Genomic DNA, 115,343 nt, shown 5'->3' on the forward strand with positions numbered 1-115,343 from the left:
CGCACGAGACTGAAGCATTTCGCCCGGATTCCGGGAGAAATAGTTCCGTCCCTCCCTCACTTCACTTTTCGACCGGCCTGGTCCAGCGCCAACCGCAGGGCGTATTCGATTTGCGAGTTGACGCTGCGCAGGTCGTCGGCCGCCCACTTCGCGAGAGCGTCGTGGACGGCCGGATCGAGCCGCAGCAGAATCTTCTTACGCTCAGGCATGACTTTCCGGCTCAGCCATAGATCGTGCCGGTGTTGACGACGGGCTGTATCGCGCGGTCGCCGCAGAGCACGACCAGCAGGTTCGACACCATGGTCGCCTTGCGGTCTTCGTCGAGTTCGACGACGCCTTGCTCGGCCAGTCTGTCGAGTGCGAGCCCGACCATGCCGACCGCACCTTCGACGATGCGGGTTCGCGCGGCAACCACCTGAGCGGCCTGCTGCCGGACGAGCATTGCTTGCGCGATTTCCGGCGCGTATGCGAGGTGCGTGATCCGCGCCTCGAGAACTTCGACACCGGCGAGGTCGGTCCGGTCCCGGAGTTCGGTCGTCAACTCGCTCGCGACTTCGGCGCCGTCGCGCAAGCTGGTTCTGCCTTCTTCGTGCGAGTCGTACGGGTGCGTCGTCGCCAAATGCCGGACGGCGGCCTCGGACTGAATCGCGATGTACTCCTCGTAGTCGTCGACCGCGAAGGCGGCCTTCCCGCTGTCGACCACTTTGTAGACGACGACCGCAGCGATCTCGACGGGGTTGCCGTCGGCATCGTTGACTTTCAGCTTTGCAGTCTCGAAGTTGCGCACTCGCAATGTGATTCGCCGCTTCATTGTCAGCGGAACCACCCACTGGAACCCTGCGTCACTGACCGACCCGATGTAGCGGCCGAAGAACTGAATCACCCGAGATTCGTTCGGGTTGATGATCGTGAAGCCGGTCGTGAGCAACAGCAGGATCACGTCGAGGACGATCGCCGCAACCAGCAGAAGAGGGCTGCGCAACGCGATTGCCGGCACGAACGCCGCGATGCCGACAACGAGCAAAACCAACAAGACCACGAACCCGTTGGCACGAAATGCCTGTCGTTCCATCATGCTCTCCTTGCTATCGAAGTGATATCACAATAGTAGCAGCACCAGACAGCCGTTCGGTTCAGAGCGAGTCAAACCCGTGAATCCGGGGACAGTCGCTGACAGTGTCGCGGTATCCCTCGAACCTGTTCGGGCACCTGGTGTTCCGAATCCATCACCGCCGCACTAGGAGCCTGGCCCGCGTGATCGAAGTAAGCAATGTGACCAAGGCCTTCGGTCGTGGCAAGCACCGCGCAGTCGTGCTGGACGGAATCGACTTCACGGTCCGGGCCGGCGAGATCTTTGCCGTCGTGGGCCCGAGCGGCGCAGGCAAGAGCACCCTCGCCCAATGCATCAATCTGCTCGAGCGCCCGACCAGTGGGTCGGTGATCGTCAACGGCGAAGAGTTGACGCACCTCAGCGATCGGAAGCTGCGAGTCGCGCGGCGCCGAATCGGCACGGTCTTTCAGGCGTCCAGCGTCCTGCAACGCCGCACTGCGGCGGAGAACATCGCGCTGCCACTGGAGTATCTCGGCGTCACCAGCGCCGAAGTGAAACGCCGCGTCGGCGAGTTGCTCGACCGTGTCGGCCTCTCGGATCGGGCCGGGCACTACCCCTTTCAACTCTCCGGGGGCCAGCGGCAACGAGTCGGGATCGCTCGCGCACTGGCTTTGCGACCTTCTGTGCTCCTGTCCGACGAAGCGACGTCCGGGCTCGATCCACAGACGACGTCGTCGATGGTGGCGCTGCTGCGGGAACTTCGTGACGACCTCGACCTCGCCATCGTCTTCATCACCCACGAGATGGACACCGTCCTACAGGTTGCGGACTCGGCCGCCAGGCTGGAGCACGGCCGGATCACCGAAAGCGGTCGGCTCGCAGACCTTTTGATCGACCAGAGTTCTGCCCTCGGCGCAGAATTGCGACCGCGGCACCGCGACGCTGCTGCGCAGGCGGGCGACGACGTATGGAACCTCACCTACGACTCGCCCAACGTTCCGGCCGACTGGATCACTCGTATATCGGCAGACCTCGGCGTTCCGGTGGCGTTGCTCGGGGCGGCCGTGCAACTGGTCGACGGAGTCAGCGTCGGTAGTGCGACGATCGGAGTACCAGCGCATGCGAGCGCCACCCTGCCCGACCTTCTGACCCGGTACGGGCTCAGCGCCGGCACCTCTCCCAGCACGAGGGAATTGGCGGCAGTCGGATGAGCGCGACACAGGTTCTGGCGGCGAAGGTACCCGTCGAAGAGCTTCCCGCACTGCTGATTCCCGCGTTTCTCGACACCTTGACGATGGTCGGAATTGTCATGGCGGTTGTGGTTTTGGTAGGCATTCCGCTAGGTGCGATCGTGCACAACCTCGGGCCGGGCGGATTGTTCGAGAACCGCGCGATACACACACCGGTGAGCTGGCTGATCAGCGTCGGGCGGTCGCTGCCGTTCCTCATCTTGATGGCATCGATCGTGCCGTTCACCCGCTTCGTCACCGGCACGAACATCGGCATCGCAGCTGCGGTGGTCCCGATGTCGATCGCGGGGATCGCGTTCTTCACCCGGATTGTCGAGAACTCGCTGCGCTCGGTACCGCCGTCGGTCGTGCAGCTCGCCCGCGCATCCGGCGGATCGAACATCCAGATCATCCGCACTGCCCAACTGGGCGAGGCCGTCCCGGCAATTCTCGGCGGCCTGACGATCAACACCATCGCGATGATCGAATACTCGGCCATTGCGGGAACGATCGGTGCGGGTGGGATCGGTTACGTCGCAGTGACTTACGGCTACCAGCGCTTCGATCAGACCGTCATGGTCGCGACCATCGTCATCCTCGTGGCCACCGCGGTGGTCGTTCAACTGATCGGCGATCTCGCCGTCAAGCTCACCACCCCACACCTGCGTTTCCGGCTCGCCCGGTAATGCGAATACACCGAATCAGGAGCAGCACATGAGCACGACCAACGACGCCGACCACGGCTTCGAGCTGAAGAAACGAAAGAAGTGGCCGATCTTCGCGGCGGTCGGCGTTCTGGCCGTCGCCGCATTCGGCGCCAAGTTCGCGTTCTTCGGCGACAAACAATCCGCGAACGAAATCGACGGCGCCACACTCGTCATTGCCACTGCCGAAGGGAACGCCTCCGAGCAGGCACTGATCAATTTCGTCGCGGCGGAAGTCGCCCCGAAGTACGGCATTACGGTCGAGTTCCGGGGCCTCGCCGACAGCAACACGATCAACCGCGCTGTCAGTGAAGGCGAAGTCGCGGGCACGATCTACCAGCACAAGCTGTGGCTCTCACAGGTGCTCGAGTCCAACCCGGACTTCAAGGAACAAGCCGCCACGCCCGTTTTCCGCTGGGGCTTCGGGCTCTGGTCCGACAAGTACAGCGACGTCTCCCAGATTCCGGACGGCGGGACGATCTCCCTCTACTCGGATCCGGCGAACGAGGCGCAGGGCCTGTGGCTGCTCGAGCGAGCGGGTCTGATCACGCTCGATCCGTCAGTCGACAAATGGAGCGCAACCCAGGCCGACATCGTCGCGAATCCGAAGAACCTGAAGTTCACGCTCCTGGACTTCGGTGCCCAGTCGCGCGCCCTGCCGGACCTCGATGCGGCAGTCGGCTACACCGAGTACTACCTCGCCGCGCAAATCCCGATCGAGAAGCAGATCTTCGCCCCGGCCGCACCGGACGAGTTCGCAGGCCAACTCACCATCGGTTCGGATTGGGCGGAAACCGACAACATCAAAGCCCTCGTCGAGGCGTTCAAGGATCCCGCTGTGCAGCAGTTCCTTGCGACGGATCCCACAGTGAAGGGAATTCTGCTCCCACTCGGCTGACCCTCTGCGAAGCCACTATCGTCGACGGACTCGCGCCAGCACGTGCTCGGTGAACTCACTGGTCGACGCCAAGCCACCAAGGTCGGCGGTGGCTGTGCCCGCCTCGAATGTCGCAGCCACCGCACCTTCGATTCGCCCTGCCGCGCGTCCCAGCACAGGCTCTTTCCGTTGCTCGCCCAGCCAGCGCAGCAACATGGCCGCGGAGAGAATCAGCGCTGTCGGGTTGGCCCGGTTTCGGCCGGCGATGGTCGGCGCGGCACCGTGCGCGGCTTGCGCCATGGCCTGTGTCTCGGAGCAGTTCAGCGACGCCGCGGTACCCAGCGAGCCGCTCAACTCCCCCGCCAGGTCCGACAGGATGTCGCCGAAGAGGTTCTCGGTCACGACCACGTCGAAATCGGAACCACACCGAACGAGGTGGGCCGCCATCGCGTCGACGTGCTCGTCGGTGACCTTCACGTCCGGATACGAGCGCCCCACATCGCGGCACGCGTCGCGGAACAATCCTGTCGTCAGCGGTAGCACGTTGGCCTTGTGCACGATCGTGACGTGCTTGCGCCGACTCTGCGCAAGCCGAAAGGCTGTGTGCGCGATCCGTTCCGACGCCAGGCGCGTGACGACGCCGACCGACATCGCGACATCGGGTGTCGGCTGAAACTCTCCCGATCCGGCGAACATGTTGCGGTCGGCGTACAGCCCCTCGCTGTTCTCGCGGACGATCACGAGGTCCATATCGTGTGCCACCGATCGCACACCGGCGAAGGCACGCGCTGGGCGGATGTTGGCGAACAACCCGAACCGCTTCCGGATCAGTCCACCCGGCGGCGGACCGATCCGGTGCTCGGCGGAGTACGAAGCACTGTCGTGCGGTCCGAGTATCCATCCGTCGACCTGGTCGAGAGCGTTCAAGGTCTCGTCAGACAGCGGCGCGCCATGCGCATCGATCGCCTTGTGCCCCATGAGAAGCGGCACCCACTCGACCGCAAGAGCGCCGACGGCAGCGACTGCCTCGTCGACCACACGCTGCGTGGCGGGAACGATTTCATGACCGATGCCGTCGCCTTCGATCAGGCCGAGCCGCGAGGGATTCACAGCCACATCAGTACCATGCCAGCATGGTTCAGTCGGTAGAGCTGTTGCTCGACGACACCGCCGAAGCCGCGATTCGACGGCAATGGCGCATGCTCGCGGACGCCGGATTGCCGAGTCAGCAGCCACACCACCGGCCGCACGTCACGCTGTCTGTCGCGAGCGAGATCTGGCCCAGGATCGAGAAGCAACTTCGTGAGGTCGACTTCGTACCCTTTCCGATCGACATAGGAGCTGTCACCGTCTTCGGTGGCAAGCGGCCGGTGCTCGTTCGATCGGTCATCGCATCCGACAACCTGCTCGGGTTGCACCGCCGCGTTCACGACGCGCTCGCCGAATGCCCCGGAACCGCAGCCAACCTGTCGCCCGGACATTGGACGCCGCACGTCACCCTCGCGCGCCGGCTGCAACCGGACCAACTCGGCGAGGCGATCCGAGCGGTTCTTCGCGAACGCGACATCGCGGCGACGGCGGTCGGCCTCCGCCGCTGGGACGGCGACCGACGCGCCGAATGGTCCATTACGTGAGCCCTGGAAGATTTGGAATACCCGCAGCGTTAGATGAAAAGACAAACACGAGCGAAAGGATCGCAGTGGCTACACAGACTCTGACCCAGGAGAACTTCGACGAGACCATCACCGGAAGCGACGTGGTTCTCGTCGACTTCTGGGCGAGCTGGTGCGGACCGTGTCGCCAATTTGCGCCGACGTTCGAGAAGTCGTCGGAGAGTCACCCCGACGTCGTGCACGGCAAGGTCGATACCGAGGCCGAGCAAGGGTTGGCGTCGGCGGCGAACATCCGCTCGATTCCGACCATCATGGCGTTCCGTGAGGGCGTACTCGTCTTTGCCCAGCCCGGCGCCCTTCCCGCCCCAGCGCTCGAGGACCTCATCACGCAGGTGAAGGCCCTCGATATGGACGACGTCCGCCGTCAGCTCGCCGACCAAGAGGCCGCCTCAAAATAAGCGCAAAGAATCTCCGGATCGTTGTCGAAACAGCTGGGTATCGTTCGACGCGTCAGTGAGGCCGACACCACGGCTCATTCACGAAGGGGAGATTGCGATGCGATACATCAGCTGGGTTCGAAGCACCGAGGACTTCGGCAACCCGCCGCAGGCCTTGATGGACGAAATGGGCAAGGCTATGGCGGAGTCGGTCAAGAACGGCGTGATCGTCGAGGCCGGCGGTATGGGGACGCTGCGTGAGCACGGAACCAAGCTGACTCTCACTGGCGGCAAGATCCTGGACGGCCCCTACAGCGAGGCGAAGGAACTGGTCGGCGGTTACGTCATTCAGAACCTCGACTCCTACGAGGAGGCAGTCGAGGGCGCCCGTTGGCTCCTCGAACTGCACAAAGAGCACTGGCCCGAGTGGGAGGGCTACGTCGAGGTCCGCCAGATGTTCGTCGAAGGCGGCTTCGACGCGGAGTAAACAGTCACTACAAAGGTCCGCGCACCTCATCCAGGTGCGCGGACCTTTGTGTCAATGCGCTGCCGAGTCCCACGTCCGGCCGGTGCCGACCGATACCTCGAGGGGAACCGACAATTCGATCGCCGACGCCATGTTCTCGCGAACCAGCCGCTCGACCTCGTCCTTCTCGTCCGCGACGACCTCGAACAGCAGCTCGTCGTGAATTTGCAGCAGCATGCGTGACTTCAGGTCGGCGGCTCGCAGCGCGTTCTGGACGTTGATCATCGCCACCTTGATGATGTCGGCGGCGGTCCCTTGGATCGGGGCGTTCAGCGCGGCACGCTCGGCAACTTCGCGACGCTGCCTGTTGCTGCTGTCCAGATCCGGCAAGTACCGGCGCCGACCGAACAGAGTCTCGGTATAACCGACCTTCCGCGCGACGTCGACGGCTTCGCGCAAGTAGTCGCGGACCCCGCCGAACCGCGCGAAATAGACCTCCATCTGCTCTTTCGCCTCGTCGGTGCTGATCTTCAGCTGAACGGACAGCCCGTACGCGCTGAGTCCGTAGGCCAAGCCGTACGACATCGCCTTGACGCGGCGCCGCAGTTCCGGCGTCACCTCATCGATCGGGAGGCTGAATGCTTTCGATGCGACGAACGAATGCAGATCTTCGCCGGTGTTGAACGCCTCGATCAGGCCCTCGTCCTTGCTGAGGTGGGCCATGATCCGCATCTCGATCTGGCTGTAGTCGGCGGTCATCAGCATGTCGTAACCGGGTCCGACGACGAACCCGTTGCGAATCTGCCGACCGGTGTCGGTCCGGATCGGTATGTTCTGCAAGTTCGGTTCGGTCGACGACAACCGACCCGTCGCCGCGATGGTCTGGTTGAACGTCGTGTGGATGCGACCGTCGTCCGATACGGCCTTCAGCAGACCGTCGACCGTGACCTTGAGTCGGGTCGCGTCCCGGTGCGCGAGCAGATACCCCAGGAACGGGTGCTCGGTCTTTTCGAACAGCCCCTCGAGCGCATCGGCATCGGTGGTGTAGCCGGTCTTGGTCCGCTTCGTCTTCGGCATGTCGAGTTCCTCGAAGAGGACGACTTGCAGCTGCTTCGGCGAACCGAGGTTGATCTGCTTCCCGATCACCTCGTATGCGGCATTCGCCGCGGTGGCGACGTCCTGAGCGAACCGGCTCTGGAGATCGTTCAGGTGGTCGAGATCCATGGCGATGCCGGCGGTTTCGAGATCGGCCAGCACGGTCAGGAGGGGCAGTTCCATATCCCGGAGCAGCGGCATCGACTCGATCTGCTCGAGTTCGGTATCGAACGCGGCCGCAAGGTCGACGACGGCGCGCGCACGCAATATCTCGGCCTCGGCCGTCGCCGCGCCGACCTGCTCCTCGTCGTCCAGCAACGAAAGCTGGGTCTGCTCGGACTTCTCGACCCGCAGTTCACGCCGAAGGTAGCGTAGTGACAAATCGTCGAGGTTGAACGTGCGCTGTCCTGGGCGAACCAGATAGGCAGCGAGCGCGGTGTCGGTCGTCATCCCGCCCAGCGCCCAGCCACGCGCGCGGAGCGCGTGCATCGCGGACTTCGCCTCATGCAGCGCCTTCGGCTGATTCACATCGGCAAGCCATGCGCCGAAGGCTTTTTCGTCCTCCGGCGTCAGCCACTCGACATCGACGTAGCCGCCTTCGCCGTCTGACGCCGCAATCGCGATCGCCGTGACGTCGCCGCCGTAGGGCGTTGTCTTGCCCACGATCGTCAAGCCGTGCCGCTCGCCTGTGCTCGCATGCTTCGCAAGCCACCCGGTGAGTTCGCCGGATCCGATCGCCCCGCCACTGATCTCGAAACCCTCGTCCGCCTCTGGTTCCGCGGAGGCCAGGGTCTCGAACAGACGGTCGCGCAGTACGCGGAACTCGAGGTCGTCGAACAGCTGATGGATCTTGGTGCGATCCCACGGACCGAGTTCGAGCTGAGTTGGCGTATAAGGCAATTCGACGGTCTTGAGTAGTTCGGTCAGCTGCCGGTTCATGACGACGCTCGACAGATTCGCCCGAAGCGCATCGCCGACCTTTCCGCGGACCTCGTCGACCCGGTCTACCAACGTCTCCAGGCTGCCGAATTCCTTGATCCACTTCGCCGCGGTCTTCTCCCCCACCCCCGGTATCCCCGGAAGGTTGTCGCTCGGGTCGCCACGCAACGCCGCGAAGTCGGGATACTGCGTGGGCGTCAGCCCGTACTTGGTCTGGACCTCTTCGGGTGTGAACCGGGTCAGCTCCGATACGCCACGCTTCGGGTAGAGCACCGTGACGTTCTCGTTGACCAGCTGGATCGCGTCGCGGTCACCGGTCACGATCAGCACCCGGAACCCGAGCGGGACAGCCTGCGTAGTCAGGGTTGCGATGATGTCGTCGGCCTCGACACCGGCTTGCGCCATAACCGGAATCCCCAAGGCCCCCAGCACATCTTTGGTGAGCTCGACCTGCCCCTTGAACTCGTCCGGTGGCCGGCTCCGGTTGGCTTTGTACTCGGGGTAGGCCTCGGCCCGGAAAGTCTGGCGGGAAACGTCGAACGCGGCCGCGACATGCGTCGGAGCCTCGTCGCGCAAGATGTTGATAAGCATCGCGGTGAACCCGTAGACGGCGTTCGTCGTCTGGCCGCTCTGTGTCTTGAAGTTCTCGGCGGGCAGCGCGAAGAACGCACGGAACGCCAGCGAATGCCCGTCGAGCAGCATCAGCGTCGGCTGGGCGGGCGTGCCGGATTCTTTCGCAGCGGCGGTGGTCGCGGTGGTTGCGGGGCTCACTCGAGTGAGTCTAGGGATACCTACCGACACGGTTGCGACGCGTCCGCCGCTACCCGACGCCGAGGTACGCCGATTTGATCGCAGGATCGGCGAGCAGGCCTTTCCCGGTGCCTTCCTTCTTCACCTCACCCGTCTCGAGGATATAGGCGCGGTCGGTCCGAGTGAGGGCCTGTTGTGCATTTTGCTCGACGAGCAGGATCGTCGTTCCAGATGCATTGATCTCGGCGATGATCCGGAAGATCTGCTGGATGATCATGGGCGCGAGTCCCATCGACGGTTCGTCGAGCAGCAGCAGTTTCGGACGCGCCATCAGGGAGCGGCCGATCGCGACCATCTGCTGCTCACCGCCGGACAGGGTGCCACCGACCTGCGTGCGCCGCTCGAGCAGACGCGGAAAGAGCTCGAAGATCCACTCGAGCCGTTCGTTGTACTCGGCCTTCGTGTCGAACTTGCGCGCGTAGCAACCCATGTCCAGGTTCTCTTGCACGGTCATGCCAGGAAAGACGCCACGTCCCTCGGGCGCCTGGATGATGCCGAGCTTGACCCGGTCGTGCGCCTTCACGTGCGTTATGTCTTTGCCGTCGAACATGATTCGACCGCGTGTGAGCGGCAGGAGACCGGACAGCGCACGCATCGTCGTCGTCTTGCCTGCACCGTTCGCACCCAGCAGCGTGACCAGTTCACCCTGGTCGACGCGAATCGAAATGCCGTGCAGCGCTTGGATCCGGCCGTAGTTGACCACGATGTCGGTCGCTTCGAAAAGCGGGTCACCCGGCGCGCCGGTGGTCGTGGCGAGGTCGCTATCGGGTTTTCTATGCCGTGACATCGTCAGGGACCCCCAGGTAGGCAGCGATGACTTTCGGATCCTCGCGGATCTCGGCGGGCAGGCCGTCGGCAATCTTCTTGCCGAACTCGAGCACGACGATCCGGTCCGTCACACCCATGACCAGTCGCATGTCGTGCTCGATCAGCAGCACGGTGAATCCGTCGTCGCGAATCTTGCGGATCAGGTCCATGAGCGCGGCCTTCTCGCTCGGGTTGAAGCCGGCGGCAGGTTCGTCGAGGCACAGCAACTTCGGCTCCGTCGCGAGCGCGCGCGCAATTTCGAGCCGACGCTGGTCGCCGTAAGAGAGATTCTTCGCCTTCTCGACGGCGCGCGGCGCTATGCCGACGAACTCGAGCAGCGCCATTCCGCGCTCCACCGCATCGTGTTCTTCTCGACGATGACGCGCGGTCCGGAAGATCGCCCCCGGCACCGACGTCCGGTGCCGCGCGTCCGTGCCGACCGCGACGTTCTCGAGAGCTGTCATCTCGTTGAACAGGCGAATGTTCTGGAAGGTCCGGCCAATGCCGAGCCGGGTGATCGCGTTGCGCTTGGTTTTGGTCAGCGGCTTACCGTCGAAGTAGACCGTTCCCGACGACGGGCGGTAAACGCCGGTGATGGCGTTGAAGCACGTCGTCTTGCCTGCACCGTTGGGGCCGATAAGACCGAGGATCTCACCGCGCCGAATCTCGAAACTGACGCTGTCGAGTGCGACAAGGCCACCGAACTTGACCGTCAGCTCGTCGGTCCGCATCAGCGCTTCACCGACCGCTGTCTGAATCTCACGAGTGGGGGCAACTGCTTCCGCGACAGCTTCGGGATCCGCGAGGACGGGATCGATCGCCGCGACGTCGACGATTCCCGCCTCCGGCTTGCCGACCTCCGGCGCAAACCCGGCCGCCATGTCCTCGTTGTCGAAGAGCGCGTCGCCCGCGCCCGGGGTCGTCATTTCTCGGCTCCCGTCGCGAGGACCGGTCTTCGCACGGCCTGGTAGACCTGTCTGCCGTACGCCAGCAACTTCTGCCGGGCCGGGAACAAACCCTGTGGCCGGAAGATCATCAGGACCACCAGGGCCAGCCCGAAGAACAGGTATTTGTAGGAGCCGAGCGCCTGACCGCCGACCTCGACCGAGAGGAACCGGTTCGGGAGGTAGACGATGATGAAGGCGCCGACGATGACTCCCAGCTTGTTGCCCTGACCGCCGAGCACCACGGCGCAAAGGAACAGCATCGAGTTGATGATGTTGAAGTTCGTCGGGTTGACGAACTGGACCTGGCCCGCGTACATCGCGCCCGAGAGCCCGCCGATTGCGGCACCGATAGTGAACGCCCAGAGTTTGAACTTGAACGTAGGCACACCCATGATTTCGGCGACGTCTTCGTCCTCACGGATCGCGACCCACGACCTGCCGACGCGGCTGCGCTCCAGATTTCCAACCAGCAGCAGCACGATGATGATCATTGCCATGCCGAACCAGAACCACCAGACGCCGACGTTCAGCCGTTCGGAGATGTTGCCGCTGAAGAAGACACCGTTCGGATAGCGATCCGACTCACCGACGTGCGGATACTGGATGTTGCTCAAGCCGAGGCTGCCGTTGGTCAGTTCGGGCAGGTTTTCCGCGCTCAGTTTGACGATCTCACCGAAGCCGAGCGTCACGATCGCCAGGTAGTCGCCGCGCAACCGCAGCGTCGGCGTACCGAGGATGAGTCCCGAGAGCGCGGTGATTCCGATTGCGATCGGGACGCAGGCGAACCACGCCCACTTCGAGTTCAGGAAGCCGCCGTCGGTCTGATTCCAGGGGCTGTTCGGGCTCGTCAGGATCGCGACCGTGTACGCGCCGACCGCATAGAAACCGACATATCCGAGGTCGAGGAGGCCGGTCTGCCCGACGACGACGTTCAGGCCGATGGCGAGCAGCGCAACCATCGCGAACTGTGCCATCACGCTCGAGAACGAGGTACCCGGTGTGTCCAGGATCGGCGGCGGATAGACCGGGATTATTGCGATCGCAAGCAGCAGCGGTACGGCGACGGCCCATTGAACAGGGCGCGCCAAACCATCCCACCACGTCCGGACCCTGTCGCCGACACCGCGCCGCTCGACGACGTTCTCGTCCTTTCGCATGTCCACTGGCTGGCTCATACCCGTGCCTTTCCGAGACTCTCGCCAAGAATGCCGGTAGGTCGGATCATCAGAACAAGGACCAGGAGAACGAAGGCGATGACATCGCGCCACTGGGCTCCGAACAGAACCTGACCGTAGTTCTCGATGAGGCCTAGCAACAGTCCACCCAGGAGCGCGCCACGCAAGTTGCCGATGCCGCCGAGGACGGCCGCGCTGAATGCCTTGATGCCGAGGATGAACCCACCCGAATAGATGATTCCTGACGGGATCTTGAGTGTGTAGAGCAGCGCGGCCGCTCCGGCGAGCACGCCGCCGATCAAGAACGTCAGCATGATGACCCGTTCCCGCGAGACCCCCATGAGGGTCGCGGTGTTCGGGTCCTGCGCGACGGCGCGAATACCGCGCCCGAACTTGGTTCTGTTGATCAGCAGGTCGGTCACCAGCGCGAGGAGCAGAGCGGACACGACGATGATCACCGCGATATTCGTCACGACGCCGGTCGAGATGTGGAACAGCTCGGTCGGTTCGACGAGCCTGATGGGCTCTTCTGCAGTCGATCCGCCGAGCACCAGATCTTTGGGCAGCGCCGCGTAGAGAACTTGCTCGATGGCGAGCGCAGCTCCGATACCCAGGACGAGAACGATCAACGATTTCACTACCGGAAGCTGTAGCCGCCCCGACGCCCACCGCCCCAGCGCAACCCAGATGCCTACGCCGACAAGCACAGCCAACGCGATCGTCAGGCACAGAAGCGTGTTCTTCGGCAGCACGAAGTGCACGAATTCCTGCAGAACGAACGACATTCCGATAGCGGTGATCAGGAAGATAAGCGGCTTGGCCCCGCGTTTCCGCAGTGGTCTGTATGCCACGCGTTCGAGGCCGACCGCGGCGCCACCGGCGAAGAGCATGCCGACCGCCATAGCGACCGCGAGGTACACGATCGTGAGGACCGTGCCCTGCGAGTAGACGTCGGCCGACGGCCCGAACCCGAGCAGCTGCAGACCGATGTACTGCCCGAACATGCCGAGCATGAAGATCTCGGAGTGGGCGAAGTTGATCAGCCGGAGCACGCCGTATACGAGCGTGTAGCCGACAGCGACGAGCGCGTAGATCGAGCCGTAGCTCAAGCCTTCGATGGTCAGTTGCCAGAACTGATCGATCACGCCTGAGACGTTGAACCCGATCGAACTGGAGAGGATGGCTGTCTCAGCCATCACGCTCATCGTCATACCTATCCCCTAATGCGATACGCGGGTGCGGGGACGACCGAAGCCGACCCCGCACCCGCGGTCAGTTGTCGAGCCGGAACTACTCCTGAACCTTGTAGATCCAGATCAGCGCCGACGCGAGCTCGCCGTTCTCGCTCCACTTGTACTGACGGGCCAAGCCGGCACCGTCGTAGCTGCGGACGAACTCGAGCAGATCTGCGCGCGTGACCTTACCCGAATCGATTCCCTTGAGCAGGATGGTCGTCAGGTCGTACGCCTCGACGGAGTAGACGCCGGGAGCCTGACCGTTCAACGCCTCGTACGCGTTCTTGAATGCCTCCGGCGCCGGACCGCATGGGCACGACAGCAGGGCACCCTCGGACTTGCTTCCTGCCTGCTTCACGAACTCGGGATCGTTCGAGCCGTCGGCAGAGACGAAGACTGCGTTGACTCCGGCGTCCTTCAGCTGCGTCGCCAGCAACGCCGCCTCCGCGTAGTAACCCGAGAAGAACACCGCCTCCGGATTGGCTGCCTTCACCTTCGAGACGGTCGCGCTGAAGTCCTTGTCGCCCTTCTTCACGCTTCCTGCGCAGCTGGCGTCCGCGACATCGCCGAGGGTCGCGGTGACTGCTGCACCGAGACCGACGCCGTAGTCGCTGTTGTCTTCGACAACACAGACCTTCTTGTAGCCCAGCTTGTTCTTCAGGTAGTTCGCGACGGCGGGACCCTGGATGTCGTCGTTCGCCAAACCGCGGAAGAAGGTCCGCCAGCCGTTCTGCGTCAGCGTCGCATTCGTGGCCGACGACGTCACCGACACCAGACCGGCGTCGTTGAACAGGCTGCCGGTGGCCTTCGTCTCACCGGAGAATGCCGGACCGACAACACCGATGATCGACTGGTCGCCGATGATGTTCGGCACGACCTGGGTGGCCTTCTGCGGGTCACCCTCGGTGTCGAACTCCTTCAGGCCGACCTGGCAATCGGGGTTGGCCTTGTTGTGCTGATCGAGCGCGAGCTTGACTCCGTCGATGATGTTGATGCCGAGCGCGGCGTCGTTACCCGTCAGCGCGCCCGCCATGGCAATGTTCGTCGGCGCGCACGTGGCCTTACCGTCACCGGCCGGATCGGCGGCATTCGCGACCGCTGCGGCAGGAACCTCAGCGCCGTTGATGTCGATCTGAACCTGCTCCTTGATGGAGTAGCTCACATCGCTCGACTTGTCGCTACAGCCCGCCAATGCCAGCGCGGCCGCGACTCCTATAACCAACGCGCCCCTCGCTGTACGACGATGCACGTTCCACCTCCGAGTTCTGTCTCCCCGGCGGACCGGAGGGGCCAACTGCGCCAGCCCGCAGAGAACATAACCTCGCGTCGTTACATCTGCATCACATTGCGCCCATTTTCGGCGCAAGTGTCACGATCTGTGGTGGTGTCCGATTCGTCGGAGTCGAGGCAGAAGCGACTCAGTCGACCTTCAGGTTGTCGATAACGACCTGCGCAACGGCCTTCATCGTCGTCCGCCGATCCATCGCCGTACGCTGAATCCACTTGAACGCCTGCGGTTCCGAGAGTCCCTGCGTCTTCATCAGGACGCCCTTCGCACGTTCGACGAGCTTGCGGGTCTCGAGCCGATCGGACAATCCGGCAACTTCGCGCTCCAGCGCGGCAATCTCGGAGAACCGGCTCGCCGCGAGTTCTATGGCCGGCACGAGATCGGACTTCGAGAACGGCTTCACGAGATACGCCATCGCGCCGGCATCGCGCGCACGCTCCACGAGGTCGCGCTGGCTGAACGCCGTCAGGATCACGACAGGCGCGATCCGCTTGCGGGCGATCTCAGCGGCAGCGTCGATCCCGTCGCGGCGCGGCATCTTCACATCCATGATCACGAGGTCGGGCTTGTGCTCCTCCGAGAGTTCGACAGCCTGCTGACCGTCCCCCGCTTCGCCGACGACGTCGTAACCCTCTTCGCGCAACATTTCGACCAGATCCATCCTGATCAACGTCTCGTCCTCAGCGACCACTACTCGGCGCGGTCCACTCCCTGACGCGGCTGCGCTCATCGGCCTTGTCCCCTCTTGTCGGTGATGCGGGACCAACACCCTGCTTGCCAGCCCCGGTTGCTACGCAAGGGTACCGGTGCGAGGCCGTCTCGGCCCATTCTCTACAGTGGTGTCTCGCACTGCTCGGACCGACCGGTGCCGCATTACAACCGAATAAGACGAATGCCCTCGTATCCCAATTGGCAGAGGAAACGGATTCAAAACCCGTCCAGTGTGAGTTCGAGTCTCACCGAGGGCACCACGATTTACGTACGAAGTGCACATTCCGTACGGATCGATTTCGGATAAGAAACCCGCCAGCATCCGGCGGTCAGGTTGCGTCCGGCGTGGTTTCTTTGTCGGAGCGCAGCAGAACCAGCGCGAGCACGATCGCGGCAAGCGGCACGACCACCATGATCAGACTCAGTGTGTGTATCGCGTCGACCATGCTGTCCGAGGCTGCGGAAACTACCTCGCGAGCACGATCTGGATCGAGCACGTTCGTCCCACCGCTGCCTGCTTCCGTGCCGCCGTGCGCAACTCGGAGTGCTTCCCGTGCCTGTTCCTCGGTGATATTGGAATCCGCCAACTCGAGCTCGCCGTCATGCACGAAGAGCGACGTGCCGATGAGGGCAAACAAGGTGGGGCCCAACGAGTATCCGGCCTGACCGGTCGCAGACTTCAGTGCCGCCACGGCACCGCTGAGATCGGGCGGTGCGCTGCTCATCATGATCGTGGACTGTGGCGTCTGAACAACGGCACCACCGAGCCAGATCAGGACGATCGCAGCGAACAACACCGCCATCGGACTGTTCTCCTCGAGCAGAGTCAGGACGAGCAAACCGCCGAGCAGTAGGACGAGGCCGGCCACGAGTACCGATTTGTTCCCGATTCGCTCAGCCAACCGGCCGGACCCGATGGCGGCAAACGCCTGCAAGATCGTCGCCGGCACGAGCAGGAGACCGAGGAGCGCAGGCGACTCGCCGCGAATGGCGACGAGGTAGTACGCAAACAGGATCGTGCAGCCACCGGTGAGAAAGTTCTTGGTGACACCTGCCGATACTGCAACCGAGACGCTGCGCGACCGGAAAATTCGCAGATCCAATGCCGGTGTGGGGGTTCGCAACTCATGCGTCACAAACCCGACGGCCGCGACCAGTCCGATCACGATCGGTACGACCGCGCCGGGCTTCAGCCCCTCCGCGAGACGCGAGATTCCGTAGACGATCGCGAGCAACGCGACTGCCACCAACCCGACACCCGCCAGATCCAGCTTGCGCGGGGCACGGGCGGTCTCGGGCACATACCGCAGTGTGATCACCAACGTGATCACGGCAACGACCGGCGCGACGAGAAACCCGATGCGCCAGCCGAAGTGTTCTGCCAAGAGACTGCCGATTGCCGGCTGCAGAGCAGACAGGCCGAACGAGGCGCCGAGATACAGCGAGATCGCCGCCGCCCGCCGTTCCGGCGGGAAGACATCGTTGACGATAGCCAGCGAGAGTCCGAGAAGGAGCGCGAATCCGATGCCCGCACCCGCACGGGCAACCATGAGGGTCGCGCTGTTCGGCGCGGCTGCCGCCATCACGTTGAACACGACCGCACCGAACAAGCCGATAACGAACAACCGACGCTTGCCGTAGAGGTCTCCCAACGCGCCCGCGCCGAGTACCGCCGCGGCGAGCGCGAGTGTGGCGAGGCTGGTGACGAAACTGGCTGTGCTGGCGGTCATGCCGAGACCGGCGCGGACTTCCGAGATGTTCGCGGAAAGAATCGTCGGGTCCGTCAACGAAATGCTGTACCCGAGGCCCATCGCGACGACGGTCATCGTCGCGGCCAACCCGGACACCTGCGGCGGCGCCTCGGTCCCCTCAACCGGCTTGGTCATCACGGCACCGTTCCGGAGTCGGCCGACCGTACGACCAATTCGCCATACTTGCTCACCTCGCGGGATCCGATGACATCGTCTGCGAACAGTTTCCACACTGTGCCCGCTGTCTGCGCGCGAATAGCTTGGTCATTGCCACGCCGTGATCGAAATGTTCGCGGCGGGAAAGTCCTCGAAGCGGTCCGTCGTCACGCTCCAGGCAGTCAGCGTGTCGCCGACGAGGCGCGCGCTGTGCACAAGGTGGGTTCGTTCGGCATACGTGATTCGCACGGGATCACCAGCATGCAGAGCCCAGAGGGCTTCGTGATGGCCGTGTTCACCTAAGGCTGCGATGAACTCGTACGCTTGAGCGGGCTTGTCCCGCTTGTGATTCGCGGTCGCGGCGAGGTGCCGGGCCTGGCGAACGGGATCGGCGTCAGGAAGCGACAACTCCGCGACATCGTCCTGCGCTACTTCCATTTTCGCCGATGCGGACCCGTCGACGACGACAACGCCGTCTGTGTCCCGGAGGACGGGTGAATATCCAGCGCCTCGAAGTGCAGCCAACGTAGTGGCAGCGTCGCCGCGCGACACGACAACCGTCGGCGCCAGGACGAACAAGCCGAGCTTCGCGAGCTTACGGTTGCCGACGAGCTCGTGCAGCAACACCGTGTCATCGGCTACAACCGCACTGCCGACATCGATCACGCCCAACCGACCGTGAGTGCGAGCGACGTCGTTTATCAAGTACTCGAGCGGCTGGGGCACACCGGCCTGCGCGATGGCGGTCAACTTATCGAGCAGCTCGCCGGCCGTGGCACCGCGATCGAACGCGGCCCTGACACTGTCCGGGGTGAATCGCCACATCGTCGCGGTACCGCGCGATTCGCGGCGACCCACACTGTCCAGGAACCCCGAAAGCTCGGTGGTCGGCGGACCGAACACGACCGCGGTGAGATCGGCACCGATCAGCGCGGAAGTGTGAGCGCCTGATACCAATTCACCGATCGCGGCTTCGAGTGAGCCGTCGACCAAGCCACGACCTATGGCCGTCGCCCCACCCAGTGCGATCGCGCCGAGCAGCGTTGCCTCTTTCGCGACGCCGTACAGAACGTCGTCGAGCGACTCGTCGTTGCGCAGCGGAGCGCGCCACGCGAGAATCGGCGCAAGCTCGGTCATCGCCGAAACACCCTGGCCAAGTGGGAATCCGGCGTATACGCCCAGCAGATTGTGCCGAAGACTCGCGTGCACGGGGCTATCGCGCAATTCGACAGCTCGTTTCGGGTCCAGCAACGCCGTCTCTCCGGACTGCCACCACACCTTCAGCACGTCCGTCGCACGTGTCTGCGCGTCAGCAGCTCCCCACGTCGGCGCAGCAGGCCCCGGTATCAGACCGGGACTCAACGGCACCTGGCGCTTCCGGCTCCGCCCCTTCGGAGCAGGCGGATCCGCCGGCGCGAGAACGCCGATCGCTAGGGCCAGTGCGACAGCCAGCGCAATCTGGTCCACGTCGGCACCGTGGTCTTTTGCGAGCGCACGCTGGACCTGGACGCCGACCGCTCCAGACTTGATCGTCGGAATGAGCTGTCCTGCAGCAGAATCCACCAGTATCGAGATCAGCTCGAGCAGTCTGAGCAGGTGCACAGCAGCGTCGGCGTCGGCGTGCTCGGTGGGGATCGGTTGAAGCGCCACCTCGGGCTGCTCGGCGTGTAGGGGCAGACGCCAGCGCTCGCCCCGCAGTCCGAGCCCGACCTCCAACGGCATCGATGCAACGCCATCCGGGGTTGGCCACAGCAACCCGCGCGCCACCGCCCAGTCCCCCGCGTGCGGCGCTTGCCGGATACGCGATGACCCGAAGTTCAGCTGGAAGTATTCGAGTTCGGCTCCGGTCGTTGCCATTTCGAGCAGTACGTCGCGCTCGGGTGCCGGCGCAGAGTCGACCAGCGCGCGGACCGTGTCGGCATCGCCGAGGTACGAAGCGAGCCGATCGACGACTTCCGCCTTCGAACCGTCTCCTCGGATCGCGAGCTTGGCAGCTATCGGACGCAGAACGCTGAGGGCTGCCTGCTCGAGCAAAGCCCGAACCGGCGAACCGAGCCGGGCGCCGGGAATGGGGAATGTGTACGGCGTAGCGATCACACCGTCGTCGGTGACCCACGCCAGGGAAAGGTCGACAAGGTCGGCGAGGAAAGCCCGGACAGTGGCGATATCGCTGTCCATCCAGGACGCCACGTTGTCGATCGTGACCGGCTGCCCGAGCTTTTCGACGAGCGCTAGTGCGCCGAGCACCTCGGCGTGCGGCAGAGACAGCCGATAGTAGGCCGCAATGATCGACTCCTGGCTGAACAGCCGCTGCGCAAGATCCTCGATATGCGCAGGCCAAGGTAAGTCCAAAGAATCCGGCCGCCCACGCATGACCGTTGCCAGGCGGTCGGCCTCGAGCGTCCGCAGATGGGCGAGCAGTGTGCCCACGTTGTGGCCTGGCATGAACCGACCCTACGAGACGCACCCGCCGCGCTGCGGGCCCCTACGCCGCGATGGCCGGGTCGTCGACGAAGTCCGACCGGTCCCACCAGATCGGCGTGGCGTGATACTGCGCCGACGGATATGGCGCAGTCGGGATATGCGACGCAATGACCCCACCCGCCGAGACCCACAGCTTGATGACGGGATCTGTTCCGGCGGTGGCGATGACGTACCGAGCATCGAGTCGCGACATGACTGCAATCCGCGGAATTCGGGCGAGCGAATGCGTGATCGCTTTGCGGTCCGGGCAGCGGTCGGACACCCACGCGGCCTTCATCTCGACAACCCCTTCGGGAATGCGGTCCGCGATCATGTCGTACAGATCGGCCTGGCCCGGGCAGCCGTCCCACTCGAGGAGCGCGTGCGAGTCGTCGGCGACCGCGTACGGGCCTTGCGCGCGCACTCCCCCGACGACCTCGCCGTCCGGCGAAATGGCAACCAGGAACATCGACGTCGAACTCCCGTCGCGAATCTCTTCGAACTCCAAAGCGCTTTCGACGCCGAACTTCCGGTAGGTGTCCAATGCGCCGGCCAGATAGGCCGCCCACAACTCCGGATCCTCCGACGGCACACCGACAACCATTCGGCAGTCGGAATTGGGGATCGAATAGGTGGTCATGTCAGGCGGCCTTTCCGTTGACGATTCGCTGAGCCAGATCGCCACGCACGCGAGCTGGGATGTCGGGAGCAAACTTCGAGAGGTATGCCGCGGCCCACTTTTCGTCCCCGGTCAGGAACGGGTAGTCGCTCGGGGTCATGTGGCGAATGGCGATCATCGCGTACGGCGCATCGAGCGGCCGGAATTCCGCATTCCACAATCCGGATTCGGTGCAACCCGGATAGAACTGACCGATCATCAAGTCGTACTTGATGAACAGGTTCTTGAATTCGAGCTGGATGTCGTCGATCAGCGCATGGTCCGCGAAGTCGGGAAAGACGAGAATTGCAGACTTGAGACTCTCGTCCTTCGCGTCGAGAGGTGCCGAAGACTGGAACTGCCGAATGACTTCCGTCAGCGCGCCGGCGATCTCCTCACGACTCAAATCCGCACCGTCGAGAAACGCAACGGAGAACAGGTCCTTCTTGATCGACGGGAGGGTGAACGGGCAGATCGCGCCTTTTCGGCCGAGCTCGGGGTGCGACCGACTCAAGTAGTCGACGGCCCAACGCCGAAGCTCCCCGGCAGCCGCATCGTGGCGGCTGGACGGCACACCCGTGAAAAGGCTCGACAGGCTGATCGTGGCGTGGCTCGGGGCGTCGAGGCTCGTTGCGTGCATCGTCGATCCTTTCTTTGTGCAGTAGTGGTCTTCGCTGGTGAGACCAATTCTTCGGCCAGAACGCCCGCACGTCTGTCGGCCGTGAGACACCCGTTGTGTGTCCGCCCCGACACAGCAGGCCGTGTCACTCCTGCGACTCGAGATGCAGGCGAGTTTGAAGAACATCACCGATTCCTGTGATGCATGAGATAGAGAAGTGCAATAGTGGGACGGCGTGTCGCCTTGACTTCCGGATTGTGGACAGTCTTGGCGGTTGGGGTGGGGCGCATGATTCGAGGAGGTCACGTTGCCAACCCTGGAAACGCACACCGCGTGCACACGACGACCCAAAGTCTGGGCCGCTCGCGCGATGCTCGGTGTCGGCGCTATCGGCGCGTGCGTCGCCTTTGCTCCAGCCGTATCCGCTGCCCCGTCCGAACCACCGGTCGATCCGCGGGTGGCGCGGGAACTGGCGTCGATACTCATCGAATCGCTCCAGACCACCGACGCGAACGTGGCTCTGCAGGACCTTGCCGCGCCGGGCGGTCAACTCACCCGCTGTCTGATCGACACGGCGGTCTCGTCCCCCGCACCCGTAGCCGACGCGGACGCCCTCACAACCCTCACACCGTGCCTGAACGTCGTCGGCGAAGTCGATCCCACCGCGCTCCCGCGACTGGTTTCCTCGCTGAACATTCGCAAGATGGTGGCGACGCTCGCCGACGCCAGGCAATCGAACGACCCAGCCGTTTCGCGCGTCCCGCAGGCACGGCCGTCACGACCGACTCCATCCGTGGCAGATCCAGATACCGGGGCGGACGACCCGCTGGAATACGCCGTACCGGATTCCGATGAGGGACCGTACGTCTCGCCGTCAGCACGGACGACGTCCGGATCGGGGCGCTACTTCGCGCCCACGTCGGGGACCCTCACCTCGCCGTTCGGCGACGGCCGCAATCACCAGGGCATCGACATCGCGAACTCGATCGGCACGCCGATCGTCTCCGTCACCGATGGCAAAGTGATCAGCGCCGGGCCTGCCGAAGGGTTCGGGCTGTGGGTCCGAATCCAGCACGCCGACGGCACGATCACGACCTATGGGCACAACAATGTCAACGTCGTCACCGTCGGGCAACGCGTCAGCGCCGGCCAGAAGATCGCGACCGTCGGGAATCGCGGCGATTCATCGGGCCCGCACCTGCACTTCGAGGTGAAGACTCCCGGCGGGCAGAATGTCGACCCGCTCGAGTGGCTCGCGGATCGCGGGATCGAGATCGCGGACGACGAATCCACTCCCGACGTCGACAGGTCTGGTCGGACCCTCGTCGCACATGATCCCGGCTAACGCGCAACGGTGGAGCATTTCGCCCCTGTGCACGTTGGGGTTCGCCGCCGTACACTGCGATTCACTCGGTCCTGACCTGCGTCGACGTGGCTGGTCTTGCTGAGGTAAGCAGTGTCGAAACCCCAGGAGGACGGCAATGTTCGGTCGATCGAAGACAATCCGGGGGCGTCGCAGCCGAGTGCTGATCGCGGTTCTCGGCGCAAGCGCACTCGTCATGGCCGGCTGCGCGGACAACAGCGAGGGCAGTTCGAGCAACACCGGGTCGTGTCCGACGACAACAGCTGCACCGGACCCCGCCAAACCCGACGACCCCGCCTCTGCGCTACCGGAGAAGATCAAGAGCTCGGGCAAACTGGTTGTCGGCGTGAACATTCCGTACGCACCGAACGAATTCAAGGACGAAAGCGGCAAGATCGTCGGGTTCGACGTCGACCTGCTGAACGCTGTCGCCGAGGAGCTCGGCCTCACCACGGATTACCGAGAAGCCGACTTCGACAAGATTATTCCAGCGCTGCAAGCGTGCACCTTCGACGTCGGGATGTCGTCGTTCACGGATACGAAGGAACGCGAGCAGCAGGTCGACTTCGTGACGTACTTCAGTGCCGGCATTCAGTGGGCGCAGCAGACGGGTAAGCCGATCGACCCGAACGATGCGTGCGGCAAAAAGGTTGCCGTGCAAGCAACTACCGTCGAAGACACCGAAGAGATTCCTGCCAAGAGCGAAAAGTGCGTCGCCGAGGGTAAACCGCCGATCGAGAAAGTTCTCTACGACCGCCAGGACGACGTCGCCACCAACCTCGTTCTCGGCAACGTAGATGCGATGTCGGCCGACTCCCCCGTGACCGCGTACGCGATCAAACAGAGCAACGGGCAGATCGAAGCGGCGGGTGGCGTCTTCGACGCGGCACCGTACGGCTGGCCGGTTTCCAAGGGTTCTCCGCTCGCCACCGCGCTGCAGCAAGCGTTGCAGAGGCTGATCGACAACGGCCGATACAAAGAGATCGCGACGACGTGGGGCGTCGAAGCGGGGATGATCGAGAAGCCGGTGATCAACGGAGCGACAAGCTGATCCAATCGGAACGAAGCCTGACGAGGAGTCCGCATGTCCGATCTACCTCCCGTCGGGACCGAAACAGACCCCGAAGCGATCAAGGCGGTTCCGCTACGACGGACAGGTAGGTGGATCGCCGCTGTCCTGATCGCCGTAGCGGTAGGGCTCTTCCTGTGGGGTGCCGCCACGAACGAGGCGTTCCACTGGAGCACCTACCGCCGCTACCTGTTCGATCGCCGGATCTCCGAAGCGGCGTGGAACACGATGCAGTTGACGTTGCTCGCCATGGCGATAGCGGTCGTGCTCGGCGTCGTCCTCGCAATCCTGCGGCTGTCGTCGAACCCGGTCTTGAAATCGACAGCATGGGTCTACCTCTGGATTTTCCGCGGCACCCCGGTCTACGTGCAGCTCGTGTTCTGGGGCCTGTTTCCTTCGCTGTACAAACAGCTCGATATCGGTATCCCGTTCGTCCACCAGTTCGCGCACATCCAACTGCAGGGCATCAGCGCGAACTTCGTCTTCGCCGTGATCGGTCTCGGGTTGAACGAAGCGGCATACATGGCCGAGATCGTCCGCGCGGGCATCAGCGCAGTTCCGCACGGGCAGTCGGAAGCATCGCTCGCACTTGGGATGTCGTGGGCGCTCACGATGCGGCGCACCATCCTGCCGCAGGCGATGCGTGTGATCATTCCACCGAGCGGCAACGAACTGATCAGCTTGCTCAAAACCACGTCACTCGTGACCGCCGTGCCGTACAGCCTCGAGCTGTACACCCGAAGCCGGGAGATCTCCGCGCTCACCTTCGAGCCGGTGCCGTTGTTGCTCGTCGCCGCCACCTGGTACCTCGCCATTACGAGCGTGCTCATGGTCGGTCAGCACTACCTCGAGCGCCATTACTCCAAGGGCGTGCACGGACGAACGACCCGCGCACCGCGGAACTTCACGATCGCGCGGGAGGGCAAATGACTACCGGCGTTCCGATGCTGCGGGCCGACCGGGTGTGCAAGAACTTCGGCGCGCTCCGAGTTCTCAAAGGAATCTCGCTGGAAGTCGAGCGGGGCCAGGTGCTGTGCCTGGTCGGACCGTCGGGGTCGGGAAAGTCGACGTTCCTGCGCTGCATCAACCATCTGGAGCAGGTGAATGCGGGGCGCCTCTATGTCGACGGTGAACTGGTCGGCTACCGCGAGCGCGGCGACAAACTGCACGAGATGCGACCGAAAGATGCTGCACGCCAACGCCGCCAGATCGGCATGGTGTTCCAGAGCTTCAACCTGTTCCCACATCGGACAGCGCTGGAAAACATCATCGAGGCACCGATGCAGGTCAACAAATCGAGCAAGTCAGCTGCGGTGGAGCGGGCCCGGATCCTCCTCGACCGGGTGGGGCTCCGGGACAAGGCGAACGTGTATCCGGCGCAGCTCTCCGGTGGCCAGCAACAACGCGTCGCAATAGCCAGGGCACTTGCGATGGAACCGAAGCTCATGCTGTTCGACGAACCGACATCGGCGCTCGATCCAGAGCTGGTCGGTGAGGTTCTCGCTGTCATGCGGGAGCTGGCGGAAGACGGCATGACCATGGTCGTCGTGACGCACGAGATGGGCTTCGCGCGCGAGGTCGCCGATCAGCTGGTATTCATGGACGAGGGCGTGGTGGTCGAATCGGGCGAGCCGCGGGCGCTGTTGGCGGCACCGCAGCACGATCGCACGAAGGCATTTCTCTCGAAGCTGCTATAGCTCTCGAGGCTGCGATAGCCTCGCACCTGCCATAGCACTGTGCGCGGTTGGCGAGTCTATGGACTCGCCAACCGCGCACAGTGCCTAGCCCTATCGCCTTGCGGAAATCGCCACTCCAATCGCCGTGACGCCCACTGCGATTGCACCGAGGACCAGCGAGTTGCCGAGGCCGTCGGCGAACGCCTGCCGGGCAAGGTCGCCGGCAGCTCCCGTTGCGTGGGCCAGCTGGCCGATGCCGCCGTTCTCGCCGAGCTGATCGGTGAGGGTCGATGCCAGCACGCTGCCGAAGACCGCGATGCCGACGGCACCGCCGAGCTCACGAGCCAGGTCGTTCATTGCCGAGGCAACGCCCTGCTGATCGGCTGGCAGCGACTCGGTCAGAGCGCTGGTGGCCGGCGTCATCGCGAGTCCCATACCTGCGCCGAGGATCGGCAGTCCGACGAAAAGGACCAGGTAGTCGATGTCGCCGCCGAGCGTGCTGAGGGTAAGCATCGCGACGACGATCAGCGTGAGGCCGAGGACGCAGGTCTTGACGTGCCCGAGCTTGCTCGTCACATGATGGGCATTTCGCGACGATCCCATGAGTCCTGCCGCCATCGGGAGCATGCAAACTGCGGCAACGATCGGACGCAGGCCTGCGACCAACTGCAGGTACTGCATCATCAGGAAGACGAACCCGAAGAATGCTGCGAACTGCACGGTGATCGATGCCGCGCTCGTCGAGAATCCCCGGTTGCGGAACAGTCGCGGATCCAACAGCGGATGGGCGACGCGCAGCTCCCAGGCGACCGTGACTGCCAGCATGATCCCACCGAACAGCAGGCCGAACACCGTCCGCAAGGAGTCCCAGCCGGCGGTCGGAGCTTCGATGATCGAGTAGATCAGGGAACCGATGCTGAGGACGAACAGTGCCGCACCGCCGAGGTCGAGCCGATGAGACTGCTTTTCCGCACTTTCCGGAACGGCACGGGCAACCAATACAGCGGCGACGACGGCGAGCACGATGTTGAGGCCGAAAACCGAACGCCACGAGAACCATTCGAGCAGAGTTCCGGATACGACGAGGCCGAGGACGGCGCTCGCACCTGCGACGCCGGACCAGATTCCGATGGCCCGTAGCCGTTCCTTGTCCGAGTACACCGTGGTGATCGTGGACAGCGTCGCGGGCATGACCAACGCGGCACCGATTCCCAGCAACCCGCGGAGCCCGATGAGCGTCCCGATGCTATCGGTGAACATCGCCAGCAGTGAAGTGACGCCGAAGATCGCAAGTCCGGCATGCAGGGCGAGCCGGCGCCCGTACCGATCCCCGACCGCTCCGCCGACGAGGAGCAACGACGCAAAGACCAACGCGTACGCATCGATGACCCAGGAGATCTGCGTCTGCGATGCGGCGGTGTCCCGCGCCAGGTCCGGCAGCGCGACGTTCAGGGATGTGACGGCGGAAACGACGGTCGCGAGCGACAGGCAGACCGCCGGGAGCAGCAACTTCCGACGCGCGGACGTCGATTCCGGCTCCACCTTGGTGAGTACTTCGACGGTCATCAGTTCTCCTCGGGTTGGTTTATTCAACGATGTTGAAATAACTCTGACACATCGTGCGCTAGAATTCAACAGTGATGAATAAATCGGTTCAGAAGGCAGGTCCCGGCCGGCGCGGCGGGCAACCAGAGACTCGGCAGGCGATCCTCGAGGCAGCTGCGGCGCGCTTCGCCACCGAGGGATTCACGGGCGCGACGGTACGGTCGATCGCGGCGGACGCAGGCGTCGACGCCGCGATGATCAACTACTTCTTCGGGTCGAAGCAGAAGCTCTTCGAAGAGGCTCTTGCGTTGCGCGCCAATCCCATCGCACTCGTCACCGAGCTGGTGAAAGGGCCGATCGACGGATTCCCCCGGCGGCTACTCACAACGTTGGTGACGACCTGGGACAACGCCGAGAATCGGCCCCCGCTGCTGACGATCATCTCCGCCGTCAAAGACGATCCCGCTGCGAACGGACTGCTGCGCAATTTCCTCGAGGAGGTTCTCGCCGGACCCGTGGCGGAGCGACTGATCGAAGCCGGAGTGCCGGGCGAGAACGCGCGGCTTCGCGCCGGACTCCTCGCGTCGATGTGCATCGGGCTCGTGATGGCCCGCTATCTGGTACGGGCGCGGCCGATCGCCGACCTGCCCGCGCAGGCCGTCATCGACGGCTTGGTTCCTGCCCTCGAAGCCGTCCTGGACTCGTAGAGCACGCCACGGTAGCGGCAGAGCGCGACCGCGGATGTGGATTCGGCGGTCAGCCGGCGGCGCTCTCCCCCGGCTCGATTCGGAAGCCGATCTTCACCGTCACCTGGGTGTGCGCTACCGCGCCGTCCACGATGTGGCCACGGGTCTCGATCACCTCGAACCACTCCAGATTTCGGACCGTTTCTGCCGCGCGGGCAACCGCGTTCGCTATTGCCCCGTCGGAACCCTCCGTGGACGAGCCGACGACCTCGATGACGCGATACACATGATCACTCATGCTGAAATCCTCCCACCATGTGCGGCATCGGCCCGCGTTTTCGGCGGAGTTGGTGTGGCTGGCTACACCATGAACCGGCGGGGTTCCCCGCTCGTCCGGGCGCCCGCGGCACACCAGACTCGATCCCATGACCGCGACCCAGGCGACCTACACGCACCCGACTCTGGCCATGCGCAAGACTGACACTGTGCCGATGATTCTGTTGCGTGCACCCATCGCTGCCCAGACCTGGCGTGACGCCGCATACGTACTGCTCGCGACCGTCCTGGGTTCAGCCGGTATTGCCTATCTCTATCTCGGGTTCGGCGCCGGGCTATTCTTCGCGATCACGTTGGTCGGCATCCCGCTACTGGCCGCAGTTGTCGTGGGAGGCCGGGTGTGGGGCAACGTCTACCGCTGGCTGGCGACAGTTTTGCTCCGCTCCGAACCGCTGGAACCGCCGCGATTTCAGGCCGAACCTGGCATCTTCGGGTTCATCAAGTCCGGTCTGAGGGACCGCACCGGTTGGCGTGCAATCCTTTTCGTCGCCATCAAGGCCGTCGTCGGACCGGTCGGCGGCTACCTCGCCCTGACCTTCGCGGTCATGGCCGCGTTCACCGCGATCTCTCCGATTCCGTGGACATTGTTCAATCCGACGAATGTCGATTCGAACGGCGTTCACCATCATTCGCTCGTTCAGTTCGGTGATGTCTATTTCGAGACCTGGCCACAGATGCTGGCGTTTTCTGCTCTCGGAGTTCTGGCCTGCTTCATCGCCCCCTGGCCGATTCGCGGCCTCGCGAGCCTGGACCGTTTGCTGATCAGGACGTTGCTCGGCCCGACCCAGCGCGACGCCCGCGTACAGCACCTCGAACTCGCCCGGACGTCGGCGGTAGAAGACTCGGCGGCAACCCTGCGACGCGTCGAACGCGATCTGCACGACGGCACGCAGGCTCGCCTGGTCACCATGGCGATGGCACTCGGTCGCGCAGAGGAACGCATGGCCGCAGGGGGTGACGCTCGCGAACTCGTCTCCGACGCCCACGCAAATGCCAAGGAGGCGTTGAAGGAACTACGCGAAGTGGTGCGCGGCATCCATCCTCCGGCGCTGGATCTCGGACTGGCGCCGGCGCTCGAAACACTCACGTCGCGGTGCACGGTCCCCGTCGACCTGAGCGTGCAGCTGACCCGGCGCCCCTCTCCCGGCATCGAGGCGATCGCGTACTTCTCCGTCGCAGAACTGCTGACCAACGTCACCAAGCACGCGCACGCGACGCAGGTCTGGGTCGACGCGCGAGACACCGACGGCGATGTCGTGCTCACAGTCCGTGACAACGGCATCGGCTGTGCCGACCCTGCGCGCGGGACCGGTCTCGCCGGCCTCGCCGCGCGTACGCAGACGGTCGACGGATCACTCGACGTGGTCAGCCCGCCCGGCGGACCGACAGTTGTCACTATCGCGCTTCGAGGTGGCTCGTGAAGATCGTCATCGCCGAGGACAGCGCAATCCTGCGCGACGGATTGGCGCAATTACTCATCGACCGCGGCCACGAAATCGCGGCGATGGTCGGCGACGCCGAGTCACTCGGTCCCGCGGTCGACGAGCACCGTCCCGACGTCGCAGTCGTCGACATCCGCATGCCGCCGTCGTTCACCGACGAGGGCCTGGTCGCAGCGATCGCGTTGCGGCGCCGGCACCCGGAGGTCGGCGTCCTGGTCTTCTCGCAGTGGATCGAAACACGTTATGCCGCAGAACTTCTCGCAGGAAACGCAGCGGGCGTGGGTTACCTCCTCAAAGACCGTGTCGCCGACGTCAGCGAGTTCGTCGACGCACTCACCCGCGTCGCGAACGGCGGGACCGCGCTGGATCCCGAGGTGGTGAGCCAGCTCATGGGAACATCCCGGCGCCGGGACGAGCTCGAGCGCCTCACGCCACGCGAGCGCGAGGTCCTGAATCTGATGGCGCAGGGGCTGTCGAACTCGGCAATCGCGGCGGCACTGGTCGTCACCGATCGGGCCGTCGAAAAACACGTCGGCAATATCTTCGCCAAACTGGACCTGCCGCCATCCGACGACCATCACCGACGGGTGCTCGCCGTCATCAAACAACTCGGGCGAACCTGATCGTCACGCCGGTGCAACAAATGGCACCTACCCTGGCGACATGTCGCAGCGACGCAGGTCGGTGCTTGCGTCCAAACTTGTGATCGAGCGACCCGGCAGCCCTCAGCACGCAATCTTGGACGAACTGCGCCGGGTGATCCTCGACGGCGCAGCACCACCAGGCACTCCGATCCCGCTCGGTGAGGTCGCCGACCTGTTCGGCGTCAGTCAAATTCCGGTCCGCGAATCGCTCAAGACGCTCATCGGCGAGGGCCTGGTCGACCATCGACCGAATGCGGGATACGCGGTCGCCCAGTTGACTCCGGACGAACTGCACGAGATCTACATCGTGCGCGAGACATTGGAGACAGCAGCTCTCTCGGCCGGCCTCGCGAAGGCAACCGATGCCGATCGCCTGGCCGCCATCGAGGCGAATGCCGCTCTGGAACAAGCCATTCGAGACGACGATCCCGTTGCCTACCATCGGCACAGTCGCAGCTTCCATCTGGCGCTGACGCGTCCGTCGAAGATGCTGCGATTGCTCCACATGCTCGAATCGGCCTGGAACATGACCGAACCGGTACAGCCGATGGTCCACTCGACCGGCCACGACCGCTCGGCACTGCACGACGACCACAAGCACATGCTCGAGGCGTTTCTCGCCGTCGACCTCCAGCGCTTGCTCGCGACGTCCGAGACGCATCATCGACGGCTCAACACGGTGATCGCCAAGCTGCCGACCGACACCGGGTTGCTTGCGCCGGAAGATATATCTCTGCGGAAATAGGCACGCAACGTGGCCTGGATAGTTTCGATTGGTCCGCTTGTCGACCGTCCAGATGGGTCCGCATCATGACCGAAACACTCCCCACACACGCCGCTGCCATGCCGGTCGGCGCGGCCGATCTCGTCGAGGCCGCCGGCCACCCGGTCGGAGGCGGCCTCATCAAGCCGGGTTACGACCCCCAGTTGACGAACGAAGATCTCGCTCCCCTACGCAAACAGACCTGGGGGTCGTACAACATCTTCGCGTTCTGGATGTCCGACGTGCACAGCGTCGGCGGGTACGTCACCGCCGGCAGCCTGTTCGCACTCGGTCTCGCCAGTTGGCAGGTGCTGCTGTCGTTGCTGATCGGCATCACGATCGTGTACTTCTTCTGCAACCTCGTCGCAAAGCCGAGCCAGGTCACAGGCGTGCCCTATCCGGTGATCTGTCGCAGCGTCTTCGGCGTGCTGGGCGCGAACATCCCCGCGATCATTCGCGGACTGATTGCCGTGGCCTGGTACGGAATTCAGACGTTCCTCGCATCGGCGGCGCTCGACATCGTACTGATCAAGCTCTTTCCGTCGCTCGCACCGTACGCAGTCGTGGACGACTACGGTTTCCTCGGTCTATCGGCGCTCGGCTGGGGCAGTTTCATGCTGCTGTGGGTCGTCCAGGCGTGCGTGTTCTGGCGCGGAATGGAGGCTATCCGCCGGTTCATCGACTTCTGCGGGCCCGCCGTCTACGTGGTCATGTTCCTGCTCTGCGGATACCTGATCGCCAAGGCAGGCTGGGGTGCAATCGATCTCAACCTCGGCGACGTGAAGTACTCCGGCTTCGACGCGGTTCCCGTGATGCTCGGTGCGATCGCCCTGGTCGTCTCGTACTTCTCCGGACCCATGCTGAACTTCGGCGACTTCTCGCGATACGGAAAGTCGTTCGAGGCAGTCAAGAAGGGCAACTTCCTCGGCCTCCCCGTGAACTTCCTGATGTTCTCCATCCTGGTGGTCGTCACGGCGTCTCTGACGGTTCCCGTCTACGGCGAATTGATCACAGATCCGGTCACGACCGTCGCAAAGATCGACAGCACCTTCGCAATCGTGCTGGGCGCGTTGACGTTCACCATCGCGACGATCGGCATCAACATCGTCGCCAACTTCATCTCACCCGCCTTCGACTTCTCCAATGTGAGCCCACAGAGAATCAGCTGGCGTGCGGGCGGGATGATCGCAGCGGTCGGCTCGGTGCTGATCACACCGTGGAATCTGTACAACAACCCCGACGTCATCCACTACACACTCGAGACGCTCGGAGCCTTCATCGGTCCGCTGTTCGGTGTGCTCATCGCCGACTATTACCTGATCCGCAAACAGCACGTGATCGTCGACGACCTCTTCACCATGTCCACGAACGGAACCTACTGGTACTCCAAGGGATACAACCCGGCTGCCGTCATTGCGACGATCGCCGGAGCGGTTGTGGCAATGATTCCGGTGCTGACCGGCGACAGCCTCTACGGCATGCACACCGCCGCGCAGTACAGCTGGTTCATCGGCTGCGGGCTGGGGTTCGTCGTCTACCACCTGCTCGCAACGAAGTCCCGGTTCGCCGTGACCAACGTCTAGGCTCGCTGCATGCGGATCAAGATCGTCAATCCGAACACCACGCTGACGATGACCTCGAAGATCGGCGCATGTGCCAGGGCGGTAGCAGGTCCAGGCACGCTGATCGAGGCCGTCAGCCCAGACATGGGACCCGCGTCGATCGAAAGCCACTACGACGAGGCTTTGAGCGTGCCCGGACTGCTCGCCGAGATCGTCAAAGGCGAGCAGTCCGGGTTCGACGGGTACGTGATCGCCTGCTTCGGTGACCCCGGACTCGAAGCCGCACGCGAGATTGCCCGCGGACCGGTCATCGGGATCGCCGAGGCCGCAATGCATCTCGGCAGCTTCCTGGGGCGCAGCTTCAGCGTCGTCACCACGCTGGAACGATCGGCCGGCCGGACCTGGGAACTGGCCGAAAAGTACGGAATGGCGCGCTTCTGCAAAGGCGTGCATGCGTGCGAGATCGCGGTACTCGCCCTCGATACCGATCCCGACGCACGCAAGGTCGTCACCGAAACCGCCCTGCGCGCAGTAGAAATCGACAAGTCTGACGCTGTCCTGCTGGGCTGCGCAGGAATGGCCGACCTTTGTCAGGAGATTTCCGACAAGATCGGCGTGCCGGTCATCGACGGCGTCGCGGCCGCCACCCTGCTGGTCGAGTCGATGCTCCGGCTCGGCCTGCGCAAGTCCGGGCGAGGCGAGTTCGCGACGCCCATCCCGAAGGTCTACTCGGGAATCCTCAGCGCGTTCGGCGGGTGAACGGTTCGCCAGTGCTCGGCAATCTCGATACGTCTGGCGATCCACACCTTGTCGTGTGACTGCACGTGGTCCAGGAACCGCTCCAATGCCGCTGTGCGAGCGGGCCGACCGACGATGCGGCAGTGCAATCCGACCGACAACATCTTCGGGCTGCCCTCCACACCTTCCGCATACAGCACGTCGAAGGCATCCCGTAGGTGCGCGAAAAACTGCTCACCACTGGGGAATCCGGCGGAGGACGAGAAACGCATGTCGTTCGTGTCCAACGTGTACGGCACGACGAGGTGATCGGTCGCTCCGACCTTGACCCAGTACGGCAGATCGTCGGCGTAGGAATCGGAGTCGTAGACGAAACCGCCGTGCTCCACGACCAATTCGCGCGTGTTCGGCGAATCACGACCCGTGTACCAGCCCAGTGGCGCGGACCCCGTCAACTCGCGCAGGATCTGCACAGCTTCTGCAAGGTGCGCACGTTCTGTCTCCCGGTCGACGAATTGGTATGACAGCCAGCGCAATCCGTGGGATGCGATCTCGTGGCCGAGCTCGCCGAACGCCGCAACAGCTTCGGGGTTGCGTTGCATTGCGCGCGCGACCGCAAAGATCGTCAGCGGTAAACCTCGCTTCTCGAACACCCGGAGCACGCGCCACAACCCTGCGCGGGAGCCGTATTCGTAGATCGATTCCATGCTCATGTGACGCGCGGCAAACGGTTCGGCCGGCGTCATCTCGGACAGGAACGTCTCCGAACCCGCATCACCGTCGAGGACCGAATTCTCGCTGCCCTCTTCGTAGTTCAACACGAACTGGACGGCAATTCGCGCGCCGCCGGGCCAGCTCGGGTCCGGCGGGTGCGGTCCGTAGCCGACCATGTCGCGTGGGTAACCGTTCACAATGCACTCCTTTCGATCGCCGCCAGCGCCGCGTCGGTGAGCCCGCCGTACAACCGCAGGCGCGCCACACCGCCATCGGGAAACACATCGAGTCGCACATCGGTGACGGGTTCGTGCGCGCCGAGCAGAAATCTGTGCCGGGTGTCGGCGACCAACTCGGTCCGCGGCAGCAACTCGATCCACTCACCCGACGTCGTCCGACCACCCAATGTTGCTGCACCCGGGCTGTTTCCGAGAAAGTACGACGTGTCGATCTCCGCAACCGACACCGTGCCCTCGCCCGCCAGCCGCACCTGGACCCAATCGTTGCCGTCGTCCCTGCGACGTGCCGTTTCCCAGCCGTCGCCCATCACTCGTGCGACGCCCGGAAAGAGGAGGTTGTGCGGCGAGCTGTAGAAACGATTCGAGCAGTCCGTGACCAGTGCGCCGTTCTCGAGCGCTGCGAGATCCACGTTGCCGAAACGCAGGAATTGCGGGTCCGGTCTGCCTTCTCCGTGCACCCGGAACCGGGCGACTCCCCCGTCGGGATACATCGTCAATTTCACGTGGGTCCAACGCTTTTCCGACGACACCTCGAACGGGTTGCGTGTGTCGCCGTACACTCGGATGCGCTCGACCAGTGGCTCCCAATCGGTCCGCTCAGCGACATCAACTGGTCGCGGGTAGCCGGTCAGTGCCAGCGCTGCAACCGAGATCTCCGACGGGAAATTGCCCTTGAACCACGCCGTGTCGACGACGACGCCGCGGATCACACCAGGCACACCGAGCCGCACGATTGCCTCGTCGACGCCGGCTTCCCGGCGGCGGCGCGTCTCCCAGCCGTCGTAGATCTGCCCCTTGTGCCCGAACGTCGCCGGCTGATACGACGCCGGCCCAGGCCGGATCAGGTTCTCCTTCTCCGCGAAGGATTCGTCGTTCGCCCAAATCACTGCCCCGCCGAGCGGCCGCAGGGCCAAATCCGGCAGCATCGTGAAATCGGGAACTCGATCGGTTTCGCTCATTGCTATCCCTCCAGACCGGTACCCCTCATGCTTCCAGAACGGCGCGGGTTGCGATGCGCTACACACCTGTCACTGTTAATGCGATCGAATCCCGAGCGATATCGTGGGTACACGAAAAAGACCAGGAGGTGGGCGATGAAAGTCGAACGACTGACGGCGGACCTCTCGGATTACCCCGATCTGGTCGTCGTATTTCTCGGGATGCGTGTGCGAAAGCCGCGCGGCATGCTGCGACTGCTCGGCATCGGTCCGAAGTTGTACAAATCCCACGCAGACAGACCGGACGGGCTGCTGTTGCACGAGGACGTCGTATGGGGCCACTTCCCGCCGCACTGGGGCGCCCGGCAGTACTGGCGAGATCTCGAGAGCCTCGAACGCTGGACCAGGTCCGACCCGCATAAGCAGTGGTGGCGCACGTTCCTCAAGGATTCGGGTGGCACCGGTTTCTGGCACGAGGCGTACTCCATGAAAGGCGGCATCGACACCTTCTACGACGACATGACGACGCCGACCGGTATCGCCAAGTTCGCGCCGATGGTTCCTGCCCGCGGCCGAGTGTTTTCGACGCGCAAGCGCCTACAGCGCGACGGTCCGGACCTGCCGCCGGTCGTTTCGGAGGACGAACTCTACGGCTGAACTCGTCAGTTCTCTGTCCGCCGCCGGATCTCGTCTTCGAAAGCGGCTATGACGGTGTCGATTTCGCCGAAGTCGCTGTCACCGGCACCTTCGTCCATCGCCGCGTCACGCGCTTTGCGCAGGTTTGCGAGCGCGGGTTCGAGTTCCGCCGTATCGAGCACTCGTGGATTCTGCATACCCCACATTCTGCCCCCGAGAGGGCGGCCGCGGGGCAGGTTCAGCTCCCTCGGGAGAGCAGGCAGCGGGTCGGCAACGGGCCGGGGCCGACAGCGCGGACGATGACACCGCGCACATCCGACGGTGAAATCTCCGGGAAGTCGATGGCTGCCTTGTAGTCCCCCGCGCTGACGGTGATCGTTTTCGACTGGTTGCCCGATGACGCGCTCACGTCGACAGTGACGGTCGCCGGACCGTACTCGTATACGGTCGCCGTGATCCCGGTGTCCGCCGGGCTCCATTGGTTTGCGAGCGGACACAGCGTGAGTCGGCCTTCGTCGACCGGCGGGGGCGGCGGCGTATCCGTGGTGGTGTGCGGGCGCGGTGTTGTTGTCGTCGTTGTTGTTGTCGTCGGCACCGGCGGCACGGTGGTTGTGGAGTCCGGCGGCGGTGGCGTGGGTGTCGTCGTGGACCCCGGCGTGTCCGACGGCTCGGCCGAAGCAAACGTCGCCGTGCCGAACATGCCCAGGGCACAGGTCGCAGCAACGACGGGCAGCAACCACAGCCGCACCGGGAACCGGTGCGGCGAACGCGGATTCGCTGGTGCCATAGCAACGAGAGTGCGCGCAATTGCGATCTTCGTCAACTCTGGTCGCATTCGCGGGTTCGCGGGTCCGGCACCCAATTGTCGGAGCCGGACGCTACGGTTGGCGGATGCGATTCAGGACAGTGCGGCGCTTCTCGGTGTGCGTGGTTGCGGCGGTGGTGGCCCTCGCCTCAGCGAGTTGCTCGAACAGCAGCGACGACGATTCGAAGGGCATACCGGAGAACTACGTTGCGTTCGATGTCGGCGATCTCGACACAGCGATCGACCCGTGCACCGACTTCAACGAGTTCGTGAACTCGAAATGGCTGAACGCCACGGAGATCCCGGCCGACGATGCCGGCGTCGGGATCGGCAACGTGCTGCAGGACGAGAGTGATGCGCTGCAGAAGGAAATCGCCGAAAGCGCTGTCGCCGATCTCGATTCGGAGGACAAGTCCTCGGACCGGTACCTGATCGGCGCGATGTACAAATCAGCGCTCGACGAAGACGTCATCAATGCCCGCGGTTTCGATCCCATCAAAGCGGAACTGGCGAAGGTCGACGCGATCGACAGCCGAGAGGACATCGTCTCGTTCCTCAACCAGGACGCGGCCGACGCGAGCTTCCTGATGTTCACGTTCGGGTCCGGGCCGGACTTCCGAGACGCGGCACGCCAGATCGGTTACGTCTACTCCGGTGGCGTGCGACTCCCGACGAAGGACTACTACACCAACCCCGACTACGCGAACATCCTCGGCGCCTACCGTAGCTACCTGGAAAAGGAGCTGCAGCTTGTCGACGTGCCGGAAGCCGAAGCGAAAGCGCAGGCTGACCGCGCGCTGGCATTCGAGTCCGAACTGGCCGCGACCACACTGTCCCCCGAAGAGGGCCGCAAGCCAGAAAATCAGTACAAGCTGCTGACGGTCGCCGAGGCGAATGCGGTGACACCGGCGTTCGACTGGCGCAAGTACCTCGACGCACAGCAGATGCAGTCGGTCACCAGCTTCTCCCTGTCCGAGACTGCGTTCTTCACGAAGTTCAACGAACTGCTCGAGCGCGGTGACCTCGACCAGTGGAAGGCGTACCTGCGCACACAGGTCATCAGCAAAGCAGCCCCGCGCCTGACGCAGCAATTCCGCGACAACGAATTCGAGCTCGGGAAGTTGCTCACCGGTCAGACGGAGCAGCGTCCGCGGTGGGAGATCGCCCTTGCCGCAACTAATACGTCCATCGGTGAGGCACTGGGCCGACTGTGGGTCGAGCAGAAATTCGACGAGGACGCGAAGGCACGCGCCGAGGAGCTTGTCCGCAACATCCTCGACGCCATGAAGGTTCGCATCGAGCAGATCGACTGGATGAGCCCGGAGACCAAAGCCAAGGCGCTGGAGAAGTGGGACGCAATCCTGCCGAAGATCGGCTACCCGGACAACTGGCGCGACTGGTCGGGACTGGAGCTCGACCCCGGCACCTACTTCGAAAACCGCCAGGCCGCAGATGTTTACAACAACGCGTACGACCTCGCCAAGATCGGGAAGCCTACCGACCGCAAAGAGTGGTTCACGACGCCGCAGACGGTCAACGCGTTCTATAGCCCGACGAACAACACCATCAATTTCCCCGCTGGGATTCTGCAACCGCCGTACTTCGACGCGAACGCCGACGACGCGCTGAATTACGGCGGGATCGGCGCGATCATCGGCCACGAGATCACGCACGGCTTCGACGATCAGGGCAGCCAGTTCGACGGCGCCGGTAACAACGTCGAGTGGTGGACCGAGAACGACCGCGCGTTGTTTACGGAGAAGACCGACAAACTCGTCACCCAATTCGACGAGTACACACCGATCCCGAGCAAGCCCGACCTGCATGTCAACGGGCGGCTCACGCTGGGTGAAAACATCGCCGACCTCGGCGGCCTCAATGCGGCCTACGACGCCTTTCAGAAGGTGCTTGCCGCAGATCCCGAAGAGGCCGACGAGAAGATCGACGGATACACGCCCGATCAGCGGTTCTTCCTGAGCTATGCGCGAAGCTGGCGCGGGAAGGTGCGCCCCGAGGTCGCCGAGACCCTGATCAACAGCGACTCGCACTCCCCCGATGCGCTGCGGATCAACGGCGTCGTACCCAACGTGACGGGATTCGCCGAGGCGTTCACCTGCGCACCGGGCACTCCGATGGCGTTCACCGACGACAAACGGGTCGTCGTCTGGTGAGCGGGGTGTTGTATTTCCTCACTCCGCACCACCTCGCAACCCCGCAGCGCGCTGCACCTCACTCGCGCGGCGTGACATAACACGACACGCCGTGGCAGCCTGCGATCAGGTGGTTAGCTGAGCATCGCCCAAGTGGCGGGCCCGGCAACCGCCTGTTCGGGTGCCCCGGCGCCTCTCCACACGAACCGGCAGCTACTTGCGCCTCGGAAAGTGCCGGATCAGACCTTCCTGAACGACGGTGGCAAGCAACTCACCCTCGAGCGAGAAGTAGCGACCGGTGCCGAGACCACGCGACCCGGCGGCCACCGGGGATTCGGTGGCGTACAGGGCCCAGTCGTCGAAGCGGAACGGGCGGTGGAACCACATAGAGTGGTTGACGGTCGCGGCGACGATGCGATCGTGTCCCCAGGACAGCCCGTGCGTCGTGATGATCGAGTCGAGGACCGTCGTGTCCGACGAATAGCCCATCACCGCAACGTGGGTGAGCGGATCGTCGGGCAGCGCACCGTCGGCTTTCATCCAGACGCGGTTGTGGTTGAGCCGTTCGCCCGTGCCCTTCATGATCCACGCGGGGTCGTTCGCGTAGCGCATGTCGATCGGCTTCAGCGCGTTGACGAACATCTGCAGCCGATCTTCGTACCCGACGAAGTGATCGCCGAGCGGCGGGAGAACGTCTGGGTACGGCACATCGGGAACCTCGACAGCGTGTTCCAGGCCCTTGGTGAAGTCCTGGAACGCGGCAAGCATCACGAAGATGTCGTTGCCGGCCTGCCGTGCAGTGACCAAGCGGTTTGCGAACGCTCGACCGTCGCGCTGCCGTTGGATGTGGTACTCGATCGGCTGCTTGACGTCACCGCCGCGAATAAAATGCGCATTGATCGCATGCACCGGACGGCCCGGCCCGACGGTCCGGCCGGCCGCCATGATCGCCTGCGAAATGAGCTGACCACCGAACGTGCGGCTACCTACGGGACCGATGTGCCGACCGCGAAACACATCCTCGCCGACGTCTTCGAGCTCGAGCAGTTCGAGCAACGTCTCCAGGTCTTTGTGTCCTGCCTTGGTCACTGTCGTCCTGTCGTCTAGTTTCGCCGCCGATGTCGGCGGCCTCTGCTGATCCGGGGCTAGTAGTCGCCCTCGCCGATCCGATGCACGTGGATCAGGTTTGTCGAGCCTACGGTGCCCGGCGGAGAGCCTGCGACGATGATGACGAGGTCGCCGCGCTTGTACCGCTCCAACGTCAGCAGCGACGCGTCGACCTGGCCGATCATCTCGTCCGTGCTGTCCACCCGCGGAACCAGGAACGTCTCCGTGCCCCACGTGAGCGCGAGCTGGCTACGGACCTCCGGAGTCGGCGTGAACGCCAGGAGTGGCAGGTTCGTGTGCAGGCGTGCCAGCCGGCGCACCGTGTCACCCGACTGTGTGAATGCGACAAGCGCCTTCGCATTGAGTCGCTCACCGATGTCACGGGCCGCATAGGAGATCACACCGCGCTTGGTGCGCGGGACGTGTGTCAGCGGCGGGACCCGCGTCGAATCGGTTTCGACGGCTTCGACGATTCGCGCCATCGTGCGAACGGTCTCCATCACGAACTTGCCGACCGACGTTTCGCCCGACAGCATCACCGCGTCCGCACCGTCGAGCACGGCGTTGGCGACGTCTGACGCCTCCGCGCGCGTCGGGCGCGAGTTCTCGATCATCGACTCGAGCATCTGTGTCGCGACGATCACGGGCTTCGCGTTTTCGCGTGCCATCTGGATCGCACGCTTCTGCACGAGCGGGACCTGCTCGAGCGGCAATTCGACGCCGAGGTCGCCCCGGGCAACCATGATCGCGTCGAACGCGAGCACGATCGCCTCGAGGTTGTCGATCGCTTCCGGCTTTTCGAGCTTGGCGATGACGGGAATCCGGCGGCCGACTCGGTCCATCACCTCGTGCACCAACTCGACGTCGGCGGGCGACCGAACGAACGACAGCGCGATGAAATCGACACCGAGGCGCAGCGCGAACTCGAGGTCCTCCAGGTCTTTTTCCGACAGCGCCGGGACCGACACGTTCATGCCGGGCAGCGATACACCCTTGTTGTTGCTGACCGGTCCGCCCTCGGTGACGCGGCAGACCACGTCGTCCCCGTCGACGGCCTCGACCACGAGGCCGACCTTGCCGTCGTCGACAAGCAACCGGTCGCCGGCCTTGGCGTCCTGTGCGAGCTGCTTGTACGTGGTCGAGACGCGGTCGTGCGTACCGTCGCACTCTTCGACGGTGATGCGGACCTGTTCACCGTTCGCCCAGGTCGTCTTGCCCTCGGTGAAGCGACCGAGGCGGATTTTCGGGCCCTGCAGGTCGGCAAGGATGCCGACCGCGTGCCCTGTGGAATCGGAGGCGGCGCGCACGCGCCGGTAGTTCGCCTCGTGATCTTCGTAGTTACCGTGGCTGAAGTTGAGTCGCGCGACATCCATGCCGCTTTCGACAAGCTCACGGATGCGATCATCAGTGGCGGTTGCGGGTCCAAGCGTACAAACGATCTTCGTCCGTCGAGTCACGCGTTGAGCGTAGTAGTTCCAGTGAGCTCGGTCGATTCACTTCGAGTGACATCCACCGCAGCAATAAGCGAACAGCGACCTGTCGACCGACCCTTGGGTGCAAATCTTGCACACGCGAAGCGACCTGGACGGGTGTTAAATTTCTCCCCGGGGATCGCAGCGGGTTCGTCGAACCGGGGGGTGCGGTCCCATTCGCGTGCATTTCACACTGACCCAGAGGGGAACAACCTTGCGTATCTCACTGCGAAGAACCGCTGCCGGCGCCTTTGCGTGTCTGGCTACACTTGCAGTCTTGACGGCCTGTGGCAGCTCGGACGACACAGCCGCATCGGATGCAGACTCGACGTCGGCCGATGCGGGCTCGGACGGTCCGTACGAAGTCGACGACTGCGCCGGCCTGGACCCCGACCGCGCACCGGACGGCTACAAGCAGTTCGACTGCGACGACGCGGGAGCTTCGCTGAAAGTGATCGCCTTGCAGCCCGCAAACTTTGCCGGCCTCAGCGAGCCGAACTGCCCGATCGGCACCGACACGATCATCACTGTGGAGACCACATACGGGTCGACGGCGACGTCCGGCATCCCCTCGCAGACTCTCTGCGCACGCAACTTGACCGGCGATCACCCCGGCGATCCAGGCATGGGTGGCGGCCAGCTGAAAGAGCAGGACTGCGTCTCCGCGGACCTGGCGGAAATCCCTTGCGCCGGTGCACCTGCCGGGGCACTGGCTGTTGTGTCGTTCGCGACCTCCGTCTCCGAATGCCCTGCCGAAGCCACCGACCCGATCGAACTGCAGTTCCAGGTCGGCCGCGATTACAACGTCATCTGTGCAGCTGCCCTCTAGCAGCGGCTACCGCCCGACCGCCAACGGCAAGGCGGTCGGGTGGACAGGTGCGGGCAGATCCGAATGGCCCATGAGATAGGCATCGACGCCCGCCGCCGCAGAACGACCCTCCGCGATAGCCCAGACCACCAGTGACGCACCGCGATGCGCGTCGCCACACACGAAAACACCGGGCACAGTCGTTTCGAATTGCGGACCACACGGAAGCACGCCACGACGGTTCAGCTCGAGCCCGTAATCGTCGAGCAGCGGCATGTGCTCGACGCCTTCGAACCCGATCGCGAAGAGCGCCATGTCGCACGGCAATTCGATCTCTTCACCGATCGGCGTGATGTGACGCTTGCCGTCGCTACCGCGTGTGACCCGAACCTCGGCGAGCGCGATCGCGCGGACATTTCCAGCCTTGTCGCCGATGAAGCGGCGAACTGCGACCTGGTACCGCACGTCTCCGCCTTCGGCGTGGGCCGGCGACGTGCGCAGCACCAATGGCCATGCGGGCCATGGCGACAACTCGGCGTCACGCTCCGACGGCGGTTCGGGGTTGTAGTCCAACTGCGTTACCGAGGCGGCCAGGTGCCTGTGCGCGGTGCCGAGGCAGTCGGCTCCGGTGTCGCCGCCGCCGATGATCACGACATGTTTTCCGCGTGCGTGCAGCGGCGTGGGTCCGTCACCCTCGGTTTCCCGATTCGCCGGAACGAGGTAATCCATGGCGAGATGCACCCCGGCCAGCGTGCGGCCCTCGATCATGTTGTCGCGTGCGCGCAACGCTCCGACAGCGAGAATCACGCCGTCGAATTGAGCGCGTAGTTCTTCGACGGAAACGTCCACACCGACCTCTCGGCCGGTGACGAAATGCGTACCCTCCGCACGCATCTGGGTCAGTCGCTGGTCGAGCACCGACTTGTCCATCTTGAATGCGGGAATGCCGTAGCGGAGCAGTCCGCCGAGTCGGTCGTCGCGTTCGTAGACGGTGACGTCGTGCCCGGCTCGGGTAAGTTGTTGCGCCGCAGCCAATCCCGCGGGACCTGATCCGACCACGGCAACTCGTTTGCCCGTGTTGACGGTCGGCAACTGTGGCAGAACAGTGCCGCGCTCCCATGCCGTGTCGGCGATCGTCTGCTCGATTCGCTTGATCGTGACGCTGCCACCGGTGTCGTTAGGAGCGATGGCGAGCACGCATGCCGCCTCACACGGCGCCGGGCACACACGTCCCGTGAATTCGGGAAAGTTGTTGGTGGCGTGCAGTCGATCGATTGCCGCACCCCAGCGGTCGCGGCGCGCGAGGTCGTTCCACTCCGGGATGAGATTGCCGAGCGGGCACCCCGACGACCCGCTGTGGCAGAACGGAATACCGCAATCCATACAGCGGCGCGCTTGCTGGGCGACTTCGCGATTGCGCTCGGCGGCAGGCTGATCGGCGTAGATCTCGCGCCAGTCGTGGATACGGTCGGCAGCGGATCGCTTGGGCGCATCCTGCTTCCGAATGTGCAGAAATCCCTGTGGATCAGGCACGAGCAGCCTCCATGATCGCCGATTCGACGTCGCGGCCCTGCGCCTTCGCCAATCGCGTCGCTTGCAGAACGCGTTTGTAGTCGACAGGCATGACCTTCGTGAACAACCGGGATCGGCGCGGCCAATCCGCGAGAATCGAGGCGCCGAGCGCGGACGCCGTGTATCGCGTGTGCTTGCCGACCACGTCGCGCAGCCAGAGCAGGTCGTCGGCGTCGAGCGGTTCGAGTTCGACCATCGCCTTGTTGACGTCGGCGGGGTCGAGATCGAGCACGTAGGCAATCCCGCCCGACATTCCTGCGGCGATGTTGCGGCCGGTCGGACCGAGAACTACGACCCTGCCGCCGGTCATGTACTCACAGGCGTGGTCACCGAGTCCCTCGACGACCGCGGTCGCACCGGAGTTGCGTGCACAGAATCGCTCACCCGCCCGACCCCGCAGGAAGACTTCGCCCGAGGTGGCGCCGTAGAGGACCGTGTTGCCGGCGATCACGTTCTCTTCCGCCACGATCGGACTGTCGACGGCCGGCCGCACGATCACACGTCCGCCCGAAAGACCTTTTCCGACATAGTCGTTCGCATCACCGTGCACGTCCAATGTGATACCCGGCGGCAGAAAGGCACCGAGGGACTGACCGGCCGACCCCGTCAGCGTGATGTGAATGGTGTTGTCGGGCAACCCTGCCGCGCCGTATCGCCGCGTGACGGCCGCACCGAGCAAGGTGCCCACAGTGCGGTTCACGTTGCGAACAGGCAGTTCCAGGCGCAGCGGACGGGAATCCTGCAGCGCCCCCTCGGCCAGTTGGATCAACGTCTGGTCGAGCGCGAACACAAGTCCGTGGTCCTGCGCGCGGACCCGCCTGCGTGGCTGTGCGGTATCGGGGACATGGAACACCGGCGTCAGGTCCAGTCCGACACTCTTCCAGTGCGCGATCCCGGGTGCGGTGTCGAGCGCGTCAGCGTGCCCGACCGCCTCGTCGATACTGCGAAATCCGAGTTGCGCAAGATATTTGCGCACGTCCTCCGCGATGAACCGGAAGAAGTCCGCGACGAACTCCGGTTTGCCGGTGAATCGTTTACGGAGCTCGGGGTTCTGTGTTGCGACGCCGACCGGGCACGTGTCGAGGTGGCAGACGCGCATCATGATGCAACCTGCGACGATCAAAGGTGCTGTGGAGAAACCGAACTCCTCGGCACCGAGCAAGGTCGCGACGACGACATCCCGTGCGGTTCGCAATCCACCGTCGCACTGCACGGTTATTCGGTCGCGAAGCCTGTTGAGCACCAACGTCTGCTGGGTGTCGGCAAGCCCGATTTCCCAGGGTGCGCCGGCGTGCTTGAGCGACGTCAACGGCGAAGCACCCGTGCCGCCGTCGTTGCCAGAGATGAGCACGACGTCCGCGTGGGCCTTGCTGACACCGGCCGCGACCGTGCCGACGCCGACCGAGCTGACCAATTTCACATGGACGCGGGCGTTTTCGTTCGCATTCTTGAGATCATGGATGAGCTGGGCCAGATCTTCGATCGAATAGATGTCGTGGTGCGGCGGCGGACTGATCAAACCGACCCCAGGCGTCGAGTGCCTCGTCTTCGCAATCGTCGGGTACACCTTGAACGCCGGGAGTTGGCCGCCCTCACCCGGTTTCGCGCCCTGCGCCATCTTGATCTGGATATCGGTCGCGTTGACCAGGTAGTCGCTCGTCACGCCGAACCGCCCGCTCGCGACTTGCTTCACGGCAGACCGCCGCGCGGGGTCGTACAGGCGGTCGGTGTCTTCGCCACCCTCCCCCGAATTCGAGCGCGCACCAAGGCTGTTCATCGCGATCGCCATGGTCTCGTGGGCTTCGGCCGAGATCGAGCCGTAGCTCATCGCGCCGGTGTTGAAGCGTGTGACGATCGCCTCGACCGGCTCGACCTCCTCCAACGGCACCGGTTCGCGAAGATCGTCCCGGAACTGGAAGAGCCCGCGCAGAGTGCCGCCCTCGGCTGAGAGCCGGTCGACCTCCTCGCTGTACTTCGCGAACACGTCACGCCGACCGGTCCGGGTTGCGTGCTGCAGCAGGAACACCGTCTCGGGCGTGAACAGGTGTAGTTCGCCGTCACGGCGGAATTGGTACTCGCCACCTACGTCCAGGCCACGGTGGACGGTGGCCGTCGGGTTGTCCGGATACGCGCGTCGGTGCCTGATCTTGACTTCTTCGGCAAGCACTTCCAGGCCGACGCCGCCGATCTGGCTCACCGTCCCCGCGAAGTATTCGTCGACCATCGCGCGGTCCAGGCCGATCGCCTCGAAGACCTGCGCACCGGTGTAGGACGCGATCGTCGAGATGCCCATCTTCGACATCACCTTCAGAACACCCTTGCCCAGCGCATACAGATAGTTGCGCGTCGCGACCGAGCGTTCGATCCCGGTCAGCTCACCCTGGGTGACGAGGTCCTCGATCGATTCCATCGCTAGGTATGGATTCACCGCGGAGGCCCCGAAACCGATCAGCATGGCCACGTGATGGACTTCGCGCGCGTCGCCCGATTCGACGACCAACGCAACCTGCGTGCGCTGCTTGGTCCGTACGAGATGGTGGTGAACGGCCGAGACCGCGAGCAGCGACGGGATCGGCGCGTGCGAGTGATCCGAATCCCGGTCGGAGATGATCAACGTGCGGAAGCCGGCGGCGAACGCGTCGGTCGCCGTGATCTGCAGCTCTTCGAGCGCCTCGGCCAGCCCTTCGCCGCCGCGCTCGACGTCGTAGAGCGCCCGCAATACAGTCGCCGCCAGGCCGGGGTGGTCGCCGTCCTCGTTGATGTTGACGATCTTGCCGAGCTCGTCGTTGTCGAGCACCGGCCAGGGCAGCACGATCTGGCGGCACGACGCGGGCCCGGGTTCGAGCAAGTTGTGTTCGGGACCGGTCACTCGACGCAGCGATGTGACGATCTCTTCCCGGATCGCGTCCAGCGGTGGATTCGTCACTTGAGCGAAAAGTTCGACGAAATAGTCGTAGAGCAGACGCGGTCGCGCGGACAGCACTGCGACAGGCGTATCGGTGCCCATCGAACCCAGCGGTTCACCGCCGGTCGACGCCATCGGCGTGAGCAGTACCCGGAGATCCTCGAGGGTATAACCGAATATTTGCTGACGTCGGACAACGGAATCGTGGTTGTGCACGAAACGCTGCCGATCCGGCAACGAGTCGAGGTTCAGCAGGCCTGCATACAGCCATTCTTCGTAGGGCTGCTCGGCCGCGAGCGCCGTTTTGAGCTCGTCGTCGGCGATGATGCGACCCTGCGCTGTATCGACGAGGAACATGCGACCGGGCTGCAGCCGCCCCTTCGCGACGACATCCTTCTGTGGGACAGGCAAGACACCCGCCTCGCTCGCGAGGATGACGCGGTCGTCGACCGTGCGCCACCAGCGCCCGGGCCGCAATCCGTTGCGGTCGAGCACCGCGCCGACGCACGTGCCGTCGGTGAACGTGACACACGCCGGCCCGTCCCACGGTTCCATCAGCGATGCGTGGAACCGGTAGAACGCCTCGCGGTCCGGAGCGAGCGATGCGTGGTTCTCCCACGCTTCGGGAATCATCATCATCACGGCATGCGGCAACGATCTGCCGCCGAGATGAAGGAGTTCGAGCACTTCGTCGAACGACGCCGAATCGGAGGCGTCCGGACTGCAGATCGGGAACAGCCGCTCGATATCGCCAGGAATGTGCGCGCTCGCGAGCAGCGCTTCGCGTGCCCGCATCCGGTTGCGATTGCCGCGGACGGTGTTGATCTCACCGTTGTGCGCGACGTACCGGAAGGGATGCGCAAGCGGCCAGGACGGGAAGGTGTTCGTCGAAAAGCGACTGTGGACGATCGCGATTGCGCTGCGACATCGCTTGTCCCGAAGATCCGGAAAGTACAGCGGGAGTTGACCTGTCGTCAGCATTCCCTTGTAAACGATGGTGCGGCTGGACAGGCTGGAAAAGTAGACGGGCGCCAGCCGGTCGGCACGCTTGCGCAGCGGATAGACGGCGCGGTCGAGCGCGAGACCACCGATCCGCGCTCCGTTCACCACCGGAGCCGCGACGAACAACTGACTCATCACGGGCATACAGGAAAGGGCGGTCTTGCCGACGTCGGCGCCACCCGGATCGATCGGAACGTCGCGCCAACCGAGGACCTCGAGCCCTTCCTCGGCAGCGAGCGACTCGATCAGGTCGACCGCCGCAGTTCGCTCGACTGCGTCCTGCGGGAGAAAGCAGATGCCGGCCGCGTAACTGTTCGTGCCGTCGGGAGCCGGTGGCGGCAGTACGAATTCGACTGTCTCCGCAAACAACTCCGTCGGAAGTTGGAGGAGGATGCCGGCGCCGTCACCGCTGTTCGGTTCTGCACCTGCCGCACCGCGATGATCGAGGTTCTCGAGCGCGAGCAACCCATCGGAGACAATGGCGTGCGACCGCCGACCGCGAATATCCGCGATCATTGCGACGCCGCACGAATCACTTTCCTGCGCCGGGTCGTACAAGCCTTGCGCTGGGGGAACATTGGAGAACAGCACCGCGCACCTCCGCGTATGCCAGCAATTGTGGCTTGCCGGCGCGCAGCACGCTATCCGCTGGCCGAACTCTCTCGGCAGAAACCGCGGGCGTCGTCTGCTATCGGTTTGCCGGGACACCGTCGGCCCGTTAAGGTCTCGAACTTTCCGAGTTGATCAATCTTACCAGTCTGGCGACATTTGAGCCGGACGAGCGACGGTGTCTGGACCTCAGCGGCGGCCGCGACGCTGCCAGATCGCACGCATGCGGCGGCTGTTGCGTTCCACGAGCGAGCCCTTCGGCAGCGCCACCGACGGTGTCGCGGTCTCTTCACTGGGCACGGACTCGGTTTCGGCGGGTTCGGCCTCGGTTTTGGCGGGCTCGGTTTTGGCGGGCTCGGTTTTGGTCGGCTCTGTTTTGGCAGGCTCGGTCTTGGCCGGCTCTGACTTCGTTGCTTGGGCGTTGGCGGGCTCGGCCTTCGCTTCAGCTTTGGCGACCGCAGTTTTCGCAGGCTCGGGTTTAGTCGGCTCGGGTTTGGACGGCTCGGGTTTGGACGACTCGGGTTTGGACGACTCGGGTTTGGACGACTCGGGTTTGGACGACTCAGTCTTCGCAGCCGCAGGCTTGTTTTCCGTCTTCACGGTCGCAACCTTGGCCGGCTTCTTCTCGGCTTTGTCGGGCTTCTTCTCGGCTTTGTCGGGCTTCTTCTCGGCGCTGTCGAGCTTCTTCTCGGCGCTGTCGGGCTTCTCGGCGCTGTCGGGCTCGGCTGCTTTGCTGAGCTTCGCGGCGCTGTCGTCGGCCTTGTCCCCTACCGCGGTGTCCGCCGTGCCGACCTCGACAAGTCCGGACTCGTTCGCGTCGTCTTTCTTTCCGCCGACGAGTGCCAGCCGCGCGCGTTCTTTAGCGGACAGTAGTTCCTCGGGTGCTTCGCGGCCCTTCGTCGCGAAGACCACGTAAGCCACAGCGAGAACGAACACGATGGCCGATGTGAACGAGTTGACCCGGATTCCGCCGATGTGCGACGCCTGGTCGGCACGCAGTAGCTCGATCCAGAAACGCCCGGCACAGTATCCGGCGACGTAGAGCGCAAACAGGCGGCCGTGACCGATCTTGAATCGCTTGTCGATCTGAATGAGCAGAATCACGACGAGGACGTTCCACAGCAGCTCGTACAGGAACGTCGGGTGCACTACCGCAGTGAGCACTCCGTGGGATGCGCCGTTGAGACTGTCGAGATCCCCCTCGGCATTCCGGCGTTCGTAGATCTCGAGACCCCAGGGAACGGTCGTATCGCGGCCGTAGAGCTCCTGGTTGAAGTAGTTGCCGAGACGGCCGATGGCTTGTGCGAGCAGGATGCCCGGAGCGATGGCGTCGCCGAAAGCAGGTAACGGAATGCCACGCTGGCGGCACCCGATCCACGCACCGAGCGCACCGAAGAACACCGCGCCCCAGATGCCGAGGCCACCTTGCCAGATCTTCAAGGCTTCGAGCGGCTGTTTGCCTTCGCCGAAGTACGTCGGCCAGTCAGTGGCGACGTGGTAGATCCGGCCACCGATCAGGCCGAACGGAACCGCCCAGATTGCAATGTCGAGAACCGTGCCGGATTCGCCACCCCGCGCAACCCAACGACGTTCGCCCCAGTAGATCGCGACGATGATGCCGATGATGATGAAGAACGCGTACGCACGGAGCGGAAAGGGCCCGATCTCCCACACACCACGCGGTGGGCTGGGGATGTAGGCCAGAAGTCCAGCAGAGCTACTCAACACACTCGAGGTCACGAGGCAACGGTAGCCGAGCGCACGCCGTGAGCAAGCTCCGCCGTGAGTGTTCGGACCGCGTCGAGTCCCTGACCGGCAGCAGATACCAAGGCCGATCCGACGATGACACCGTCCGCGAACTGGGCAATCTCGGCCGCTTGCGCACCGGACCGCACACCGAGTCCGACGCCGACCGGAATGTCGGAGTGCGCACGAACCCGCGCGGTGAGCTCGGGCGCGGCGGACGAGACGTTGTCACGCGCACCGGTGACGCCCATTGTGGATGCGGCATAGACGAATCCACGACTGGCGTCGATCGTCTTCGCCAAACGCTCTTCGGTGGAAGAGGGCGCGACGAGGAAGATCCGGTCGAGATCGTGGGTCTCCGAGGCGGCGAACCACTCGTCTGCCTCTTCGGGAATCAGGTTGGGCGTGATGAGCCCCAGCCCGCCCGCGGCAGCGAGATCACGTGCGAATGCATCGACGCCGTAGCGCAGCACAGGATTCCAGTACGTCATGACGACTGCTTTGCCGCCGACCGACGCGATCTGCTCGACGACCGTGAACACGTCGCGAACCCGAACACCTTGGCGCAGCGCCTCTTCGGCGGCAGCTTGGATCGTCGGACCGTCCATCACAGGATCGGAGTACGCGATACCGACTTCGATGATGTCGCAACCCGATTCGACCATCGCCTTGAAAACGTCGATTGAGCCGGCGAGGTCCGGATACCCGGCGGGCAGATAGCCGACCAGGGCTGCGCGATTCTCCGCACGGCATGCGGCAAATGTCGGCGCTAGCCGGGACTTGTGTTCGCTCACTTCGATTGCCCGCCCTCGGTCGCAGCGTTGTCGTCCAGCAGCCCGAACCACTTCGCCGCGGTGTCCATGTCCTTGTCACCGCGTCCGGAGAGGTTCACGAGAATGATCGCTCCCGGGCCGAGCTCTCTGCCCAGCACAATCGCGCCCGCGACGGCGTGCGCGGATTCGATCGCCGGAATGATGCCCTCGCTGCGGCTGAGCAGCAACAGCGCGTCCATCGCTTCGCTGTCGGTCACGGGACGATACTCGGCGCGACCGATGTCCTTGAGGAACGCATGTTCGGGACCGACGCCGGGATAGTCCAGACCTGCCGAGATCGAATGCGATTCGATCGTCTGCCCGTCTTCGTCCTGCAACAGGTAGGAATACGCGCCCTGGAACGCTCCAGGTGTGCCGCCTGCGAACGTCGCAGCGTGCCTACCGGTTTCGACGCCGTCGCCTGCTGCCTCGAATCCCACGAGGCGCACGGACGGATCGTCGATGAACGGGTGGAAAATGCCGATCGCGTTCGACCCACCGCCGACACATGCCGTCACGGCGTCAGGGAGCCTGCCCGTCAGCGCCTGAACCTGGGCGCGCGCCTCCAGACCGATCACGCGTTGGAAGTCGCGCACGAGGGTGGGGAACGGGTGCGGACCCGCCGCTGTGCCGAAGCAGTAGTACGTGTTGTGCGCATTGGTCACCCAGTCGCGCAACGCCTCGTTGATCGCGTCCTTCAGCGTCTGCGAACCCGAGTCGACGGAAACGACCTGCGAGCCCAGCAGGCGCATCCGCGCAACGTTCAGCGCCTGTCGCGCGGTGTCCACCGCACCCATGTAGATGATGCATTCGAGGCCGAGCAACGCGCACGCCGTGGCCGTGGCAACGCCGTGCTGACCGGCCCCGGTTTCGGCGATGATGCGCGTCTTGCCCATCCGCTTCGCCAGCAACACCTGACCCAGCACATTGTTGATCTTGTGCGAACCGGTGTGGTTGAGGTCTTCGCGCTTCAAGATGATGCGCGCACCACCGGCGTGCTCGCTCAGCCGCGTTGCCTCGAAGATCGGTGACGGCCGACCGGTGTAGTCCCGCTGCAAGCGGTCGAGTTCGCTGAGGAAGCTGTCGTCGATCCGCGCCTTCTCGTACTCGGCGGTGACTTCCTCGATGACCGCCATGAGTGCCTCGGGAACGTGCCGCCCGCCGTAGACACCGAAGTGCCCGCCGAGGTCCGGCTCGTGCCGGGACCGCTCGGCGATGCCCGCGCTCGCGCGCGGGAGCCCGCCGCTCTTCATATCGAGAATCGAACTTTCGCTATTTCCTGATGCCATGAATCCAGCCTGCCTTTCCGAATGGTGCAACGGCAGAACGCGTGGACTGGTTCAGCGCGACGGCTTCGGGCACGAGGGATGCGCGCCCGCCGTCACCAGATCCGCCACGGCGGTCCGCGGGTCGCCCGATGTCACGAGACCTTCGCCGACGAGGACGGCGTCGGCACCGGCACCCGCGTATGCGAGCAGGTCCGCGGTGCCGCGCACGCCCGATTCTGCGATCTTGATGATCTCTGTAGGTAGCCCCGGAGCGATGCGCGCGAAGCAGTCGCGGTCGACTTCGAGGGTCTTGAGGTTGCGCGCGTTGACGCCGATCACCGTGGCACCCGCTTCGAGCGCGCGATCGGCTTCTTCCTCGGTGTGGACCTCGACGAGCGCGGTCATGCCGAGCGACTCCGTGCGGTCCAGCAGCGAGGCCAGCGCACGCTGTTCGAGCGCAGCCACGATCAGCAGGATCACGTCCGCACCGTGCGCACGAGCTTCGTGAATCTGGTACGGCCCGACGATGAAGTCCTTGCGCAGGACAGGAATGCTGACGGCTCTGCGGACCGCGTCCAGATCGTCCAGCGACCCGCCGAACCTGCGGCCCTCGGTCAGGACGCTGATGATGCGTGCGCCGCCGGACTCGTAGGCAAGAGCCAACTCGGCGGGGTTCGCGATCTCCGCGAGCGCACCCTTCGAGGGACTCGAGCGTTTCACCTCGGCGATCACGCCGATGCCAGGTCCGCGCAGTGCGGCTGCCGCATCGAGCGCCTTGGGTGCGGCTGCGGCTTGCGCCTTGATCGTCGCAAAATCCGTGATCGCTTCGCGGGCGGCGACATCAGCCCGAACCCCGTCGAGAATCGATTCGAGAACGGTCATCTCGGGCCCGAATCCTTTCTGGGTGTCCGCCGATGCAGCTGGCGTCATCGGATTGTGATTAGCGTAGAGGTCTGGCTCACAGCAATTACCGCGGGGTACCACGGCCGCCCTCGCTCTCGACAGTAGGATCGACGCCCGCGTCGAGGGCGTCCCACATCAACCGCTGCGAAACATCGCTGTCCTGCTCGGCTGCTTCCTGAGTTGCCCTGACGGCCTCGCTGCGGCGAGCTGCGGGACTGTCGTACTTCGCGGACAGCCCACCTGCGGACCTCGTCCGTGCCAGCAGCAGCACAGCTGCAGCAATAGCCGCCACTCCCCCGACGATCGCGACCGCCGGTCCGACAAGTGCGGTGTCGACGGACGTCACGGTTGCCCGGCCGGGCAACTCCGCGATCCGGCCGGCGTGCTCGTTCGTCGTCCCGCTGGTCAACAGGACGACCGCGGGCAGTGCGACACCTACACCCACGCCTGCGATCAGTACGGCGACGACACCCGCCAGGACGCCGCGGACTGCGAAGACCGCTGCGATCGCCGCGCAGAGCACCAGCGCGAGCGGTAGCGACGCGGCCGACCAAGCACTTCCGGCGACATCGTCGACCCGGTCCACACCGAGGCCGTCGGCCGATGCAACGGTGACCCATACGAGCTTCGAGGATCCCCAGGCACAACCTGCGGCTGCGGCAAGCACGAGCGCTGCTACGACGGGATATCGGCCCTTCATCAGGAAGTTCCCCCGCCGAACACACGGACCGTCTGCGCGGCTGCCACGGCACTCAGTACGGCCATCGCCTTGTTGCGCGCTTCGGTGTCCTCGTATTCGGGGTCGGAGTCCGCGACTATGCCGGCACCGGCTTGAACGTAAGCAACGCCACCTTTGACCAGAGCCGTCCGAATCGTGATCGCGGTATCGGCGTCGCCGGCGAAATCGAGGTAGCCGACGATACCGCCGTAGATGCCGCGCCGGGTCGGCTCGAGTTCGTCGATCAACTCCATTGCGCGCACCTTCGGCGCACCCGAGAGGGTCCCCGCGGGGAAGCATGCTGTGACCGCGTCGAGGGCCTGCTTGTCCTGCTCGAGCCGGCCCGACACCGTCGACACCAGATGCATGACGTGGCTGTAGCGCTCGATGTGGCGATACTCGCCGACGCGCACGGTGCCAGGCTCGCAGACGCGGCCGAGATCATTGCGTCCGAGGTCGACGAGCATCAAGTGCTCGGCGTTCTCCTTCTCGTCGGCGAGCAGACCCTTTTCCAGCAGGAGGTCGTCTTCTTCGGTCGCTCCGCGCCAGCGGGTGCCCGCGATCGGGTGCGTCGTCGCAACACCGTCCTTCACTGTCACCAGGGCCTCGGGGCTCGACCCGACGATCGAGAACGCTGTCTCACCGGCCGCGTTCGGAATGTGGAGGAGGTACATGTACGGGCTCGGATTCGACGCGCGCAGCATCCGGTAGAGGTCGATCGGAGCGCCGTCGTAATCCATCTCGAAGCGCTGCGACAACACGACCTGAAACGCCTCGCCGGCTTCGATCTCCGAAACCAGTCGCCGAACGTCTGCACCGAATCCCTCGGTCGTCCGCTGCCGCCGAAACTCGGGTTTCGGACGGTCGAACGACGACACAGTCGACGGCGCCGCAGCGGCGAGTGCCTCGGTCATCTTGTCGAGGCGAGCGAGGGCGTCGTCGTACGCCTCGTCGACGCGGTCGTCGGTGCCGTTCCAATTGACGGCGTTGGCGATGAGCGTGATCGCGCCTTCGTGGTGATCGAAAGCGGCCAGATCGGTCGCGAGCATCATCACCATCTCAGGGATATGCAGGTCGTCCACGGCGTTCGACGGCAGCCGCTCGATTCGCCGGACCGCGTCGTACCCGAGAAAGCCGACCATGCCGCCGGTCAGCGGCGGGAGCCCCGGCAAGCGCTCCGTCTCGAGCAGATCGAGCGTCTCGCGCAGCGCACGTAATGGATTGCCACCGGTAGGCGCGTCGGCGGGAACCGCACCGAGCCACGCAGCTTCGCCGTCCACAACCGACAAAGCTGTGGGGCTACCGGCGCCGATGAACGACCAGCGCGACCACGAGCGACCGTTCTCTGCCGATTCGAACAGGAAAGTTCCGGGGCGGTCTGCCGCGAGCTTGCGGTACGCCGAAAGCGGAGTCTCCGAATCGGCCAGGACCTTGCGGGTCACCGGCACTACCCGATGAACGGCTGCGAGCGAACGGAACTGCTCACGCGTCGTGGTCGAATCGCCCGAGAGCGCTTCCGCCGATACGGATGGGATCGTCGTGGACTCGCCATGCATGCGCACCATCATCCCAGTCACGGCTGGAGCTACGGACCACCGGTATCGTCGGTTCAATGAAGGAAGGCGAGCTCGCCCCGCAATTCGAACTGCCCGATCAAACCGGTACGCCGAGGAAACTCGACGACCTACTCGCGAACGGGCCGGTGGTGTTGTTCTTCTACCCCGCCGCGAACACCCCGGTCTGCACCGCCGAAGCCTGTCATTTCCGCGACCTGACGGCAGAGTTCACTGCCCTCGGTGCCTCGCAGGTCGGTATCAGCGCGGACTCCGTGCAAACCCAGGCCGGCTTCGCGGACAAGCAGCGCCTCGATTACCCCCTGCTTGCGGATGTCGGCGGCGCCGTCGCTTCGGAGTTCGGAGTCAAGCGCGGACTGCTCGGCAAGCTCATGCCCGTCAAGCGGCAGACATTCGTCATCGATACGAACCGGACCGTCCTGAAGATCATTTCGAGCGAGCTGAATGCGAACACCCACGCCGACAAGGCGCTGGATTTCTTGAAGAACCGGTAAGACACGACGATTCGGGCGGTGGTCGCGCACTGCGGAAGGACATAGGCTCGAGCCATGACGACGCAGAGCGCGGCTTCGCCCACACCTGTCCGCACCGGCAAGCCCCCATGGCTCAAACGCGTGATCGTCGGCGCGATAGCCGCCGCCGTCCTGATAGTCACCTATTTCATTCTCGCCGCGTTCATTCCGCGGTGGTGGTCACAGCGGATCGCGGACTTCGCACACGGCGAGTTCACACCGGGCATCGCGTGGGGACTTTTCTTCGGAATCGTCTGCACCGCAGTGCCGCTGATACTGCTTCTATTCGCGGGCTTCAACTTTCGCAAGCGCGTCCGCAACCGCCCGGTCGGCCGCTACATCGCCGGCGGACTTTCGATCCTTGCGCTGGTGATCTCGCTGCCGAACATCATGACGCTCGGCATCGTCTACGGCTCGGGCAACGGCGCACATGCGGGTCAGCGCACGCTGGATGCCGACGCACCGGGCTTCCGCGGCGCGTCGCTCGTCGGCGCCATTGTCGGCGTGTTGGTATTTCTGCTGGTCGCCGCACTGATCGTGCAGTATCGCCGGCGTGGGAAGCAGCTAAAGTCGGCACGTGCGTCCGCGCAAGCCACCGCCGAGCAGCAGCGCCTCGCCGATACGCCTCCCCAGCCGCCGATCGTCTGACTAGCCAAGCGGTTTGCCGCCGACACCCCACTGCTCACGCGGAATGTCGGTGATCGTCACCCACACGGCGTCAGGGTTCTTACCGGTCGCGTCCGCGTATGCCTTCGTGACGGCGGCGATCGCGGCGCGCTTCTGGTCGGCGGTCAAACCCGGTGTCTGGCTGATCTGAATCAACGGCATCGCTCCATTGTGCCGGGTGTCGTCGACCGGTTGCGCAGCCAGTGCGCTCGTACAACCCCGATCTACTTGCGGGCCAGTCCGATTCACTCGGCGGACAACAACACATCCGAGTCGAAACAGGTGTGCGTTCCGGTGTGGCAGGCCGCGCCGACCTGATCGACGACGAGCAGAACCGTGTCGCCGTCACAGTCCAGGCGAACCTCGTGCACGTACTGGGTATGGCCGGAGGTCTCGCCCTTCACCCAGTACTGCTGACGCGAGCGCGAATAGTACGTGGCCTGCCGCGTTTCGAGGGTCTTGGCAAGCGCCTTGTCGTCCATCCACGCGACCATGAGCACATCGCCGGTTCCCCGTTCCTGCGCGACGGCGGCGAAAAGTCCGGCGTCGTTGCGCTTCAAACGAGACGCGATCGTTGGGTCCAGGCTCATACCCCCTGTTATACAGCGAGGCGGGTATCGTCGCGTCACTGCTGTTTACGTCTGCGAGGAGCCTCGATGGCTGTGCCAGAGCAACCGACACCGCTTGCACCCGAAAGCGCCTCGTCGCGAAAGAAGCGAGGAGTGGTTGTCGGCGCCGCGTTTGCTGCCGCAGCGATCGCGGTCGGAGTCTCGGTGTTCACCTCGGCAGACTCGCCGTCGACCGACGGTTCGGCAGGCGGTGGCCATGCCAGCTACGACGACACGGCACTCGCCAAGTTCTACACGCAGGACGTGAATTGGGGGCCGTGCACCGGCTTCGAAGCCGGTGGCAACAAGATCAGCTACGGCCTGCAGTGCGCCCGAATCACGGTGCCGGTCGACTACGACGATCCAGACGGTGACTCGGCCGAAATTGCCATCTCGCGGGCTCGCGCCACCGGCGACCGGATCGGATCGGTCCTGATGAACCCCGGCGGTCCGGGTGCGTCCGGCCTCCGCCTGGCGGCGTACGGCTACCTCACCCCACTCGGCGAGCGCTTCGACGTGGTCGGCTTCGACCCCCGCGGCATCGGTGCGTCCACGCCGTCGATCCAGTGCTTCAACGACGAAGAACGCGACGCCGACCGCCAGGAACTCGATCTCGACAACTCCCCCGCAGGCATCGAAGAACAGGAAGAAGAGACCCGCGACTACATCGACAAATGCTTCGAACGGTCCGGGGAGGACTTCCTCGAGCATGTCGGCACCTATGAGGTCGTGCGCGACATGGACATCATTCGTGGCGCACTCGGCGACGAGAAGCTGAACTACGTCGGCATTTCGTACGGCACACGAATCGGCGCGACCTATGCGGAGACCTTCCCCACCCGCGTCCGGGCCATGGTTCTCGACGGTGCCGTCAATCCGGCACAGGATCAGCGTGAGTCCAGCATCAAGCAGTGGACAGGCTTCCAGAAGGCGTTCGACGAGTACGTCGCGGATTGCGTCACCAAACCCACCTGCCCGCTGGGCACCGATCCTGCCGGCGCGATCCAGGCGTACCGCGCGCTGGTCGATCCGCTGGTCGAAAAGTCGGCTGCCACAGAAGATCCCCGGGGCCTCGGGTTCAACGACGCCCAGACCGGCACGATTCAGGCGCTCTACAGTCCCGAACTGTGGGACAAGCTGACCGACGGTCTGACCGAGTTGCAGCAGGGCAAGGGCGACACCCTGCTCGAGCTCGCAGACTCGTACATGGAACGACGCGAAGACGGGACTTACGCGAACCAGACCGACGCAACCACCGCGATTCGGTGCGTAGACAAACCGGCCGAGACGGATCGAGCCAAGTTGGGGCAGCTCGACACCGACGTCCGCAAGATCGCGCCGTTCCTCGACGACGGCCGCGGCACCGGGCTCGCGCCCCTCGGGACGTGCGCGATGTGGCCGGTACCGCCGACAAGCACGCCACACGAAGTCCACGCGGAAGGCGCACCGAACATCGTCGTGGTATCGACCACCCAGGATCCGGCAACTCCGCACCAGGCCGGAATCGACCTCGCCAATCAACTCGGCGGCTCGCTGATCACCTACGAAGGCACACAGCACGGCGCATTCCTGTCCGACATCTCCTGCGTCGACGACGCCGCACTGGCCTACCTCTTCGACTTGACCACCCCAGCCGAAGGTCTTGTCTGCGAAGCGGATGCAGAGGAAGCGAAGTAGCGCGAACGTTCCAGCGCGTCTGCGAGCGGCGACTTGTCGGACCGTTGCCGTAGTGTCGAAAACATGTTCGAGGGGGGATTCGACACTGGGCGCGACGCCGACCTGTGGTCGGCGTTGACGGAATCGTGCACCGAGGAAAACAAGGCGGCGTACTGGAAGGTCGCGTCGGCGGCGTTGCTGTGGGAGCTATGGACCGAGCGCGACGTGGCCTTCGCGGGGAACATCGTCGACTGCGGGAATGCCGCCTTGGCCGAGATCGCGGTCCGGCTCGGCTGCTCCAAGACCGTGGCGGAGAATCATGCCGAAATCGGGATGACGTTGCGGCTGCGACTGCCACGTATCAGAGACGCGTTCGCGGCCGGTGAACTCGACTACGCACGGGTCGCCGCGATCTGCAGAACAACGAAGCCGTTCACGCCGGAGACCGTCGCCGAGGTGGAATCCGACATCTTGGCCGCGGCCCGAATATTGCCCCCTGGCCCGCTGCGCGGCGAGATAGACACCATCCTCATTCGCACTGCTCCCGGCGAATGCGCGGAGGTCCGAGCGGCTGCGCTGGAGGGGCGTCGCTTCCGAAAGCGCCGCACCGACTCCGGGCTGTCGCGGATCGAAGCCGATCTGGCACCGGAGGAAGCGGAAGCAGTGTGGCAGCGCGTGTTCGAGGCAGCCGACAGCGTGTGCCGCCGCGATCGCCGCAGCCGCCAGCACCGCATCGTCGATGCGTTCTTGGCGTTGATCAGTGGGGCGGACCGACTCTCTTGCACGTGCCGGCGCGCCGATTGCTCTGCGGCGAACTACACGCCGCCGAGCCCGCGAAAGCCGTTGGTGCAGATCAGCATCGACGTTGCGACGCTACTCGGGTTGCTGTCGAATCCGGCGCACCTGCACGGATTCGGGCCGATCGACCCGCAGTTGGCCCGCACACTTGCGACGGATGCGACCTGGCAGGCGCTTCTGACCGACGCATTCGAGCAAGCACTCGCGCTCGGTGCAATCGACAACACGCCTGCGGAAGAGATAGCTGACCCTGAGTCGGGAGCACCAGTTTCGCCTCCGCGACCAACCATGTGCCCCAACCCATTCCGATCCCCTCGGCCTCGACGATTCGCAGCGGGCAAACTTCCGACCGGGGTCGCGTTGGCGACCGCACACCTCGTCGCGGCGCACGGCAGTATCTCGATAGCCGAGATCCACGCCGAACGACTCGCGAACGACCCCACGACGCGGACCGGTCCATTCCCCGACGGGCACGGCGGGCACTCGGACCCGCCTCCGGGCGCATTGACCTACACGCCTGGCGCATACGCCGCCGCGCTGGTCCGCGCTCGAGATCAACACTGCCGCTTTCCGGGTTGCCGTCGCGCAGCAGCGCAGTGCCAACTCGACCATGTGGTGCCGTTCAACCGCCGGTCGCCGCGCACCGGCGGGTGGACCGTTCCGGGGAATCTCCAATGCCTGTGCCGATTTCATCATCAGCTGAAGACGATGAAACTCTGGACGGCTGTCATGCTTTCCGGCGCCGCGATCCGGTGGATCAGTCCCTACGGCACCGATTACGTGACGGCGCCCGCCAATCCGTACACCAACGCCGGGCCGGACGTACTGATCCCCGCGATTCGGTACGGCCCCCAGACTTGGCGGCCACCAACCGAAACCGACGATGTGCCGCCGTACTGATCGGCCCGGCTGCACAACGCCGGCTCAGCGAACGATGATGCCGTCTGCGCGCATCGCGCTCTTGACCTCGCTGATGCGGAGGTCGCCGAAGTGGAAGACGCTGGCAGCGAGCACGGCGTCGGCTCCAGCGGTCACGGCGGGCGAGAAGTGCTCCACCGCACCGGCACCGCCGCTTGCGATGACGGGCACGTGGACAGCGGCTCGCACCGCTCGGATCATGGGCAGGTCGAAGCCGGCTTTCGTGCCATCGGCGTCCATCGAGTTGAGGAGAATTTCGCCGACTCCAAGCTCGGCGCCGCGGACTGCCCACTCGACGGCGTCGATCCCGGTGCCGCGCTTACCGCCGTGGGTGGTGACCTCCCACCCGGACGGCGTGTCCGGCTGGCTGTCGGGCACGGTGCGTGCGTCGACCGAAAGCACGATGCACTGCGACCCGAACCGTTCGCTCAACTCGCGCAACAACTCCGGCCGAGCGATTGCTGCCGTGTTCACCGAGACCTTGTCCGCGCCTGCGCGCAGCAGGCGGTCCACGTCTTCGACGCTGCGAACACCCCCGCCGACGGTCAGCGGAATGAAAACCTGTTCCGCCGTGCGGGTTACGACATCGATCATCGTGCCGCGCGCAGCAGTTGACGCAGTGACGTCCAGGAAGGTCAGCTCGTCGGCACCTTGCGCGTCGTATGCGGCCGCAAGTTCGACGGGATCGCCCGCATCACGCAAGTTTTCGAAATTGACACCCTTGACGACGCGACCAGCGTCCACGTCGAGGCATGGGATAACACGCACCGCAACGGTCATCGCGATTCGCCTTCCAGTTCGGCTGCGAGCACGACCCGCAAGAGCTCTTCGTGCACGCCCGGGGCCGCGGCCAGCACCGAGCGCGACGCGACCGTCCAGGGCGCCCCTTTGAGGTCCGTGACCACGCCGCCGGCCGCGCGGACCAGCGCCACTCCAGCGGCGTTGTCCCACGGGTGATGCCCGAATACGACCGCGCCACCGAGCACACCCGCCGCAGTGAACGCGAGGTCGACGCCGGTGGACCCATGCATGCGCAGCCGGGAAGACACCCGACTCAACGTGCCGAGCAGTTGGTGCCGATACTCGCCGGGAATCACGCCGCGACTGTCGACATTGAAAGCGCCGAAACCGATCATCGACGTTGCGAGCGTTCGAGATTCCAGCGGTGGCAGCGCTTCCCCGTTGCGGAGCAACGGCCCGCCCACCATGGCCGTATAGCGCTCACCGAGCAAAGGCAGCCAAGTCAGACCGAGCACCGGCTGTCCGTCGGACACCAGGGCAAGCAGCATTCCGGCGAGCGGAAGCCCAGCCGAATAGTTGTAGGTGCCGTCGATCGGATCGAGCACCCAGGACGTTCCGCTGGCGAGGTCGGGTCCACCGAACTCCTCACCATGGACCTCGATCCCCGTGCGTCGCAACAGTTCTTCCGACAACGTGCGTTCGAGCTCCAAGTCGAGTTCGGTTGCGAAATCGTCGTAGCCCTTGCGGACCGCGCTCGGTGCGCCGACGCCCTCGACGAACCGGTCACTTACCGAGTCGAGCAGCTCGATCGCGGTCGCGAGCAGTACAGCGGGGTCGTCGGGCAGGCTCATCGCGGGTCAGCCAGACACTGCGGCTAGGGCGTCGACGAGCGTGAATCTTCCCGCGTACAGCGCCTTTCCGACGATCGATCCTTCGACACCTTCGGGCACGAGCGTCGCGATCGCACGGAGGTCGTTCAAGGAGGAGACTCCACCGGATGCGATGACGGGCGCCTTGGTCGCAGCGCACACTTGGCTCAGAAGTTCGAGGTTCGGTCCGGTCAGCATGCCGTCCTTGCCGACATCGGTGACGACGTATCGGGAGCAGCCGTCACGGTCGAGACGCTCGAGGACCTCCCACAGGTCGCCGCCGTCGCTGACCCACCCGCGACCGCGCAGGCGGTGCTGACCGTCGATGATGCGAACATCGAGGCCCACGGCGATCCGTTCGCCGTACTTGGCGATCGCTCGTGCACACCAGACCGGGTCCTCGAGCGCTGCGGTGCCGAGATTCACCCGCGCGCAACCGGTTGCCAGAGCGGCATCCAAGGACGCGTCGTCGCGAATTCCGCCTGACAGTTCGACCTTCACATCGAGTTCGCCGACCACGTCGGCGAGGAGGTCACGATTGGAGCCGCGACCGAACGCGGCATCCAGATCGACGAGATGGACCCACTCGGCACCGTCGTTCTGCCATTGGAGGGCCGCATCTCGGGGCGAGCCGTAGCTCGTCTCACTCCCTGCGGCACCTTGGACAAGACGGACAGCTTCGCCGTTGGCAACATCGACGGCAGGCAACAAAACCAGGCTCACGTGCTAGAACCCTACTTCGTCTGCTCGTCGCCGCTGCGCTCGGGACCACCGCTGTGCTCGGGATCACCGCTGCTCGGACCACCGCGACCCCGCTGTTCGTCGAATGCGCGGTTGGTGATCCGTGTCGCGGTGATCCCCATCGCTGCGATCGCGCCGACCACACCCGCGAGGGCGATGGTCAAACCGACTCCGGGGCCGGGTTCGAAGACCCCGATCACGACAGTCGTCACGATAAGGACCGCGGTCGCGGCGCCGATGGAGGAGATCGCCAACCGGGCGTAAGAGAATCCGCGCGGCGCCTGGTCCGTCACAGGCTGTTCACCCAGTTCCTCAGCAGCACGGCTCCGGCGTCGCCGGACTTCTCGGGATGAAACTGGGTTGCCGCGAGTGGACCGTTTTCGACGGCCGCGAGGAACGGTGCACCGTGTTCTGCCCAGGTCAATTTGGCGGGCGCCATCGTGTCGGACGCCGGTAGCTCCCATTCCTGCGCCGCGTAGGAGTGCACGAAGTAGAAGCGCGTATCGGCGTCCAGTCCGGCGAACAGGACGCTGTCGGCGGGGGCCGTCACCGTATTCCACCCCATGTGCGGCAGCACCGGTGCAGGCAACTGGGCGACCGTGCCGGGCCACTCGCCGCAACCGTCGGTCTGGACACCGAATTCCACGCCGCGCTCGAAAAGGATCTGCATGCCTACGCAGATGCCGAGCACGGGTCGACTACCGGCAAGGCGACGGCCGATGATCTGGTGACCCTTCACCCCCAGCAGTCCCGCCATGCAGGCGGCGTACGCACCGACGCCGGGCACCACGAGGCCGTCTGCGTCCAGGGCAACCTTGGACTCCGATGTGACGGTGACGTCGGCCCCGGCGCGAACGAGCGCACGCTCGGCGGAGTGCAGATTCCCCGAGCCGTAGTCGAGCAACGCTACCGACTTCACAGAGTGCCCTTGGTCGACGGCACACCGGTGACGCGTGGGTCGGGCTCGACCGCGGCACGCAACGCGCGCGCGACGGCCTTGTATTCGGCTTCGGTGATGTGGTGCTGATCGCGGCCGTAGAGGACGCGGACGTGCAGCGCGATTCGGGCGTTGAGCGCCAGCGATTCGAAGACGTGGCGGTTGATGACCGTCGAGTACGGCGCACCCGCCTTCGCCGACCGCTGCTCGCCTCCGATCACGCTGTGCAGCAAGTGTTCCGGCTCGCCTGTGTGGACGCAATACGGTCGGCCTGACACATCGACCGCCGCGTGGACGAGTGTCTCGTCCATCGGGATGTAGGAGTCGCCGAATCGCCGGATGCCGGACTTGTCGCCGAGTGCCTGCCCGAGCGCCTGGCCGAGCACGATCGCGGTGTCTTCGACCGTGTGGTGCGCTTCGATTTCCGTGTCGCCGGTCGCACGGACGGTCAGATCGAAGCTGCCGTGCGCGCCGAACGCGTGCAGCATATGGTCGTAGAACGGAACCCCGGTGGAAATGTCGACGACACCGGTGCCGTCCAGGTTCAATTCGACGACGATCGACGACTCCTTGGTCGTACGTTCGATCCGCGCAATGCGTGCCATCAGTTCTCCAACTCGGTTCCGGCGAGCTTTTCGCTCACCCGCAGCAACTCGTCATTCTCGGCCGCCAAACCTATCGTCGCACGTAGATATCGGGGAATGCCGACGTCACGGATCAACACGCCCTCATCCAGGTAGTGCTGCCAGGCCTGCGGTGCGTCCGTGAACCTGCCGAACAGAACGAAGTTTGCATCGCTCGGAATCACGTCGTAGCCGAGTTCGCTCAATGCCCCCGCCACTCGATCGCGTTGCGACGCCAGTTCCGCGACACTTCCCAGGGTCTCGTCGGCATGTCGCAGCGCTGCTCGCGCGGCAGCCTGGGTGACCACGGACAGGTGATACGGCAAGCGCACCAACAACATTGCGTCGATGACGGCAGGCGCGGCAACAAGATAGCCGAGCCGCCCACCCGCGAACGCGAACGCCTTGCTCATCGTGCGGGACACCACGAGCTTCGTCGGGAACCGCTCGATCAGCCGCAGCGCGCTCGGCGCCGAGGAGAACTCGCCGTAGGCTTCGTCGACGACGACGATTCCCGGCGACGCCTCGAGGATCGCCGTCAACGCGTCGAGCGAAAGGCTGTGTCCCGTCGGGTTGTTGGGGCTCGTGACGAAGACCACGTCGGGGCGGCGTTCCGCAATCGAGGCGACTGCGTAGTCGACGTCGAGCGAGAAGTCTTCGCTCCGTTTGGCTTCCACCCACTCTGTGTTGATCCCGGTCGAGATGATCGGGTGCATCGAGTACGACGGTACGAAGCCGAGCGCCGACCGACCTGGTCCGCCGAAGGCCTGCAGCAACTGCTGCAGAATCTCGTTGGACCCGTTCGCGGCCCAGACATTTGCAGCCGCGACAGCCACTCCGGTCTGGCGCTGCAGGTATGCGGCGAGGTCTGTTCGCAGCGCAACCGCGTCACGATCCGGATAGCGGTGCAAATCTGCGGCGGCGGCCCGAATCGATTCGGCCACATCGTCGATCAATGCCCTCGTCGGCGGGTGCGGATTCTCGTTCGTGTTCAGCTGCACCGGGACGACGAGTTGCGGTGCGCCGTACGGCGTTTTGCCACGCAGACTTTCGCGAAGCGGGAGGTCGTCGAGACTGATCGATGCGCCGGGGACCCCGCTCACCGCAATGACTCGAATCGCAGCCGCACAGCTTCACCGTGCGCGGGCAGGTCCTCGGCGTTCGCCAGCGTGATGACGTGACCGGAGACCTCTTTGAGCGCCGCCTCCGAATAGTCCACGACGTGAACACCTTTGAGGAACGTCTGCACGGACAGTCCGGACGAGTGCCGCGCGCAACCGGCCGTCGGCAGCACGTGGTTGGACCCCGCGCAGTAGTCGCCCAGGCTCACCGGTGACCACGCACCGACGAAGACCGCTCCGGCACTGCGGACTCGCGCGGCAACGGCGGACGCGTCACGTGTCTGGATCTCCAGGTGTTCGGCCGCATAGGCGTTGACGACACGCAGGCCCTCGTCGATATCGGAGACCAATACGACGCCGGACTGGCTGCCCGCCAATGCCGTTGCCACGCGCTCGCGGTGTTTGGTCACCTCGAGCTGCGCGGACAACGCAACGTCGACGGCATCTGCCAATTGCTCGCTGTCGGTCACGAGGACGCTGGCGGCGAGTACGTCGTGCTCGGCCTGGCTGATGAGGTCGGCCGCGACGTGCACGGGATCGGCAGTCGCGTCGGCAAGGATCGCGATTTCGGTGGGGCCGGCTTCGGCGTCGATACCGACCAGCCCGCGGCACAGCCGCTTCGCGGCGGTCACATAGATATTGCCCGGACCGGTGATCAGATCGACGGGCCCGAGTTCGGCTCCGTCGGTGTCGGTACCACCGTAGGTGAGCAGCGCGACCGCTTGTGCTCCCCCGACCGCCCACACCTCGTCGACGCCGAGCAATGCGGCCGCGGCGAGGATCGTCGGGTGCGGCAGACCACCGAACTGTGCTTGCGGCGGTGACGCGACGACGAGCGAGTCCACGCCCGCAGTCTGAGCGGGGACCACGTTCATGACGACGCTCGACGGGTACACGGCGTTGCCGCCCGGCACATACAGCCCGACCCGCTCGACCGGAATCCACCGCTCGGTGACCGTGCCGCCCGGCACGACCTGGGTTGTCTTGTCCGTTCTGCGCTGGTCGGCGTGGACGAGCCGGGTGCGGTCGATCGCAACCTCGAGTGCGGTCCGAACAGCGGGATCGAGTTCGTCGAGCGCCTTCGTCAGCTCGGCCGCGGGAACGCGGACAGATGCCGGAGCAACGCCGTCGAATCGTTGGCTGAACTCCTGCGCAGCAGAGACGCCACGATCACGGATCGCTTCAACCACCGGACGAACCTGATGCAGCACCGAGTCCACATCGACTCCACCGCGTGGCAACGCGGCGCGAAGTTCGGCCGTAGTGGCGCTCCGACCGCGTAGATCGACGCGGGAGAGCTGGGTGCGGGCAGACATCGAATTCCTCTCGAAGGGGCGTCAAGCGCACCTCAAGGATACTTCTGCCCGATACGTGGGCCGGACCACGTCGCGCGGACGACGTCGAAAATCGGATGCCGACGCCCGCCGCTTGTGCCAGTGTCGATGAAATGACAACTCTCGACGGTATTACCTTCCGGCCGGGAACGCCGGCGGACTGGCCAGATCTCATCCAGCACTTCGCCTTCTGCTTCGGCCACACTGCGACCGAGGCGAATCAGCTTTCGTGGCGCTCGATCATCGACGAGAAGCGCATTCTCATTGCGCTCGACGACGGCGCGATCGTCGGCCAGACGACAGACATCTCGCTGACGCTGACCGTCCCCGGCGGCAACCAGGTCCCCGCCGCGGGCATCACCGCCGTATGCGTGTCGCCGACTCACCGCCGGCGCGGTCTCCTCCGTGCGTTGTATACCGAGCAGCACCGACGCATCCAGTCCACGGGTGTGCCACTCGCATTGCTGACTGCGAGTGAAGGCGGGATCTACGGCAGGTTCGGGTACGGACCGGCGACCATCGCTTGCGGCATTCAGCTCGATCGCCGTCTGGCCCGCTTTCATGACGCCGTCCCGGATCCCGGCGGCGTGACGATTCCCCGGATCGGGGATGCGGCGACGTCGATCCCCCGGATCTACGACCGCTGGCAGGCTTTGGTGCCCGGTGCCCAGGTCCGCCCGCCTGCGATGTGGGACCTCGTCTTCGCCGGTCGCAACAAGCACGGTGACGATCGCCCGGTTCTGTACTCGCTCGTTCATCGTGACGGGTACGCGTTGTTCACACGGACGACCGGCGAGCCGACCGATTCCATCCGGGTCCACGAGCTCCGCACCGTCACCGACGATGCCCACATTGCCCTGTGGCGCGTCTTGCTCGGCATGGATCTCGTCGGCCGCGTCGACGCGCACGTTCGCGAAGACGACGCGCTCCCCTATCTGCTGGCCGACGGTCGGCAGGTGGAAACAAAGGAACGTGCCGACGGACTGTGGGTGCGGATCATGGACATACCCGCGGCACTGGAAGCCCGCGAGTATGCCGTCGACTTCGATACGGTCATCGAGGTCCGCGATCCATTTCTCGATGCCGGAGGAAATTTCGCGCTGTCGATTCGCGACCGGAAGGCAACGTGCATCCGCACGGACGCAACTGCGCAGCTATCCATGGACATCGATGTGCTCGGCAGTCTGTACCTCGGCGCGCACCGCGCCGCCCCGTTCGCAAAGGCACACCGGCTGTGGGGGAAGGACTTAGAGACAATCCGAATGTTCGATATCGCGTTCGAAACAGACCGTGAGTCCGAAATGGGCTGGGGTTTCTAATACTTCGAACAGGGACTGGAGATACTCGAGAATTTCAAAACGTTCGAGTCTGGAAAATTTCGGCCGCGCCTGGGTATGTTTGCACCGGCGGCGGGACGTTATAAGAACTTGACCAATGGGGGCCCGCTCGCCGAGCACAGAGATGAGGGGCCCATGAGGCTGCGAGGAACTGTCGCCGCGACGGCGCTGATTGCCGCCGTATCGCTTGTCAGCACGGGTGCGTCGTACGCGGAGCCCGCACCGATCGAGCCGGGTCGGTTGCTGACTTACGAAGTGCAACTTGGCGACAACTTGTCGGTGAGTGCGAGTGTGGATTACGGGTACTGGCAGACGTCACCCGACGGCAAGTTCGTCACGCTGGTCGATGACGCGGGCAAACCGGTCGAAAGCATTCCGACGCAGTACGACTTGAACGGGCGACCACATCCGATTCCGACCGAAATCACTGATGGCGGCCAGAAATTGCAGATGAAGCCGCAGCAGGTGGGCATCGAAGAGACACCGGCTGCGAGCAACGCCGACCGCCAGGCAGCATGGGACACACTCATGCGCGAGATCGTCACGGGCTGGAACAACCAGGGACCCGTCTCGACTGCCATCGGTGCGGCAATAGGTTTCGGAATCGGCTGCCTGTCGATCTTCCCGAACTTCATCGCGGGCTGCATCATCGGGACGATCATCGGAGCCGGCATCGGCGCCGCCGTGGGTGTTGTACAAGGCAATCCGAATGTCCAACCAGCGGCCCAGGCCTGGATCGAGTCCTTCTTCAAGTAACTGGTCAACCGACCTGAACGCTGCACAACCAGCGCTTTCGGATATCCAGAAGTTGCCGAATCTTTGCTATCACTAACGCATTACGTTGATCTTGAAATGAATGTTCAAGGAAGCAAGCGCATTTCGTAGCAAAACTTTATCCAGTCCTTTATCGTCCTGGTAGACGCGCACACATCGCGTGCTGTTTCATAGCAAAAGGGGAAAAAATGCCTGAAGGGGACAACGGGATGCTCGGCATCCTTGGTGCGCTCAACAGTGGGGTCACGCTGGGGCTTGCCAACACGATCTTGACGTTCGGCGGTTTCGTTCTGAACCTCAATATCAACTCGGGCTAGTTCACATATCGAGGCCCAGGTCGAGTACCGAGACCGAATGCGTCAGCGCCCCAACGGCAAGATAATCGACGCCCGTTCTCGCGTACTCGGCTGCCACTTCGAGGCTCAGCCCGCCCGAAGATTCGAGCTTGGTCTGCGGTGCACGAGAGTTTCTGCGCTGCACCGCAGTCTGAGTTTGCCATAACGGAAAGTTGTCCAGCAGAACGAGTTCGACGTTCTGCTCCAGAACCGCGTCCAGTTGCTCGAGGCTGTCGACTTCCACTTCGCACTCGATGTCCGGGCGCATGGCTCGCACAGCCTGCAATGCCGCAACCACCGAACCCGCTGCCACAACGTGGTTGTCCTTGATCAGTGCTGCATCGCCCAGCCCCATTCGGTGATTCACGCCGCCACCCATGCGGACCGCATACTTCTCCAGAGCACGCAGGCCAGGAAGTGTTTTGCGCGTGTCCCGAATTCTGCAGTCCGTACCGTCGACGGCGTCGACCCAGCGCGCCGTCGCGGACGCGATACCGGACATGTGGCAGACGAGGTTCAGCATCGTCCGCTCAGCAGTGAGCAGCGCTCTCGTGGGCGCGGAAACTGTCAGCACCACAGTGCCTTTCTGCACCCGGGAGCCGTCCGCGATCCGATCGACGACCTCGTAGTTCCCCTCGCCGATCACCTCGTCGAGCACCATGAGGCCGACATCGATCCCGGCAACCACGCCCACTTCCCTGGATACGACAGCAGCCTTCGCCACTGCGTCCGCGGGAACCGTTGCGGCGCTGGTGACGTCGGGGCCGAATCGCAGGTCCTCGTCGAGTCCCGTGCGAATCACCCGTAGGACCTCGTCACGATCGAGCGTCATCTAACGCACTCCTGTCAATCTCAGTTCTGCCAGCTGTAGTTCACCCGACCGGTCCATCCGCACGGGAATGCTCCGGCGCTGGGTTTCGATTGCGTCCGGATAGTCCGAACGCGTGTGGCAGCCACGGCTTTCGGTGCGCGCGTCGGCAGCGAGTACGAGTGCGGTCGCGGTGATCGTCAGAGCCGCGTCTTCGAGCGCATCGACGGATTCGGACACCACTTGCGACGCCGCCGCGAGTTCGGCTGCCGCAATCGCGAGACCCGAGCCGTCACGCACGACCGAGGCGTGCTCGGTCATCAATGCTTGCAACTTCTCTCGGGGCATGTGCGGCATCGCACGCTGGCCGGGATCCTTCACCTCGACGCGCAGGTCGGCGCGCTGTGCGGCGGCAGCGCCTGCCCGCTCCCCCACCACCAGTCCTTCGAGCAGGCTGTTGGACGCGAGCCGGTTCGCGCCGTGCAGACCGGTCCGCGCGACCTCCCCTGCCGCGAGCAGACCGGGGACCTCGGTGCAACCGTTGACGTCGGTCACGACGCCACCACACTGATAGTGCGCGGCAGGTGCGACGGGGATGAGTTGGTGAGCCGGGTCGATTCCGGCGGCCAAGCACGATGCGGTGATCGTCGGAAAGCGTTGGGCGAAGCCGGGTATTGCTCGCGCGTCGAGGAAGACATGGTCGGTGCCGAGTTGGCGCATCCGCGCGGAGATCGCTTTCGACACGACATCGCGAGGGGCAAGGTCGCCACGTGGGTGAACGCCCTTCGTCACCGAGTTGCCTTCGGTGTCGACCAATTTCGCACCCTCGCCGCGGACCGCTTCGCTGATCAGGGGACGCCGACCGGTTCCGCCCGGCGTGTACAGCACGGTCGGGTGGAACTGCACGAACTCGATGTCCTCGACAGTTGCACCCGCGTCCAATGCCAGCCCGATGCCGTCCGCGGTGGCACCGGGCGGATTCGTGCTGCACGAATAGAGCTGGCCGAGTCCACCGGTCGCAAGGAGCACGGACGGGGTGTGCACCACCCCGTATCCCTCTTTCGACAGCACCAGCAGGCCCGTCACGCCGGCTGCGTCGGTGACGACCCGCGCTGCGCTCGCCCCGAATAGCACGGGCATACCTGCGGCGTTCAGGGCGCGTTGCACTTCGGCACCGGTTGCGTCGCCGCCCGCGTGAATGATTCGCCGCGTACTGTGCCCGCCTTCGCGCGTGCGCGAGACGGCACCGTCGCGGCCGAGGTCGAACACCGCCCCGAGGTCCGTCAGTGCGGCGATCGCCCGCTGGCCACCCGCCACGATCGACCGAACGGCCGCTTCGTCGCAGAGGCCCGCACCGGCCTCGACGGTGTCCTCGACATGCGAGTCGACCGAATCTCGCTGGGGCGCGACGACAGCAATGCCGCCTTGCGCGTACTGCGTCGCAGTGTCTGTCGGCCCGCCCTTGCTGACAGTGAGGACATTCAGTCCGCGCACCGAGGCCGCGCGGGCGGCGGTGAGCCCCGCTACACCGCCACCGACCACGACGAGATCAGCCCGCGCCTCCCACGCGATCGCGCCCCCCGGCGCGCGCGTCACTCGCCTCCGCCCGGGGTACCGATTTCGATCATTCGCTGCACCGACTTGCGCGCGCGCTCTGCGATATCCAGATCGACGTGCACCTCGTCCTTGCCTTCGATCAAGCAGCGCAGTAGCGCGGCGGGAGTGATCATCTTCATGTATTTGCAGGACGCGCGATCGTTGACGGCCTGGAAGTCGATGCCCGGCGCGGCCTTGCGCAGCTGGTGCAGCATGCCGACCTCGGTTGCGACGAGAACCTGCTTCGACTTCGCGACGCGGGCGGCGTCGATCATGCCGCCGGTGGACAAGATGTGGACGCGATCGGCTGGGAACGCACCTTCGCCCGCGAGGTACAGCGCCGACGTCGCGCAACCGCACTCCGGGTGCACGAAGAGCTCGGCATCCGGGTGGCTGCGCGCCTGCGCAGTCAGTTCGTCGCCGTTGATGCCGGCGTGGACGTGACACTCGCCCGCCCAGATGTGGAGGTTCTTGCGGCCGGTGATGCGTTTGACGTGCGCGCCGAGGAACTGGTCCGGCAGGAACAGCACATCGCGGTCGGGATCGACGGAGGCAACGACATCGACTGCGTTGGACGACGTGCAGCAGATGTCGGTCAGCGCTTTCACTTCGGCCGTGGTGTTCACGTAGGAGACGACGACGGCGTCGGGGAACTCCGCTTTCCAGGCACGCAGGTCGTCGGCAGTGATGGAGTCCGCGAGGGAGCAGCCCGCGCGCGCGTCCGGGATCAGGACCGTTTTCGTGGGGCTCAGGATCTTCGCCGTCTCGGCCATGAAGTGCACACCGCAGAAGATGATCGTGCCCTCGGTCGCCTCGGCGGCGATCCGCGATAGCGCGAGCGAGTCCCCGACGTGGTCGGCAACATCCTGGATTTCGGGCAACTGGTAGTTGTGCGCCAGGATCGTCGCGTTCTGTTTCCGCGCGAGCCGCTTGACCTCGGTTGCCCATTCAGGAGTGCCGACGACGCCACTGAATCCGGTTGGGCTGTCCTGAATCTGCGCTTCCAGCAGTGTCGTGGCCATGTCGGCTCCTTTCCCGCGATCCCGGGGGCTGAGCCGAGTTCGCATCTCTGCTTTGTTATCGAGCAGTTTTCGACTTATGATCGAAAACATGCTTCATAGTAGCACCATCCACGAATCGCTCACCGCGGTGTTCCAGGTGCGGTACTTCGGTTCGGACAAACCGGGCAACGGCGCGCGACCCGAACTGGCGGTACTGCTCTGGCAACGCGCCCTCGATCCACAGGTCGGGACGTGGTCCCTGCCAGGTGGAAAGCTGCGCGACGACGAAGACCTGACGGCATCGGCGCGGCGACAGCTGGCAGAGAAGGTTGACGTGCGGAAGCTGGCGCATCTCGAACAACTGTCGGTGTTCAGCGAGCCCGACCGCGTGCCGGGTCCACGCAGGATCGCGTCGACATTCCTCGGCCTCGTCCCGTTGACGACCGATCCGAAACTTCCCGACGACACCGCCTGGCATCCCGTGTCGGCGCTGCCGGTCATGTCGTTCGACCACGGCGTGGTCGTCGAGCACGCGCGCACTCGCCTGGCCGCAAAACTCTCCTACACGAACATCGCATTCGCGTTGGCACCCCAGGAGTTCGCGATGTCGACGCTCCGCGAAATATATTGTGCAGCACTAGGTTACGACGTCGACACGACGAACCTCCAACGTGTCTTGAATCGGCGCAAAGTGCTGACCCCCACTGGCACAACCTCCGCCCCCGGCCGCACCGGTGGCAGGCCGGCGGCGCTGTATCGCTTCACTGATTCGTCCATTCGGGTCACCGACGAATTCGCGGCGTTGCGGCCGCCGACCTGAGTGGTTGCCTGGCGCAGACAGCCGGACCCTCGACCGCTCCAGGTGGTGAGCGACCGAGGGTCCGGATGGATCTGCGCCGACAAGGTGATCTGTCACGCCGAAAGAGTTTCGCGAATTGCGAACCGAACGGCACACTGATTCGTTGTCAATGCGAGGGCCGGGCCATCCGCGATGCTGCGCGAATGGCCGCGATCAACCTCGATTCTTGTCGGTGTTCGGAGTTGTTAAGGGGCGTATGTGCTGAAGTAATCGAAGATCGCTGGTTGCAGGTTCTCACCCCCTCGCACAATTCCGACGATTGCTCCTATTCCCGCGCCGATGATCGTCCCCAAGATGCATCCCGCGATCGGGTTGAGCAAGATTGCGATACAGCCGACGACCTGACCGACGGTCGCGCCGACTGCGACGGCCATCATGCCGCCGTTCTCCCACCATTTGACTGCTTCTGTGCGCAGGTGATCCCACGCCGCTCCACGGTCACGCTGCAGCACCTCGGACACCGTCGTCGGCAGGTCCTTCGGTGTCATCTGCAGGTTCTGGCCGTCTTCACTGATCGCGGCAGCGATCGGGTATCTGACGTTGTCCCAGGTGAAATACGTGGGCACGACCTCACGGACCGTGCCGGCGTTATCGACAAGTTCGACTGCGGCGTCCGTCTCGCGGAAGTAGCCCGAGTCGATACGAGTGTTGACGGTGTTCGTGCCGACCCACGTCGTCGTGTAATTGATGACGTCGCTCGCCGGCTCCGCCTGCGCTACAGCGGTGCCGAACAGCGCCGCCGCTACAACCGTCGACGTGATTATCGCCGACGATCTCAGAAGCTTCATCGTGCTCTCCTATCAGTGATTTATTGGCCGTCTTGTTGGACGCTTGAGTCCCCCCGAGGACGCCTTCTTGGGCTGTGCGAGGTATTCCTCGAGGATTGGCCCGATCACCGCTAGAGAGCTCGGGTCGATCATCTGGTTGTGTTCGCAGCCGACTACGAACTCGTGAATTCCCTTTGCCGCGTACGGCAGCCACTCGGTCGCCGAATGTGCGGGGGTCACGGTGTTGCCGTTCTTGTGACCGTTCCCGTTCGTAAGACCGTTCGAATGACCACTGCTCGGTTCCGGCGCAGTCGCGGAGAAGAACAACATGCCACCGTCGAATGTGCTCGGCGTGAAGTCGGCCATGATCGACGCCGACGAGGTAAACCCGGCACGGATCCGCTCGAGGTGCGCCGGCGTGATCCCCGTTTCCTGTCCCAGCGAAGCGTTGAACAGCTCGACCGCACGCTCGTATGTCGGCTCGCCGTCGGCTTCCGCCACGTCGACTCCGAGGCCGCGCAGCAGCTCTGCGACCGTCAGTTTCGGAGCCGGACCGCCGTCGGTCTCGACGTAGCTGTCGAGCACCGCGAGCGTGTCGACGTCTGCGCCGCGCTGCCGCAGCTCGACTGCCATCGCCTGCGCGATCACACCGCCGAGCGACCAGCCCATCAGGTTGTACGGGCCCTCCGGCTGCACGCGCCGGATGTGATCGACGTAGTGCGCGGCCAGTTGCTCGATGGACTCGAAGTCCGCTCCGCCACCGATCATCGGCAACTGCACACCGTAGACCGGACGGTCGGAGTCGAGGTGCTGGGTGAGACCCGCATAGCCCCAGGACAATCCGATTCCGGGGTGGATGCAGAACAGCGGTGCCTTCGATCCCGTCGGACGTAGCGGGATGATCACACTGAGCGCTTCGTCGATCGCGGAGCTTGCGACCGATTCCGGACCGGACTCCACGAGATCGGTGATGCGGCGCGCGATTCCGGCCGGTGACGGATCGAGGAACAACAGCTGGAGCGGGATCTCCCGGCCCACTCGGGTCTGCAGTTCGCTGATAACCCGTGTCGCGACGAGCGAGTTGCCGCCGAGGTCGAAGAAGCTGTCGTCGGTGCTGACCCGCTCGATACCGAGAACGGCGGCGAACACGTCGACGACGAGTTCCTCCATCGGCGTTGTCGGCAAACGAAGTTCGGTCGCCTTCGACTCGAATGTCGGTACCGGCAACGCCCTACGGTCGAGTTTGCCGACCGGTGTCAGCGGGATCTCGTCGAGGACGACGATCGCCGCAGGCACCATGTGCGACGGCAGCATCCCGGCAACATGCGATCGCAATTCGAGCACGTCGACCGCTGTGCCCGGCGCCGGCAGCACGTAAGCGACGAGGACCGCGTCACCGGAAGGACCGGTCTGGCCGATGGTCGTCGCGAAACTGATCGCCGGATGGCTTGCGAGGGCCGTGTCGATCTCGCCGAGCTCGATGCGGAAGCCGCGCACCTTGACCTGGAAATCGCTGCGTCCGATGTATTCGAGATTGCCGTCCTTGCGCCACCGCACGATATCGCCGGTCCGGTACATCAGTTCACCGGGTGCACCGAAGGGGTTCGCGATGAAGCGCGTCGAGGTCAGTCCGCTGCGCCGGTGGTAGCCGCGCGCAAGGCCTGGACCGCTGATGTACAGCTCCCCCGCCACGCCGACCGGTACGGGCCGGAGTCGCGTGTCGAGGACGACGTCCTCGAAGCCGCGAGCCGGACGACCGATGTTGACGACCTCGCCGGGGATCATTTCTGCGCTGACGCTCGCCTGAATCGTCGTCTCGGTCGGGCCGTAGCCGTCGTACATCCGGCGGCCGGGCGCGAATCGGGCGACGAGTTCGGCAGGTGCCGCCTCGCCACCGACGATCAAGACCTGGAGGTCGTGCAGTTCCGAGTCGTCGACGGATGCGAGCGCCGTGGGTGTGATGAAGCAGTGCGTAACCCGCTCGGCGCGAAGCAAGTCGGCCAGCGGGTGGCCACCGAACACGTTCGGCGGAACGATGACAACTGCGGCACCGGCCGAGAACGCGATCGTCAGCTCGAACAGCGATGCATCGAAGCTCGGTGACGCGAGGTGCGCCACGCGGGATTCCGGCACGACGTCGAAGTGCTCGTGCTCTTCGGCGAGGAGGTTGGACAGACCGCGATGGGTGACGATGACGCCCTTCGGCTTGCCCGTGGATCCGGACGTGTAGATCAGGTAGGCCGGATGCGAGATCGCAAGCGAGCGTGTGCGATCCGCGTCCGTGACAGCTGCGGGCGAAGCTGCCGCAACGGAAGCCTCGGCGTCCGCGTCGTCGAGTGCGAGCCACGGCACTATCGCCGGCAGCGTCGACTCGTGCTTGCCGAGCGTGATACCCAGCGCTGCACCGGAGTCGGTGAGCATGTGCTCGATCCGGTCCGCAGGATAGGTCGGATCGACCGGGAGGAAGGCCGCGCCGGCCTTCGCCACTGCCCATTCTGCGACGACCGACTCGATCGATCGCGACATCGCAAGAGCCACGAAGGATTCCGGCCCGATGCCGGCCTCGATCAGTACTCGTGCGAGGCGGTTCGACCGCTCGTCGAGTTCGCGGTAGGTCAGCTCGACCTCGCCGTAGACGAGTGCCGTGGCATCAGGGCCCATGGCGACCGCATCGGCGAGGAGCGCCGGGAAGGTCGCCGGTGCGACCGACGGTTCACCACGCGCCGGCGCGAGGGCGGAAACCTCTGCCGCATCGAGCAAGTCGATGTCGCCGACAATCACGCCGGGGTCGGTGGTGACCGCGTCGAGGATGCGGATGAAACGGTCCGCGAAGCCCCTGATGGTTTCCGGCTCGAACAGGTCTGTCGCGAAGTCGATCGCCGCAGCGAAGCCCGCGGGCGAACCTGCCTCGGTGAACTCTTCGGAGACGTTGAACTGCAGGTCGTACTTCGCAACGGGGGCATCGAAACCGACGCCCTCGACGGTCAGTCCGGGCAGCTCCACGCGGGGCAGCTCACTACTCTGGAAGGCGAGGACCACCTGGAACAGTGGTGAATACGCCCCGGAGCGAGCCGGGTTCAGCACCTCGACGAGCCGCTCGAACGGCAGGTCGGCGTGGCCGAATGCGCTGAGGTCGACACCCCGGACGTGCTCGAGCAGTTCGGTGAACGACGATCCGGCGGATACGCGGCTGCGCAGGACCAGCGTGTTGACCAGCATGCCGACCAGGTCGTCGAGCGCTGCGTCTCCGCGGCCCGAGATCGGCGTGCCGACCGCGACGTCGTCGGTGCTGCCGAGCCTGCCGAGCAGTACGGCGAGCACTGCGTGCACGGTCATGAAGACGGTCGAATTGTTTTCGCGGGAAAGCGAAACGACCTTCTCGTGCAGGTCCGCGGGAATCGTGAACCGGACGCGATCACCGGCGAACGTCTGCTGCGCGGGCCGTTGGTGATCGGCCGGCAGCTCGAGGACCTCGGGAAGACCGGTGAGCTGTGCGCGCCAGTACTCGAGCTGCAGCGACGCAAGGCTTTCCGGGTCGTCGGTGCGGCCGAGGGTCTCGTGCTGCCAGAGCGTGTAGTCGGCGTACTGCACCGCGAGCGGTGCCCAGCCTGGCTCGTTGCCTTCGGTGCGTGCCGTGTACGCGGTCATGACATCGATCGCGAGTGGGCCCATCGAGAAGCCGTCGGCGCAGATGTGATGCACCACAAGGGCGAACACGTGCTCGTCAGGTCCGAGTCGGTACAGCGCGGCCCGGACCGGCACGCGCTCGGCGACGTTGAACCCTGTGCTTGCGAGGTCGACGATGGCGGCCTGCAAAGCGGCGGGATCGGCGATCGAGATCGGCTCGAGTTCCGGAACAACCTGCGCCGCAGCGAGGATCCGCTGAGTCGGGTTGCCGTCGACGACCGGGAACCGGGTCCGCAGCGACTCGTGGCGTTCGATGACGTCCCGGACCGCGGTAGCGAGCGCTGCGACATCGAGCGTGCCGGTGAGCCGGATTGCCAGCGGGATGTTGTAGGCGGGCGACTGTGTGTCGAACTGGTTGATGAACCACATGCGCTGCTGCGCAAAGGACACCGGGATCTGCTCCGGACGTTCCACGACGCGAAGTGCGGGTCGTGCGCTGCCGCCCTGGGCGTTGTCGACTGCCGTGGCGAGATCTGCGACGGTCGCACCTTCGAAGACCGTCCGCACCGCGAGGTCGACGCCGAGCGCAGCGTTGATCCGGCCGATGACGCGGGTCGCGGACAACGAGTTGCCGCCCAGTTCGAAGAAGCTGTCGGTGCGACCGACCCGCTCGATGCCGAGTACCGCGGCGAAGACCTGAGCGACGATCTGCTCGGTAGTGGTCCGCGGCGCACGGTAACCCGAAACGCTGCTACCGAACTCGGGCTCGGGCAGCGCCGCGCGGTCGAGCTTGCCGACCGGCGTCAACGGAATCTCGTCGAGTGCGACGATGACCGCCGGCACCATATGGGACGGCAGGTGCGCCGCCAGGTCCGCTGCGAGTCCGTCGCTGTCGATCGAATAGCCGGAGTTCGCGCGAACGTAGGACACGAGCACGGTGTCGCCCGCCGGTCCGGGTCGTCCGAGTGTCACCGCGAACCCGACTGCCGGGTGCGCCATGAGCGCGGCGTCGATCTCGCCGAGTTCGATGCGGAAACCGCGGACCTTCACCTGGAAGTCGCTGCGTCCGATGTACTCGACCGTGAAGCCGTCGTCGGACCTGACCCAGCGGACCACGTCACCGGTGCGGTACATCCGCTCCCCCAACTCGCTGTGCGGGTTGGCGACGAAGCGTCCGGCGGTCAAGCCCGAGCGCTGGTGGTAGCCACGGGCGAGGCCGGGGCCGGCGATGTAGAGCTCACCCGGCACACCGACCGGTACCGGTCGCAGTGCGGAGTCGAGAACCACGGCCGACGTGCCGCGAATCGGGCCGCCGATCATGATCGGCTCGCCGGCGACCATGGGCGCGCTGACGTTGCTCATGATCGTCGTCTCGGTCGGGCCGTAACCGTTGGTCATCGTCCGGCCCGGTGCCCAGCGTGCAACCAACTCGGTCGGGCACGCTTCGCCACCGACGACGACTGTCTGCAGTGTCGCGAGTTCGGCCGGTTCCATGGTCGCAAGCGCTGCGGTTGCGACGAAGGCGTGCGTGACACGTTCGGCCGCAATGAGTTCCGCGAGCTCCGCTCCGCCGTAGATCGTCGGCGGCGCGATGACCATGGTCGCCGCGGAGCCGAACGCGAGCAGATATTCGAAGATCGATCCGTCGAAGCTCGGCGTCGAGAAGTGCAGTGTGCGCGCTGCCGATGTCGCCTCGTAGCGGAGCGCCAGATCACCGACGAAGTTGTCCAGTCCGCTGTGCGTGACGACGACGCCCTTCGGCAGGCCCGTGGAACCCGACGTGTAGATCACGTAGGCGGCGCTGGCCAGGCTGATTCGGCCGATGCGGTCGGCATCGGTGACCGTCTTGCCGGACTTCGCGGCGCATGCGGCCTCGAACTCCGGATCGTCGAGCAGCAACCACGGCACGGAGTCGCCGAGCTTGTCGCGGCTCTCGCCGACGCAGAGACCCAGCGCCGCACCGGAATCGGACAGCATGTGCGCGATCCGGTCGGACGGGTAGCGCGGATCGATCGGCACGAACGCGGCACCGGTCTTGGCGATGGCCCAGACCGACACGATCGACTCGATCGACCGCGACATTCCCAGTGCCACGAACGTTTCCGGTCCTGCGCCGTGTTCGATGAGCACCCGGGCCAGTCGGTTGGAACGCTCGTCGAGGTCGCGGTAGGACATCCGGCGTCCCGAAGACGAGAGCGCAAGTGCCCGTGCGGAATTCGCTGCGGCATCCGAAAGGATCTCGGGCAGCGTCCGGACCGAACCACCGTCGCGGCCGCGGACCGGTGCTAGTGCCGCACGCTCGGTGTCCGACAGCAGGCGAACGTGGGCGAGCGGCTGCTCGGTGTCGGTGACGATGGCGCCCAGTACGCGGGACAACCGTGCACCGATCTCGCAGACGGTCACCTGATCGAGCAGTGCCTCCTGGTACTTCAGCTTGACGTGGAGGCGATCGTCGGCGGAGGCGACCACGGTGAGCGGGTAGTGCGCGGAGTCGGTGCCGTACACGTCGCGGACCTTCATCCCGGCGATGTCGGTCTCCTCGGAGAGTCCCGCACGATCGACCGGGTAGGACTCGAACACGGTGAGCGTGTCGAAGCCGACACCCGGACCGGTCACCCGCTGGATCTGCGGCAGGCTCACGTAGTGATGATCGAGCAGAGCAGCCTGCTCGGACTGAACGCGGTCGAGCAGCGCGCCGAGCGATTCGGCCGGGCGAAGCGTGACGCGGACCGGCAGCGTGTTGATGAAGAGGCCGATCATCGATTCGATGCCCGGCACCTGCGGCGGCCGACCGGAAACCGTGGCACCGAACACGACGTCGTTGCGAGAGGTCAAGGTGCCGAGCACGATTCCCCACGCAGTCTGGACGACCGTGTTCATCGTTATGCCCCGGCCACGGACGATCTCGCGGAGTGCGGACGTCGCCGTCTCGTCGATCGTGATCAGGTGCTCACGGGAGACGTCGTCGTGCTGGCGGCCTGGATCGGCCGGCACCAGAACGGTCGGCTCTTCGACACCCGCGAGGGCGTGCGCCCAAGCGTCGACCGACTCCTGCGCGGACCGCTCGGTGAGCCACGACAGGTAGTCGCGGTAGGACCGGACACGCGGCAGAACCGTGGCATCGCCGTCGGTTGCGTACAGCGTCAGCAGCTCCCGGACCAGTAGCGGCGTCGACCAGCCGTCCAGCAGGATGTGGTGGTTGGTGAGCATGAACCGGTACCGGTCGGCAGCGGTCTTGATCAGCGCCATGCGCAGCAGCGGCGCGGTCGACATGTCGAACCGCGTTGCACGATCGGCGGAGACCAACGCGTCGATCGCGTCGGCGCTGTCTGCGCGATCACTGAGATCTGTTACGGCGTAGGGCAATTCGACGCGGTCGTGGACCACCTGAATCGACTCGCCCTCGGAATCGGACACGAACGAGGTGCGCAGGTTCGGGTGCCGGTCCAGCAGGCTCTGGCCCGCACGGCGCATCCGCTCGGGATCGACTTCGCCCGCGAGTTCGAGGCTCAGCTGCACCATGTAGGAATCGACTGTCTCGTCGGACAAGATCGCGTGGAAGAGCAGTCCGGACTGCAGCGGCGACAGCGGCCAGAGGTCGCTCAGCGTGGGATAGGCCGCTTCGAGACGCTCGATGCCGGCCTGGCCGACATGCACCATCGGGAAGTCGGACGGCGTGAAACCGCCTGCCTCCGAGCTGTTTGCGTAGCTTGCCACTGCGGTGAGCGCGCGGGTCCACAGTCGTGCGAGCTCCCCCACCTGTCCCGCGTTCAGCACGCCGGCCGGGTAGGAGAACGAGGCGCTCAGGCGCGGTCCGTCGCTCGTCGTACGCGTCACCGCGTTGATGTCGAGCACTGTCGCGATCGGCATGTCCGGGTTCTCGGCGTCACCGAAACCACCTGCCGCTGCCGAGGTGTCGATCGGCAGCCAGTCGGCGGTCCGATCGCTGGTTCCCGCGAAACGGCCGAGGTAGTTGAAGCTCACCTGCGGCACGGCGAGCTGCTCGAGCTCACGGGCGGTCTCGGCGTTGAGGTAGCGCAACAGGCCGTAGCCGATGCCGTTGTCCGGAATCGAAAGCAGTTGTTCCTTCACTGCTTTCACCGCTGTGCCGACCGCGACGCCGCCGGCGAACGCGTCCTCGAGGTCGACAGTCGACAGATCGAGGCGCAGTGGATGGATCGTCGTGAACCAGCCGATCGTCCGGCCGAGATCTGCGCCGGGAACGACCCTGTCCTCGCGACCGTGACCTTCGAGGCTGACGAGCGCGGTGCGGTCGCGATTTCCGCGCCACTTGGTGAGGGCCAGCGCCAATGCCGCGAGCAGGCCGTCGTTCACGCTGCCGTGGAACACTTCCGGCACCGCGGTCAGCAGTGCCGCCGTGACGTCGGCGTCGAGTTCGACGTCGACCTTCGCGATCGTGGCGCCGACGTCGACCGTCGGATCGAGCGGCCGTGAACCGATCAGCGGATCGGTACCGCCGACCATTGCGCGCCAGAGTTCCAGCTCCGCAATCCGTTCCGGCGCTGCAGCTGCGTCGACCAGGCCGTGTGCCCAGCGCCGCATCGAGGTGCCGACCGGCGAAAGCTCGGGCGCCGCGCCCGCTGCGATCTGCGACCAGGCGGTCGCGAGTTCGGGCACGATGACCCGCCACGACACACCGTCGATAACTGCGTGGTGCACGACGATCAGAAGTCGCGAGTCGCCCGTGGGTGCCTGCAGCCAGACCAACTGCACCATGACTCCGTGTTCGGGGTCCAAACGTCCCGCCGCAGCGTCCAATTCCACCGACGCGGTCTCGAAGAACTCGGCGTTGTCGACGGCGGCGACCTCGACCTTGGCGATCAGGTCCGCAGCCCGGACCGAGCCGGCGGGCGGTACCGTCATCGACCAACCGTCGACACCGTGCTCGAGACTCGAGCGCAGCATGTCGTGGTGATCCAGAACGGCTTGCACGGTCCGCGCCAAACCTGCTTCGTCGATGCCGTGCGGAAGTTGCAACGCGGCGGACTGCGAGTGCCGGGTGAAGTTCGCACCCCGGGCCAGCAGCCATTCCATGATCGGTGTCAGCGGCAAGTCTCCGGTGCCACCACCTGGCAGTTCTGCCAGCACAACCGCAGCGTCGGATTCGGTTGCCACGGCGACCTCTGCGAGACCACCGACCGTCTTGCGCTCGAACACATCTCGCGGAGTCAGTGCCAGACCCGCGGCCTTGGCGCGGGACACCAACTGGATGGACATGATGCTGTCGCCGCCGAGGCCGAAGAACGAATCGTCGACACCCACCTGGGTGTTCGCGTCCAGTCCGAGAACCTCCACGAAGAGGCGCGCAAGCACCTGCTCCGGATCCGACACCGGTGCACGACCCGATCCGACCAAGACCTCGAAGTCCGGCGCGGGCAACGCCTTCCGGTCCAGTTTGCCGTTCTCGGTGAGGGGCAGTGCGGCGAGCACGACGAGCGCAGACGGCACCATGTACGACGTCAGTTCGCGTCCTGCGAACTCGAGGACGGTCGCACTCTCGAGGGCGACACCCTCCTCGGCCACGACGTAACCGACGATCCGGTCGGAGTTTCCGCCGTCCTTGCGAACGATCGCGATCGATTGCGCGACACCGGGGCACCGCAGGAGCGCGGACTCGATCTCGCCGAGTTCGATGCGGAAGCCGCGAATCTTGACCTGGAAGTCACTGCGGCCGAGGTATTCCAGCTTGCCGTCGGAATTCCAGCGCGCGACGTCACCGGTGCGGTACATCCGCTCGCCCGGTGCGCCCGACGGGTCGGCGACGAAGCGCCCCGCGCACAGTGCCTGCCGGCCGAGGTAGCCGCGCGTCAGTTGCGCTCCCGAGACGTACATCTCGCCCTTGACCCCGATCGGTACCGGGTGCAGGCGCTGGTCGAGTACCGAGACCCGCAGGCCCGGGATCGCGCGACCGATGACGCTTGCTTCCGCGGCTGCCGCGAATTCCTTGGTGAGGCGCAGGTAACTGACGTGCACCGTGGTCTCGGTGATGCCGTACATGTTGACGAGCGTCGGGCTGGCGTCGTCGTGGCGGTCGTACCAGCGGGCGAGCTGGCCGAGATCGAGCGCCTCGCCGCCGAACACGATGTAGCGCAACGCGAGATCGGCGTCGCCGGCGGCACGATCGGCCTCGGCGAGTTGGTAGAACGCGGTCGGCGTCTGGTTGAGGACCGTGACCTTCTCGCGCACGAGCAGTTCGCGGAACGCCTCGGGTGAGCGTGCCGTGTAGTAATCCACGACGACGAGGCGGCCACCGTGCAGGAGCGGTCCCCACAGTTCCCACACCGAGAAGTCGAAGGCGTAGGAGTGGAACATCGTCCAGACGTCGTCGGCACCGAAAGAGAACTGCGCTGCCGTGTTGGCGAACAGCGTGACGACGTTGCGATGGCTGACGAGGACGCCCTTGGGCCGGCCCGTCGATCCGGAGGTGTAGATGACGTAGGCCAGGGAGTCGGGCCGCAGCGGTGCGACGCGGTCGCGATCGGAAATCGCGGCCGGAGACTGCGTCTCGACCTCGAGTCGGTAGTGCGCCGCGTCCATGAGAACGGTCGGCAGGTCGCCGGTATCGAGCGCGGCGAGTTCCGCGGTTGCGGAGATGATGCACACCGGCTTTGCATCGGCGAGCATGAAGGCGAGACGATCCTGCGGGTACATGACGTCGATCGGCAGGTACCCGCCGCCGGCCTTGACGACTGCCAGCAGCGCGACGATCAAGTCGTTCGAGCGCGGCAGAGCAACCGCGACGAGCGAGTCGGGTCCGACACCGAGTGCGATGAGGCGGCGTGCGAGTCGGTTCGTACGCGCATCGAGTTCGGCGTAGGTGAGCGAGAAGTGCTCGGACACAACGGCGATCGACATCGGGGACTGTGCGACCGCGCGTGCGAACAGCTCCGCGAGGTGTGCGGGCTCCACGTCGACGCTCGGCGCGTTCCACTCGGTGAGCATGGCCTGACGCTCGGTGGCGTCGGTGATCTCGATGTCGCCGACCGGTTGCGCCGGATCCGACGTGATCGCGCTCAGGATCCGGAGGAACCTGTCGGCGATGCCGTGCACCGTCGCCGCGTCGAACAGGTCGGTCGCGAACGTCAGCGCCGCATCCATTCCGGCCGGCCGGCCGGCCGCGTCGCGGCGCTCCGACAGCGTCAGCTGGAGATCGAACTTCGAGACTCCGAGTTCGAAATCGACTGCGTCGACGGTCAATCCGGGCAGTTCGAGGTGTGCCTGCTCGTTGTTCTGGAACTCGAGCAAAACCTGGAACAGCGGTGAGTAGGCCGTCGACGACTCGACGTCGAGGACGTCCACGAGGCGTTCGAACGGGAGGTCGGCGCGGCCGAACGCATCCACGTCGGCTTCGCGAGTCGCGTCGAGCAGTTCTGCGAAGGACAGGCCCGGAGCGACATCGGTACGCAGGACGAGGGTGTTCACGAACATGCCGACCAGGTCGTCGAGCGCAGCCTCGCCACGGCCTGCAACGGGTGTACCGATCGCGATGTCGTCCGTCCCCGACAGTCGCGCCAGCAGCACGGACAGCGCCGCATGGGCGACCATGAACTGGGTCGAATTGTGTTCGCGGGCAAGTGCTGCCAAGCCGCTGTGGATTTCGGCGGGTACATCGAACCGGACCACGTCGCCGGCGAACGAGCGACGTGGTGACCGCGCCCGATCGGTCGGGAGCGCAAGCAGTTCCGGAAGTCCCGACAGTGCGGACTTCCACGCCGCTATTTCGCCGCTGATCCGGGAATCCGGATCGTCCTCGGAACCGAGGACCTCGCGTTGCCAGATTGCGAAGTCGGCGTACTGCACCGCCAGCGGCGACCAACCCGGCTCGGCGCCGTTCGATCGTGCGACATAAGCCGTCATGACGTCGCGCGCGAGCGGTGCCATCGAGAAGCCGTCGGCGCAGATGTGGTGGACGACCATCGCGAACACGTGCTCGTCAGCGTCGACGCGGAACAGTGCGGTCCGGAGCGGAACCTCCTGCGTCACATCGAAACCGGTTGTGAGGTGTTCTTCGAGCCGCCCGCGGAGGTCGGCGTCGTCGGCGACCGCGATCGGCTGCAGATCCGGAATCACCTGTGCCGCAGCGACGATCTCCTGGACCGGGCCCTTTCCGAGATCCGGGAAGTAGGTCCGCAGGCTCTCGTGACGCTCGATCACGTCGGCGACCGCCGCCTGCAGCGCAGCGAGATCCAGCGCACCGGTCAGGCGAATGGCGAGCGGGATGTTGTACGCCGGGGAGGTCGTGTCGAACTGGTTCAGGAACCACATCCGCTGCTGGGCGAACGACAGTGGCAGGGGCGCTTCGCGCCTGTGCGCAGTCAGCGAGTCCCTGGACTCTCCAACCGCGCCCGAGCAGTGTGCAGCCAGGCCGCGCACGGTCGGCGACTCGAAGATGCTGCGGACACCGATGTCGGTACCGAGTGCGGCGTTGATGCGTGCAACCAGCCGTGTCGCGCTCAGCGAGTTGCCACCGAGTTCGAAGAAGCTGTCGTCGGCGCCGACCCGGTCGACGCCCAGGACCGCTGCGAAGACGTCGGCGATCGTCCGCTCGACCTTTCCGCTCGGCGCCCGGAAGTCGGCTGCCGAGCGCCCGAACTCGGGTGCCGGCAATGCCTTTCGGTCCAGCTTGCCCGCGGCCGTCAACGGCACGGTGTCGAGGAGCACGACCGCTGCCGGAACCATATGGGAGGGCAGGAATTCCGCGACGTGTGCAACGAGCGCTGCTGCATCGACGTCCGTCGCGCGGACGTAGGAGACCAGGACGGTATCGCCCGCGGGACCCTGCCGGCCGATCGTCGTCGCGAATCCGACTGCGGGATGCGACAGCAACATCGCGTCGATCTCGCCGAGTTCGATTCGGAAGCCGCGGATCTTGACCTAGTGATCGCTGCGACCGAGGTACTCGAGTTCGAATGCGGGACCGTTCTGCCTCGCCGTGGGGGTCCAGCGGACCACGTCACCGGTCCGGTACATCCGCGAACCGGCAGCACCGAACGGGTTGGCAACGAAACGCTCGCCACTCAGGCCGGCGCGATTGCGGTATCCGCGCGCAAGTCCGGGACCGGACACGTACAGCTCACCCGCGACACCGACCGGCACCGGCTGCAACCGGCGATCCAGGACGACGTTCGCGTAGCCGACCGGCGGTGCGCCGATCGTCACCGGAACACCAGCCGTGAGCTCGCCACTCACCGCGGCCACGACAGTGGTCTCGGTCGGGCCGTACGCGTTGAACATCGACCGACCGTGCGCCCACTGCGCGACCAGTTCGGGCGGGCACGCCTCGCCACCGGTGATCACGCATTCCAGGTCGTCGAGGCCGGACGGATCCATGGACGCGAGCGCCGCAGGTGTGATGAACGCGTGCGTCACACGTTGCGCCGCAAGCAGTTCGGTCAGTTCCGCACCGCCGTAGACGGTCGGTGGCGCGATCACCATCGTCGCACCGGACCCGACCGCAAGCATCAGTTCGAGAATCGAGGCGTCGAAGCTGGGTGACGAGAAGTGCAACGTCCGCGATGCGCGGTTGGCACGGAAGCGGATGTGCTGATCGGCTGCGAAGTTGTCCAGGCCCGCGTGCGTGACGATGACGCCCTTGGGCACTCCGGTCGATCCGGAGGTGTAGATGACGTAGGCCGGGTGCGCAACGTCGATCTGCGCCAGCCGATCTGCGTCGCGGACCGCACGGCCGGACTTCGCTTCGTAGGAGCGCGCGAACTCCGCATCATCGATGACAAGCCACGGCACGAGGTCGGCGAACTTGTCACGACTTGCGCCGACGGTGACACCGAAAGCTGCTCCCGAATCGGTGAGCATGTGCTCGATCCGGTCGGCGGGGTAGTTCGGGTCGATCGGCACGAACGCGGCACCCGTCTTGGCGACGGCCCACACTGCGAGGATCGATTCCACCGAACGCGAAATTCCCAGCGCGACGGTAGTTTCCGGTCCTGCACCGTGCTCGATGAGCGTGCGTGCAAGCCGATTCGAGCGGCGGTCCAGGTCGCGGTAGGTGACTTCCTGATCGAGGTAGGAGACGGCCACGGCGTCCGGATCGATCGCCGCCGCGTTGGACAGCACCCGCGGCAAGCTCCGATGCGAGCGGCCACGACGACCGCGAACCGGCGCCAGCTTGCGGCGCTCGGAGTCGGTGAGCAGCTGCAGCCGCACGATCGGCTGATCGATATCGGCAAGCATCGCGTCGATGACGCGGTGGATTCGGCTGCCGATGCCTTCGACGGTTGCCTGGTCGAGGAGGTCCGTCTGGTACTGCAGGGTGACGTGCAGTTGGGTGTCGACAGCGGCGACGACGGTCAGCGGGTAGTGCGTTGCGCTGCCGCCGCGTACGTCGAGCACATTCATGCCGGCGATGTCGACGTGCTCCGACAGGCCTGCCCGATCGACGGGGTAGGACTCGAAGACCGTCAGCGTGTCGAATCCGACAGCCGCACCGGTCGCGCGCTGGATGTCCGGGAGAGCGAGGTAGTGGTGGTCGAGCAATGCGGCCTGCGTCGCCTGCACCGTGTCGAGCAACTCCCCCAGGCTCTGCCGGTAGTCGAGCGTCACCCGTGCGGGCAGCGTGTTGATGAACAGGCCGATCATCGACTCGATACCGGAGATCTGCGGCGGGCGTCCCGACACGGTCGTCCCGAAGACGACGTCGTCGCGAGCTGTCAACGCGCCGAGTACAACTCCCCAGACAGTCTGGACGACCGTGTTGAGCGTGACGCCGCGGCTGCGTGCGAGGTCGCGCAGTGCAGCTGTCTCCAGTTCGCTGAGCGACAGTTCGACATCCGACGAGAAAGCGGCGTAGGTATGTCCACGGTCGACGGGTACCAGCAGGGTCGGCTCGTCGACGCCTGTGAGCGCGTCCTTCCAGGCCTGCTTCGACTCGTCGAGGGAACGCTGCGCGAGCCACGCCAGGTAATCGCGGTAGGGGCGGACACGCGGCAGGACCGACTGGTCGCTGTCGGTGGCGTACAACGTGATGAGCTCACGCAGGATCAGCGGTGTCGACCAGCCGTCGAGCAGAATGTGATGGTTGGTGAGCAACAACCGGTAGCGGCCGGGTGCGGTCTTGATGAGCATCAGGCGCAGCAGCGGCGCCACGCTCATGTCGAAGCGATGTGCGCGGTCCGCGGCGAGCGCCTCGTCGACCGCCGCGGTGACCTCGGCGGGGCTGACCTCGCTGAAGTCCAGCGACGTCCACGGCAACGTGACGTTTTCGTGCACCACTGCCGCAGCGGGACTCGTCGGATCGGCGGGGTCGACGTCGGAGACGAACGCCGTCCGCAGGTTGGCGTGCCGATCGAGCAGGGTCTGGCCGGCGCGGCGGAACCGCTCCGGATCGACGATTCCGCCGAGCTCGACCGTCAGCTGCACGGTGTAGGAGTCGATCGATTCGGTTGCCAGCAGAGCATGGAACAAGAGACCCGACTGCAGCGGCGACAGCGGCAGCAGGTCGCCCAGTTCCGGGTACGCGGTTTCGAGGCGATCGATGCCGTTCTGGCCGACCGGCAGGAGCGCGAAGTCGGACGGTGTGTGGCCACCGGAATCCGCTTGTGCGGCATGCTCGGCGATCGCGGTGAGCGCGTCGCACCAGAGCGCCGCGACCTCCTCGACCTGGGTCGCCGAGAGCACGCCCGCCGGGTAGGTCCACGTTGCGGTCAGCTGCGCACCCGCAGCCGTTTCCTTCGTCACCGCGTTGATGTCGAGTGCCGCAGCCACCGGCATGTGGGCATCGGCAGCGACGTGCAGATCTACGGCGTCGTCGTCGGGCAGCCAGCCGGAGTCGGAGTGCTCGCCGGTCGAGTACCTGCCGAGGTAGTTGAAGCTGACCTGCGGGGTCGCCAATTCGGCGAGAACACCGCGGGTTTCGGCGTTGAGGTAACGCAGCAGGCCGAAGCCGATGCCGTGATCGGGAACCGCCAACAGCTGTTCCTTGGCCGCCTTGACTGCCGCACCGGCAGCGGGACCGCCGGCAAATGCGTCGGCAAGATCGATGCCGGACAAGTCGAGCCTGACCGGATGGATCGACGTGAACCAGCCGACGGTGCGGGTCAGATCGGCACCGGGAACGACGTGGTCTTCGCGGCCGTGGCCCTCGAGGTTGACCAGCGCGGACCCGTTTCGGCGCCACTTCGCCAGCGCCAGTGCGAGCGCCGCCAGCAGGCCGTCGTTGACGCTGCCGTGGAAGGCCTCGGGCACCGTGGTGAGCAGTGCGTCGGTGACCTCGGGGCTGAGCTCGACGCTGACCTTCTCGGTTGTGGCCGCTACGTCGATCTCGGAATCCAGTGCGCGCGAACCGATCAACGGATCCGAACCCGCGAGCGTGCCGGTCCAGAAGTCGAGTTCGCCGGCACGCGAGGCAGACACGGCCTCGTCGGCGAGGCTGTGGGCCCACCGTCGCATCGACGTGCCGACCGGCGCGAGCTGCGGTTCGCCGCCTGCGGTCAGTTGTGCCCAGGCGATTGCAAGGTCGGGCACGAGTATCCGCCAGGACACACCGTCGATCACCATGTGGTGCACAACCATCAGCAGTCGCGAATCGCCCGACGGCGCCTGCAGCCAGACGAGTTGGACCATGGCGCCACGCTGCGGATCGAGGCGATCGTGTGCGTCGTCCAGATGCTGCGTTGCGAGCGCGAAGAATTCGGGGGTGCCCGGTTCGACGTCGACCGCGACGGTGCGAATGGCGTCGCGTGCGTCCACCGATCCGACAGCTCCGACCTCGAAAGCCCAATCGGACTCGTGGCGAATCAACGTGGCGCGCAACATGTCGTGGCGATCCAGTACCGCCTGCAGCGCACCGATCAGACTCTCTTCGTCGATCTGCGCGGGGAGCGTCAGGGCGGTTGCCTGCGCATGGCGGCCGAAGTGCGTGCCGCGCTCGAGCATCCACGCCACGACCGGCGTCAGCGGCACTGCACCTACACCGCCGCCTGGCAGCTCGGCGAGAAGGTCGGCCGCAGCGATCGGAGTCGCCACTTCCGCCAGTCCAGCGACCGTCTTGCGCTCGAAAACGTCACGCGGCGTAAGGAACAGGCCGGCGACCTTTGCTCGCGAGACGAGCTGGATCGACATGATGCTGTCGCCGCCGAGGCCGAAGAAGGAATCGTCGACGCCCACCTCGGTATGCGGATCGAGTCCGAGTACCTCGGCGAACAACCGCGCGAGCAGTGCCTCGGTCTCGGTGGCCGGCTTGCGACCGGATCCCGCGATCACCTGGAAATCAGGTGCGGGGAGCGCCTTTCGGTCCAATTTGCCGGTGGGTGTGAGCGGCATTTCGTCGAGGACGACGAGCGCGGACGGCACCATGTGCGGCGCGAGAACCGATCCGACGAAGCGCAGAACGGCAGCAGTATCGAGGTGCTCACCGACACCCGGAACGACGTAACCGACGAGACGTTCCGCCTTGCCGTCGTCGGCGCGGGCGGCGACGACGGCTCGTTCGACGCCGTCGAACTGCAACAGCGCCGATTCGATCTCGCCGAGTTCGATGCGGAAGCCCCGGACCTTCACCTGGAAGTCACTGCGGCCCAGGTATTCGAGCTCGCCCTCGGCGTTCCAGCGGACGACATCGCCTGTGCGATACATTCTTTCGCCGGTACGGCTGTACGGGTTGGCGACAAACCGGGAACCGGTGACCGCGGGGCGGCGGTGGTAGCCGCGCGCGAGGCCGGAGCCGGTGATGTACAGCTCGCCTGCCACGCCCGCCGGAACCGGGTGCAACCTTCCGTCGAGGACGAGTGCGCCGCAGCCACGTGTCGGTCGCCCGATCGTGACAGGCGTACCGGGAACCATCGGGTCGCTCATGCTCGCGACGACGGTGGCCTCGGTGGGTCCGTACGCGTTGAACATCCGGCGACCGGGGGCCCACTGTGCGACCAACTCGGGCGAGCAGGCGTCGCCGCCTGTCGCCACGCAGCGAACCTGACCGAGTGTGGCCGGATCGACGGACGCCAGCGCCGCGGGCGTGATGAATGCGTGCGTGACGTTCTCGTCCGCCAGCAGTTGCCCAAGCTCCTCGCCGCCGAAGATCGTCGGCGGCGCGATCACCATGCCGGCGCCCGTGCCCACTGCCATGAGCAGCTCGAGGATCGACGCGTCGAAGCTCGGTGACGAGAAGTGCAGCGTCCGCGAATCGGCTGTGACGTCGAAACGTTCGGCCATCTCGGCGGCGAAGTTCGCCAGCCCGTGGTGGGTGACGACCACGCCCTTCGGCTTGCCCGTCGAACCGGATGTGTAGATCAGGTAGGCCGGATCGGCGAGCCGCAGGGGCGAACGAAGCTCGTCGTCGTGCAGTCGCGCTGCGGACGTATCGGACGATGCATCGACCAGCAGCCACGGCACGGTTCCCGGCAGCTTGCCCACATTGGCCGACACGGTCAGGCCCAGTGCGGCACCCGAATCGCTGAGCATGTACTCGATGCGGTCGGCCGGGTAGCTCGGATCGACGGGCAGGAAGGCTGCGCCGGACTTCGCTACCGCCCACACCGAAACGATGGAATCGATCGAGCGCGACATCGCAACCGCAACAAACGTTTCGGGACCCACGCCGCGACCGATCAAGGCGCGCGCCAGCCGGTTCGAACGCTCGTCGAGCTCGCGATAACTGACGACCCGGCCATCGTAGGACAGCGCCATGGCGTCGGGATCGACCTCGACCGCGCGTGCGAGTAGTCCCGGCAACGTCAGGGGCGCCGTGTTCGGATCACCGAGAACCGGTGCCAGCGAGCGGATTTCAGCGTCCTCGAGAATGTCGATGTCGCCGACGACGCGCGCGGAATCGGTGCTGACCGCGTCGAGGATCCGGATGAAGCGAGCTGCGAACGCCTGCACCGTCGACTCGTCGAAGATGTCCGTGGCGAACGTGAATCTGGCGCCCACGCCCGCGGGGGCACCGTCCGCGTCGAATTCCTCGCCGAGCGTGAGCTGCAGGTCGAAGTTCGCGGAACCGGATTCGAGCTCGAAAGGAGCAACGGACAGACCCGGAAGTTCGAGGGTCGGCCTTGCGATGTCCTGGAACTCGAGCATGACCTGGAACAGCGGCGAATATGCCGTCGAACGTTCCGGATTCAGCACCTCGACGAGCCGCTCGAACGGCACATCAGAGTTCGCGTATGCCCGCAGATCCGTTTCGCGGACGCGGCCGAGGAGGTCGGCGAAGGAGGAGCTCGCCGAAATCTCGGTCCGCAGTACGAGCGTGTTGACGAACATGCCCACCAGATCATCGACCGCGCGCTCACCGCGACCGGACACCGGTGTGCCGATGGTGACATCGTCTGTGTCGCCTAGTCTGGCGAGCAGGACGGCGAGCGCGGCGTGCATCGTCATGAACACGCTGGAGCTATGCTCGCGGGCCAATTGCACAACCCTGCGGTGCAATTCGGCGTCGATGGTGAAGCCGACCTTCTCGCCACGCCCTGTGCGCCGTGTCGGCCGCGGCCGGTCGAGCGGCAGTTGCAGCAGGTCGGGTGCTCCGGCGAGGGCGCTACGCCAGAAGTCGATCTGGGTCGCGGCGAGCGACTGCGGATCGTCCTCGGAACCGAGCAGCGACCGCTGCCACTGCGCGAAGTCCGCGTACTGCACCTCGAGCGGTGTCCAGTGCGGTTCGAGGTGCTCGACCCGGCTGCTGTAGGCGATCATCACGTCGCGTACCAGTGGACCCATCGAGAATCCGTCGGCCGAAATATGGTGCACCACAACGACCAGCACGTGCTCGGTCGGGCTGGTTTCGAAAAGCGCGAGCCGCGTCGGAACCGCAGTAGCCACGTCGAATCCCGTGGTGGCGACGCGAGTGACTGCGGTATGCAGCTCGGCCGCGCTTGCCACGGGATTCGACGTCAGGTCGTGGCGTACCTCGTGAGCGGCCACGACCTGCTGTGTGGGTTCGTTGCCCACCATCGGGAACTTCGTCCGGAGTGATTCGTGCCGTTCGAGCACATCGTCGACGGCAGCCTGGAGGGCAGCTTGATCGAGGTCGCCACCGAGGCGAACTGCGATCGCGACGTTGTAGGCCGCAGACGACGTGTCGTACTGGTTGATGAACCACATGCGGCGCTGTGCGAACGAGACCGGAATCGGGTCGGGACGCGTCGTCGCGCAAAGCACTGGACGATCGGAGGTCGAAGCCGCGGCAGCGCGCTCGGCAAGACCAGCGACAGTGGGTGCGTCGAAGACGTCGCGAACGCTGATCTGGGTGCGTAACGACGTCGTCGCCCGTGCGGCCAACCGTGTTGCGACGAGCGAGTTTCCGCCGAGTTCGAAGAAATCGTCGTGCACGCCGACTCGTGCCACACCGAGCAGATCTGCGAAGACCGCGACGAGAACTTCCTCGACCGGCGACTGTGCGGCGACGAACTCCGTTGTCGCGACATCGAACACGGGGGCAGGCAGAGCCTTGCGATCGAGCTTGCCACTGGCGTTGAGCGGGAACTCGTCGAGCACGATCAGCTGTGCCGGAACCATGTAGGCCGGCAGCGTGGTTGCGATCGCAGCCTTGAGCTCAGCGGTATCGACCGTTGCATGTGCCTGCGGCACAACGTAACCGACGAGGGCAGGGCCGGTCGCGGGGTCGTTGTGCACGACGACGACGGACTGCGCGACAGCGGAATCTTCGAGCAGCGCTAGTTCGATCTCGGGCAACTCGATGCGCAGGCCGCGGACCTTGACCTGGAAGTCCGTGCGGCCGATGTATTCGAGATTGCCGGTGCCTTGCCAGCGCACCAGGTCGCCGGTGCGATACATGCGAGCACCGTTCTCGCCGTACGGGTTTGCGACGAACCGGTCGGCCGTCAGAGCGGCCCGGCCGACGTAGCCGCGAGCCAGCTGCGTACCGGCGAGGTACAGCTCGCCCGCCATTCCGACCGGGACGGGGCGCAGGAGTTCGTCGAGCACGAACAGCTGGGTGTTCCAGACCGGCGCACCGATCGGCACGACTGCCTCGTCCGCCGCCGTGCATTCCCAGTAGGTGACGTCGACCGACGCCTCCGTCGGGCCGTAGAGGTTGTGCAACTCGGCTGTGGTGATCGCACGCAGCGCGGCCGCAGTCGCCGGCGGCAACGCCTCGCCGCTGCAGAAGACCAGGCGCAGGGAACCGCATTGCTCGGGTGCCGCGCCCGCCGTGAAGGCGGACAGCATCGACGGCACGAAGTGCATGACCGTGACGCCGTAATCGGCGATGAGCTGTGACAGGTATACCGGGTCGCGGTGCCCGTCAGGCGCCGCGATGACCAGCTTGGAGCCACACTGCAAGGGCCAGAAGAACTCCCAGACCGAGACGTCGAACGTGGCCGGGGTCTTCTGCAACACCACGTCGGCTGCGCCGATGCCGTACTTGCCCTGCATCCAGAGCAGACGGTTCACGATGCCGCCGTGTGTGACCGCAACGCCCTTCGGCCGGCCCGTCGAGCCCGAGGTGTAGATGACGTATGCCGTATTGGACGAGCGCAGCTCCACACCGGTGATCGGCGCGGAACTCTGGACCGGCTCGAGGGCGTCGATCTCCAGAACCGGCACAGCTACGTCGCCGATCGCCTCGTGGTCACGCGTCGTCGTCAGCACGCAGACAGGCTGCGCACTTTCGAGCACGTACGCGTTGCGCGCCGCGGGGTGGTCGGGATCGATCGGGACGTAGGCGCCGCCGGCCTTGACGATCGCGTACATACCGATCAGCAGGTCGAAGGAGCGCCGCATTGCGAGGCCGACGAGCTGATCGGGACCGACTCCCATCGAGATCAGCTGGCGGGCAAGCTGGTTCGACCGGGCGTCGAATTCTGCGTAGGTCAGTTCGGCACCGTCGAACACCAGAGCTGTGGCGTCCGGGGTGGCCTGCACCTGGGCCGCGAAGAGATCGACGAGTGTGGTGTCCGGAACCTCGTGCGCCGTCGAATTCCACTCTTCGAGAACGAGTGTGCGCTCGTCGCCGCCGAGCAGATCGATGTCGCCGAGCCGGACTGCGGTGTCCGCGGTGATCACTTCGAGCACTCGCACGAACCGCGAGGCGAAGGCCGCGACGGTTGCCGCATCGAACAGTTCGGTGGCGTAAGTGAATTCGGCCGTCAGGCAACCCGAGCCATCCGTGGCCTCCGAGATGCCCAGCTCCAGATCGAACTTCGCCGTCCCGTTCGTCAGCGGATCGATCTCGACCTGCAGACCAGGCAGTTGCAGCGTTGCCTGCGCGAAGTTTCGCAGTACGAGCATCACCTGGAACAGCGGACTGTAAGACCGTGATCGGGGCACGTCGAGGGCGTCCACCAACCGGTCGAACGGCACCTCGGTGTTGCCGAAGGCAGCGAGGTCCGTCACGCGTGCGTCGGCAAGGAGCTTCTCGAACGGCAACGTGTTCTCGGCCTGCGTCCGCAGGACGACCGTGTTGACGAACATGCCGACCATGTCGTCGAGCGCGGCTTCACCGCGACCGGCGACCGGCGTTCCGATTGCGATGTCCGATGTGCCGCTCAGTCGGGACAGCAATGCCGCGAGGCTCGCGTGCAGCACCATGAACAGGCTGGCATCGTGGCGGTCCGCCACGCAGAGCAGCTTGCGATGTAGGTCGGCGTCGATCGAGAACGATTCGACTGCGCCGCGCATCGTCTGGCGTGCCGGGCGCGGCCGATCCGCCGGCAGTTCGAGAAGCTCGGGCAGTCCGGCGAGAGCGCCTTGCCAGTACGAGACCTGGCGGCTCAGCAGGCTGCCCGAATCGTCGGCCGTGCCGAGGAGTTCACGCTGCCACAGCGTGTAGTCCGCATACTGCACGGCGAGCGGGGTCCACGAGGGCGCCTGACCGGCAAGTCGCGCCGTGTACGCCGCCATGACGTCGCGAGCGAGCGGCACCATCGAGAAGCCGTCTGCCGCAATGTGATGCACCACGAGCGCAAGCACGTGGTCGGTCGCGCTGACGCGCAGCAGCGCCGCCTTCAACGAGGTTTCCTGCGTGACGGCGAACCCGGCCGCTGCGATGTCGGCAAGACGGTCTGCGAGTTCGGCTTCGGGTACGTCGATCGGGGTCAGGTTCGGAAGTGCGTCGCCGACCGGGAGCACAACCTGGAGCGGTCCGCTGCCGGATTCCGGGAACACGGTCCGCAGGCTTTCATGGCGGGAGACGACATCGCCGACCGCCGCCGTGAGGGCTGCGACATCGAGCCTGCCGACGAGCCGGACCGCGACGGGAATGTTGTACGCCGCCGAATCGGCCTCGAGCTGGTTCAGGAACCACAGGCGTTGCTGAGCAAGCGAAATCGGTACTTCGGTGGGCCGCGGTCGCGCGGCCAGCGCAGGTCGAGCGGACGCTCGCGGTCCACGGCTCGTGACCCGGGCCGCGAGCGTCCGCACTGTCGGTGCCTCGAACAGGTCGAGAACACCGATTTCGGCACCGAGCGCGGCATTGACGCGCGCGGTGACACGAGTGGCAACAAGTGAGTTGCCACCCAAATCGAAGAAGCTGTCGTCCAGGCCGACTCGCTCCGTATCCAGAACCGCCGCGAACACGTCGGCGATCGCGAGCTCGGCAGCCGTTTCCGGTGCCGTGTAGTCGCCGGACCGGCGATCGAAACTCGGTTCCGGCAGTGCCGAGCGGTCGAGCTTGCCGGCACCGGTCAGCGGAATCTCGTCGAGGAGGACGATGGCCGCGGGAATCATGTGCGCCGGCAGGCGGTGCGCCGCATGGTCGATCAGGTCTTGTTGTGTCAGCCCCGAATTCGTGGCCCGAACGTACGCGACGAGTACCGTCTCACCCGATTCACGGGTGTGGCCCGCGGTAACCGCGAAGTCGATGCCCGGATGAGCCAGCAGCGTGGCGTCGATCTCGCCAAGTTCGATCCGGAAACCCCGAATCTTGACCTGCTGATCGGACCGGCCGAGGTATTCGAGGTCGCCGGCCTCGTTCCAGCGCACCACGTCTCCGGTCCGGTACATCCGGGATCCCGCAGGCCCGTAGCCGCCGGCGATGAAGCGCTGGGCGGTCAGTCCGGCCCGGTTCCGGTAACCGCGCGCGAGTCCGTCGCCGGTTACATACAGCTCACCGGGGACGCCGGCGGGAACGGGCTGCAGGCGCCGATCGAGTACGACCAGCCCGTAACCCATCGGCGGCACGCCGATCGGCACACCCTCGCCAGTCTGCAGTGCGCCGCTCAAGGCCGCGACGACGGTCGTCTCGGTGGGTCCGTACGCGTTGAACATCGCTCGGCCCGGCGCCCAGTTCTGGACCAACTCGGGCGAGCAGGCCTCGCCGCCCGTGACGACGCAGACGAGGTCGTCCAAGCCCGTGGGATCCACGGACGCTAGAGCCGCGGGCGTCACGAACGCATGCGTCACACGCTGCGTTGCGAGCACATTCGCAAGTTCGGTACCGCCGAACACGGTCGTCGGGGCGATCACCATGGTCGCGCCCGCGCCGACAGCGAGCATCAATTCGAGGATCGATGCATCGAAGCTCGGTGACGAGAAGTGCAGGGTGCGAGACTCCGCTGTGACCGAGTAGCGGTCACGTTCCTCGGTGCACAGGTTCGCGAGGCCCGCATGGGTGACGACCACGCCCTTCGGCGTGCCGGTCGACCCCGAGGTGTAGATGACGTAGGCGGGATGATCGACCCGCAGCGCAACCCTGCGCTCGCTGTCCACTATCGCTGCAGGCGAGGCCGAGTCGATGTCGTCGCGGGTCGCGGGGTCGTCGATGACGAGCCACTCGACGCGGTCGAGGAGCGAACCCGCGCAGTCGGTTGTCGTGATACCCAGCGCGGCACCCGAATCGGTGAGCATGTGCTCGATGCGGTCGGCCGGATACTTCGGGTCGACCGGCACGAAGGCCGCGCCCGTCTTGGCGACCGCCCACACCGCCAGAACGGATTCGATGGAACGCGGCAAGGCCAGCGCAACAACGGATTCTGGGCCGACACCACGTCCGATGAGGATGCGGGCCAACCGGCTGGAACGCTCGTCCAGCTCGCCGTAGGTCATCGTGCGGTCGCCGAGGACGAGCGCGCAACGCTGGGGGTCCGCCGCTGCTGCCGACAGAATCTGCGGCAAGGTCTGCGCGACCGCACCGAGGCGGCCGACACGCGGGACCAACGCGACATGTTCTGCGGCCTCGAGAATGTCGACGTCGCCGACCGGAATCGACGGATCCGCAACGAAGGTCTCGAGCAGGCGCCGCAACCGCGTGGCGTAGCCGTCGACGGTGGCAGATTCGAACAGGTCGGTCGCAAAGGCGACGCGGGTGTAGATGCCCTCGGCGGAAACCCCGGAACCGAAGTCTTCCCAGACGGTTACCCGGAGGTCGACGGCTGTGTCGAACTCTTCGGCGGGCTCGCGTTCGAGTAGCACCTGGAACGGCGGTTCGTTGTCCGCCGGTCGGGGCAGGTCGAGTTCGGCAACCAGGCGGCGCAGCGGAATGTCCGCGTGTTCGTACGCGATGCTGTCCCGTTCGTGAATGCGGGCGAATACCTCGACGAAAGATTCCGCCATGTCGATGCGACTGCGCAAGGCGACGAAGTTGGCGTCGGGGCCGCTGCCCACAGGCGTGCCGATCACTACGTCGTCCGTGTCACCCAGCCTGCACAGCAACACCGCGAGCGCGGCGTGGATCGCGGTGAAGACATCGGAGTCGAGGCTTTCGGCAACTCGGACCAGCTGACGATGGACATCGGCGCGAAGCTGGACGTCCACCTTGTCGAGCCGGCCGGAGCCGTGGAGCGGGCGCTGCCTGATGTTCGGGAGGTCGAGGATCGCCGGTGCGCCGTCGAGCTCGCTGCGCCAGAATTCCAGCTGCTTCGACAGCTTCGCCAACTCTGCGCCGGCACCGGCACTTTCGTCGTGCACGCTGGAAACGAGATCCTGCTCCGAAGCGTTGGTGAAATCCGCAACGAGCTCGACGAAGCGGCGGTGGTGCTCGTGCAGCTCGCGATCACCGTAGCGGTTCGGGTTCGAACGGAAGTCGACGAACGTCTTCGCGGGTGAGCCGCTCTGATAGATGTTGACCAGCAGGTCTTCGACGGGCCCCGAGGTGATGATATGGAATTCACCGACGATGGGACCGAGTTGCAGGGCCTGGCGGAACAGCATCACGTTGACCATCGGTGCGGCGAACCGGGTGGGGTCGCCACCTGCGTCGCGACGGATGTCTTCGAGGCTGTAACTCTGGTGCCGCAATGCACCCATGAGTTCGAGCTGGACTCGCCCGACCAGGTCAGCGACCGTATCACTCGGCAGCACACTGATTCGCAGTGGCGCGACATTGACGAACATGCCGCCGGACCGGCGCAGCTGCATCGTCCGCCGGCCCGAGACCGGCATCTGAATGAGCACGTCTTCGCGTCCCGTCATGCGGGACAGATACGTCGCGAACGCTGCGATCAATACTGCCGGGCCCGCGCCACGTGAGCGCTGGTCGGCTTCGTTCAACTGCGCCATCACCTCGGCTGGCAGCGGCGCGCTTTCGAGCTTGCTGCGAGCGGCAACTCCTGCGTTGGTCTGACTGAGGGTCGAGCCGTGGTTGTGCGAATTCGCGCGCTCGGCCCAGTACTGGCCGTCGTCGACGAATCGGCTCGAAGACCGGTACTTGAGGTCTGCCTCCGAAAGTGCCCGCAGGTCGACTGCGGTATTCGGGCCGGCATCGGTCCCTTCGAGTGCCGCGGTGTAGAGGGCGGCAATGCGGTTGACCATGGTCATGGCGCCGTAGCCGTCGAGGGCGACGTGGTGAATTCGGCTGTACCACAAATGATGTCGATCGGCCAGCCGGAGAATGTACATCTCGACGAGACGGCGGCCGGACAGGCTGATGGGCTCGGCGATATCCGCGTTCATCCACTCCAGGGCGGCAGCGGCAGGATCCTGCTCTGCACCGAAGTCGACGATCGGAATCGATCGGTCGAGGCTGTGATCGATGAACTGATAGGGCTCGCCATCGATTTCGATGAGCTGCAGGAATGGCGACTGAAACTCTTCGCCGGCCTGTACGGCCATCTCACGAAGCAGATCGATGTGCAGTTCCCCCTGCAGTTCGACGTACTGCGCGATGACGATCGGGACGTCGGGTGTCAGTTGCTGGGCAAACCACACTGCCCGCTGACTTGCCGAAAGCGCGAACGCACCCTCTGGAATGACGACGCCGTCGGACTCACTGCCTTCACACTTATCCGGACTTGTCGAAACCACGAGACTCCAGCCACCTGTCATTGGTCGGGCTGCTGCGCGAATCACTTCGCCGGCAACCACGAGCGCGGTAATCCAAATACGCCTGCATAGCTGAACCACAGCATTGGCTCAGCTGACCTCCAATTGACGATTCGGAGCCATGCGCACGTTTGGATGGGCAATTCTTTGTGCTTTTTCGAAGCAGTCTCGATGCCCGAAATCTCGCGTTCTAACATACGTTAAGTTTTCTTTTCGCTACTTCGATGGACTCCAGGCAGGTGAATTGCACCCCTGCGACCTGGGGTTTTGCGGGAGCATTGGGTCACCTCAGCCGTTTGATAACCGAATGATCTCTTCTTGATCACGATGGCGTCACCGTACTCATCCACCTACTGAGTGGCTCCGAACCCAAATCATGGACACCTCTTTTGGTATCGCTGCGCAAGCGATGCAAATTCCCCGATGCAATTACTGTGTTGACTGGAATACGTTCTTGTGCTGCGATTCTGATGGGTCGTAATTCGCGTTTCGCGGAGGGTCGGGCACGGCCCGCTCTGTTGTCCACCTGCTCGGAAGGAGCGCGGATGGTTCGTCCAGTCACCGCGCGGCTCGAGCCCCGGACCGCTCCGCGGAGGGTCCACCGCGGCACAGAAAGGGAGTCGATCGACCTATTGGAATGACGTTTACGAGTTATTTGGAGATTTGTTTGAAAAGCCCCGAACCGGGGCACCGTAACATTGCTCGTCTGATTCGTCGGCATTTCAGAATTGGCGAATCGACCGTCGGGGGCATGTAAGTACTGCCGAATATGGCGAAATTTTTGCGCGCAATTCGCACGCGAAAATGCGCCGACAGTCCGGGAAAATCCGAGAACGAGGGGGTCCACCGGTGGATCGCATGATCGCCGTCGCCACGAACGACCAAGAAGTCGCGTCATCGGAATTGAAGTTGGCGAAATTGCGGGCCGACCTCGACTACGTCGACAGCCGACTCATGGAAATTGTGCGTGCGCGCATCGAGGTCATTGAACAGATCGCCGTTCTCAAGCAACACTATGACATACCGATGATGCAACCCGGCCGGATGCGGGTAGTGCACGAGCGCGCCCAGCGGTTCGCCGACGAGCATCGACTGTCCCCCGAATTTCTTCGTTCTCTCTACGATCTGCTGATCGGTGAGGCCTGCCGCGTCGAGGACGAGATCATCTACGCCGACGCCGGGCAGACCCCGGATCACGCCGTCGAGAAGCAGAGGTGATCGGTGGTCACTCGGACTCTGCTGATCGACAACTACGATTCCTTCACCTACAACCTGTTCGGCTTGCTGACCGAGGTGAACGGAACCGCGCCGACGGTTGTCGCGAACGACTCCGACTGGGAGTTGTTGCGCCTGAGCGAGTTCGACAACATCGTCGTGTCCCCGGGGCCGGGCCGACCCGACCGTGAACGTGACTTCGGCATCAGCAGGCGAGCAATTCTGGAATCGAACCTGCCGGTTCTCGGCGTCTGCCTCGGGCATCAGGGACTGTGCAATCTCTTCGGCAGCCCCGTCGTTCTCGCCCCCGAGCCGAGGCACGGCCGAATCTCGCAGATTCACCACAGCGGGACTGGCTTGTTCGACGGCATACCGTCGCCGTTCGACGCCATCCGCTACCACTCGCTCATCGTCGAGGACGTACCCGCCGACATGGTTGCGACCGCCTGGACAGCCGACGGACTTGTCATGGGCGTGGCGCACCGTACGCGCCCGCTGTGGGGCGTCCAGTTCCATCCCGAATCGATCTGCACCGAGTTCGGTCGCGAACTACTCGACAACTTCCGCAAGCTCACGCCCACGCGTTCCTCACACGTTCCGCATGCGACGCTCCCCCGCGCCGCACCGGTCCCGCAGTCGAAGCTCGACATAGCGGTTCGCCGGATCGACCGCAGCATCGACGCGCACGCGGTCTACGAGCGACTGTTCGCCGCGGCTAAACACAGCTTCTGGCTCGACGGCAGCAGTGGACGCGAAAGGCGTTCACGTTTCAGCGTTCTGGGCGACAGCTCCGGACCGCGCGCCGAATTCGTCACCTACACGGTCGCGGAAACCACCGTCCGGGTGCACCGCGCCGGGCAAGCGGTCGAGGAACACCGTGCAACGCTCTTCGACTACCTCGAGCGCCAATTGGCCCGCCGGACGGTTCCCAAACTCTCCGGTGTGCCGTTCGCATTCGGCCTCGGCTACGTCGGCTTCCTCGGCTACGAACTCAAAGCAGACGCCGGCGGGCAACTGGTTCACACGAACGCCGACGCCGACGCTTCCATGGTGTTCGCCGACCGCGCCGTCGTGATCGATCACGAGGACGGTTGCGCGTACCTGCTGTGCTTGCGCGACCCACTCGGCGACACCGAGGCGGAGCTGTGGCTCGATTCGACGACGGCGATTCTGCAGCGGCTGGAAGAGCCGGACCGGGCACCGGTGACGCCGGCGCCGATCGTCGGCATCGACGATCCGACCGACCTGAAACTGCGCCACGACTACGACCGCTACATCGACCTCATAGCGCAGTCGCTCGAAGAGATCCGGTCCGGCGAGACGTACGAGGTGTGCCTGACAAACGTTGCGACAGTTGAGCGCTCGATCGATCCGATCGACACGTTCAGCTGCCTTCGGGAGATCAACCCCACTCCCTACAGCGCGCTCCTGCGGTTCTCGGGCAGTTCGGTGCTGAGCGCGTCACCCGAACGATTTCTGCGCATCGACGCCGACCGAGTCGTCGAGTCGAAGCCGATCAAAGGCACTCGTCCGCGCGCCAAGACCGAGGCCGAGGACGATCTACTGCGAAAAGACCTGGTGCGCAGCGAGAAGGACCGTGCCGAGAACCTCATGATCGTGGACCTCGTCCGAAACGATCTGACAAAGGTGTGCGTGCCGGGATCCGTCCACGTGCCGACGCTGTTCGACGTGGAAACCTATGCGGCTGTCCACCAACTTGTTTCGACCGTGCGCGGGACGCTGCGCGACGACGTCTCACCCGTCGAGTGTGTTCGTGCGGCCTTCCCAGCCGGGTCGATGACGGGCGCACCGAAGATCCGGACGATGGAGATCATCGACAAGCTCGAAGACGGCCCACGGGGCGTGTATTCCGGTGCCATCGGGTACTTTTCGCTGACGGGCACCGCCGACTTCTCGGTCGTCATCCGCACCGTCGTCGCGACCGATCACGAAGTGAGCTTCGGAATCGGCGGCGCCATCGTCGCACTGTCGGATCCCGCCGAAGAAGTGAACGAAACCCTCGTCAAAGCGGCAGCCATGCGGCGGTGCCTGTCCGAAACGGCCGGCCAGCACGGGCCACCGACCGGCACGGGCGCTCGGTGAGCCAAAGTTCGGGCCACATAACAGTTGTCGGCGGATCGGGCGCGATGGGACAACTGCTCGTACCACTCTGGCGCGCGACCGGGCGCCGGGTGGTGGTGATCGATCAGCAACCTGCTGACGCTGCCGACTACGTCTGCGCCGACATCCGCGAGCCGACCGCCGCAGTCGTTGCAGCGCTCCAAGACTCAGCGCTGGTCGCCCTCGCCCTTCCCGAGGAGGTAGCGGTCGCCGTCGCTGCCGACGTAGCGGGATTGCTCGCGCCGGACGCTTTGCTCCTCGAGACGCTATCGGTGAAGACGGATATCCACGAACGGCTTGCCGGTGCGACCGTTGCGTCGGTCGGCATAAATCCGATGTTCGCGCCGAGTCTCGGATTCGCCGATCGACCGGTCGGCGTGGTCGTGCATCGGGACGGTCCCGCCGTCGACGAGGTGCGAAAGACCCTGCGCGACTGGGGCGCACGTATCGTCGAACTCAGTGCCGACGAGCACGACCGACGCTGCGCGGCGACCCAGGCATTGACCCATGCCGCCGTACTGACGTTCGGGCTGGCGTTGGCGAATCTCGAGGTCGCAGGCAGCGAACTGGTGCCTATCGCGACGCCGCCGCACAACGTCATGCTGGCGTTGCTCGCCCGCGTTTCCGGCGGCGCACCCGAGGTTTACCTGGACATCCAGGCAGGCAACCCCTATGCGCGTGACGCACGAAAAGCGTTGGCCAGCGCAATAAGCGAACTCACCGACGTCGTCGACACCGGCGGTGACTTCGCCGAACTGATGGTACGGGCGGCGAAACCCCTCGACGGCCACGTCGACAATTACCAAGAGTTGTGCCGGCGCCTCATCCAGGTGATTCGATGACGACGTACTCCGTCACAGCACCCGCGTTACCGGAGCACGACAGGAGCAACCCGGTCGAGGGCGCGATCATCAACGGACTGGTCCGCACCTGGCCACGACGCGCCACGGTCAAGAAGAAGGAACCGGAACTGGATGATCTTTTCGATCCCGCGAAGGCAGACTTCCCGGAAGAGATGATCCCGTTCCACGACCACGAGTGCTTCCTCGGTCTGAACGGGACGCAGCAGGACCGACTCCGGGCGTGGGCGTGGATCGCATACAACAAGAACGTCATGGACATCGAGCAGTTCGTCGTCAATCCCGGATTCGGGCTCCTCTCGCGGGACGAACTCGACGTCGGATTCGGCGACAAACACAAGGTCGCAGCTTTGCAGGCGATGGTCGACGAGGAATACCACACGCTGATGCACCTCAACGCGAGCGCGTTGACACGGCGGCGGCGCGGCTGGCAGCTCCCCGACAATCTGCTACCGCGCAGTCTCACGGTGCGGGAACATGATTCGTCGATAGCGGCCGCTTCCTCGCGCCGCGAGGCGGCGCTGGTTCGCGTCGCCTTCACGACCGCTGCCGAGACCTCCATCAGTGGATACCTCGCGTTGATGACCGACAGCGAAGCGGTGCAATCGGTCAATCGCTCCACGGTCGCGCTGCATCGGCGAGACGAACTCTCCCACTCGTCGGTAGCGGGCGAACTGGTTCGTGCTGTCTACGACACGTTGAACCACGCCGACCGGCGAGTCCTGATCACCACGCTCGGTCGCGGCATCGAAGCCTTCGCAGGAAACGACTTCACGACCTGGCGCGCCATCCTCGACGCCGAAGAGATCCCCGGTGCAAGTCGCATCATGGCCGACGTCGAAGCCGCGGCAGCGTCGCGAGTGGTCCAGGACTGCAGCGCAATCCGCGCGCTCTGCCGCGACCTCGGAATCGAGGACGAGGTCGGGGTGGAGTGGTGAGTGACCTGGCGCCTCGCCGGATCACCCGTCCTGCGGGCTCGCCGAACTGTCGACGGAAGGCTGCGGTGCGGCAAACGCGGGCGCTGCGCCTTGTGTAGCGAACGGCGGCCCAACGTCGTTGCGATCGTCGCCTTCGACGCCAAGATCGTCACGCGGATTTATTGCGGCCATCACGAGTACGGACAGGCAGGCAATCAGCGGCGCGATGATCAGGACCAGCAAGGTGTCGATCGTCGGTGCCACCGCAACGACCTCGCCGACAGCCGGTTCGACGATCTCCGGAAATCGCAGTCGCGCAACCAGTTCCCCGGTGAACATCATTTCACGGGCACCGTCGAGCGCGCCGAGGAAGAGTCCTGCGAACAGGATCGGGCCACGCATGGAACGCCAGCGCCACGTCGCGGCCGAACCGACGATTGCGACGACCAACGAGATGGCGGCAAATATCGCCACCGAGTCGAAGTAGTGGCCGCTTTCGCCCGCGATCGTCTGCATCCGTCCCGGTTCGAAAACTACGAGATGCTCGGCGGGCGCGAGGAATCCCCACACGACACCACCGATGACGCTGATGACGAGCCAGCCGACGAAGACTGCCAACGCCGCGAGAGTCTCCCGGCCCCAGCGATTCATCGACGGTGTTCGAGGTCGGACGAGTCGATGACACCGTGCCGCGAGCACTTCGCCCACCAGCCGTCAGGGCTGACCTGCACGATCATGCGCCGCCCGCACTGTTCGCAGAAGCGCGGTGGTTCCAACCCGAGAGCGGCTGCGGCGGGTACCGCGTCATCGTGGCCGGCAACTACTCGCCGGCCGGTGAAGGGGTTGTAGCGCTCGTCCATGGGTACAGATAATGGCAGGTCGAGCGGAGTGAGGGGCATTCCTACCGTCACAGCGTGCTGTTGAGAGCCTTGATCGGCATCTGCAACTCGCCCAGCAGATCGAGGTCCTGTTCGGCCGGCCGGCCGAGCGTGGTCAGGTAGTTGCCGACGATGACGGCGTTGATGCCGCCGAGGATTCCCTGCTTGGCGCCGAGGTCTCCGAGCGTGATCTCGCGGCCACCGGCGAAACGCAGGATCGTACGCGGCAGGGCCAGGCGGAACGCGGCTACCGACTTGAGCGCCTCGCTGGCGGGCAGCACTTCGAGGTCACCGAACGGCGTGCCCGGTCGCGGGTTGAGGAAGTTGAGGGGAACCTCGTCCGGTTCGAGCTCGGCAAGGTTCGCCGCGAACTCGGCGCGCTGTTCGAGCGACTCCCCCATGCCGAGAATGCCGCCGCAGCAGACCTCCATGCCGGCTGCGCGAACCATTCGGAGCGTGTCCCAACGCTCTTCCCACGTGTGCGTGGTGACGACGTTCGGAAAGTGCGACTTCGAAGTTTCGAGGTTGTGGTTGTAGCGGTGGACGCCCATCGCGGCGAGCTGGTCGACCTGTTCCTGAGTGAGCATGCCGAGCGAGCAGGCGATCTGGATGTCGACCTCGTTGCGGATCGCTTCGATACCGGCAGCGACCTGGGCAAGCAGCCGCGCGTCCGGGCCGCGGACAGCGGCGACGATACAGAACTCGGAAGCACCCGATTTTGCAGTCTGCTTCGCCGCCTCGACCAGCGACGGGATGTCGAGCCAGGCCGCACGGACCGGCGACTGGAACAGCCCCGACTGCGAGCAGAAGTGGCAGTCCTCGGGGCAACCGCCGGTCTTCAGGCTGATGATGCCCTCGACCTCGACTTCGGGACCACACCACTTCATGCGCACGTCGTGTGCGAGGGCGAGCAGCTCCTCGAGCCGGTCGTCGTCGAGTCGCAAGACCTCGAGGACCTGAGCCTCACTGAGCCCTTCGCCGCGTTCGAGCACCTGCTCGCGAGCGGTGGCGAGGATATCTGTCCTGGCGGGTGCCTGAGTCACGATGAGTCCCTTCGGGAACACGTCGAGGCCGCGCGGCGCGCCAGCGCCGATCTGCCCGCGTGCACTTGGTGATGCTGACAACTTGAACAGCGTTCAGGTTAGGGTAGCTCCTGTCCGGAGTCAAAGCAGGGAAGGGCAGAACGTGCAACTGCGTCGGCAAGACGTCCTGGATGGTGCCATCGCGATCCTCGACGAATACGGCCTCGCGGACCTCACCATGCGCCGTCTCGCGAGTTCTCTCAAAGTTCAGCCTGGCGCCCTGTACTGGCACTTCCCGAACAAGCAGACGCTGCTCGGCGCGATCGCGGACACGATCCTCGCTCCCGTCGAGGGCCCTGTCGCGGCAGGGACATGGGACGCCCAGATCGTCGAAGTAGCCCGCCGTTTCCGCGACGCGCTCCTCTCGCATCGCGACGGAGCCGAGCTCGTATCCGCAACGTATGCAAGCAGACTCACGACGACGCACACTCGAGAAAAGTTCGTCTCGTCTGCCCTGCGCGCCGGAATGCCGCGCGCCGATGCCGAACTGGCAGCACACGCGATCCTGCATTACGTACTCGGCCAGACCGTCGACGAACAGTCCCGGATGCAGCTGGATTCCGCGGGCGTGCTCGCCGAAGATGCGTCGCCGCTCTTCGAGGCACCCGACGCATCGGCCCGGTTCGAGTTCGGACTCCAACTGTTCATCGGCGGCGTCCGCCATCGTCTCGGAAACCGCGCGCGAGCCTGACGTCAGTCCGGTCCGCACGTCGCGACGGCGGATTGGCCGAAGGCCTCTTCGCTGTCCACGAATCCGCCATTGATGTAGAGCGTGCACGAGACGAACTCACCGAAGGTTTGCGCCGTCACCACAGCGATCGGGTGCTCCTCCTTGGCTTGGAACGAGATCACCGCCGGCGTCTTCATGTCCGGGTTCTGCTGCTGATCGTTGAAGTGGTCGTACCAGGTGATCGACGCGGCCCCCGAGTCCGTCGTCACGACGTACCTGATGAAGTCACCTTTTCTGACTGCTTCGGCGGATCCAGCGTTGAACACCGCAAGCGAGAATGTCACGGCTGCGATTGTCAGTGCACGCTTCATGTCTGCCTCACGTCTCGACGTCAGAGATAGTTTCCCACCAACGGTTCAGGCTTCCAACGGCCCTGCGCAATCACATCACGCAATCGGCCCGTCGTCAGATCGGAGCCGTGCGCCAGCACCGCACGCCGCACGATCTCACGCAGATCCGCACCGGAAACATCCACTCCGATGCCCGCCGCAACCGCCCGGGTATCGATCTCGGCAGCGCAGTGCAGATTCCCGAGGAGCCGGCGGAGAATCTCGGCGCGACCGGCAATGTCCGGATAGTCGAGGTGGATGATCGCGTCGAAACGCGAAGCACGGGTTGCCGCCTTGTCCAGTGCCGCAGGGTCGTTCGTCGATGCAAGCGTCAGCACGTCGTCGTACCGCTGCGAACCGTCCATCACCGCAAGGAATTCCGCAAGCCCCGCGCCACCGGTGCCGGCGCTGCGGTCGCCGATGTAGAGGTCGATATCTTCCAGTACGACGACCGTCGGACCGAGTTCCTTGCACTCCTCGAAGACGGCGCGCAGTACGTAACTCGCCGCACGCGCGTCGACGAAAATGACGGTGAACTCCCCCAGCAGCTCCGTCGCGACGATGGCGCTGATCGCGCTCTTCCCTACACCCGGCGGACCTGCCAGAAGGATGCCGCGGCGGGTACCGAGGCCGAGCTCGCGCATGAGTTCTGCACGCGACGTCAGCGAGGCGACGTTGACGTCGATCTCGTCCCACACCTGCTGCGGTACACACAGGCTCGCACGATCACGCGGTGCCAGCTCGGTGATGTCGAGCTGCAGCCCGTCGTTGCACGACGCAAGCAACGCCCGCCCGCGAAGGAGGTTCTTCGTCTTCGCTGTCGCGGTGATCGAGTCGAATACTGCCCGCGCGATCTCACGGTCGGGCGGAGCCGCGTACACGAACAACGCCGGACCGCGGTAGACATCGGCGCCGATCAGCCGAACCACCGTCGCCGCCGACCCCAATGTGTGTGCCGGAAAGAACAGCGACAGTGTCTTCGGCAACGAGAACGAGACATCGTCGATTTCCAGACGCCGCCACTCCGGCGGATCGCTGTCGTCGCCGGGACCGACCGCGGGATGGTGCAATTCGATGAGTTCGACAATTGTCGCGGCCGTCGCGAGGGTGGACGTCGCCGACAATTTGACCATCTCGGCGACCAACTCCGAATGCCGGGCGCCGAGGTGGTGCGCGGCGAACGTCTCGTCGGTGAGCCGGTCTTCCTTTGTGCCGGAGAGAATCTCGCCGAGCACGTCCAGGGTGCGCCGGACACACGACGATTCGCCGTCCAGCGCGGCGCGCAGGTCGGTGACGTTCAAGGTCGGTGTACTCACAGCGGAGGAACATTACGCGCGCAGATCGTCTGGCGCACCTGAATATTCAGTCGGAGAGCACCGCGAGTTGCCGGATCTTGTTCATCGCGTCGAGCGCGGCGACCTTGTAGGACTCGGCCAGGGTCGGGTAGTTGAACACCGCGTCGACGAGGTAGTCGACAGTTCCACCGCACCCCATGACGGCCTGACCGATATGGACGAGTTCCGTCGCCTGGGTGCCGAAGATGTGGACGCCCAGCACTCTTCGGTCCTCTGGCGAGACCAGCAGCTTCAGGACCCCGTACGAATCGCCGACGATCTGCCCGCGCGCCAGCTCCCGGTACCGTGAAATGCCGACCTCGAAAGGCACTCGCGCTTCGGTCAATTCGTGCTCGGTCTTACCGACGAAGCTGATCTCGGGAATGGTGTAGATACCGATCGGCTGCAGATCGTTCAGGCCGTGTACCGGCTCGCCACACGCGTGATGTGCGGCCAAGCGGCCCTGCTCCATCGAGGTCGCCGCGAGCGCCGGGAAGCCGATGACATCACCCACCGCGTAGATATGCGGTACCTCGGTCGCGAAGTTCTCGTCGACCTTGATCCGCCCGCGATCGTCGGCGGCCAAGCCGGCCTTCTCGAGGTCCAGGCGCTCCGTAAGCCCCTGCCGCCCAGCCGAATACATGACAGTCTCGGCAGGAATCTTCTTACCGGATTCGAGGATGGTGACCGCACCCTTCGAGTACCGCTCGACGCTGGCGACGGTCTCACCGAACCGGAAGGTGACCGCCAGATCGCGCAGCTGGTACTTCAGGGCTTCCACGACCTCGCGGTCACAGAAATCCAGGATGTTGGGGCGCCGCTCGACGACGGTGACCTTCGTGCCGAGTGCTGCAAACATGGATGCGTACTCGATGCCGATGACGCCTGCGCCGACCACGACCATCGTCTGCGGTATGCGCTCGAGATCGAGAATTCCGTCCGAGTCGATGATCGTCTTGTTGTCGAACTCGACGGTTTCCGGACGAGCGGGTTTGGTGCCGGTGGCAATGATGATCTTGTCGGCTGTGACGACTCGGTTCTGCCCGGTCCCGTCCTGAATCTCGATGGTGTGCGGGTCCGTGAAATGCCCCAGCCCGGTGAGGAGCGTGACGTGGTTGCGCGACAGCTGGCTACGGATGACGTCGATCTGCCTGCCCATGACATGGTGGGTGCGCGCCATGAGGTCGTCTTTGGTGATGTCCTCCTTCACCTTGTACGCGCTGCCGTACATCTCGCGCTGGCTCATGCCGGTCAGATAGACGACGGCTTCACGCAAAGTTTTCGACGGGATCGTGCCAGTGTTGATACACACCCCACCGATCATGTCCCGCAGTTCGACGACCGCAACCGTCTTGTCCAGCTTCGCCGCCGCAATCGCCGCGCGCTGGCCACCCGGCCCGGAACCCATCACCAAAACGTCGAAGTCGCTCACTTGTGCATTGTTGCAAGGTCTGGCTGCCCCCGCAGTGAACTTTGCGCAATGGCAACCTGATCGTGCGCCGACTACGACCCGAACGCTGTGTTCCGCTGGTGCTTGGGACGAACGGGCTGCTGTGGCGGGAAACCCGCCCCCACACCGCCACCTGAGCCCGCTCGCGGCACGGCACCGTTCTACGAAGATCAGAAGTGCTGGGCAACCCAGGACTTGTCGAACCACTCCACGGCCGAGGCGACGAACGTCAGGTGGTCGAGGCCGCCCGCCCCTTCCGGAACAGATCCGACGACGTCGACACCCGTGACCCGGGGCAGGTCTTCCACATTGCATTCCGACGCAAGGTCCGGGCGCTGTGGCCACGAACCCACAATCAGCCCAGCGCATTCCACGCCGGCGGCAGCCAGAGCGTGGACGGTCAAGGCACTGTGGTTGAGGGTGCCGAGACCAGCGGCGGCCACGATCACGACCGGCGCCGACAGCTCGCGCGCGACGTCGAGCAACGTGAATCCCCCGGCACCGAGCCCGACGAGAAGACCTCCCGCACCCTCGACGAGCGTGACGCCCGAACGAGCATCCAACTCCCGGACAGCGGCGACGACCTGCGCCAAGTTCAGCGGCGGCAGACCACTTCGGCGCGCCGCGGTGTCGGGGGCAAGTGGATCCGGATACCTGGCAAGCTCGGTCAGGTCCTCGACGCCGGAGAGCCGTCGGATGTCCTCGAGGTCCCCCGCTTCGCCGACGGCAACACCGGTCTGCGCCGGCTTGCACACCGCGACCGATCGTCCGGCCGCTACGGCGACCGCAGCCAACGCAGCTGTTACAACGGTCTTTCCGACGCCGGTCGACGTTCCCGTCACAAGCAGGAGCGTCACCGCGCAGCAGCCGAGAGGACGTCGGTCAACACGCGATCGATCGTGTGCAACTCTGCGGCCGTCAGATTTGCGCGCGCGGTCAGGCGCAACCTGGAGGTCCCCTCGGGCACCGACGGCGGACGGAAGCAGCCGACGCTCAAACCGTTCTCACGGCACGCCGTCGCCGCGTCGAAGGCACGTTGCGGATCACCGAGGATCACGGATACGACTGCAGATTCGGGACGTTCGACGCCGGCGATCTCGGCGATGTCCGCGGCTCGGTCCAGCACTGCGCCAGCGCGCTCCGGTTCCCTTCGCAACACAGCGAGAGCGGCACGCGCGGCACCGACCGCCGCCGGCGCGAGGCCAGTGTCGAAGATGAACGTTCGGGCCGAATCGACAAGGTGCGCACAGACTTTGCCGCTTGCGAGGACGACGCCGCCCTGGCTCGCGAGAGACTTGGAGAGAGTCGCGGTGACGACGATGTCGGCAGCGCCGGACAAACCGAGCTCATGCACGAGCCCCCGCCCGCCGTCGCCACGGACGCCGATGCCGTGCGCCTCGTCGACGACAAGAACGGCTCCGTACTTTCGCGTCAGCCGATGCATCTCGATCAGCGGCGCGAGGTCGCCGTCCGCGCTGAACACCGAATCGGTCAACAGCAGTGCGCGCTCCTCGACCCGGTTGCGCAGAGCGTCTTCGATCGCGACGAGGTCACCGTGCGCGGTCACCTGAACCCGGGCACGCGACAGCCTGCAGGCGTCCACCAGAGACGCATGACTCCCGGCGTCGGACACGACGAGCGATCCCCGACCTGCCAGTGCGGTGACCGCCCCGAGGTTCGCCGCGTAACCGGACGCGAAGACGAGACCCGCTTCGACACCGACGAATTCGGCCAGCTCACGTTCGAGCATCGCGTGCTCGGTCGTGGACCCGGTGACCAAACGCGAACCCGTCGAGCCGGTGCCCCACCGTCGCAGCGAGGCGACAGCGCCATCGACGACGTCGGGGTGACGGACGAGTCCGAGGTAGTCGTTGGAGGCGAGATCGATCAGCCCGGTGACGGGCGTGCGCGGTCGCAGTTCGCGGCGCAGCCCAGCGGCGCGACGTTCCCGTTCACGGTCGTCGAGCCAGCGCAGGGCGTTTCGATCGGTTCCCACGAGTGGCAGCATACTCGACTTGAACGGTGTTCAAGTAATCAAGCGAGTCGCGCGACCGCCACCATCGCTGCTGCGATCTGCGCAACGTCTGATTCGGTGCTCACAAACGGAGGCATCGCATAGATCAGATTCCGGAACGGTCGTAGCCAGACCCCCGCGGTGACGGCAGCGTCGGTCGCCACCTGCATGTCGACCGGGTGGTCGAGTTCGATGACGCCGATCGCGCCGAGAACCCGCACCTCGACCACGCCAGGAAGCTCTCGAGCCGGAGAAAGCCCCTGCTCCAGGGCCTGCGACACCATCGAAACCTCCGCGCGCCAATCCCGCGAGAACAGCAATTCGATCGACGCGACAGCCGTGGCGCAGGCGAGCGGATTGCCCATAAAGGTTGGGCCGTGCATCAGGCCGCCGTGCGCGGCGCTGATCGTTTCCGCAATACGCGACGTACACAGAGCCGCGGCCAACGTCATGTAACCGCCGGTCAAAGCCTTGCCGACGCACATGACATCCGGGCTGACCCCGGCGTGGTCGGCAGCGAAGAGTTCGCCGGTCCGGCCGAAGCCGGTCGCGATCTCGTCGAAAACCAAGAGGACATCGTGCTCGTCGCAGAGGCTGCGCAGTTCCCGCAGATACCGCGGATCGTGAAAGCGCATCCCGCCCGCGCCCTGCACGACAGGTTCGACGATCACCGCGGCGACTTCGTGCGCATGTGCTGCGAGCAGCGCACCGAATTCTTCGACATAGGCCGACTCGAACTCGCGCGGCGGCGCAGGCGCGAAGATCTGCTCGGCGAGGATATCGGTCCAGAGCGAGTGCATTCCGCCCTCGGGGTCACAGACGCTCATCGGGGTGAAGGTGTCGCCGTGATAGCCGCCGCGCCACGTCAGCAGGCGATGCTTCTCGGGCTTGTCGACGCTGCGCCAGTACTGCAGGCACATCTTGGCCGCGACCTCGACCGACACCGAACCGGAGTCCGCCAGAAACACCTTGTCCAGCCCGGGTGGCGTGATGTCCACCAAGAGCTGAACCAGCCGTACGGCAGGCTCGTGGGTGAGGCCGCCGAACATGACGTGGCTCATGCGCCCGACCTGATCGGTGATCGCCGCGTCGAGTACCGGGTTGCGGTAACCATGGACGACGGCCCACCACGAACTCATGCCGTCGACCAGTTCACGGCCGTCTGCGAGCGTGAGTCGCGTGCCGCTGGCACTTGCCACGACCAGCGGAGCGGTCGTCGCCGGAAAGCCGCCGTACGGGTGCCACACGTGCGCGCTGTCGATTGCGGAGATCTCGTCTGGTGTCACGCCAACGACGGTACGACGCGCACCGATAGGGTTACGCAATGGTCGCGCCCGACACTTCGAAAACCGAGCCGCCGCCCCCGGCGGTATGGCCCGGAACGGCATACCCGCTCGGTGCTACCTACGACGGAGCCGGCACCAACTTCTCGGTGTTCTCGGAGGTCGCCGAGAAGGTCGAACTGTGCCTTATCGCCAAGGACGGCGTCGAGACCCGAGTACCGGTCGAAGAGGTCGACAGCTTCGTCTGGCACGCCTACCTCCCGTCGGTCGTCCCCGGTCAGCGCTACGGATGGCGAATTCACGGACCCTACGACCCCGACGCAGGCCTCCGGTGCGACCCGAGCAAACTGCTGCTCGACCCGTACGGCAAGGCATTCGACGGTGTCTTCGACGGAGATTCGTCGTTGACCACCTACGGCGAGGACTCGATCCACCACACGATGAGCACCGTCGTCATCAACCCGTTCTTCGACTGGCAGTCC

86 protein-coding genes, 1 tRNA gene and 1 pseudogene (1 of these 88 only partly in view) are annotated in these 115,343 nt (G+C 64.9%); 34 read left to right on the top strand and 54 right to left on the bottom strand.

Annotation, left to right across the window (positions count from 1 at the left end):
- Positions 1-56 precede the first annotated feature (56 nt).
- Positions 57-209 (bottom strand): type II toxin-antitoxin system antitoxin, encoded by a 153-nt coding sequence (locus JGU72_RS00275; protein WP_199681777.1) that lies wholly within the window; start codon positions 207-209, stop codon positions 57-59.
- Positions 210-220: 11 nt separating this feature from the next.
- Positions 221-1,075, bottom strand: coding sequence for an SPFH domain-containing protein (locus tag JGU72_RS00280; RefSeq protein WP_199681778.1), 855 nt, complete (start codon positions 1,073-1,075; stop codon positions 221-223).
- A 179-nt stretch (positions 1,076-1,254) separates the two neighbouring features.
- Between JGU72_RS00280 and JGU72_RS00285 the strand changes: the two genes are divergently transcribed.
- The 3 genes from JGU72_RS00285 to JGU72_RS00295 are packed head-to-tail and all read left to right on the top strand — an operon-like array spanning position 1,255 to position 3,882.
- On the top strand, positions 1,255-2,262 hold the full coding sequence (locus JGU72_RS00285) for a methionine ABC transporter ATP-binding protein (protein ID WP_199681779.1): 1,008 nt from the start codon (positions 1,255-1,257) through the stop codon (positions 2,260-2,262).
- Positions 2,259-2,966 (top strand): methionine ABC transporter permease, encoded by a 708-nt coding sequence (locus JGU72_RS00290; RefSeq protein WP_199681780.1) that lies wholly within the window; start codon positions 2,259-2,261, stop codon positions 2,964-2,966. The genes JGU72_RS00285 and JGU72_RS00290 overlap by 4 nt, the downstream gene beginning before the upstream one ends.
- A 28-nt stretch (positions 2,967-2,994) precedes the next feature.
- Complete coding sequence (locus tag JGU72_RS00295; RefSeq protein ID WP_199681781.1) at positions 2,995-3,882, top strand: MetQ/NlpA family ABC transporter substrate-binding protein; 888 nt, start codon at positions 2,995-2,997, stop codon at positions 3,880-3,882.
- 15 nt (positions 3,883-3,897) lie between these two features.
- Here JGU72_RS00295 and JGU72_RS00300 read toward each other — a convergent pair whose 3' ends face one another.
- Positions 3,898-4,971: an isocitrate/isopropylmalate dehydrogenase family protein gene (locus tag JGU72_RS00300; protein ID WP_199683099.1), complete on the bottom strand. Its 1,074-nt coding sequence runs from the start codon at positions 4,969-4,971 to the stop codon at positions 3,898-3,900.
- 23 nt (positions 4,972-4,994) lie between these two features.
- Here JGU72_RS00300 and JGU72_RS00305 point away from each other — a divergent pair, with 23 nt between their 5' ends.
- The 3 genes from JGU72_RS00305 (at position 4,995) to JGU72_RS00315 (ending at position 6,398) form a co-directional block, all read left to right on the top strand.
- On the top strand, positions 4,995-5,495 hold the full coding sequence (locus tag JGU72_RS00305) for a 2'-5' RNA ligase family protein (protein WP_199681782.1): 501 nt from the start codon (positions 4,995-4,997) through the stop codon (positions 5,493-5,495).
- A gap of 65 nt (positions 5,496-5,560) precedes the next feature.
- Positions 5,561-5,932, top strand: coding sequence for a thioredoxin (gene trxA, locus JGU72_RS00310; protein WP_199681783.1), 372 nt, complete (start codon positions 5,561-5,563; stop codon positions 5,930-5,932).
- A gap of 97 nt (positions 5,933-6,029) precedes the next feature.
- Positions 6,030-6,398 (top strand): YciI family protein, encoded by a 369-nt coding sequence (locus JGU72_RS00315; protein WP_199681784.1) that lies wholly within the window; start codon positions 6,030-6,032, stop codon positions 6,396-6,398.
- A 51-nt stretch (positions 6,399-6,449) separates the two neighbouring features.
- Here JGU72_RS00315 and polA read toward each other — a convergent pair whose 3' ends face one another.
- The 7 genes from polA to JGU72_RS00350 all read right to left on the bottom strand — a co-directional run bounded on the left by polA (position 6,450) and on the right by JGU72_RS00350 (position 15,403).
- A complete protein-coding gene (gene polA / locus JGU72_RS00320; RefSeq protein WP_374101045.1) occupies positions 6,450-9,182 on the bottom strand; it encodes a DNA polymerase I in 2,733 nt (910 codons plus the stop codon).
- Between the two features lie 49 nt (positions 9,183-9,231).
- Complete coding sequence (locus JGU72_RS00325; RefSeq protein WP_199681785.1) at positions 9,232-10,008, bottom strand: ABC transporter ATP-binding protein; 777 nt, start codon at positions 10,006-10,008, stop codon at positions 9,232-9,234.
- Positions 9,995-10,909: an ABC transporter ATP-binding protein gene (locus JGU72_RS00330; RefSeq protein ID WP_233531241.1), complete on the bottom strand. Its 915-nt coding sequence runs from the start codon at positions 10,907-10,909 to the stop codon at positions 9,995-9,997. The genes JGU72_RS00325 and JGU72_RS00330 overlap by 14 nt, the downstream gene beginning before the upstream one ends.
- Before the next feature lie 41 nt (positions 10,910-10,950).
- Positions 10,951-12,150: a branched-chain amino acid ABC transporter permease gene (locus tag JGU72_RS00335; RefSeq protein WP_199681787.1), complete on the bottom strand. Its 1,200-nt coding sequence runs from the start codon at positions 12,148-12,150 to the stop codon at positions 10,951-10,953.
- The gene (locus tag JGU72_RS00340; RefSeq protein ID WP_199681788.1) at positions 12,147-13,355 is read right to left on the bottom strand and encodes a branched-chain amino acid ABC transporter permease; all 1,209 of its coding nucleotides are present in this window, start codon (positions 13,353-13,355) and stop codon (positions 12,147-12,149) included. The genes JGU72_RS00335 and JGU72_RS00340 overlap by 4 nt, the downstream gene beginning before the upstream one ends.
- An 85-nt stretch (positions 13,356-13,440) precedes the next feature.
- Positions 13,441-14,634 carry a branched-chain amino acid ABC transporter substrate-binding protein gene (locus JGU72_RS00345; RefSeq protein WP_199681789.1) on the bottom strand — a complete coding sequence of 398 codons (1,194 nt, stop codon included), beginning with the start codon at positions 14,632-14,634 and terminating at the stop codon, positions 13,441-13,443.
- A gap of 169 nt (positions 14,635-14,803) precedes the next feature.
- Positions 14,804-15,403, bottom strand: a complete 600-nt coding sequence (locus JGU72_RS00350; protein WP_199681790.1) for an ANTAR domain-containing response regulator — start codon at positions 15,401-15,403, stop codon at positions 14,804-14,806.
- Positions 15,404-15,567: 164 nt separating this feature from the next.
- On the opposite strand from JGU72_RS00350, the gene JGU72_RS00355 reads away from it, so the two are divergent.
- A tRNA-Leu gene (locus JGU72_RS00355) sits at positions 15,568-15,644 on the top strand.
- A gap of 69 nt (positions 15,645-15,713) precedes the next feature.
- Here JGU72_RS00355 and JGU72_RS00360 read toward each other — a convergent pair.
- From JGU72_RS00360 to JGU72_RS00375, 4 genes are all read right to left on the bottom strand, one after another.
- Positions 15,714-17,270 carry an MFS transporter gene (locus JGU72_RS00360; RefSeq protein ID WP_233530997.1) on the bottom strand — a complete coding sequence of 519 codons (1,557 nt, stop codon included), beginning with the start codon at positions 17,268-17,270 and terminating at the stop codon, positions 15,714-15,716.
- 129 nt (positions 17,271-17,399) lie between these two features.
- Positions 17,400-19,736, bottom strand: a complete 2,337-nt coding sequence (locus JGU72_RS00365; RefSeq protein ID WP_199681791.1) for a helicase-associated domain-containing protein — start codon at positions 19,734-19,736, stop codon at positions 17,400-17,402.
- A 40-nt stretch (positions 19,737-19,776) separates the two neighbouring features.
- Positions 19,777-20,394, bottom strand: coding sequence for a hypothetical protein (locus tag JGU72_RS00370; protein ID WP_199681792.1), 618 nt, complete (start codon positions 20,392-20,394; stop codon positions 19,777-19,779).
- Between the two features lies 1 nt (position 20,395).
- On the bottom strand, positions 20,396-21,052 hold the full coding sequence (locus JGU72_RS00375; protein ID WP_199681793.1) for a DUF6875 domain-containing protein: 657 nt from the start codon (positions 21,050-21,052) through the stop codon (positions 20,396-20,398).
- Between the two features lie 286 nt (positions 21,053-21,338).
- Here JGU72_RS00375 and JGU72_RS00380 point away from each other — a divergent pair, with 286 nt between their 5' ends.
- The 4 genes from JGU72_RS00380 (at position 21,339) to JGU72_RS00395 (ending at position 25,160) form a co-directional block, all read left to right on the top strand.
- Complete coding sequence (locus JGU72_RS00380) at positions 21,339-22,376, top strand: M23 family metallopeptidase (protein ID WP_233530999.1); 1,038 nt, start codon at positions 21,339-21,341, stop codon at positions 22,374-22,376.
- A gap of 136 nt (positions 22,377-22,512) precedes the next feature.
- Entirely contained in the window at positions 22,513-23,445 is a 933-nt protein-coding gene (locus tag JGU72_RS00385; protein ID WP_199681794.1) for an ABC transporter substrate-binding protein, read from the top strand.
- 33 nt (positions 23,446-23,478) lie between these two features.
- A complete protein-coding gene (locus JGU72_RS00390; RefSeq protein WP_199681795.1) occupies positions 23,479-24,393 on the top strand; it encodes an amino acid ABC transporter permease in 915 nt (304 codons plus the stop codon).
- Entirely contained in the window at positions 24,390-25,160 is a 771-nt protein-coding gene (locus JGU72_RS00395) for an amino acid ABC transporter ATP-binding protein (RefSeq protein ID WP_307828246.1), read from the top strand. Before JGU72_RS00390 ends, JGU72_RS00395 begins: the two co-directional genes overlap by 4 nt.
- Positions 25,161-25,250: 90 nt before the next feature.
- Here the strand turns inward: JGU72_RS00395 and JGU72_RS00400 are convergent, their stop codons facing one another.
- The gene (locus JGU72_RS00400) at positions 25,251-26,705 is read right to left on the bottom strand and encodes an MFS transporter (protein ID WP_199681796.1); all 1,455 of its coding nucleotides are present in this window, start codon (positions 26,703-26,705) and stop codon (positions 25,251-25,253) included.
- A 74-nt stretch (positions 26,706-26,779) separates the two neighbouring features.
- Between JGU72_RS00400 and JGU72_RS00405 the strand changes: the two genes are divergently transcribed.
- The gene (locus tag JGU72_RS00405; RefSeq protein ID WP_233531251.1) at positions 26,780-27,391 is read left to right on the top strand and encodes a TetR/AcrR family transcriptional regulator; all 612 of its coding nucleotides are present in this window, start codon (positions 26,780-26,782) and stop codon (positions 27,389-27,391) included.
- A gap of 49 nt (positions 27,392-27,440) precedes the next feature.
- Here JGU72_RS00405 and JGU72_RS00410 read toward each other — a convergent pair whose 3' ends face one another.
- Positions 27,441-27,668: a dodecin gene (locus tag JGU72_RS00410; protein ID WP_199681798.1), complete on the bottom strand. Its 228-nt coding sequence runs from the start codon at positions 27,666-27,668 to the stop codon at positions 27,441-27,443.
- A 127-nt stretch (positions 27,669-27,795) separates the two neighbouring features.
- Between JGU72_RS00410 and JGU72_RS00415 the strand changes: the two genes are divergently transcribed.
- From JGU72_RS00415 to JGU72_RS00435, 5 genes are all read left to right on the top strand, one after another.
- A complete protein-coding gene (locus tag JGU72_RS00415; RefSeq protein WP_199681799.1) occupies positions 27,796-29,127 on the top strand; it encodes a sensor histidine kinase in 1,332 nt (443 codons plus the stop codon).
- Positions 29,124-29,771: a LuxR C-terminal-related transcriptional regulator gene (locus tag JGU72_RS00420; protein WP_199681800.1), complete on the top strand. Its 648-nt coding sequence runs from the start codon at positions 29,124-29,126 to the stop codon at positions 29,769-29,771. The genes JGU72_RS00415 and JGU72_RS00420 overlap by 4 nt, the downstream gene beginning before the upstream one ends.
- A gap of 40 nt (positions 29,772-29,811) precedes the next feature.
- A complete protein-coding gene (locus tag JGU72_RS00425) occupies positions 29,812-30,537 on the top strand; it encodes a GntR family transcriptional regulator (protein ID WP_199681801.1) in 726 nt (241 codons plus the stop codon).
- A 65-nt stretch (positions 30,538-30,602) separates the two neighbouring features.
- A complete protein-coding gene (locus tag JGU72_RS00430; protein WP_199681802.1) occupies positions 30,603-32,138 on the top strand; it encodes an NCS1 family nucleobase:cation symporter-1 in 1,536 nt (511 codons plus the stop codon).
- A 9-nt stretch (positions 32,139-32,147) separates the two neighbouring features.
- Positions 32,148-32,876, top strand: coding sequence for an aspartate/glutamate racemase family protein (locus tag JGU72_RS00435; RefSeq protein ID WP_199681803.1), 729 nt, complete (start codon positions 32,148-32,150; stop codon positions 32,874-32,876).
- Here the strand turns inward: JGU72_RS00435 and puuE are convergent.
- Together puuE and alc are read right to left on the bottom strand one after the other, a co-directional pair.
- Positions 32,843-33,745 carry an allantoinase PuuE gene (gene puuE, locus JGU72_RS00440; protein WP_199683104.1) on the bottom strand — a complete coding sequence of 301 codons (903 nt, stop codon included), beginning with the start codon at positions 33,743-33,745 and terminating at the stop codon, positions 32,843-32,845. The two genes, JGU72_RS00435 and puuE, sit on opposite strands and share 34 nt — an antisense overlap.
- A 17-nt stretch (positions 33,746-33,762) precedes the next feature.
- A complete protein-coding gene (gene alc / locus JGU72_RS00445) occupies positions 33,763-34,767 on the bottom strand; it encodes an allantoicase (RefSeq protein WP_199681804.1) in 1,005 nt (334 codons plus the stop codon).
- Between the two features lie 135 nt (positions 34,768-34,902).
- Here alc and JGU72_RS00450 point away from each other — a divergent pair, with 135 nt between their 5' ends.
- Positions 34,903-35,403, top strand: coding sequence for a phenylacetaldoxime dehydratase family protein (locus tag JGU72_RS00450; RefSeq protein ID WP_199681805.1), 501 nt, complete (start codon positions 34,903-34,905; stop codon positions 35,401-35,403).
- A 5-nt stretch (positions 35,404-35,408) separates the two neighbouring features.
- Here JGU72_RS00450 and JGU72_RS00455 read toward each other — a convergent pair whose 3' ends face one another.
- Both JGU72_RS00455 and JGU72_RS00460 read right to left on the bottom strand, forming a co-directional pair.
- Complete coding sequence (locus JGU72_RS00455) at positions 35,409-35,579, bottom strand: hypothetical protein (protein WP_199681806.1); 171 nt, start codon at positions 35,577-35,579, stop codon at positions 35,409-35,411.
- A 41-nt stretch (positions 35,580-35,620) separates the two neighbouring features.
- A complete protein-coding gene (locus JGU72_RS00460; protein WP_199681807.1) occupies positions 35,621-36,169 on the bottom strand; it encodes a hypothetical protein in 549 nt (182 codons plus the stop codon).
- A 104-nt stretch (positions 36,170-36,273) separates the two neighbouring features.
- Between JGU72_RS00460 and JGU72_RS00465 the strand changes: the two genes are divergently transcribed.
- Positions 36,274-38,358, top strand: a complete 2,085-nt coding sequence (locus JGU72_RS00465) for a M13 family metallopeptidase (protein WP_199681808.1) — start codon at positions 36,274-36,276, stop codon at positions 38,356-38,358.
- Between the two features lie 192 nt (positions 38,359-38,550).
- On the opposite strand, the gene JGU72_RS00470 is transcribed toward JGU72_RS00465, so the two are convergent.
- Together JGU72_RS00470 and pyk are read right to left on the bottom strand one after the other, a co-directional pair.
- On the bottom strand, positions 38,551-39,426 hold the full coding sequence (locus tag JGU72_RS00470; protein ID WP_199681809.1) for an acyl-CoA thioesterase: 876 nt from the start codon (positions 39,424-39,426) through the stop codon (positions 38,551-38,553).
- A 56-nt stretch (positions 39,427-39,482) separates the two neighbouring features.
- Positions 39,483-40,901 carry a pyruvate kinase gene (gene pyk / locus JGU72_RS00475; RefSeq protein WP_199681810.1) on the bottom strand — a complete coding sequence of 473 codons (1,419 nt, stop codon included), beginning with the start codon at positions 40,899-40,901 and terminating at the stop codon, positions 39,483-39,485.
- A 292-nt stretch (positions 40,902-41,193) separates the two neighbouring features.
- On the opposite strand from pyk, the gene JGU72_RS00480 reads away from it, so the two are divergent.
- A complete protein-coding gene (locus tag JGU72_RS00480) occupies positions 41,194-41,745 on the top strand; it encodes a hypothetical protein (RefSeq protein ID WP_199681811.1) in 552 nt (183 codons plus the stop codon).
- A gap of 6 nt (positions 41,746-41,751) precedes the next feature.
- Here the strand turns inward: JGU72_RS00480 and JGU72_RS00485 are convergent, their stop codons facing one another.
- The 8 genes from JGU72_RS00485 to JGU72_RS00520 form a co-directional block, all read right to left on the bottom strand.
- Positions 41,752-43,257: a glutamate synthase subunit beta gene (locus JGU72_RS00485; protein ID WP_199681812.1), complete on the bottom strand. Its 1,506-nt coding sequence runs from the start codon at positions 43,255-43,257 to the stop codon at positions 41,752-41,754.
- Positions 43,250-47,794 carry a glutamate synthase large subunit gene (gltB, locus tag JGU72_RS00490; protein ID WP_199681813.1) on the bottom strand — a complete coding sequence of 1,515 codons (4,545 nt, stop codon included), beginning with the start codon at positions 47,792-47,794 and terminating at the stop codon, positions 43,250-43,252. Before gltB ends, JGU72_RS00485 begins: the two co-directional genes overlap by 8 nt.
- A gap of 207 nt (positions 47,795-48,001) precedes the next feature.
- The gene (gene lgt, locus JGU72_RS00495; RefSeq protein ID WP_199681814.1) at positions 48,002-49,552 is read right to left on the bottom strand and encodes a prolipoprotein diacylglyceryl transferase; all 1,551 of its coding nucleotides are present in this window, start codon (positions 49,550-49,552) and stop codon (positions 48,002-48,004) included.
- Positions 49,549-50,352 (bottom strand): tryptophan synthase subunit alpha, encoded by an 804-nt coding sequence (trpA, locus tag JGU72_RS00500; RefSeq protein WP_199681815.1) that lies wholly within the window; start codon positions 50,350-50,352, stop codon positions 49,549-49,551. The genes lgt and trpA overlap by 4 nt, the downstream gene beginning before the upstream one ends.
- Positions 50,349-51,659, bottom strand: coding sequence for a tryptophan synthase subunit beta (gene trpB, locus JGU72_RS00505; RefSeq protein ID WP_233531002.1), 1,311 nt, complete (start codon positions 51,657-51,659; stop codon positions 50,349-50,351). The genes trpA and trpB overlap by 4 nt, the downstream gene beginning before the upstream one ends.
- Before the next feature lie 51 nt (positions 51,660-51,710).
- Positions 51,711-52,520 carry an indole-3-glycerol phosphate synthase TrpC gene (gene trpC / locus JGU72_RS00510; protein ID WP_199683106.1) on the bottom strand — a complete coding sequence of 270 codons (810 nt, stop codon included), beginning with the start codon at positions 52,518-52,520 and terminating at the stop codon, positions 51,711-51,713.
- 85 nt (positions 52,521-52,605) lie between these two features.
- Entirely contained in the window at positions 52,606-53,241 is a 636-nt protein-coding gene (locus JGU72_RS00515; RefSeq protein ID WP_199681816.1) for a TIGR02234 family membrane protein, read from the bottom strand.
- A complete protein-coding gene (locus JGU72_RS00520; RefSeq protein ID WP_199681817.1) occupies positions 53,241-54,815 on the bottom strand; it encodes an anthranilate synthase component I in 1,575 nt (524 codons plus the stop codon). The genes JGU72_RS00515 and JGU72_RS00520 overlap by 1 nt, the downstream gene beginning before the upstream one ends.
- Before the next feature lie 56 nt (positions 54,816-54,871).
- Here JGU72_RS00520 and JGU72_RS00525 point away from each other — a divergent pair, with 56 nt between their 5' ends.
- Together JGU72_RS00525 and JGU72_RS00530 are read left to right on the top strand one after the other, a co-directional pair.
- The gene (locus JGU72_RS00525; protein WP_199681818.1) at positions 54,872-55,327 is read left to right on the top strand and encodes a peroxiredoxin; all 456 of its coding nucleotides are present in this window, start codon (positions 54,872-54,874) and stop codon (positions 55,325-55,327) included.
- A gap of 54 nt (positions 55,328-55,381) precedes the next feature.
- Complete coding sequence (locus tag JGU72_RS00530; protein ID WP_199681819.1) at positions 55,382-55,993, top strand: hypothetical protein; 612 nt, start codon at positions 55,382-55,384, stop codon at positions 55,991-55,993.
- On the opposite strand, the gene JGU72_RS00535 is transcribed toward JGU72_RS00530, so the two are convergent.
- Both JGU72_RS00535 and hisI read right to left on the bottom strand, forming a co-directional pair.
- The gene (locus JGU72_RS00535) at positions 55,994-56,173 is read right to left on the bottom strand and encodes a tautomerase family protein (RefSeq protein ID WP_199681820.1); all 180 of its coding nucleotides are present in this window, start codon (positions 56,171-56,173) and stop codon (positions 55,994-55,996) included.
- Positions 56,174-56,256: 83 nt separating this feature from the next.
- A complete protein-coding gene (gene hisI, locus JGU72_RS00540; protein WP_199681821.1) occupies positions 56,257-56,601 on the bottom strand; it encodes a phosphoribosyl-AMP cyclohydrolase in 345 nt (114 codons plus the stop codon).
- 66 nt (positions 56,602-56,667) lie between these two features.
- Between hisI and JGU72_RS00545 the strand changes: the two genes are divergently transcribed.
- Positions 56,668-58,296, top strand: coding sequence for an alpha/beta hydrolase (locus JGU72_RS00545; RefSeq protein WP_199681822.1), 1,629 nt, complete (start codon positions 56,668-56,670; stop codon positions 58,294-58,296).
- 63 nt (positions 58,297-58,359) lie between these two features.
- The gene (locus JGU72_RS00550; RefSeq protein ID WP_199681823.1) at positions 58,360-59,973 is read left to right on the top strand and encodes an HNH endonuclease signature motif containing protein; all 1,614 of its coding nucleotides are present in this window, start codon (positions 58,360-58,362) and stop codon (positions 59,971-59,973) included.
- A 24-nt stretch (positions 59,974-59,997) separates the two neighbouring features.
- Here JGU72_RS00550 and hisF read toward each other — a convergent pair whose 3' ends face one another.
- The 8 genes from hisF to hisD are packed head-to-tail and all read right to left on the bottom strand — an operon-like array spanning position 59,998 to position 66,339.
- Positions 59,998-60,771: an imidazole glycerol phosphate synthase subunit HisF gene (gene hisF, locus JGU72_RS00555; RefSeq protein WP_199681824.1), complete on the bottom strand. Its 774-nt coding sequence runs from the start codon at positions 60,769-60,771 to the stop codon at positions 59,998-60,000.
- The gene (locus JGU72_RS00560; protein WP_199681825.1) at positions 60,768-61,583 is read right to left on the bottom strand and encodes an inositol monophosphatase family protein; all 816 of its coding nucleotides are present in this window, start codon (positions 61,581-61,583) and stop codon (positions 60,768-60,770) included. Before JGU72_RS00560 ends, hisF begins: the two co-directional genes overlap by 4 nt.
- Before the next feature lie 6 nt (positions 61,584-61,589).
- A complete protein-coding gene (gene priA / locus JGU72_RS00565; protein ID WP_199681826.1) occupies positions 61,590-62,324 on the bottom strand; it encodes a bifunctional 1-(5-phosphoribosyl)-5-((5-phosphoribosylamino)methylideneamino)imidazole-4-carboxamide isomerase/phosphoribosylanthranilate isomerase PriA in 735 nt (244 codons plus the stop codon).
- A gap of 11 nt (positions 62,325-62,335) precedes the next feature.
- Positions 62,336-62,635 carry a hypothetical protein gene (locus JGU72_RS00570; protein WP_199681827.1) on the bottom strand — a complete coding sequence of 100 codons (300 nt, stop codon included), beginning with the start codon at positions 62,633-62,635 and terminating at the stop codon, positions 62,336-62,338.
- Entirely contained in the window at positions 62,632-63,261 is a 630-nt protein-coding gene (gene hisH / locus JGU72_RS00575) for an imidazole glycerol phosphate synthase subunit HisH (protein WP_199681828.1), read from the bottom strand. The genes JGU72_RS00570 and hisH overlap by 4 nt, the downstream gene beginning before the upstream one ends.
- Complete coding sequence (gene hisB, locus JGU72_RS00580; RefSeq protein WP_199683107.1) at positions 63,258-63,887, bottom strand: imidazoleglycerol-phosphate dehydratase HisB; 630 nt, start codon at positions 63,885-63,887, stop codon at positions 63,258-63,260. The genes hisH and hisB overlap by 4 nt, the downstream gene beginning before the upstream one ends.
- Positions 63,884-65,005, bottom strand: a complete 1,122-nt coding sequence (locus JGU72_RS00585) for a histidinol-phosphate transaminase (RefSeq protein ID WP_374101047.1) — start codon at positions 65,003-65,005, stop codon at positions 63,884-63,886. Before JGU72_RS00585 ends, hisB begins: the two co-directional genes overlap by 4 nt.
- Positions 65,002-66,339, bottom strand: a complete 1,338-nt coding sequence (gene hisD, locus JGU72_RS00590) for a histidinol dehydrogenase (RefSeq protein WP_199681829.1) — start codon at positions 66,337-66,339, stop codon at positions 65,002-65,004. The genes JGU72_RS00585 and hisD overlap by 4 nt, the downstream gene beginning before the upstream one ends.
- Positions 66,340-66,470: 131 nt before the next feature.
- Here hisD and JGU72_RS00595 point away from each other — a divergent pair, with 131 nt between their 5' ends.
- The 3 genes from JGU72_RS00595 (at position 66,471) to JGU72_RS30955 (ending at position 68,785) form a co-directional block, all read left to right on the top strand.
- Entirely contained in the window at positions 66,471-67,676 is a 1,206-nt protein-coding gene (locus JGU72_RS00595) for a GNAT family N-acetyltransferase (RefSeq protein ID WP_199681830.1), read from the top strand.
- 153 nt (positions 67,677-67,829) lie between these two features.
- A complete protein-coding gene (locus JGU72_RS00600; protein ID WP_199681831.1) occupies positions 67,830-68,450 on the top strand; it encodes a hypothetical protein in 621 nt (206 codons plus the stop codon).
- A 206-nt stretch (positions 68,451-68,656) separates the two neighbouring features.
- Positions 68,657-68,785, top strand: coding sequence for a hypothetical protein (locus JGU72_RS30955; protein WP_267909123.1), 129 nt, complete (start codon positions 68,657-68,659; stop codon positions 68,783-68,785).
- Between the two features lies 1 nt (position 68,786).
- Here the strand turns inward: JGU72_RS30955 and nadC are convergent, their stop codons facing one another.
- The 3 genes from nadC to nadA are packed head-to-tail and all read right to left on the bottom strand — an operon-like array spanning position 68,787 to position 72,229.
- Complete coding sequence (nadC, locus tag JGU72_RS00605; RefSeq protein WP_199681832.1) at positions 68,787-69,635, bottom strand: carboxylating nicotinate-nucleotide diphosphorylase; 849 nt, start codon at positions 69,633-69,635, stop codon at positions 68,787-68,789.
- On the bottom strand, positions 69,636-71,207 hold the full coding sequence (locus JGU72_RS00610) for an L-aspartate oxidase (RefSeq protein WP_199681833.1): 1,572 nt from the start codon (positions 71,205-71,207) through the stop codon (positions 69,636-69,638).
- Positions 71,204-72,229 carry a quinolinate synthase NadA gene (gene nadA, locus JGU72_RS00615; RefSeq protein WP_199681834.1) on the bottom strand — a complete coding sequence of 342 codons (1,026 nt, stop codon included), beginning with the start codon at positions 72,227-72,229 and terminating at the stop codon, positions 71,204-71,206. Before nadA ends, JGU72_RS00610 begins: the two co-directional genes overlap by 4 nt.
- Before the next feature lie 88 nt (positions 72,230-72,317).
- Between nadA and JGU72_RS00620 the strand changes: the two genes are divergently transcribed.
- Entirely contained in the window at positions 72,318-73,028 is a 711-nt protein-coding gene (locus tag JGU72_RS00620; RefSeq protein WP_199681835.1) for an NUDIX hydrolase, read from the top strand.
- 224 nt (positions 73,029-73,252) lie between these two features.
- Here JGU72_RS00620 and JGU72_RS00625 read toward each other — a convergent pair whose 3' ends face one another.
- Positions 73,253-73,855, bottom strand: a complete 603-nt coding sequence (locus JGU72_RS00625; protein WP_199681836.1) for a hypothetical protein — start codon at positions 73,853-73,855, stop codon at positions 73,253-73,255.
- 261 nt (positions 73,856-74,116) lie between these two features.
- Positions 74,117-100,651, bottom strand: a pseudogene (locus JGU72_RS31375) (non-ribosomal peptide synthase/polyketide synthase); the annotation flags it as partial.
- Positions 100,652-101,506: 855 nt separating this feature from the next.
- Between JGU72_RS31375 and JGU72_RS00635 the strand changes: the two are divergent.
- From JGU72_RS00635 to JGU72_RS00650, 4 genes are read left to right on the top strand one after another with little or no spacing between them, the layout of a single operon-like run.
- The gene (locus JGU72_RS00635; RefSeq protein WP_199683109.1) at positions 101,507-101,866 is read left to right on the top strand and encodes a chorismate mutase; all 360 of its coding nucleotides are present in this window, start codon (positions 101,507-101,509) and stop codon (positions 101,864-101,866) included.
- A 3-nt stretch (positions 101,867-101,869) separates the two neighbouring features.
- Entirely contained in the window at positions 101,870-103,966 is a 2,097-nt protein-coding gene (pabB, locus tag JGU72_RS00640; protein WP_199681837.1) for an aminodeoxychorismate synthase component I, read from the top strand.
- Positions 103,963-104,826 carry a prephenate dehydrogenase dimerization domain-containing protein gene (locus JGU72_RS00645; RefSeq protein ID WP_307828247.1) on the top strand — a complete coding sequence of 288 codons (864 nt, stop codon included), beginning with the start codon at positions 103,963-103,965 and terminating at the stop codon, positions 104,824-104,826. The genes pabB and JGU72_RS00645 overlap by 4 nt, the downstream gene beginning before the upstream one ends.
- Positions 104,823-105,782, top strand: coding sequence for an AurF N-oxygenase family protein (locus JGU72_RS00650; RefSeq protein ID WP_199681838.1), 960 nt, complete (start codon positions 104,823-104,825; stop codon positions 105,780-105,782). Before JGU72_RS00645 ends, JGU72_RS00650 begins: the two co-directional genes overlap by 4 nt.
- Positions 105,783-105,803: 21 nt before the next feature.
- On the opposite strand, the gene JGU72_RS00655 is transcribed toward JGU72_RS00650, so the two are convergent.
- From JGU72_RS00655 to bioB, 3 genes are read right to left on the bottom strand one after another with little or no spacing between them, the layout of a single operon-like run.
- Entirely contained in the window at positions 105,804-106,412 is a 609-nt protein-coding gene (locus JGU72_RS00655; RefSeq protein WP_199681839.1) for a DUF2567 domain-containing protein, read from the bottom strand.
- A complete protein-coding gene (gene bsaP / locus JGU72_RS00660; RefSeq protein ID WP_199681840.1) occupies positions 106,409-106,621 on the bottom strand; it encodes a biotin synthase auxiliary protein BsaP in 213 nt (70 codons plus the stop codon). The genes JGU72_RS00655 and bsaP overlap by 4 nt, the downstream gene beginning before the upstream one ends.
- A gap of 47 nt (positions 106,622-106,668) precedes the next feature.
- Complete coding sequence (bioB, locus tag JGU72_RS00665) at positions 106,669-107,682, bottom strand: biotin synthase BioB (protein ID WP_199683111.1); 1,014 nt, start codon at positions 107,680-107,682, stop codon at positions 106,669-106,671.
- A gap of 142 nt (positions 107,683-107,824) precedes the next feature.
- Between bioB and JGU72_RS00670 the strand changes: the two genes are divergently transcribed.
- Complete coding sequence (locus tag JGU72_RS00670; RefSeq protein ID WP_199681841.1) at positions 107,825-108,412, top strand: TetR/AcrR family transcriptional regulator C-terminal domain-containing protein; 588 nt, start codon at positions 107,825-107,827, stop codon at positions 108,410-108,412.
- Positions 108,413-108,414: 2 nt separating this feature from the next.
- Here the strand turns inward: JGU72_RS00670 and JGU72_RS00675 are convergent, their stop codons facing one another.
- From JGU72_RS00675 to JGU72_RS00700, 6 genes are all read right to left on the bottom strand, one after another.
- On the bottom strand, positions 108,415-108,735 hold the full coding sequence (locus tag JGU72_RS00675) for a hypothetical protein (RefSeq protein WP_199681842.1): 321 nt from the start codon (positions 108,733-108,735) through the stop codon (positions 108,415-108,417).
- 47 nt (positions 108,736-108,782) lie between these two features.
- Positions 108,783-110,096: an AAA family ATPase gene (locus JGU72_RS31175; protein WP_199681843.1), complete on the bottom strand. Its 1,314-nt coding sequence runs from the start codon at positions 110,094-110,096 to the stop codon at positions 108,783-108,785.
- 46 nt (positions 110,097-110,142) lie between these two features.
- Positions 110,143-111,546 (bottom strand): Si-specific NAD(P)(+) transhydrogenase, encoded by a 1,404-nt coding sequence (gene sthA / locus JGU72_RS00685; RefSeq protein ID WP_199681844.1) that lies wholly within the window; start codon positions 111,544-111,546, stop codon positions 110,143-110,145.
- A gap of 188 nt (positions 111,547-111,734) precedes the next feature.
- Complete coding sequence (bioD, locus tag JGU72_RS00690) at positions 111,735-112,421, bottom strand: dethiobiotin synthase (protein ID WP_199681845.1); 687 nt, start codon at positions 112,419-112,421, stop codon at positions 111,735-111,737.
- The gene (locus tag JGU72_RS00695; protein ID WP_199681846.1) at positions 112,418-113,572 is read right to left on the bottom strand and encodes an 8-amino-7-oxononanoate synthase; all 1,155 of its coding nucleotides are present in this window, start codon (positions 113,570-113,572) and stop codon (positions 112,418-112,420) included. Before JGU72_RS00695 ends, bioD begins: the two co-directional genes overlap by 4 nt.
- Positions 113,573-113,598: 26 nt before the next feature.
- The gene (locus tag JGU72_RS00700) at positions 113,599-114,864 is read right to left on the bottom strand and encodes an adenosylmethionine--8-amino-7-oxononanoate transaminase (RefSeq protein ID WP_307828248.1); all 1,266 of its coding nucleotides are present in this window, start codon (positions 114,862-114,864) and stop codon (positions 113,599-113,601) included.
- A 38-nt stretch (positions 114,865-114,902) separates the two neighbouring features.
- On the opposite strand from JGU72_RS00700, the gene glgX reads away from it, so the two are divergent.
- Positions 114,903-115,343: the 5' portion of a glycogen debranching protein GlgX gene (glgX, locus tag JGU72_RS00705; protein ID WP_199681848.1), read on the top strand. It continues 1,680 nt past the right edge of the window; only the first 441 of its 2,121 coding nucleotides appear in the window; it begins with the start codon at positions 114,903-114,905; its stop codon lies beyond the right edge, outside the window.

The organism is Antrihabitans auranticaus, from assembly GCF_016481275.1.
Classification (GTDB): Bacteria; Actinomycetota; Actinomycetes; order Mycobacteriales; family Mycobacteriaceae; genus Antrihabitans.

What these genes read in the sequence shown, in the direction of transcription:
- JGU72_RS00635 (WP_199683109.1), top strand. Translation starts at nt 101,507, where the DNA reads ATGATCGCCGTCGCCACGAACGACCAAGAAGTCGCGTCATCGGAATTG.
- JGU72_RS00325 (WP_199681785.1), bottom strand. Translation starts at nt 10,008, where the DNA reads ATGTCACGGCATAGAAAACCCGATAGCGACCTCGCCACGACCACCGGC.
- JGU72_RS00460 (WP_199681807.1), bottom strand. Translation starts at nt 36,169, where the DNA reads ATGGCACCAGCGAATCCGCGTTCGCCGCACCGGTTCCCGGTGCGGCTG.
- puuE (WP_199683104.1), bottom strand. Translation starts at nt 33,745, where the DNA reads ATGGTCGGCTACGGACCGCACCCGCCGGACCCGAGCTGGCCCGGCGGC.
- JGU72_RS00350 (WP_199681790.1), bottom strand. Translation starts at nt 15,403, where the DNA reads ATGAGCGCAGCCGCGTCAGGGAGTGGACCGCGCCGAGTAGTGGTCGCT.
- trpB (WP_233531002.1), bottom strand. Translation starts at nt 51,659, where the DNA reads ATGGCATCAGGAAATAGCGAAAGTTCGATTCTCGATATGAAGAGCGGC.
- JGU72_RS00535 (WP_199681820.1), bottom strand. Translation starts at nt 56,173, where the DNA reads ATGCCGTTGATTCAGATCAGCCAGACACCGGGTTTGACCGCCGACCAG.
- JGU72_RS00545 (WP_199681822.1), top strand. Translation starts at nt 56,668, where the DNA reads ATGGCTGTGCCAGAGCAACCGACACCGCTTGCACCCGAAAGCGCCTCG.
- JGU72_RS00415 (WP_199681799.1), top strand. Translation starts at nt 27,796, where the DNA reads ATGACCGCGACCCAGGCGACCTACACGCACCCGACTCTGGCCATGCGC.
- JGU72_RS00385 (WP_199681794.1), top strand. Translation starts at nt 22,513, where the DNA reads ATGTTCGGTCGATCGAAGACAATCCGGGGGCGTCGCAGCCGAGTGCTG.
- JGU72_RS00335 (WP_199681787.1), bottom strand. Translation starts at nt 12,150, where the DNA reads ATGAGCCAGCCAGTGGACATGCGAAAGGACGAGAACGTCGTCGAGCGG.
- JGU72_RS00600 (WP_199681831.1), top strand. Translation starts at nt 67,830, where the DNA reads ATGAGGCTGCGAGGAACTGTCGCCGCGACGGCGCTGATTGCCGCCGTA.
- JGU72_RS00360 (WP_233530997.1), bottom strand. Translation starts at nt 17,270, where the DNA reads ATGACCAAGCCGGTTGAGGGGACCGAGGCGCCGCCGCAGGTGTCCGGG.
- nadA (WP_199681834.1), bottom strand. Translation starts at nt 72,229, where the DNA reads ATGGCCACGACACTGCTGGAAGCGCAGATTCAGGACAGCCCAACCGGA.
- JGU72_RS00390 (WP_199681795.1), top strand. Translation starts at nt 23,479, where the DNA reads ATGTCCGATCTACCTCCCGTCGGGACCGAAACAGACCCCGAAGCGATC.
- JGU72_RS00295 (WP_199681781.1), top strand. Translation starts at nt 2,995, where the DNA reads ATGAGCACGACCAACGACGCCGACCACGGCTTCGAGCTGAAGAAACGA.
- JGU72_RS00340 (WP_199681788.1), bottom strand. Translation starts at nt 13,355, where the DNA reads ATGAGCGTGATGGCTGAGACAGCCATCCTCTCCAGTTCGATCGGGTTC.
- alc (WP_199681804.1), bottom strand. Translation starts at nt 34,767, where the DNA reads ATGAGCGAAACCGATCGAGTTCCCGATTTCACGATGCTGCCGGATTTG.
- JGU72_RS00595 (WP_199681830.1), top strand. Translation starts at nt 66,471, where the DNA reads ATGACAACTCTCGACGGTATTACCTTCCGGCCGGGAACGCCGGCGGAC.
- JGU72_RS00655 (WP_199681839.1), bottom strand. Translation starts at nt 106,412, where the DNA reads ATGAATCGCTGGGGCCGGGAGACTCTCGCGGCGTTGGCAGTCTTCGTC.
- bsaP (WP_199681840.1), bottom strand. Translation starts at nt 106,621, where the DNA reads ATGGACGAGCGCTACAACCCCTTCACCGGCCGGCGAGTAGTTGCCGGC.
- JGU72_RS00365 (WP_199681791.1), bottom strand. Translation starts at nt 19,736, where the DNA reads ATGCCAGGCCACAACGTGGGCACACTGCTCGCCCATCTGCGGACGCTC.
- nadC (WP_199681832.1), bottom strand. Translation starts at nt 69,635, where the DNA reads ATGACGCTCGATCGTGACGAGGTCCTACGGGTGATTCGCACGGGACTC.
- JGU72_RS00465 (WP_199681808.1), top strand. Translation starts at nt 36,274, where the DNA reads ATGCGATTCAGGACAGTGCGGCGCTTCTCGGTGTGCGTGGTTGCGGCG.
- JGU72_RS00435 (WP_199681803.1), top strand. Translation starts at nt 32,148, where the DNA reads ATGCGGATCAAGATCGTCAATCCGAACACCACGCTGACGATGACCTCG.
- hisI (WP_199681821.1), bottom strand. Translation starts at nt 56,601, where the DNA reads ATGAGCCTGGACCCAACGATCGCGTCTCGTTTGAAGCGCAACGACGCC.
- JGU72_RS00370 (WP_199681792.1), bottom strand. Translation starts at nt 20,394, where the DNA reads ATGACCACCTATTCGATCCCCAATTCCGACTGCCGAATGGTTGTCGGT.
- JGU72_RS00290 (WP_199681780.1), top strand. Translation starts at nt 2,259, where the DNA reads ATGAGCGCGACACAGGTTCTGGCGGCGAAGGTACCCGTCGAAGAGCTT.
- JGU72_RS00695 (WP_199681846.1), bottom strand. Translation starts at nt 113,572, where the DNA reads ATGCTGCCACTCGTGGGAACCGATCGAAACGCCCTGCGCTGGCTCGAC.
- hisD (WP_199681829.1), bottom strand. Translation starts at nt 66,339, where the DNA reads ATGTCTGCCCGCACCCAGCTCTCCCGCGTCGATCTACGCGGTCGGAGC.
- JGU72_RS00430 (WP_199681802.1), top strand. Translation starts at nt 30,603, where the DNA reads ATGACCGAAACACTCCCCACACACGCCGCTGCCATGCCGGTCGGCGCG.
- JGU72_RS00550 (WP_199681823.1), top strand. Translation starts at nt 58,360, where the DNA reads ATGTTCGAGGGGGGATTCGACACTGGGCGCGACGCCGACCTGTGGTCG.
- trpC (WP_199683106.1), bottom strand. Translation starts at nt 52,520, where the DNA reads ATGACCGTTCTCGAATCGATTCTCGACGGGGTTCGGGCTGATGTCGCC.
- JGU72_RS00395 (WP_307828246.1), top strand. Translation starts at nt 24,390, where the DNA reads ATGACTACCGGCGTTCCGATGCTGCGGGCCGACCGGGTGTGCAAGAAC.
- JGU72_RS00455 (WP_199681806.1), bottom strand. Translation starts at nt 35,579, where the DNA reads ATGCAGAATCCACGAGTGCTCGATACGGCGGAACTCGAACCCGCGCTC.
- JGU72_RS00450 (WP_199681805.1), top strand. Translation starts at nt 34,903, where the DNA reads ATGAAAGTCGAACGACTGACGGCGGACCTCTCGGATTACCCCGATCTG.
- JGU72_RS00305 (WP_199681782.1), top strand. Translation starts at nt 4,995, where the DNA reads ATGGTTCAGTCGGTAGAGCTGTTGCTCGACGACACCGCCGAAGCCGCG.
- JGU72_RS00530 (WP_199681819.1), top strand. Translation starts at nt 55,382, where the DNA reads ATGACGACGCAGAGCGCGGCTTCGCCCACACCTGTCCGCACCGGCAAG.
- JGU72_RS00275 (WP_199681777.1), bottom strand. Translation starts at nt 209, where the DNA reads ATGCCTGAGCGTAAGAAGATTCTGCTGCGGCTCGATCCGGCCGTCCAC.
- JGU72_RS00410 (WP_199681798.1), bottom strand. Translation starts at nt 27,668, where the DNA reads ATGAGTGATCATGTGTATCGCGTCATCGAGGTCGTCGGCTCGTCCACG.
- JGU72_RS00620 (WP_199681835.1), top strand. Translation starts at nt 72,318, where the DNA reads ATGCTTCATAGTAGCACCATCCACGAATCGCTCACCGCGGTGTTCCAG.
- JGU72_RS00525 (WP_199681818.1), top strand. Translation starts at nt 54,872, where the DNA reads ATGAAGGAAGGCGAGCTCGCCCCGCAATTCGAACTGCCCGATCAAACC.
- JGU72_RS30955 (WP_267909123.1), top strand. Translation starts at nt 68,657, where the DNA reads ATGCCTGAAGGGGACAACGGGATGCTCGGCATCCTTGGTGCGCTCAAC.
- JGU72_RS00625 (WP_199681836.1), bottom strand. Translation starts at nt 73,855, where the DNA reads ATGAAGCTTCTGAGATCGTCGGCGATAATCACGTCGACGGTTGTAGCG.
- JGU72_RS00315 (WP_199681784.1), top strand. Translation starts at nt 6,030, where the DNA reads ATGCGATACATCAGCTGGGTTCGAAGCACCGAGGACTTCGGCAACCCG.
- JGU72_RS00650 (WP_199681838.1), top strand. Translation starts at nt 104,823, where the DNA reads ATGACGACGTACTCCGTCACAGCACCCGCGTTACCGGAGCACGACAGG.
- JGU72_RS00280 (WP_199681778.1), bottom strand. Translation starts at nt 1,075, where the DNA reads ATGATGGAACGACAGGCATTTCGTGCCAACGGGTTCGTGGTCTTGTTG.
- JGU72_RS00560 (WP_199681825.1), bottom strand. Translation starts at nt 61,583, where the DNA reads ATGAGCCTGCCCGACGACCCCGCTGTACTGCTCGCGACCGCGATCGAG.
- JGU72_RS00515 (WP_199681816.1), bottom strand. Translation starts at nt 53,241, where the DNA reads ATGAAGGGCCGATATCCCGTCGTAGCAGCGCTCGTGCTTGCCGCAGCC.
- JGU72_RS00425 (WP_199681801.1), top strand. Translation starts at nt 29,812, where the DNA reads ATGTCGCAGCGACGCAGGTCGGTGCTTGCGTCCAAACTTGTGATCGAG.
- hisF (WP_199681824.1), bottom strand. Translation starts at nt 60,771, where the DNA reads ATGACCGTTGCGGTGCGTGTTATCCCATGCCTCGACGTGGACGCTGGT.
- JGU72_RS00400 (WP_199681796.1), bottom strand. Translation starts at nt 26,705, where the DNA reads ATGACCGTCGAAGTACTCACCAAGGTGGAGCCGGAATCGACGTCCGCG.
- JGU72_RS00520 (WP_199681817.1), bottom strand. Translation starts at nt 54,815, where the DNA reads ATGCATGGCGAGTCCACGACGATCCCATCCGTATCGGCGGAAGCGCTC.
- JGU72_RS00405 (WP_233531251.1), top strand. Translation starts at nt 26,780, where the DNA reads ATGAATAAATCGGTTCAGAAGGCAGGTCCCGGCCGGCGCGGCGGGCAA.
- JGU72_RS00375 (WP_199681793.1), bottom strand. Translation starts at nt 21,052, where the DNA reads ATGCACGCAACGAGCCTCGACGCCCCGAGCCACGCCACGATCAGCCTG.
- JGU72_RS00330 (WP_233531241.1), bottom strand. Translation starts at nt 10,909, where the DNA reads ATGGCGGCCGGGTTTGCGCCGGAGGTCGGCAAGCCGGAGGCGGGAATC.